This is a genomic window from Streptomyces bathyalis, from assembly GCF_015910445.1.
Lineage (GTDB): Bacteria > Actinomycetota > Actinomycetes > Streptomycetales > Streptomycetaceae > Streptomyces > Streptomyces bathyalis.
In genome coordinates this window covers 3,551,820-3,665,349 of the sequence record NZ_CP048882.1, presented here as the reverse complement: position 1 = coordinate 3,665,349, position 113,530 = coordinate 3,551,820, and the positions used below count along the sequence as shown (strand labels likewise).

The 113,530-nt window shown below is 69.3% G+C and carries 106 protein-coding genes, 1 tRNA gene and 2 pseudogenes (1 of these 109 running past the window's edge); 59 read left to right on the top strand and 50 right to left on the bottom strand.

Annotated features, from left to right (window positions below; all coding sequences use genetic code 11):
• Positions 1-81 precede the first annotated feature (81 nt).
• From G4Z16_RS15940 to G4Z16_RS15925, 4 genes are all read left to right on the top strand, one after another.
• A complete protein-coding gene (locus G4Z16_RS15940; RefSeq protein WP_197351441.1) occupies positions 82-1,467 on the top strand; it encodes a cation:dicarboxylate symporter family transporter in 1,386 nt (461 codons plus the stop codon).
• A gap of 119 nt (positions 1,468-1,586) precedes the next feature.
• Positions 1,587-2,153 carry a carboxymuconolactone decarboxylase family protein gene (locus tag G4Z16_RS15935; RefSeq protein WP_197351440.1) on the top strand — a complete coding sequence of 189 codons (567 nt, stop codon included), beginning with the start codon at positions 1,587-1,589 and terminating at the stop codon, positions 2,151-2,153.
• A complete protein-coding gene (locus G4Z16_RS15930; protein ID WP_197351439.1) occupies positions 2,150-3,085 on the top strand; it encodes an SDR family NAD(P)-dependent oxidoreductase in 936 nt (311 codons plus the stop codon). The genes G4Z16_RS15935 and G4Z16_RS15930 overlap by 4 nt, the downstream gene beginning before the upstream one ends.
• Positions 3,086-3,115: 30 nt before the next feature.
• Complete coding sequence (locus G4Z16_RS15925) at positions 3,116-4,030, top strand: amidohydrolase family protein (RefSeq protein WP_197351438.1); 915 nt, start codon at positions 3,116-3,118, stop codon at positions 4,028-4,030.
• 137 nt (positions 4,031-4,167) lie between these two features.
• On the opposite strand, the gene G4Z16_RS15920 is transcribed toward G4Z16_RS15925, so the two are convergent.
• Entirely contained in the window at positions 4,168-4,944 is a 777-nt protein-coding gene (locus G4Z16_RS15920) for an IclR family transcriptional regulator domain-containing protein (protein WP_197351437.1), read from the bottom strand.
• 89 nt (positions 4,945-5,033) lie between these two features.
• On the opposite strand from G4Z16_RS15920, the gene G4Z16_RS15915 reads away from it, so the two are divergent.
• On the top strand, positions 5,034-5,771 hold the full coding sequence (locus tag G4Z16_RS15915; protein WP_197351436.1) for a hypothetical protein: 738 nt from the start codon (positions 5,034-5,036) through the stop codon (positions 5,769-5,771).
• Between the two features lie 204 nt (positions 5,772-5,975).
• Here G4Z16_RS15915 and G4Z16_RS32535 read toward each other — a convergent pair whose 3' ends face one another.
• Both G4Z16_RS32535 and G4Z16_RS15910 read right to left on the bottom strand, forming a co-directional pair.
• Entirely contained in the window at positions 5,976-6,107 is a 132-nt protein-coding gene (locus G4Z16_RS32535; RefSeq protein WP_246530886.1) for a DUF397 domain-containing protein, read from the bottom strand.
• On the bottom strand, positions 6,070-7,014 hold the full coding sequence (locus G4Z16_RS15910; protein ID WP_246530885.1) for a helix-turn-helix domain-containing protein: 945 nt from the start codon (positions 7,012-7,014) through the stop codon (positions 6,070-6,072). Before G4Z16_RS15910 ends, G4Z16_RS32535 begins: the two co-directional genes overlap by 38 nt.
• Positions 7,015-7,144: 130 nt before the next feature.
• Here G4Z16_RS15910 and G4Z16_RS15905 point away from each other — a divergent pair, with 130 nt between their 5' ends.
• Positions 7,145-7,342 (top strand): hypothetical protein, encoded by a 198-nt coding sequence (locus tag G4Z16_RS15905; protein ID WP_197351435.1) that lies wholly within the window; start codon positions 7,145-7,147, stop codon positions 7,340-7,342.
• A gap of 80 nt (positions 7,343-7,422) precedes the next feature.
• Here G4Z16_RS15905 and G4Z16_RS15900 read toward each other — a convergent pair whose 3' ends face one another.
• Together G4Z16_RS15900 and thiC are read right to left on the bottom strand one after the other, a co-directional pair.
• Entirely contained in the window at positions 7,423-8,670 is a 1,248-nt protein-coding gene (locus tag G4Z16_RS15900) for a PP2C family protein-serine/threonine phosphatase (protein ID WP_246530884.1), read from the bottom strand.
• A 257-nt stretch (positions 8,671-8,927) separates the two neighbouring features.
• The gene (gene thiC, locus G4Z16_RS15895) at positions 8,928-10,769 is read right to left on the bottom strand and encodes a phosphomethylpyrimidine synthase ThiC (protein WP_197351433.1); all 1,842 of its coding nucleotides are present in this window, start codon (positions 10,767-10,769) and stop codon (positions 8,928-8,930) included.
• Between the two features lie 239 nt (positions 10,770-11,008).
• Between thiC and G4Z16_RS15890 the strand changes: the two genes are divergently transcribed.
• Positions 11,009-12,520 (top strand): YibE/F family protein, encoded by a 1,512-nt coding sequence (locus tag G4Z16_RS15890; RefSeq protein WP_197354639.1) that lies wholly within the window; start codon positions 11,009-11,011, stop codon positions 12,518-12,520.
• On the opposite strand, the gene G4Z16_RS15885 is transcribed toward G4Z16_RS15890, so the two are convergent.
• Together G4Z16_RS15885 and G4Z16_RS15880 are read right to left on the bottom strand one after the other, a co-directional pair.
• Positions 12,480-12,704: a DUF5326 family protein gene (locus G4Z16_RS15885; RefSeq protein ID WP_197351432.1), complete on the bottom strand. Its 225-nt coding sequence runs from the start codon at positions 12,702-12,704 to the stop codon at positions 12,480-12,482. The genes G4Z16_RS15890 and G4Z16_RS15885 overlap by 41 nt on opposite strands.
• 204 nt (positions 12,705-12,908) lie before the next feature.
• Complete coding sequence (locus G4Z16_RS15880) at positions 12,909-13,226, bottom strand: cupin domain-containing protein (RefSeq protein WP_197351431.1); 318 nt, start codon at positions 13,224-13,226, stop codon at positions 12,909-12,911.
• Between the two features lie 121 nt (positions 13,227-13,347).
• Between G4Z16_RS15880 and G4Z16_RS15875 the strand changes: the two genes are divergently transcribed.
• From G4Z16_RS15875 to G4Z16_RS15850, 6 genes are all read left to right on the top strand, one after another.
• Positions 13,348-13,725 carry a phage holin family protein gene (locus G4Z16_RS15875; RefSeq protein ID WP_197351430.1) on the top strand — a complete coding sequence of 126 codons (378 nt, stop codon included), beginning with the start codon at positions 13,348-13,350 and terminating at the stop codon, positions 13,723-13,725.
• Between the two features lie 83 nt (positions 13,726-13,808).
• A complete protein-coding gene (locus G4Z16_RS15870; RefSeq protein ID WP_197351429.1) occupies positions 13,809-14,351 on the top strand; it encodes a low molecular weight protein-tyrosine-phosphatase in 543 nt (180 codons plus the stop codon).
• Positions 14,351-15,274: a fructosamine kinase family protein gene (locus tag G4Z16_RS15865; protein ID WP_197351428.1), complete on the top strand. Its 924-nt coding sequence runs from the start codon at positions 14,351-14,353 to the stop codon at positions 15,272-15,274. Before G4Z16_RS15870 ends, G4Z16_RS15865 begins: the two co-directional genes overlap by 1 nt.
• Before the next feature lie 58 nt (positions 15,275-15,332).
• Positions 15,333-16,484, top strand: coding sequence for a cystathionine gamma-lyase (locus tag G4Z16_RS15860; protein ID WP_197351427.1), 1,152 nt, complete (start codon positions 15,333-15,335; stop codon positions 16,482-16,484).
• A gap of 277 nt (positions 16,485-16,761) precedes the next feature.
• On the top strand, positions 16,762-17,718 hold the full coding sequence (locus G4Z16_RS15855) for an IS481 family transposase (protein WP_197354637.1): 957 nt from the start codon (positions 16,762-16,764) through the stop codon (positions 17,716-17,718).
• Between the two features lie 199 nt (positions 17,719-17,917).
• The gene (locus G4Z16_RS15850) at positions 17,918-18,298 is read left to right on the top strand and encodes a VOC family protein (RefSeq protein WP_197351426.1); all 381 of its coding nucleotides are present in this window, start codon (positions 17,918-17,920) and stop codon (positions 18,296-18,298) included.
• A 211-nt stretch (positions 18,299-18,509) separates the two neighbouring features.
• On the opposite strand, the gene G4Z16_RS15845 is transcribed toward G4Z16_RS15850, so the two are convergent.
• The 3 genes from G4Z16_RS15845 to G4Z16_RS15835 all read right to left on the bottom strand — a co-directional run bounded on the left by G4Z16_RS15845 (position 18,510) and on the right by G4Z16_RS15835 (position 22,448).
• Positions 18,510-19,523, bottom strand: a complete 1,014-nt coding sequence (locus G4Z16_RS15845; protein WP_197351425.1) for a hypothetical protein — start codon at positions 19,521-19,523, stop codon at positions 18,510-18,512.
• 329 nt (positions 19,524-19,852) lie between these two features.
• The gene (locus tag G4Z16_RS15840) at positions 19,853-21,034 is read right to left on the bottom strand and encodes a metallophosphoesterase (protein ID WP_197351424.1); all 1,182 of its coding nucleotides are present in this window, start codon (positions 21,032-21,034) and stop codon (positions 19,853-19,855) included.
• A 262-nt stretch (positions 21,035-21,296) separates the two neighbouring features.
• Positions 21,297-22,448, bottom strand: coding sequence for a LacI family DNA-binding transcriptional regulator (locus G4Z16_RS15835; protein ID WP_197351423.1), 1,152 nt, complete (start codon positions 22,446-22,448; stop codon positions 21,297-21,299).
• A gap of 344 nt (positions 22,449-22,792) precedes the next feature.
• On the opposite strand from G4Z16_RS15835, the gene hisC reads away from it, so the two are divergent.
• The 4 genes from hisC to cydD all read left to right on the top strand — a co-directional run bounded on the left by hisC (position 22,793) and on the right by cydD (position 30,344).
• Complete coding sequence (gene hisC, locus G4Z16_RS15830; RefSeq protein ID WP_246530882.1) at positions 22,793-23,872, top strand: histidinol-phosphate transaminase; 1,080 nt, start codon at positions 22,793-22,795, stop codon at positions 23,870-23,872.
• A gap of 257 nt (positions 23,873-24,129) precedes the next feature.
• A complete protein-coding gene (locus tag G4Z16_RS15825) occupies positions 24,130-25,650 on the top strand; it encodes a cytochrome ubiquinol oxidase subunit I (protein ID WP_425508167.1) in 1,521 nt (506 codons plus the stop codon).
• A 10-nt stretch (positions 25,651-25,660) separates the two neighbouring features.
• Complete coding sequence (gene cydB, locus G4Z16_RS15820) at positions 25,661-26,662, top strand: cytochrome d ubiquinol oxidase subunit II (protein WP_197351420.1); 1,002 nt, start codon at positions 25,661-25,663, stop codon at positions 26,660-26,662.
• A 13-nt stretch (positions 26,663-26,675) separates the two neighbouring features.
• Complete coding sequence (gene cydD, locus G4Z16_RS15815) at positions 26,676-30,344, top strand: thiol reductant ABC exporter subunit CydD (protein ID WP_197351419.1); 3,669 nt, start codon at positions 26,676-26,678, stop codon at positions 30,342-30,344.
• Here cydD and G4Z16_RS32530 read toward each other — a convergent pair.
• Together G4Z16_RS32530 and G4Z16_RS15810 are read right to left on the bottom strand one after the other, a co-directional pair.
• A pseudogene (locus tag G4Z16_RS32530) lies at positions 30,328-31,149 on the bottom strand (HAD family hydrolase); the annotation flags it as partial. The gene cydD and the pseudogene G4Z16_RS32530 overlap by 17 nt on opposite strands.
• A gap of 188 nt (positions 31,150-31,337) precedes the next feature.
• Complete coding sequence (locus tag G4Z16_RS15810) at positions 31,338-32,288, bottom strand: LLM class flavin-dependent oxidoreductase (protein WP_197351418.1); 951 nt, start codon at positions 32,286-32,288, stop codon at positions 31,338-31,340.
• 301 nt (positions 32,289-32,589) lie between these two features.
• Between G4Z16_RS15810 and htpX the strand changes: the two genes are divergently transcribed.
• Together htpX and pspAB are read left to right on the top strand one after the other, a co-directional pair.
• Positions 32,590-33,501 carry a zinc metalloprotease HtpX gene (gene htpX, locus G4Z16_RS15805; RefSeq protein ID WP_197351417.1) on the top strand — a complete coding sequence of 304 codons (912 nt, stop codon included), beginning with the start codon at positions 32,590-32,592 and terminating at the stop codon, positions 33,499-33,501.
• 37 nt (positions 33,502-33,538) lie between these two features.
• Entirely contained in the window at positions 33,539-34,177 is a 639-nt protein-coding gene (pspAB, locus tag G4Z16_RS15800; RefSeq protein ID WP_197351416.1) for a PspA-associated protein PspAB, read from the top strand.
• Between the two features lie 45 nt (positions 34,178-34,222).
• On the opposite strand, the gene G4Z16_RS15795 is transcribed toward pspAB, so the two are convergent.
• From G4Z16_RS15795 to G4Z16_RS15760, 8 genes are all read right to left on the bottom strand, one after another.
• Positions 34,223-35,701 carry a cryptochrome/photolyase family protein gene (locus G4Z16_RS15795; protein WP_197351415.1) on the bottom strand — a complete coding sequence of 493 codons (1,479 nt, stop codon included), beginning with the start codon at positions 35,699-35,701 and terminating at the stop codon, positions 34,223-34,225.
• Between the two features lie 77 nt (positions 35,702-35,778).
• Entirely contained in the window at positions 35,779-37,365 is a 1,587-nt protein-coding gene (locus tag G4Z16_RS15790) for an FAD-dependent oxidoreductase (RefSeq protein WP_197351414.1), read from the bottom strand.
• Positions 37,362-38,627, bottom strand: coding sequence for a lycopene cyclase family protein (locus G4Z16_RS15785; RefSeq protein WP_197351413.1), 1,266 nt, complete (start codon positions 38,625-38,627; stop codon positions 37,362-37,364). The genes G4Z16_RS15790 and G4Z16_RS15785 overlap by 4 nt, the downstream gene beginning before the upstream one ends.
• A 19-nt stretch (positions 38,628-38,646) precedes the next feature.
• Positions 38,647-39,639: a Rieske (2Fe-2S) protein gene (locus G4Z16_RS15780; protein ID WP_197351412.1), complete on the bottom strand. Its 993-nt coding sequence runs from the start codon at positions 39,637-39,639 to the stop codon at positions 38,647-38,649.
• A complete protein-coding gene (locus tag G4Z16_RS15775; protein WP_197351411.1) occupies positions 39,636-40,616 on the bottom strand; it encodes a phytoene/squalene synthase family protein in 981 nt (326 codons plus the stop codon). The genes G4Z16_RS15780 and G4Z16_RS15775 overlap by 4 nt, the downstream gene beginning before the upstream one ends.
• A complete protein-coding gene (crtI, locus tag G4Z16_RS15770) occupies positions 40,603-42,291 on the bottom strand; it encodes a phytoene desaturase family protein (RefSeq protein ID WP_197351410.1) in 1,689 nt (562 codons plus the stop codon). Before crtI ends, G4Z16_RS15775 begins: the two co-directional genes overlap by 14 nt.
• Before the next feature lie 108 nt (positions 42,292-42,399).
• Complete coding sequence (locus G4Z16_RS15765; RefSeq protein WP_246530881.1) at positions 42,400-43,527, bottom strand: MerR family transcriptional regulator; 1,128 nt, start codon at positions 43,525-43,527, stop codon at positions 42,400-42,402.
• Entirely contained in the window at positions 43,524-45,305 is a 1,782-nt protein-coding gene (locus tag G4Z16_RS15760; protein ID WP_197354633.1) for an SDR family oxidoreductase, read from the bottom strand. Before G4Z16_RS15760 ends, G4Z16_RS15765 begins: the two co-directional genes overlap by 4 nt.
• 374 nt (positions 45,306-45,679) lie before the next feature.
• Here G4Z16_RS15760 and G4Z16_RS15755 point away from each other — a divergent pair, with 374 nt between their 5' ends.
• From G4Z16_RS15755 to G4Z16_RS15725, 7 genes are all read left to right on the top strand, one after another.
• Complete coding sequence (locus tag G4Z16_RS15755; RefSeq protein ID WP_197354631.1) at positions 45,680-46,720, top strand: ABC transporter ATP-binding protein; 1,041 nt, start codon at positions 45,680-45,682, stop codon at positions 46,718-46,720.
• Positions 46,710-47,648 (top strand): ABC transporter permease, encoded by a 939-nt coding sequence (locus tag G4Z16_RS15750; RefSeq protein WP_197351409.1) that lies wholly within the window; start codon positions 46,710-46,712, stop codon positions 47,646-47,648. The genes G4Z16_RS15755 and G4Z16_RS15750 overlap by 11 nt, the downstream gene beginning before the upstream one ends.
• Positions 47,645-48,562: an ABC transporter ATP-binding protein gene (locus G4Z16_RS15745; RefSeq protein ID WP_197351408.1), complete on the top strand. Its 918-nt coding sequence runs from the start codon at positions 47,645-47,647 to the stop codon at positions 48,560-48,562. Before G4Z16_RS15750 ends, G4Z16_RS15745 begins: the two co-directional genes overlap by 4 nt.
• 14 nt (positions 48,563-48,576) lie before the next feature.
• Positions 48,577-49,299, top strand: a complete 723-nt coding sequence (locus tag G4Z16_RS15740) for an ABC transporter permease subunit (protein WP_197351407.1) — start codon at positions 48,577-48,579, stop codon at positions 49,297-49,299.
• A gap of 193 nt (positions 49,300-49,492) precedes the next feature.
• On the top strand, positions 49,493-50,422 hold the full coding sequence (gene pheA / locus G4Z16_RS15735) for a prephenate dehydratase (protein ID WP_197351406.1): 930 nt from the start codon (positions 49,493-49,495) through the stop codon (positions 50,420-50,422).
• Between the two features lie 568 nt (positions 50,423-50,990).
• Entirely contained in the window at positions 50,991-52,268 is a 1,278-nt protein-coding gene (serS, locus tag G4Z16_RS15730; protein ID WP_197351405.1) for a serine--tRNA ligase, read from the top strand.
• A complete protein-coding gene (locus tag G4Z16_RS15725) occupies positions 52,265-53,119 on the top strand; it encodes an HAD family hydrolase (RefSeq protein WP_246530880.1) in 855 nt (284 codons plus the stop codon). Before serS ends, G4Z16_RS15725 begins: the two co-directional genes overlap by 4 nt.
• 23 nt (positions 53,120-53,142) lie before the next feature.
• On the opposite strand, the gene G4Z16_RS15720 is transcribed toward G4Z16_RS15725, so the two are convergent.
• Complete coding sequence (locus tag G4Z16_RS15720; RefSeq protein WP_197354628.1) at positions 53,143-54,141, bottom strand: helix-turn-helix transcriptional regulator; 999 nt, start codon at positions 54,139-54,141, stop codon at positions 53,143-53,145.
• Between the two features lie 214 nt (positions 54,142-54,355).
• Here G4Z16_RS15720 and G4Z16_RS15715 point away from each other — a divergent pair, with 214 nt between their 5' ends.
• The gene (locus tag G4Z16_RS15715) at positions 54,356-55,045 is read left to right on the top strand and encodes a TIGR03086 family metal-binding protein (RefSeq protein ID WP_197351404.1); all 690 of its coding nucleotides are present in this window, start codon (positions 54,356-54,358) and stop codon (positions 55,043-55,045) included.
• On the top strand, positions 55,038-56,471 hold the full coding sequence (locus G4Z16_RS15710; protein ID WP_246530879.1) for an FAD-binding oxidoreductase: 1,434 nt from the start codon (positions 55,038-55,040) through the stop codon (positions 56,469-56,471). The genes G4Z16_RS15715 and G4Z16_RS15710 overlap by 8 nt, the downstream gene beginning before the upstream one ends.
• Positions 56,472-56,571: 100 nt before the next feature.
• Here the strand turns inward: G4Z16_RS15710 and efeB are convergent, their stop codons facing one another.
• From efeB to G4Z16_RS15680, 6 genes are all read right to left on the bottom strand, one after another.
• Positions 56,572-57,822 (bottom strand): iron uptake transporter deferrochelatase/peroxidase subunit, encoded by a 1,251-nt coding sequence (efeB, locus tag G4Z16_RS15705; protein ID WP_197351402.1) that lies wholly within the window; start codon positions 57,820-57,822, stop codon positions 56,572-56,574.
• A 219-nt stretch (positions 57,823-58,041) separates the two neighbouring features.
• A complete protein-coding gene (locus G4Z16_RS15700; RefSeq protein ID WP_246530878.1) occupies positions 58,042-60,180 on the bottom strand; it encodes a copper resistance CopC/CopD family protein in 2,139 nt (712 codons plus the stop codon).
• An 11-nt stretch (positions 60,181-60,191) separates the two neighbouring features.
• Complete coding sequence (locus G4Z16_RS15695; RefSeq protein ID WP_197351401.1) at positions 60,192-60,677, bottom strand: copper chaperone PCu(A)C; 486 nt, start codon at positions 60,675-60,677, stop codon at positions 60,192-60,194.
• A complete protein-coding gene (locus G4Z16_RS15690; RefSeq protein WP_197351400.1) occupies positions 60,674-61,333 on the bottom strand; it encodes an SCO family protein in 660 nt (219 codons plus the stop codon). Before G4Z16_RS15690 ends, G4Z16_RS15695 begins: the two co-directional genes overlap by 4 nt.
• Before the next feature lie 145 nt (positions 61,334-61,478).
• A complete protein-coding gene (locus tag G4Z16_RS15685) occupies positions 61,479-62,213 on the bottom strand; it encodes a YcnI family copper-binding membrane protein (RefSeq protein WP_197351399.1) in 735 nt (244 codons plus the stop codon).
• A 109-nt stretch (positions 62,214-62,322) separates the two neighbouring features.
• Positions 62,323-63,291, bottom strand: coding sequence for a hypothetical protein (locus G4Z16_RS15680; RefSeq protein ID WP_197351398.1), 969 nt, complete (start codon positions 63,289-63,291; stop codon positions 62,323-62,325).
• A 245-nt stretch (positions 63,292-63,536) separates the two neighbouring features.
• On the opposite strand from G4Z16_RS15680, the gene G4Z16_RS15675 reads away from it, so the two are divergent.
• Positions 63,537-64,019, top strand: a complete 483-nt coding sequence (locus G4Z16_RS15675; protein WP_197351397.1) for an ATP-binding protein — start codon at positions 63,537-63,539, stop codon at positions 64,017-64,019.
• Positions 64,020-64,119: 100 nt separating this feature from the next.
• Here the strand turns inward: G4Z16_RS15675 and G4Z16_RS15670 are convergent, their stop codons facing one another.
• The 3 genes from G4Z16_RS15670 to G4Z16_RS15660 form a co-directional block, all read right to left on the bottom strand.
• The gene (locus G4Z16_RS15670; protein WP_197354624.1) at positions 64,120-65,121 is read right to left on the bottom strand and encodes a PP2C family protein-serine/threonine phosphatase; all 1,002 of its coding nucleotides are present in this window, start codon (positions 65,119-65,121) and stop codon (positions 64,120-64,122) included.
• Between the two features lie 228 nt (positions 65,122-65,349).
• Positions 65,350-66,792, bottom strand: a complete 1,443-nt coding sequence (locus tag G4Z16_RS15665; protein WP_197351396.1) for an aminopeptidase P family protein — start codon at positions 66,790-66,792, stop codon at positions 65,350-65,352.
• A gap of 128 nt (positions 66,793-66,920) precedes the next feature.
• Positions 66,921-68,405 (bottom strand): PP2C family protein-serine/threonine phosphatase, encoded by a 1,485-nt coding sequence (locus G4Z16_RS15660; RefSeq protein WP_246530877.1) that lies wholly within the window; start codon positions 68,403-68,405, stop codon positions 66,921-66,923.
• A 615-nt stretch (positions 68,406-69,020) separates the two neighbouring features.
• Here G4Z16_RS15660 and G4Z16_RS15655 point away from each other — a divergent pair.
• Complete coding sequence (locus G4Z16_RS15655) at positions 69,021-69,797, top strand: bifunctional DNA primase/polymerase (RefSeq protein ID WP_197351394.1); 777 nt, start codon at positions 69,021-69,023, stop codon at positions 69,795-69,797.
• Between the two features lie 218 nt (positions 69,798-70,015).
• Positions 70,016-70,612, top strand: a complete 597-nt coding sequence (locus G4Z16_RS15650) for a hypothetical protein (RefSeq protein WP_197351393.1) — start codon at positions 70,016-70,018, stop codon at positions 70,610-70,612.
• Positions 70,613-70,852: 240 nt separating this feature from the next.
• On the opposite strand, the gene G4Z16_RS15645 is transcribed toward G4Z16_RS15650, so the two are convergent.
• The 3 genes from G4Z16_RS15645 to G4Z16_RS15635 form a co-directional block, all read right to left on the bottom strand.
• Positions 70,853-71,824 carry a DUF5926 family protein gene (locus tag G4Z16_RS15645; RefSeq protein WP_197351392.1) on the bottom strand — a complete coding sequence of 324 codons (972 nt, stop codon included), beginning with the start codon at positions 71,822-71,824 and terminating at the stop codon, positions 70,853-70,855.
• 379 nt (positions 71,825-72,203) lie between these two features.
• A complete protein-coding gene (locus tag G4Z16_RS15640; RefSeq protein ID WP_197354622.1) occupies positions 72,204-72,728 on the bottom strand; it encodes an ATP-binding protein in 525 nt (174 codons plus the stop codon).
• Between the two features lie 240 nt (positions 72,729-72,968).
• Positions 72,969-73,787 (bottom strand): glycerophosphodiester phosphodiesterase, encoded by an 819-nt coding sequence (locus G4Z16_RS15635; RefSeq protein ID WP_246530876.1) that lies wholly within the window; start codon positions 73,785-73,787, stop codon positions 72,969-72,971.
• 205 nt (positions 73,788-73,992) lie between these two features.
• Here G4Z16_RS15635 and G4Z16_RS15630 point away from each other — a divergent pair, with 205 nt between their 5' ends.
• Entirely contained in the window at positions 73,993-75,558 is a 1,566-nt protein-coding gene (locus tag G4Z16_RS15630) for a S1C family serine protease (RefSeq protein WP_246530875.1), read from the top strand.
• Positions 75,559-75,615: 57 nt separating this feature from the next.
• A tRNA-Ser gene (locus tag G4Z16_RS15625) sits at positions 75,616-75,702 on the top strand.
• A 1,106-nt stretch (positions 75,703-76,808) separates the two neighbouring features.
• Here the strand turns inward: G4Z16_RS15625 and G4Z16_RS15620 are convergent.
• Positions 76,809-77,510: a GntR family transcriptional regulator gene (locus G4Z16_RS15620; protein WP_246530874.1), complete on the bottom strand. Its 702-nt coding sequence runs from the start codon at positions 77,508-77,510 to the stop codon at positions 76,809-76,811.
• Between the two features lie 171 nt (positions 77,511-77,681).
• On the opposite strand from G4Z16_RS15620, the gene G4Z16_RS15615 reads away from it, so the two are divergent.
• From G4Z16_RS15615 to G4Z16_RS15545, 15 genes are all read left to right on the top strand, one after another.
• Entirely contained in the window at positions 77,682-78,038 is a 357-nt protein-coding gene (locus G4Z16_RS15615; protein ID WP_197351388.1) for an SCO3933 family regulatory protein, read from the top strand.
• A gap of 2 nt (positions 78,039-78,040) precedes the next feature.
• Positions 78,041-79,396 carry an FtsK/SpoIIIE domain-containing protein gene (locus tag G4Z16_RS15610; RefSeq protein ID WP_197351387.1) on the top strand — a complete coding sequence of 452 codons (1,356 nt, stop codon included), beginning with the start codon at positions 78,041-78,043 and terminating at the stop codon, positions 79,394-79,396.
• Between the two features lie 81 nt (positions 79,397-79,477).
• Positions 79,478-79,648: a hypothetical protein gene (locus tag G4Z16_RS15605; protein WP_197351386.1), complete on the top strand. Its 171-nt coding sequence runs from the start codon at positions 79,478-79,480 to the stop codon at positions 79,646-79,648.
• 5 nt (positions 79,649-79,653) lie between these two features.
• Entirely contained in the window at positions 79,654-79,812 is a 159-nt protein-coding gene (locus G4Z16_RS15600) for a hypothetical protein (RefSeq protein ID WP_197351385.1), read from the top strand.
• Positions 79,813-79,886: 74 nt separating this feature from the next.
• Positions 79,887-80,600, top strand: coding sequence for a DUF2637 domain-containing protein (locus tag G4Z16_RS15595; RefSeq protein ID WP_197351384.1), 714 nt, complete (start codon positions 79,887-79,889; stop codon positions 80,598-80,600).
• 20 nt (positions 80,601-80,620) lie between these two features.
• Positions 80,621-80,818, top strand: coding sequence for a mobile element transfer protein (locus G4Z16_RS15590; RefSeq protein ID WP_197351383.1), 198 nt, complete (start codon positions 80,621-80,623; stop codon positions 80,816-80,818).
• 14 nt (positions 80,819-80,832) lie between these two features.
• Positions 80,833-80,985 carry a hypothetical protein gene (locus G4Z16_RS15585; protein WP_197351382.1) on the top strand — a complete coding sequence of 51 codons (153 nt, stop codon included), beginning with the start codon at positions 80,833-80,835 and terminating at the stop codon, positions 80,983-80,985.
• Between the two features lie 17 nt (positions 80,986-81,002).
• A complete protein-coding gene (locus G4Z16_RS15580; protein WP_197351381.1) occupies positions 81,003-81,323 on the top strand; it encodes a SpdD-like protein in 321 nt (106 codons plus the stop codon).
• A 95-nt stretch (positions 81,324-81,418) separates the two neighbouring features.
• Complete coding sequence (locus G4Z16_RS15575) at positions 81,419-81,607, top strand: hypothetical protein (RefSeq protein WP_197351380.1); 189 nt, start codon at positions 81,419-81,421, stop codon at positions 81,605-81,607.
• A gap of 5 nt (positions 81,608-81,612) precedes the next feature.
• Positions 81,613-81,804: a hypothetical protein gene (locus G4Z16_RS15570; RefSeq protein WP_197351379.1), complete on the top strand. Its 192-nt coding sequence runs from the start codon at positions 81,613-81,615 to the stop codon at positions 81,802-81,804.
• On the top strand, positions 81,801-83,183 hold the full coding sequence (gene repSA, locus G4Z16_RS15565; protein WP_197351378.1) for a replication initiator protein RepSA: 1,383 nt from the start codon (positions 81,801-81,803) through the stop codon (positions 83,181-83,183). Before G4Z16_RS15570 ends, repSA begins: the two co-directional genes overlap by 4 nt.
• Positions 83,184-83,185: 2 nt before the next feature.
• Complete coding sequence (locus G4Z16_RS15560; RefSeq protein ID WP_197351377.1) at positions 83,186-83,395, top strand: helix-turn-helix domain-containing protein; 210 nt, start codon at positions 83,186-83,188, stop codon at positions 83,393-83,395.
• Entirely contained in the window at positions 83,395-84,573 is a 1,179-nt protein-coding gene (locus G4Z16_RS15555) for a tyrosine-type recombinase/integrase (protein WP_197351376.1), read from the top strand. Before G4Z16_RS15560 ends, G4Z16_RS15555 begins: the two co-directional genes overlap by 1 nt.
• A 687-nt stretch (positions 84,574-85,260) precedes the next feature.
• On the top strand, positions 85,261-85,401 hold the full coding sequence (locus tag G4Z16_RS15550) for a hypothetical protein (RefSeq protein WP_197351375.1): 141 nt from the start codon (positions 85,261-85,263) through the stop codon (positions 85,399-85,401).
• A complete protein-coding gene (locus G4Z16_RS15545; RefSeq protein ID WP_197351374.1) occupies positions 85,398-85,649 on the top strand; it encodes a hypothetical protein in 252 nt (83 codons plus the stop codon). The genes G4Z16_RS15550 and G4Z16_RS15545 overlap by 4 nt, the downstream gene beginning before the upstream one ends.
• A 1,234-nt stretch (positions 85,650-86,883) precedes the next feature.
• On the opposite strand, the gene G4Z16_RS15540 is transcribed toward G4Z16_RS15545, so the two are convergent.
• Positions 86,884-87,459 carry a DUF4352 domain-containing protein gene (locus tag G4Z16_RS15540; RefSeq protein ID WP_197351373.1) on the bottom strand — a complete coding sequence of 192 codons (576 nt, stop codon included), beginning with the start codon at positions 87,457-87,459 and terminating at the stop codon, positions 86,884-86,886.
• A gap of 623 nt (positions 87,460-88,082) precedes the next feature.
• On the opposite strand from G4Z16_RS15540, the gene G4Z16_RS15535 reads away from it, so the two are divergent.
• Positions 88,083-91,259: an NACHT domain-containing protein gene (locus G4Z16_RS15535; protein WP_197351372.1), complete on the top strand. Its 3,177-nt coding sequence runs from the start codon at positions 88,083-88,085 to the stop codon at positions 91,257-91,259.
• An 82-nt stretch (positions 91,260-91,341) separates the two neighbouring features.
• Here G4Z16_RS15535 and G4Z16_RS15530 read toward each other — a convergent pair whose 3' ends face one another.
• The 11 genes from G4Z16_RS15530 to G4Z16_RS15480 form a co-directional block, all read right to left on the bottom strand.
• Positions 91,342-92,739: a tyrosine-type recombinase/integrase gene (locus G4Z16_RS15530; RefSeq protein ID WP_197351371.1), complete on the bottom strand. Its 1,398-nt coding sequence runs from the start codon at positions 92,737-92,739 to the stop codon at positions 91,342-91,344.
• 49 nt (positions 92,740-92,788) lie between these two features.
• A complete protein-coding gene (locus tag G4Z16_RS15525; RefSeq protein WP_197351370.1) occupies positions 92,789-92,980 on the bottom strand; it encodes a helix-turn-helix transcriptional regulator in 192 nt (63 codons plus the stop codon).
• Positions 92,981-93,326: 346 nt separating this feature from the next.
• Complete coding sequence (locus G4Z16_RS15520; RefSeq protein ID WP_197351369.1) at positions 93,327-95,303, bottom strand: DUF3987 domain-containing protein; 1,977 nt, start codon at positions 95,301-95,303, stop codon at positions 93,327-93,329.
• A 179-nt stretch (positions 95,304-95,482) separates the two neighbouring features.
• Positions 95,483-95,830 carry a hypothetical protein gene (locus tag G4Z16_RS15515; RefSeq protein WP_197351368.1) on the bottom strand — a complete coding sequence of 116 codons (348 nt, stop codon included), beginning with the start codon at positions 95,828-95,830 and terminating at the stop codon, positions 95,483-95,485.
• On the bottom strand, positions 95,830-96,489 hold the full coding sequence (locus G4Z16_RS15510) for a hypothetical protein (protein WP_197351367.1): 660 nt from the start codon (positions 96,487-96,489) through the stop codon (positions 95,830-95,832). Before G4Z16_RS15510 ends, G4Z16_RS15515 begins: the two co-directional genes overlap by 1 nt.
• A 75-nt stretch (positions 96,490-96,564) precedes the next feature.
• Positions 96,565-96,828 carry a hypothetical protein gene (locus G4Z16_RS15505; protein WP_197351366.1) on the bottom strand — a complete coding sequence of 88 codons (264 nt, stop codon included), beginning with the start codon at positions 96,826-96,828 and terminating at the stop codon, positions 96,565-96,567.
• 18 nt (positions 96,829-96,846) lie between these two features.
• Positions 96,847-97,029, bottom strand: a complete 183-nt coding sequence (locus tag G4Z16_RS15500) for a hypothetical protein (protein ID WP_343070826.1) — start codon at positions 97,027-97,029, stop codon at positions 96,847-96,849.
• A 32-nt stretch (positions 97,030-97,061) separates the two neighbouring features.
• A complete protein-coding gene (locus G4Z16_RS15495) occupies positions 97,062-97,319 on the bottom strand; it encodes a hypothetical protein (protein ID WP_197351365.1) in 258 nt (85 codons plus the stop codon).
• Positions 97,320-97,459: 140 nt separating this feature from the next.
• A complete protein-coding gene (locus tag G4Z16_RS15490; protein WP_197351364.1) occupies positions 97,460-99,640 on the bottom strand; it encodes a cell division protein FtsK in 2,181 nt (726 codons plus the stop codon).
• Between the two features lie 144 nt (positions 99,641-99,784).
• Positions 99,785-100,765, bottom strand: coding sequence for a DUF2637 domain-containing protein (locus G4Z16_RS15485; RefSeq protein ID WP_197351363.1), 981 nt, complete (start codon positions 100,763-100,765; stop codon positions 99,785-99,787).
• A complete protein-coding gene (locus G4Z16_RS15480) occupies positions 100,762-101,070 on the bottom strand; it encodes a hypothetical protein (protein WP_197351362.1) in 309 nt (102 codons plus the stop codon). The genes G4Z16_RS15485 and G4Z16_RS15480 overlap by 4 nt, the downstream gene beginning before the upstream one ends.
• A gap of 462 nt (positions 101,071-101,532) precedes the next feature.
• Here G4Z16_RS15480 and G4Z16_RS15475 point away from each other — a divergent pair, with 462 nt between their 5' ends.
• Both G4Z16_RS15475 and G4Z16_RS15470 read left to right on the top strand, forming a co-directional pair.
• On the top strand, positions 101,533-102,321 hold the full coding sequence (locus G4Z16_RS15475) for a GntR family transcriptional regulator (protein ID WP_197351361.1): 789 nt from the start codon (positions 101,533-101,535) through the stop codon (positions 102,319-102,321).
• Positions 102,315-103,109 (top strand): glycosyltransferase family 2 protein, encoded by a 795-nt coding sequence (locus G4Z16_RS15470; protein WP_425508081.1) that lies wholly within the window; start codon positions 102,315-102,317, stop codon positions 103,107-103,109. Before G4Z16_RS15475 ends, G4Z16_RS15470 begins: the two co-directional genes overlap by 7 nt.
• A 27-nt stretch (positions 103,110-103,136) precedes the next feature.
• Here the strand turns inward: G4Z16_RS15470 and G4Z16_RS15465 are convergent, their stop codons facing one another.
• Both G4Z16_RS15465 and G4Z16_RS15460 read right to left on the bottom strand, forming a co-directional pair.
• Positions 103,137-105,272: a pentapeptide repeat-containing protein gene (locus G4Z16_RS15465; protein WP_197351360.1), complete on the bottom strand. Its 2,136-nt coding sequence runs from the start codon at positions 105,270-105,272 to the stop codon at positions 103,137-103,139.
• Between the two features lie 296 nt (positions 105,273-105,568).
• Positions 105,569-106,330, bottom strand: coding sequence for a GntR family transcriptional regulator (locus G4Z16_RS15460; RefSeq protein ID WP_197351359.1), 762 nt, complete (start codon positions 106,328-106,330; stop codon positions 105,569-105,571).
• Between the two features lie 807 nt (positions 106,331-107,137).
• On the opposite strand from G4Z16_RS15460, the gene G4Z16_RS15455 reads away from it, so the two are divergent.
• The 3 genes from G4Z16_RS15455 to G4Z16_RS32175 are packed head-to-tail and all read left to right on the top strand — an operon-like array spanning position 107,138 to position 108,286.
• Positions 107,138-107,344, top strand: a complete 207-nt coding sequence (locus G4Z16_RS15455; protein WP_197351358.1) for a hypothetical protein — start codon at positions 107,138-107,140, stop codon at positions 107,342-107,344.
• Positions 107,341-108,093, top strand: a complete 753-nt coding sequence (locus G4Z16_RS15450) for a GntR family transcriptional regulator (protein ID WP_197351357.1) — start codon at positions 107,341-107,343, stop codon at positions 108,091-108,093. The genes G4Z16_RS15455 and G4Z16_RS15450 overlap by 4 nt, the downstream gene beginning before the upstream one ends.
• Complete coding sequence (locus G4Z16_RS32175) at positions 108,080-108,286, top strand: hypothetical protein (protein ID WP_207794548.1); 207 nt, start codon at positions 108,080-108,082, stop codon at positions 108,284-108,286. Before G4Z16_RS15450 ends, G4Z16_RS32175 begins: the two co-directional genes overlap by 14 nt.
• A gap of 50 nt (positions 108,287-108,336) precedes the next feature.
• Here the strand turns inward: G4Z16_RS32175 and G4Z16_RS15445 are convergent, their stop codons facing one another.
• A complete protein-coding gene (locus G4Z16_RS15445; RefSeq protein WP_197354616.1) occupies positions 108,337-109,257 on the bottom strand; it encodes an FkbM family methyltransferase in 921 nt (306 codons plus the stop codon).
• Between the two features lie 140 nt (positions 109,258-109,397).
• On the opposite strand from G4Z16_RS15445, the gene G4Z16_RS15440 reads away from it, so the two are divergent.
• The 4 genes from G4Z16_RS15440 to G4Z16_RS15435 all read left to right on the top strand — a co-directional run bounded on the left by G4Z16_RS15440 (position 109,398) and on the right by G4Z16_RS15435 (position 112,987).
• Entirely contained in the window at positions 109,398-109,988 is a 591-nt protein-coding gene (locus G4Z16_RS15440) for a hypothetical protein (RefSeq protein WP_197351356.1), read from the top strand.
• A gap of 724 nt (positions 109,989-110,712) precedes the next feature.
• Positions 110,713-111,003 (top strand): DUF6313 family protein, encoded by a 291-nt coding sequence (locus G4Z16_RS33270; RefSeq protein ID WP_425508166.1) that lies wholly within the window; start codon positions 110,713-110,715, stop codon positions 111,001-111,003.
• Positions 110,919-111,257 carry a DUF6313 family protein gene (locus tag G4Z16_RS33265; protein ID WP_425508080.1) on the top strand — a complete coding sequence of 113 codons (339 nt, stop codon included), beginning with the start codon at positions 110,919-110,921 and terminating at the stop codon, positions 111,255-111,257. Before G4Z16_RS33270 ends, G4Z16_RS33265 begins: the two co-directional genes overlap by 85 nt.
• 392 nt (positions 111,258-111,649) lie before the next feature.
• The gene (locus G4Z16_RS15435) at positions 111,650-112,987 is read left to right on the top strand and encodes a cytochrome P450 (protein ID WP_343070825.1); all 1,338 of its coding nucleotides are present in this window, start codon (positions 111,650-111,652) and stop codon (positions 112,985-112,987) included.
• 81 nt (positions 112,988-113,068) lie between these two features.
• Here the strand turns inward: G4Z16_RS15435 and G4Z16_RS33260 are convergent.
• Positions 113,069-113,187, bottom strand: a pseudogene (locus tag G4Z16_RS33260) (IS3-like element ISAar45 family transposase); the annotation flags it as partial.
• A gap of 192 nt (positions 113,188-113,379) precedes the next feature.
• On the opposite strand from G4Z16_RS33260, the gene G4Z16_RS15430 reads away from it, so the two are divergent.
• Positions 113,380-113,530, top strand: partial view of a DCL family protein gene (locus G4Z16_RS15430; protein ID WP_197351354.1) — the 5' portion only. 500 nt of this gene lie beyond the right edge of the window; only the first 151 of its 651 coding nucleotides appear in the window; its start codon is at positions 113,380-113,382; its stop codon lies beyond the right edge, outside the window.

Sequence of the window (113,530 nt, the reverse complement as noted above, 5' to 3'; positions counted from 1 at the left end):
CTCCTTGACCGCCGAAGGAAGCGCCTTCAATACTGCGTTCGCGGTACGTGCAGTTGTGCGTCAGTCGAACGAGCGGAGTCCATGATGTCGCCCGGAGCCATCCTGAGGAGCGCCTTCACCAGCAAGCTCTACGTCACGGTCCTGGTCGCCATCGCCCTCGGTGCGGCGCTCGGCCTCGCGGCCCCCGGCGTGGGGGCAGCCATGGAGCCGGTGGGCACCGGGTTCATCTCGCTCATCCAGATGCTGATCGCGCCGGTGATCTTCTGCACGATCGTCACGGGCGTCGCCTCGGCGGGCGAACTCACCAGCGTCGGACGGATCGGGGTGAAGGCGCTGGTCTACTTCGAGGTCCTCACGACGATCGCCCTGATCATCGGCCTGGTCGTGATGGACGTGGCCGCGCCCGGGGCCGGAGTGCACGCCGACCCCGCGAAGGTCGAAGTGACCGGCAGCGCCCGCAGCTACATGGAGCAGGGGGAGGCGCAGCACTGGTACGACTTCATCGTCCAGATCATCCCCGACAGCATGGTGGGCGCGTTCACCGAGGGCAACGTGCTCCAAGTGCTGCTGATATCGGTGCTGTTCGCCGTCGCGGTCAAGATGCTCGGAGAGCGCGGCGAACCGCTGGTGCGCGGGATCGAGCGCGTCGGCGACGCCGTCTTCGGCATCGTGCGGCTCATCATGTACCTCGCCCCGCTCGGTGCGTTCGGCGCGATGGCCTTCACCGTGGGGAAGTTCGGCACCGACACCCTTGTCTCGCTGCTCGGCGTGGTGCTGCTCTTCCTCGGCGCGAGCGTCTTCTTCTCCGTCGTCGTGCTCGGCGCCGTGGCCCGGCTGTGCGGCCTGCGCGTCCTGCGCCTCTACCGTCACTTCAAGGCCGAGCTGCTCATCACGCTCGGCACCGCCAACTACGAAGCCGTCATGCCGCAGTTGATGACGAAGCTGGTCGGGCTCGGCTGCCCGAAGCGGATCGTCGGTCTGACGGTGCCGTCCGGATACGCGTTCAACGGTGACGGCGTCTGCCTCTACCTCGGCTTCGCCGCGCTCTACATAGCCCAGGCCTTCGACGTCCACATGTCCTTCTGGGAGCAGCTCGGACTGCTCGCCGTCTTCATGATCACGTCGAAGGGGAGCGCCGGGGTGGCGGGAGCGGGCTTCGTCATCCTCGCGGCCACGCTCTCCACCACGGCGGCCGTTCCCGTCGCCGGGATCATGCTGATCCTCGGCATCGACCGGTTCATGTCCACGCTGCGCGGACTCGTCAGCCTCACCGGGCAGATACTCGGCAGCATCGTCGTCAGCCGCTGGGAAGGCGTCTTCGACCGCGAACGGGCTCGGGCCGTGCTGTACGGGCGCGAACCGGCCGTCGCCGGCGGGCACTCCGGGGGTTCCGCCTCGGCCGAAGCCGGCGGACCCGACGAGACCCCCACCTCCTCCGCGGACAGCGGCGCCGCGAATCAGCGGTGACGGTCGGCCCGCCGCGTATACGCACCGCGCCACGCGGGCCGCCCCGGATCCACATACGTCCCCAACCGGCCGAACACGCCCGGACACCACACCCGACCCCCGCACCCGAGAGGAACTCGATGGCCCGGCTCGACTACGTCCGCAACGACAGCGAGGTCGCGAACCGCATCCGCTTGCGCAGGGGTGGGAACCTGACCCCGCTCGACGGAATGCTGCTGCACAGCTCGCCCGTCGCGGACGGCTGGAACAACCTGCTGGGCGCCATACGCAACGACACCTCTCTCCCGGCCGACATACGGGAGTTGGCGGTCCTCCGAGTCGCCGCGCTCAACGGCGCGCACTACGAATGGCAGGCCCATGAGCCAGTCGGACGCGCAGCCGGACTCAGCGACGCTCACCTCGGCGCCCTGCACGAGGGCGGGGACACGACTGTGCTGAACGCCGCGCAGCGGGCGACCCTGGAGTACGCCGACGCCATGACGCGCCGAGTGACCGTCCCGGACCCGGTCTTCGACGGCCTGCGCACCCACTTCGACGACCGGCAGATCGTCGAACTCACCGCCACCGTCGGCACCTACAACCTGGTCTCGCGCTTCCTCGTCGCCCTCGAAGTCGGAGCGGAGGACACAGCGGAGGGCGCTGGGGAGGACGACGGCGGCGGTCACTGGCAGGAGCGGAGCGCATGAGCACCGCCCAGGGACCCACGCCCCGCACGGAACCCCCGGACCCTTGGCCGGCAGCCTCGGCCCCGGCAGCCTCGGCCCCGGCAGCCGACGGCGGCGCGAACGGCACGAACGGCACGAACGGCACGGGCAGGCTCGCGGGGAAGGTCGCCGTCGTCACCGGCGCGGGATGCGTCGGTGCGGGCTGGGGCAACGGGCGCGCCGCAGCAGTGCTGTTCGCCCGAGAAGGTGCCACCGTTCTCGCCGTCGACGTCGACGCGGAGGCGCTGGAGGAGACCGTAGCTATGGCGGACGAGTACGGAGGCGGGGCCGGTGCCCGGGTGCATCCGCATCTGTGCGACGTCACCGATCCGGCCGCGGTCGCCGACCTGGCGCGGCGGTGCGGCCGTGAACTGGGCGGCCCGGACGTCCTCGTCAACAACGTCGGAGGTTCCCGGCCGGGCGGCCCCGCCGAGCTCGACGAGGAGGGCTGGCAGGCCCAGCTCGACTACAACCTCACCAGCGTCTACCTCACCTGCCGCCACACGATCCCGCTGATGCTCGGGCGCGGCGGTGGAGCGATCGTCAACACCGCTTCCACGTCGGGGCTGCGCTGGACGGGGTCGCCGCAGATCGGCTACGCGTCGGCGAAGGCCGCCGTCATCCAGTTCTCGCGTGTGGCGGCAGTTCAGCACGCCCCCGACGGCATACGCGTCAACGCCGTCGTCCCCGGCCAACTGCACACCCCCATGGTCGAGGCGCGTCTCGCCGGGCAGCGCACGGGCGGCGACGCGGAGGCCCTGCTCGCCCAGCGCGAGGCCCGCATCCCGCTCGGCTTCATGGGCGACGGACGCGACACCGCCAACGCCGCGCTCTTCCTGGCCTCGCACGAGGCCCGCTTCATCACCGGCACCGAAATCGTCGTCGACGGCGGCATGACCGCCCGCTGCGACTGAACACCCCCCGTACGACCTGGAGTTCAAGCCGTGACCGATACCTCAGGGCCCGCCGGCGGGACGCCCACCTGCCCGCCGCCGGTCGCCCGGCCCCGCCGGCCGCGTACGCGACTGCCCGCGGGAGCCTGCGACTCCCACTGCCACATCTTCGGCCCCACGCACACCTTTCCCTTTGCACCGGGGCGGACCTTCACCCCGCCCGAGGCGCCCAGGGAGCGGCTGCGGGAACTGCACCGGCTGCTCGGCCTGGAGCGTGCCGTGATCGTCCAGTCGGCCTGCCACGGCACGGACCACTCCGCGCTCCTCGACGCGCTGGAGGCGGGCGGGGGCCGCTGCCGCGGGGTCGCGATCATCGACTCGACGACGCCCCCCGAAGAGGTACGCCGCCTGCACGAGGCCGGAGTGCGGGGCGCACGGCTGCACTTCACCCCGCATCTGGGATCGGCGCCCTCGGAGGAGGAGATCCGTTCCGTCGTCGGTCTCGTACGTCCCTACGACTGGCACATCGCGCTCCATGTGCAGGGCGACGGGATCGCCGACCATGAGGAGCTGGTCCGCTCGATTCCCCTGCCGGTCGTGGTCGATCACATGGCCCGCGTCGATCTGCGGGACGGTCCGGAGAGCCGCGCGGTGAGTGCGCTGCGCGGGCTGCTGCAGACCGGCCGGGTCTGGGTGAAGATCAGCGGCGCCGACCGGCTCGCGACCGCGCCGCCGAGGATGGACGACTCGGCGGAGCTGGCCCGCCTCCTCGTGACGGATGCGCCGGAACGCGTCGTGTGGGGCACGGACTTCCCGCACCCCAACACCCACGGATTCATGCCGGACGACGGTGACCTGACCGATCTGCTGTCCGAGATCGCGTCCGGGTCCGCGGACCTGAAGCGGATCCTCGTGGACAATCCCACCCGCTGCTTCGACTTCGACGAGACGGGACCGGCGAGCTGACCGGGCCGCCTGAACTGGCCGGGCCGGGCGCCGGGAAGCAGGGCGGCCGCAGGACCGCCGCCAGCACGGGCAAGAGCAGGGCAAGAGCAGGGCAGGAGCAGGCAGAAGCAGAAACAGCCGGAGGGCCGGGGGCAGGATCAGTGCAGACCCGTGTAACCGATGTCGGCCGTGATCGCGTCCGCGGTCTCCACCACCCGCGGCACGCACATCTGCCGCAGCTCCTCGAGCGGAACGCGCGCCGCGTTCGCGGACACGTTGACCGCCGCCAGCACGCGGCCGCCCCGTCCTCGCACCGGAGCCGCGGCGGAACGCACACCCTCCTCGCGCTCCCCGTCCACGACGGCGAAGCCCTGCTCCCGGACGCGGTCCAGCTCCTGCCGGAGTTCGTCCGGGTCGGTGATCGTGTTCCTCGTCAGGGGCTCCAGCCGTGCGTCCGCGAGCAGCGCGTCCAGCTCCCGGGGGGAGAGCGCGGCCAGCAGCACACGCCCCATGGACGTCGCGTAGGCGGGCAGACGCGAACCGATGCTCAACGTGATCGACATGCTTCGCGCGGCCGGAACCCGCGCCACGTACACGATCTCCGCACCGTCGAGGGTCGCCATGGAGCAGGACTCGCGCAGCTCGTCGGCGAGCGCCCGCATCCGGGACTGTGCCGTCTCCCAGTACGGCAGGGCAGAGAGGTAGCCGAAGCCGAAGCGGAGCACGCGCGGCGTGAGGGCGAAGCGTCGCCCGTCGGTCTCGGCGAAGCCCAGCCGCTGGAACGTCAGCAGTATGCGGCGCGCGGTCGCCCGCGAGAGTCCCGCCGCCTCGGCGGCTTCCGTCACCGACATCTGCGGCCGCTCCGCGGAGAACGACTCCAGCACACGGAAGGCCTTCTCGACCGAGTCGATGACGTCGGGATCGCTACGTGACACTCCTTCTGCCCCCTGTCGCAGCCCGCCGACCGGTCACCGTCAAGCGTCGCAAACGCTACCTCAGCGCCGCCAGCCGAAAGGATCTCCCCATGACCCAGGGTCTGCTGTACGTCCTGTCGGAGCCGGGCCGGGTGCCGGACGAGGAGTTCCACGACTGGTACGACCACGAGCACGCCCCGGCACGGCTCGCCGTTCCCGGCATCCGCAACGGCTTCCGCTACCGGGCAGCGGACGGACTCACGCCCACCTGGATGGCCTGCTACGACCTCGGCCTCGACGCGCTCGCGAGCCCCGAGTACGCACGCCTGCGCACCAGGAGCCCGCGCGAGCGGCGGGTCGTCGAGGGACTGGCCGTACTCGACCGCCGGGTCTACGAGCTGATCGACTCGCACGGCTCGATGCCCGCGGACGGCGCGGGCGGCACGGACTGCGCGGCACCCGCGGAAGGGCCGGCGCCGACCGAACCTGCCGGACCGGGTGAATCCGCCGCACCGGCCGTCGCGCTGTGCGTCGCCATGAGCACCGGCGACGAGGCGGCCTTCCACGACTGGTACCTGGGCGAGCACATTCCCCTGCTGCACACGCTGCCCGGCTGGTGGCGTACCCGCCGCTTCCGCCGGGTTGAGGGCGCGGGCCCGGACCTCCTCGCGTTCCACGACATCAGCAGCACCGGCCTGTTCGAGACCGGCGCCTACCGCCGGGCGGTCAGCACCCCGCTGCGCGACCGCGTGATGCGCACCGTCACCGACCGCGAGCGCCGCGTCTTCCGCTTCCACGCGGCGGTGACGCCGGGACCCGGGTCACCGGAGCACAACGGGCAGGAGTGAGCGGGGAGTCTGCAGGCCCACGGTCACGCCACCGGTGGCGGACCGGCCGCCGGAGGCCCGGCGCAACAGGGCTCGTATCACCTCCCTGAAAACGGCGCTGCCCCCGGCCGGTGCCCGTAGAGGCCCGAACCGGGGGCAGCTTCCTGCCACTTGGGGGCCGCTCCGTTGCTCTTCCAGTTGGGCAACGGGGCGTTGTGCGGTACGTCAGTCGGTCAACAGGCCACGGCCGACGGCGGAGATGAAGGTGCTGAACGAGTGCGTCGGCATCACGAGCGCGGGACCGTTCGGGCACTTGCTGTCACGCACGGGAACGACGTCCGGAAATCCGTCCGCCACCTCCACGCAGTCGCCCCCCTCTTGGTTGCTGTGACTGGACTTGCGCCAGACGGCGGCGCTGAGCTCGGGACGGCATGCGAGGGTCATGGTCGATTTCCTCCATTGCGGCTCTGATCAGCTCTGCGGACGTCCTCGGGGGAAGTGCAAGTGCCCTGAGACGCTCGTATGTCGCGGCGTAGCTCTCGACGTCCTCCGGCTCTTCGACCAGCTGTCCGGACTCCGCGCCCTCGGTATACGCCACCTTCGACCTGTCCGGGAGGGTGAGCATCGTGAGCGACCCGCCGAGAGTCGCGTGCTCCCCGCTGCTGAAAGGTAATACCTGCACCGTCACACGCTGTCCTTCCACCGTTTCGACAAGTCGCGCGAGCTGGGCGCGCATTGCGGCCCGGCCGCCGATGCGGCGCCGCAGGACCGACTCGTCGAGCACCACCCACAGATCCAGTCCGTCGGGGCCGGCCAGCTGGTCGTGACGATTCATACGCGCTGCCAGCCGCTCCTCAAGTTGCTCCGAGGTACGCAGCGTCCGGCCGACCTCCAGCAGCGCTCGTGCATAACCCGTGGTCTGCAGCATGCCGGGAACCACATGCGCCGCATACTGATGCATCGCGGTCGCGAGAGCGGACAATTCCATGAAGCGCCGCGACCAGTCCGGAAACGCCTCGCGGTACACGTGTGGCCAAAGATCCGCGAACAAATGGTCGGCGCCGAGTTCTTCGTCCAGCAAGCGTGCCAACTCGACTGTGGGCTTGTGCCCCGTGGCGCGCTCCACCTGTGCGATGCGCGCGCCAACGACGTGAACGCTCCGTCCCAGTTCTGCCTGAGTCAGCCCCGCACTCACGCGCAGGCGGCGCAGACGCGCCCCGAACACTGCTGCCATCGATGACGCAGGGTCAAGGTCGTTGGCCATGAGTTCACATCCCTCTTTACGGGTCGCGCCGTAAAGCCGTTGGGTCTTCTGACCATACGCGCCGAGAGCGACTCTTGATGTACTCAGAGTCAAGACAGGCAAGACTGTTGACAGGCGAGGGGCATGCGGTATGGCAGGCAACCCGGCGGACGGCCCGGCACACATGAAGTTCGACGATGATCTGCCACCCGCCGACGAGCTGAACAGGCGAGCAGAGGCGCTGATGGCGCGGATCGACAAGCACCTCGAGCGACGGGGGCCGCCGTCTGCCGACACCTCGGTGGTGACTTCCGACGAACCAGCAGGTCAGGCCCCCTCGTCGGAGTGAGGCCGCAGTCAGAAAGGGCCTCCGGCGAATATGCCCGCACGCTGGGTTTCTGACCATGGTGCTCGATCAGAGCCAGCGGGCTAGAGATCCGGGACGGCGAGATGGTCGGCGCTGCCGCCGTGCCATTCGATGAGGAAGAGCGTCGCGTCGTCGCTGGTGGTCCCGCCCCGCTCCCGCATCAAGGACTGGGAGAGTTCCCGTGCCATCGCTCCCACGCCGGCTGTGACCGGTCCGGTGCGCTCGATGGTGTTGATCATGCGTGTCTCGCCGAACTGTTCCCCGCCGATCCGGTGTTCCTCGGTGAGGCCGTCGGTGTAGAACATCACCCGGTCATCCTTGGACAGTTGAATGGTGGAGACCTGCGGTTCGGCGCCGCCGAAGCCCACCGGCAGCGTGGTCGGACCCTCCAGCTTCCGGATGACCCGGTGACCGCGGATGAGCAGGGGCGCGGCGTGGCCTGCGTTGACCCACTGCAGCCGGCCGGTTTCGACGTCCAGGCGCAGCATCTGCGCGGTGACGAACTGGTCCGGCCCGAACTGCGCGTCGATGGCTCTGTCCATGAAGGAGTACAGCTCCGCGAGCCCGATCTCCGCGCGCCTGGCGTGCCGGTATGCGCCGATGGCGACGGTGGCCAGCACTGCGGCGTTCAGCTCGTGGCCCATGGCGTCGATGATGGCCAGATGCAGGATGTTGCCGTTGAGGGCGTAATCCAGGCTGTCCCCGGCGATCTCATGGGCGGGCTCCAACACACCGGCCACGGAAACCTGCGGGGTGTTCATCGACAGCGGAGGCAGCAGCGACCACTGAATTTCAGCGGCCACGGTCAAGGGCTTGCCGAGCCGCCGGACCTTGAAGAATTCGTCCGTGTAATTGCTCTTGGTGACCACCATGTCTGCGACAAGGCCCGCGAGTCTCCCCAGCAGCCGCCGGTCGTCCTCCTCGACCGTGTCCAGGGTGAGGGACATGACGCCGACCTCGTCACTGCCGTCGAGCAACGGCAGATACATCCGCACACCCCCCGGCTGCGGCTCCTCGACCACATGCTTGCTGAGGAAAGCCTCACCCGCGCGTGAACCGTCGATGGGCAGCGCCTCGCCGACAACGAGTCCACGGCCCGGCAGCGGCGCCAGCATCAACTGCTCGTAGTCCTGCAGGTGGATGGAGACCTCCCGGCCACCGATCTTGGCGATCTCCTCCGCAATCAGCGGGGCGATCTGCTCGGCCGGCAGCTCGTGAGCCCGGTCCAGCAGCTGCCCCAGCAGCCGCTCGCCGAATCCCTCCGAGAGGTCCACCCCGACCGGCCGCCCCGGCCTTCGACTCCGATCCACAGGTGCTCCTCCCGCCGGCCCGATCGGCTGCCCCGGAAATACGAGCGCGGCAGGATCGAAGCAACTACGCCAAAGGGATACTTCACCACCCCGCCTGACGCGGTCTGCGCAGAACACGCGGCGCCTGTGCACCCGCGGCATTCACGCTGCCAGCGCCGTCAGCCGTCGCGGTTACGTGGTGGGCGCTGGAAAGAACAGGAGCCGGCACCGGACGAATTACCCGGTCCGGTGCCGGCTCCTCAGCAACGCCCGATCGACTACTCAGAGATGGGCAGGTAGACCCTGTTACCGGTCTCGGCGAACTCCCGGGACTTGGCGAGCATGCCCTCCCGGATCTCCTCCTCGTTCAGCGTTCCGTCCTGGTCGGAGCCGAACTGCTCGTTGATGCTCCTGCTGATCTTCATCGAGCAGAACTTCGGCCCGCACATCGAGCAGAAGTGAGCAGTCTTCGCCGGCTCCGCCGGCAGCGTCGCGTCATGGAAGGCGCGCGCCGTGTCCGGATCGAGGGCCAGGTTGAACTGGTCCTCCCAGCGGAACTCGAACCGGGCGTCGGACAGCGCGTCGTCCCACTCCTGCGCTGCCGGATGGCCCTTGGCCAGGTCCGCCGCATGAGCCGCGATCTTGTACGTGATCACACCGGTCTTGACGTCGTCCCGGTCCGGCAGCCCCAGATGTTCCTTGGGGGTGACGTAGCAGAGCATCGCCGTGCCCCACCAGCCGATCATCGCGGCGCCGATGCCACTGGTGATGTGGTCGTAGCCGGGTGCGATGTCGGTGGTGAGCGGGCCCAGGGTGTAGAACGGCGCCTCGTCGCAGACCCGCTGCTGACGGTCGACGTTCTCCTTGATCTTGTGCATCGGGACATGGCCCGGGCCCTCGATCATCGTCTGGACGTCGTGCTCCCTGGCGATGCGGTTGAGCTCGCCGAGGGTGTCCAGCTCGGCCATCTGCGCCTCGTCGTTGGCGTCCGCGACGGAGCCGGGCCGCAGCCCGTCCCCGAGGGAGAAGGTGACGTCGTAGCTGCGCAGGATGTCGCAGAGCTCCGCGAAGTGCGTGTACAGGAAGCTCTCTTGGTGGTGGGCGAGGCACCAGGCTGCCATGATCGAGCCGCCGCGCGAGACGATGCCCGTCTTGCGGCGGGCGGTCAGCGGCACGTAGCGCAGCAGCACTCCCGCGTGCACCGTCATGTAGTCGACGCCCTGCTCGCACTGCTCGATGACGGTGTCCTTGTAGACCTCCCAGCTCAGCTCCTCGGCCTTGCCGTCGACCTTCTCCAGTGCCTGGTAGAGGGGCACCGTGCCGATGGGGACGGGGGAGTTGCGCAGCACCCACTCGCGAGTGGTGTGGATGTTGCGCCCGGTGGAGAGGTCCATGACGGTGTCGGCGCCCCAGCGGGTCGCCCACGTCATCTTCTCCACCTCCTCCTCGATGGAGGAGGTGACGGCCGAGTTGCCGATGTTGGCGTTGACCTTCACCAGGAAGTTCTTGCCGATGATCATCGGCTCGGTCTCGGGGTGGTTGACGTTGGCGGGCAGCACGGCGCGGCCCGCCGCGATCTCGTCCCGCACGAACTCGGGAGAGCAGCTCTCACGGATCGCCACGTACTCCATCTCCGGAGTCACCAGCCCGCGCCTGGCGTAGGCGAGTTGGGAGACGGACGCCAGGCCGTCCGGGCCCTCGCGGCCCCGGCGGGGCCTGCGGGGGCGGCCGGGGAAGACGGCGTCGAGGCCGTCGAGACCCGGGGAGCCGTTGCCGCCGTTCCTCCCGCTCCGGCCGAGGGCGCCGCCGCGAGGCGTGGTGTGCTTGATTCCGTTGTCCTCGGGCCGCAGTTCACGGCCCGCGTACTCCTCCGTGTCGTCGCGTTCGATGATCCAGTTCTGGCGCAGCGGTGACAGCCCGCGGCGCACGTCGGTCTCGATGTTGGGATCGGTGTACGGCCCGGATGTGTCGTAGAGCGTCACATCCTGGTCGTTGGTGAGGTGCACACGGCGGACCGGGACCCGCAGGTCCGTGCGCGATCCGCTCAGATACCCCTTGTGCCAGCCGAGTTCACGAGGCGCGTTCTCGGCCGAGGGCGTACGTGCATCCTGCATGGTCATGGGACCAACTCCCTACGCCGGCATTACCCGGTAACAGGTTCGGCGGTCGACGCAGCCTTTTCCGTTGTCCGTTGATCCCGGTCGAACGGAGGTCAGCGCCCTCTCAGCCCCGTGCTCGGAGCTCCCGCGATGTGCAAAGGCATCTCCACGCTAGTCGTATGAAGGTGGTGATGAACAGAGCGCCCTTCGGCCCGTGCTTTGCAATGATCGGGGGCGTGACTCCTACCCCGCGGTCCGGCATGGACCGGCACGCACCAGGCTCCTCCGAACCCGTTCCGGTTCCGGGACAGGACCGTGAGGGAGAACGCCGCGCCACGCTCGCACACCAGCGCCGGCACGAGAGCGCGCCCGGGCACGGGCACTCCCACGCGCACAGCCACGGGCCCCCGGCCCCGGTCTCCCGGCATCTGCGCAAGGTCATCGCGGCGGTGCTGATCCCCTTCGCCGTGGCCGTACTCGCCGGGCTCGTCGTGCTGTGGCCCGGCGGAGTGCCCGAGAAGGGCGGGCCCAGCGGCGTCGGATTCGACCGGCCCACCCTCCCGGCACGTGTCACCGCGGTGCGCGTCGTCGACTGCAAGGACGTGAACGCGCAGCCGCCCGCGGGGCAGCCGGGCCAGACCCCCGGGCAGTCCGCGGGCGCCGGCGGCGCGGGTGGCGGGGGCAAGGCCGGCGGAACGTGCCGCAAGGCGACAGTCGAGGTCACCGCCGGCAAGGACAAGGGCAGCACGTTCACCGAGGTCATCACCCCCGACGCCACCCGCACCTACTCCGCCGGGCAGGACGTCGTCGTCGCCTACGCCGCCAAGGCACCGCCCGAGCTGCGCTACAGCGTCATCGACGTCGACCGGAAGCTGCCGATGGTGCTGCTCGCGGGCATCTTCGCGCTGTTCGTCGTGCTGGTGGGGCGGCTGCGCGGCGTGCTCGCGCTCGTGGGTCTCGCGGTGAGCTTCGCGGTGCTGAGCCTGTTCATCCTGCCCGCGATACTTCAGGGTTCGAATCCCCTGGTGGTGGCGGTCATCGGGGGCAGTGCGATCATGCTGGCCACGCTGTATCTGTGCCACGGCCTGTCCGCCCGTACGTCCGTGGCCGTCCTGGGCACCCTGATCTCGCTGCTGCTGATCGGTGTGCTCGGCTCCCTCTTCATCGGCTGGGCCCATCTGACGGGCAACACCGACGACCAGACGGGCCTGGTCCACGGACTCTTCCCCGGCATCGGCATCCAGGGCCTGCTGCTGGCGGGCGTGCTGATCGGCTCGCTAGGCGTGCTCGACGACGTGACGGTCACGCAGACGTCTGCGGTGTGGGAGCTGAAGGAGGCCGATCCGGGCGCCGGCTGGCGGAGGTTGTACGGATCGGCGATGCGCATCGGGCGGGATCACATCGCGTCGGTGGTCAACACCCTTGTGCTGGCCTACGCGGGCGCCGCGCTGCCGCTGATGCTGCTGTTCTCCATCGCGCGCAGCGGCGTGACCACGGTGGCGACGAGCGAGGTCGTCGCGGAGGAGATCGTCCGCACGCTCGTCGGCTCGATCGGGCTGGTGGCCTCGGTGCCGGTGACGACGCTGCTGGCCGCCCTCGTCGTCTCCTCGGACCGGAACCGGGCGGTGGCGGCGGAAGGTGTCCCCGCGGGCGCCGCCGCAAGGACGGGAGCGCCCATGGCCGTGGGCGCACCCGGGAGCACGGACCCGCGGGCGCCAACTGGCCCGGAGGTCACGACTCGTCGTGGCGGGAAGAGGAGGAAGCCGAAGTGAAGTGCCTGACCAGGTAGATGAGTCCGCCGACGAGGGCGGCGAAGATCAGCACCTTGAAGAGGAGACCGATCAGGAAGCCGACGACGCTGGCGATCAGACCGCCGAAGACGACGACGGCGATGACCGGGATCGCGACCCACTTCACCCACCACGGCAGGCTTCTCAAGATCCCCTTGGCGTCCATGTCTGGCTCCTGTCGGCCGGTCCGGCACCGCTCGTCGCGGGCCGGTGCGTTACGGGCTGCTGCGCGGCGGCACGGTCCGCCGCCCCTGCACCACCGATGCTAGAGCGCCGGGAGCCGAGCCGGGAGGGCCGCCGACCCCGGCCCACCCCTGAATCGTCCCCCACCGCGACCCTGAGCCGCGCGGGCGGGAGGCGTTCGCGGGCCTCAGCTCTCGGGCGGCGCGAAGACCACCATCACCCGCAGGTCCTCGGCGATGTGATGGAACTTGTGCGGCACTCCGGCCGGCACATACACGACGCTTCCCCGCGCGACGGCGGTGGTCTCGTCCCCGACGGTGATCGCCCCGCGGCCGCTGACGACGAAGTACACCTCGTCCTGCTTGTGCGGCTTCTGCGGATCGCTCGTGCCCCGGTCCAAGGCGTAGAGCCCGACGGACATGTGGCGCTCCCGCAGGAACTGGAGGTACGCGCCCTCATGAAGGACGCGCTGAGCCTCCAGCTCCTCGAGCCGGAACTCCTTCATCTCCCCGTCCACCCCTTGTCGATCGTCCTCGCGCCCGCACGCCGCCGGTTCCGCCCCTCGCCCGGCAGAGACTTCACGGGCCGTGTGTGCTCCGGCGATCAGCCTCTGCCACGATCACACTATGACGAATTTCCTCATCAAGACGGTCGCCAATGCGGGTGCCCTCGCGATCGCGACGTGGCTCGTGTCCGGCATCGAACTCACCGGCGCCGACACCGCTTCGAAGGCCGTGACGCTGATAGTCGTGGCGTTGATCTTCGGCGTCGTGAACTTCGTGGTCAAGCCGCTGCTGAAGTTCATCTCGCTGCCGCTCCTGGTGCTCACCCTCGGTCTGTTCACGCTGGTGATCAACGCGCTGATGCTGATGCTCACTTCGTGGGTCTCGGACCAGCTCGATGTGAGCTTCCACGTGGACGGATTCGGAACGGCGTTCCTCGGCGGCCTGATCATCTCCATCGTGGCGTGGGCGCTGCACATGGTTCTCCCGGACCGGGACTGAGAGCGCGCCCGGCGCGCGAGCATGGAGAGCGAGTACGAGAGTCCGGTGACCACATGCCGGCACAGAGCGAACACGGAGAGCGAATGGACACCTTCCGCGTCTGTTTCGTCTGCACCGGCAACATCTGCCGTTCCCCCATGGCCGAGGCCGTCTTCCGCTTCCATGTGACGGAGGCGGGTCTGGAGGACCGGATCACCGCGAGCAGCGCCGGCACCGGCGGCTGGCACGTCGGTGACCCCGCCGACCCGCGCACGGCCGGGACGCTGGAGGCCGCCGGATACGAACTGGTCCACTGCGCGCGGCAGTTCGACCCGAGCTGGTTCGAGGAGCACGACCTGGTCGTCGCACTCGACGAGGGGCACGAGCGCGAACTGCGCGCCATGGCCCCCACCCCGGACGACGCCGCGAAGGTACGCCTCCTGCGCAGCTACGACCCGAGCGCCTCCGAGGGCGACGGCTTCGGCTTCGACGTGCCCGACCCGTACTACGGCGGCGCACAGGGTTTCGACGACGTGCTGCGTCTCGTCGAGGCGGCCGTGCCCGGCGTGCTCGCCGAGGCGGCCGCGGCCCTGGAGCACAGACCCGCGGGGGCGGCCGGCGCCCGTCACCGGGAAGAAGCCGGCTGATGCCCGCGCTCGCCGACCGTGTGGCGCAGCTGACCAGCGCCGACGAGGCCACCAGGGTGTTCCCCGTCGACGGCGGGGACATCTGCGACGCCTGGAGCATCATGCTCCGGGGCGGTCGGCACGGCATGCACCGCAAGGTGTTCGCCAAGACCCTCTCCGGCAGCCCTCCGGGCTTCTTCGCCGCGGAGGCCGCCGGGCTCACCCTCCTCGCCGTGACGGGCACCGTCGCCGTGCCGGACGTCCTCGCCGTCGAGGACGACCTGCTCGTACTGGAGTGGCTGGAGCCGGGGGAGCCCACCCCCGAGCAGGCCCACCGCCTCGGGCGCGACCTGGCAGCACTGCACCGGACCAGCGCGCTCTCCTACGGAACTCCCGGCCGCAACGCCTACATCGGAACGCTGCCGCTGCCCTCCCCCTCCGCGGCCGTCACCGATCCCGCCCAGTGGCCCGCCTTCCACGCGGAGTACCGGCTGCTGCCGTTCCTGCGCCAGGCCGTCGACCGCGGCGGCATCGAACCCGCGGACGCCCGTGACGTGGAGCGGCTGTGCGAGCGGATCGGCGAGATCGCGGGACCGCCGCAGCCGCCGGCGCTCATCCACGGCGATCTGTGGTCCGGCAACATCCACTGGACGACCGTCGACGCACCTGGCTCCTTCCCCGCTCAGGGCGGCGGCCCTCGCGCCCGCCTCATCGACCCTGCCGCGCAGGGCGGACACCCGGAGACCGACCTGGCGTTCCTCCAGCTGTTCGGCTGCCCGCAGCTCTCCCGTATCCTCGCCGCGTACGACGAGGTACGTCCCATCGAGGGCCGCGCCGAGCGGGTCCCACTCCACCAGCTCCACCATCTGCTGGTGCACGCGGTCCTCTTCGGACCGGGCTACGGCGCACAGTGCGGGGACGCCGCGCGCGCCGCGCTGGGCTGACGGGACAGGCACGCACAGACACCGGCGCAGCAGCCGCCCATCACGGGAGAGCACAGCCATGACCAGCGACAGCGACGCCACCAGGGTCGTACGGGCGGGCCTGCCGGAGGAGCAGCCGTACCAGCCGCCGCTGCCCGGCCCGGTCTTCGCGGCCCACTACCACCTGCCGGGGGACGTCGAAGCCGCGCCCTACGCGTACGGACGGGACGCCAACCCCACCTGGACCGCCCTCGAACGTGCCATCGGCGAGCTGGAGTCACCCTCGCACGGGGCGCAGAGCGACGGCTCAGGAGTGCACACCGTCTCCTTCGCCTCCGGCATGGGCGCCATCTCCGCCGTGCTGCTCTCCCGGGCACGCCCCGGCAACGCCGTCGTACTGCCCGACGACGGCTACAACCTCCTCGTACCGATGAGGGAGCGTCTGAACGGGTTCGGCGTGGAGGTCCGCACCGCACCGACGGCGGGCGACGCCCAACTCGCCCTGCTCGACGGGGCGTCGCTGCTGTGGATCGAATCGCCGTCCAACCCCGGCCTGGACGTGTGCGACATCCGGCGGCTGGCCGACGCAGCGCACGAACGCGGCGCCCTGGTGGCCGTCGACAACACCCTCGCGACGCCGCTGGGCCAGCGTCCCCTCGAACTCGGCGCCGACTTCTCCGTGGCCAGCGGCACCAAGGCGCTCACCGGTCACGGCGACGTGCTGCTCGGGTACGTCAGCTGCCGGGACGCCGAACTCGCCGCCTCCGTACGGCAGTGGCGCAAGCTGGTCGGGGCGATCCCCGGGCCGATGGAGGCGTGGCTCGCGCACCGCTCGCTGGCGACGCTCGACGTACGCACCCAGCGGCAGGCGGCGGGTGCTCTCGCGGTCGCGGGGGCCCTTCTGGAGCGCCCCGAGGTCACCGGCGTGCGCCACCCCGGACTGCCGGGTGACCCCGCGCACGCGACCGCAGTGCGGCAGATGCGGCGCTTCGGTTGCGTCGTCTCCTTCACGCTGCCCGGCAAGGAGCACGCGGAACGATTCCTCGCCGCGCTGCGCCTCGTGGACGAGGCCACCAGCTTCGGCGGCGTCCGCTCGACGGCGGAGCGGCGCGGACGGTGGGGCGGGGACTCCGTGCCGGAGGGCTTCGTTCGTCTTTCGGTCGGCGCGGAGGACCCGGACGATCTGGCCGCGGACGTCCTGCGTGCCCTGGACGTGGCCTCGGCCGGCTAGGCCCTGTCTGACAAATCCCGTCTGGGTTGCGACGCCTGGCACGCACGTTCGCTGCGTTGTCGTTCGTCGGCGCAGCCCGCTGCGCTCTCCTCCTCCGCCTTGCGACCGCACGCACCAGACACCGCAACCCACGTCCTGACGGACGTACCACGCTATTTGTCAGACAGGGCCTAGGTGTATTGATCACGAGCGTTGTTGACGTTCGTGGGTCTTGATCATGGCGAAGACCTCCGGTGTGGTGGAGGTGTCTAGGCTTCACCGCACAACGGAGGTCTTCGTGTCCCACCGTAATGCCCGGCTGACCGTGCACGGCAGGCGGTTGCTGGTCGAACGTGTCCGCTCGGGGTTTCCGGTAGCGCATGTGGCTGCCCAGATGGGCGTTTCTCGCACCACCGCACACAAGTGGATGCGGCGATTCGCTGCAGAAGGCGATACCGGTCTGGCCGATCGTTCCAGCCGCCCGCACCGGCTGCCGAACCGCACTCCGCCGGACGTGGAGATGCGCGTTTGCGTTCTTCGCACCGAACACAAACTCGGGCCGGCCCGGATCGGACCGATCCTGGGCCTGCCGCCCTCCACGGTCCACCGTGTCCTGACCCGCAACCGGCTGAACCGTCTGTGCTTCCTTGACCGGCCCACCGGCCAAGTCATCCGCCGCTACGAACGTGACCGACCCGGCGAACTCCTCCACGTCGATGTGAAGAAACTCGGCCGTATCCCCGACGGGGGAGGCCACAAAGTCCTCGGTCGCCAAGCTTCCCGTGCGACCAAGACCGGAGTCGGCTACGACTACATCCACTCCGCCGTCGATGATCACACTCGCCTCGCCTACAGCGAGATCCACCCCGATGAGAAGGCCACCACCTGCGCCGACTTCCTGCGCCGAGCAGCAGTCCACTTCGCCCGCCTGGGCATCGACCGCATCGAACGCGTCATCACCGACAACGCCTTCGCCTACCGCCACAGCACCGCCTGGAAGCAAGCCCTCAGCCATCTGGGCGCCACCGGCAAACGCACCCGCCCCTACCGGCCGCAGACCAACGGGAAAGTAGAGCGCTTCAACCGCACCCTGCTCGACGAATGGGCCTACCTGCGGCCCTACACCAGCAACGCCCAACGCACCGCAGCCCTGACAGACTTCCTCCATAGCTACAACTACCACCGCTGCCACACCGCTCTCGGAGGCAAGCCACCCATCAGCCGCGTGAACAACGCATCAGGTCAATACACCTAGGCCCCCTCTCCCGAAGCGGCTTCCCAACTGCACGGCTGGCGGGCTCACTTGGCCGCCGCCCGGAACGGCCCTCCCGGAAATCATCTCGCACGAGCCCGTCCCGGCCGGTACGGTCACGAGGTTGTCCTCACTGCTGGGAGGCCATGAGCTTCGCGTCTGGCCTGCCCGGCGATCCCCAGGCTGAGAGCGGGTTTTCGTCATGGCATGTCGTATCAGTGAGCTCGTGCTCGGTTGCCGCGACCCCGAGGTGCTGGCGCGCTTCTGGTGCGAGGTCCTGGACTTCGTCGTGCTGGATCGCGAGGACGACGGCACGCTGGAGATCGGGCCGCGCGAAGGGTTCGGCGGTCCGCAGCCGACGATCATCCTCAGCCGCAGGGACGAGCCGGAGAAGGGGAAGTCCCGGCTGCACATCGACGTCAACGCCACCGACCGCGATCAGGACGCCGAGCTCGAACGCCTTCTGAAGCTCGGTGCGCGCCCGGCCGACATCGGCCAGACGGGGCAGGAGCAGTGGCATGTCCTGAGCGACCCCGAAGGCAACGAGTTCTGCCTGCTCAAGGCGCGCCTCGCCCCGCTCTGACGCTCTTGGGCCGCGCCCCCGCCGCCCGGTACCCGGGGTCTGCCCCGCAGTCCGGCGTGACGGTCGCGTCGTGGCCATGAGGTGAGTGAGGTCTCCGGAGCACCGCTGCCGCGGGGCGGCCGACACCGGCGCTCGGTGCCGGCCCGCCCCTCGGAGCGCCGTTCTCGTCCTGCACCGGCGCGCAGCACCGGCCTTCATCGGCCGGCCGCGCCTACTCCGGCTTGTGCTCCGGTCCCCCGTAGTCCGGGCTGGAGTAGTCCGGGCTCGAATAGCGCGGGCGGACGCTCTCCCTGCCGTCCGACGGGCTGCGGCTGGAGAAGTCCGGGCCCGAGTAGCCGAGCCGCGGAGTGCGCTCGTGGCCGCGCGCCGCCTCCGGCGCGGACGCCGACGAGGAGCCGTTGTCGTGGCCCTCGGGCCCCTGGCCGTCGCTCCCGGCCCCCGCACGGGCGCCCGGCTGAGCTGCCAGCACGTCCGCGAGGAACGGCACTATCCCGCGTTCCAGTAGCGCTTCGCGCCAGACCGAGCGGGCCGCCGAGACCTCTCTGGCCAGCCGGGACTCGCCCTCGTCACCGTCGGCCGGCTCCGCCGCCACGTCATCGGCCCGGCTCCTGAGAGCACCCGCCCCGTTGCGCATTGCCGTGAGCCACAGCTCCGTCATCGCGACGACGATCCCGGCGGCGGCCAGTACGGCGAAGACCCAGCCCGCGCCGCGCATCGGCGCCGCGATGGACGGCTCCGGCGAGACGACCCGCAGCAGATTGCCCAGCAGCAGGAAGATGACCGCCGCGGACCCCGCCAGCAGCGGGACCAGCACGGAGATCATGGCGAGCAGCCCGGCTCCCGCGGTCTCGGTGACGCCACCGTTCACGCCGGCGAGGCTCAACCCGCTTCCGGCACCGCGCTGTTCGCCGCCCTCCGCGTCCGCCTCGCCGCCGGATCGCGAACCGGAGGACGGCGAGCCGGACGAAGATGCACGGGAGGCGTCGACCGCCGGTTGCCTCAGCCGGGTTCGCAGGGCCACGTACTGCTCGTACTCCTCCGCGGCGTCCGCGGCGATCGCGGTCGCGGAGCTGAGAGCCATGACGCGCAGCTGCTGTGCGCTGATCTGCTCGCCCACCGCAGCCAGGGCAGGACGCCGGCCTGCGTCACGCAGAGCCTCGTCCACGGCCCGTTCGAACTCGGGCCGGTCTTCTGGCAGCAGGTGCGGAGCGGTGTTCATGTGCATCCCCCGATGCTCCGTAGGGCCTTCGGGTGCCGGCTGGGGGCACTCCCCCTCGCCCGGCTGGGGGGACCCCCACCCAGGCCGCCAGGCTCAGGGGGAGGGCGGGGCAGCCACGGCGAAGGATAGGCGAATTCACTGTGGCAGAACCGATATTAGAGGGAGTCGGGTACTTCCTGAGAGAGAGTTTCCGGTAATTGGCTCTTCCCGGCAATGTGTTCCGCGCCGTTGCGCGCCTTCCCGAGCCCGCGTGCGCCCGTGCTCCCCCTGGGACTGCCGGCCCGGGTCCGGTCCGGGGTCCTGACAGCTGTGCGAGGGGGCGGGCCACCAACTGGCTAATCAGCCAAGGGAAGTTGCGTGACGAGGAGTTTCCCGTCCATGGTCACCCCGCCGTCCATGGCGAGGGCGAGACCGTCCGCGTAAAGGTGAGGGCCGGTCACCTCGGGGGGTGCGTCCTCGTCCTCTCCGCCGTCCCCGGTATCGGCGGCGCCGTTGGCGGCCGGCTCGCCCAGCAGATACGGGATGGGGCTGTGACCGTGCACGATCTGGCGCCCGCCGAATACCGTGAGCAGTTCTCGCGCGGCGAGGGAACCGGTCTCCTCGCGGAACGCGAAACGCTTGGTGAACTTGCGGAAGAGGTCCCAGGTCTCGTCGGCGTCGTTGCGCTGAAGTGCCTCGGTGATCGCGTCGTTCACGCCCTCGATCGTGGTGCCGTAATCGAGATAGCACGTGGCGTCGGAGTGGAGCAGGAGATGGCCGTCGGCGAGAGCCATCGCGTCCAGGCGTGACATCCACTGGATGTGGTGGTCCTCCAGCCGCTCCATGTCGGAGTGCTGGCCGCCGTTGAGCAGCCACGCCGCCTGGAACGAGGCAGTGCCCGCGCTGGAGTTGACCGGTGTGTCACCGAACTTCTTGGCTCCGATGAGCAGCAGCTCATGATTGCCCATCAGCGCCTTGCAGTAGCCGCCCGCTGCGGCCGCCTGCGCGGAGAGGTGCATGACGAGGTCGATGACGCCGATGCCGTCGGGACCGCGGTCGGTGAAGTCGCCCAGGAACCACAGGCGTGTGTTGCCCGCCGCCCAGTTGTCGTGCTGGTCGGTGATGCCCGCGTCCCGGAGCGCGTCGCGCAGTTCGTCGAGGTAGCCGTGCACGTCGCCGACGACGTACAGAGGGCCGTCGCCCTCCTCGGTCACGGGGGCGGCGGCGAGGTCCACGAGCGTGGGCTCGCGCCCCTCGTCCGTCGCGCTCGGGTCGACCACCGGCAGATCGCGCTCGGTGGGCGTGTATCCGTCGTCGGGCTCGTCGGGGTGTCCGTCGTCGCGTGAGGGAGCGGACGTCTCCTCCCGCGAAGGGGCGGACGTGCGCGTGTGTTCGGCGTGAACCGACGCGGGCGCGGGACGATGCGCGGCCGGGTGTCCGGGTGCTCCCTGGGCCCCGGCCTCGTGCGCGACGGCGTCGCCGCCCTGCCACATCCCGGGTCCTTGACCGGCCCCCTGAGTCATCGACCCCTCCACCATCGCGCGCCGCCGTGCACCTGTCCGGACCTCGCCCTGCCTGCTTCGGAGGGGAGTCCCATCCGTCGCCTGTCACGCCGACCCAGGGGTCCACACTTGCACAGGTCGGGATCGGGTCCCGGTGTCGTGCGCCCCATCATAGGAACGCCGGTAGCGGCTTGTGACGCACCTGGAGGCGGCAATTGCGGTCCGTGGGCGGGTGGCTGGCGCATTCCTCCGTAAATTCCCCTCTCGTCCGCGGCCCGACACATGGTCCGCGGGTCCGTCAGGCGTCTGCCGGATCACTCGGGCCGGGGGCGTTCCCGGGGGAGCGCGGCGCGCTGACGGTGGTGCGGGGCGAGCGCCGCTGCGAGGACGTACGGATGATGAGATCCGTCGGCATCACCTGATGCACCGGCGCGTCGCCGCCGATGCCCTCGATGGCGTCGATCAGGAGCTGGATGACGGTGTTGCCGATGCGGCCGGGCTTGAGCGAGAGCGTGGTGATGGGCGGCTCGGTCGTGGCGTAGACGCTGGACTCGCTGCAGCACACCAGCAGCAGGTCCTCGGGCACGCGCAGCCCGTACCGGCGTGCCGCCGCCAGCAGGTCGGTGCCGTTGGGGTCGAAGAGCCCGTACACCGCGTCGGGGCGGTCGGGCCTGGCGAGCAGCCGGTCGGCGGCGACAGCGCCCGCGCAGTGGTCGTGCGCCGGGTAGTGCTCGTAGACGGGTTCCTGGCCGACGCGGGCACACCAGTCGAAGTAGGCGGTGGTCGACAGCCGCGTGTAGGTGTCGGTGCTGGTGCCGGTCAGCAGCCCGATGCGGCGTGCGCCCGCTTCGGCGAGGTGGTCGAGGAGGCCGCGGACGGCCTCCTCGTGGTCGTTGTCGACCCATGCGGCGACGGGCAGCGAGCCGCTGGGGCGTCCGTCGGAGACGACGGGCAGACCTGAGCGGACGAGTTCCGTGACGACCGGGTCCTCGTCGGAGGGGTCGATGACGACGGTGCCGTCGAGTGCGACGTTCGACCACAGGTCGTGCCGCGATGTGGCGGGCAGGATCACCAGGGCGTATCCGCGTGCGAGCGCGGCCGAGGTCGCGGCCCTGGCCATCTCGGCGAAGTAGGCGAACTCGGTGAAAGTGAACGGTTCTTCGCCGTACGTGGTGACCGTGAGCCCGATCAGGCCGGACTTGCCGGTGCGGAGCGTGCGGGCGGCGGCCGAGGGCCGGTAGCCCAGGCGCTGGGCGACCTCGCGCACATGGCTGCGGGTGGCGTCGGGGAGGCGGCCCTTGCCGTTGAGCGCGTCGGAGACAGTCGTGATCGAGACACCGGCCGCGGCGGCGACATCGCGGATGCCCGCGCGCCCGCTCAGCCGGCTCCCCCCGCGTGCCCGGCGCGAGGCCGATGCCCGGCTTACCTGATGCTTCTCTGCTGCTGTCATGGCGCCCCGATCGTAGGCCCGTGACGGAGGGGGTGCGGGACACTTCGGGGGGACCCCAGAAGGCACGATTCTGCATGTGCTGACCAAGCCAAGTGCCTTGGAATTCACGAGAGTTGACGACCCATCATGAACTTTGGCCTCCTCGACGGGCGATTGCGCCGACGGACACGGCCATGTTGCGAGGAGGTCTCAACTCACCTTCATGAGTGATGCGCGCCACGGCTCGAGCCACCAGCGCGGAAGTGCGTGAGGGGGCTCATGATGCAAGCCCGTACGCCCTCTGTCGGATTCCTCTTAGGGTTAGCAGTATTGATGTCGGTGGCAGGGACGAGGAGGAGTCAGCGGTGAGCGAGAACAAGCCCAGGCTGCGCGGCGCGCTCGAAGGCATTCCCACGTACAAGCCGGGCCGCCCGGCCGCCTCGGGGCCCGCTGCGTTCAAGCTGTCCTCGAACGAGAACCCGTACCCGCCGCTCCCCGGCGTGCTGGAGACGATGACCGCCGCGGTCGGCACCGCCAACCGCTACCCGGACATGGCGTGCACCGGACTGATGGAGGCGATCGGAAGCCGCTTCGGCGTTCCCGTCGAGCACGTGGCCACGGGCACCGGCTCCGTCGGCGTCGCACAGCAGCTGCTGCAGAGCACGGCGGGCCCCGGCGACGAAGTGATCTACGCCTGGCGTTCCTTCGAGGCCTATCCGATCATCACCCAGATCTCCGGCGCCCAGTCGGTGCAGGTGCCCCTCACGGACGGCGAGGAGCACGACCTCGACGCCATGGCCGACGCGGTCACCGACCGCACGCGGCTGATCTTCGTCTGCAACCCCAACAATCCGACGGGCGTGGCCATCCCGAGGGACGCCCTGGAGCGGTTCCTCGACCGGGTCCCGGACGATGTCCTGGTCGTGCTGGACGAGGCGTACCGCGAGTTCGTGCGTGACGAGGCCGTCGTCGACGGCCTGGACCTCTACCGCGACCGCCCCAACGTGTGCGTGCTGCGCACCTTCTCCAAGGCGTACGGACTGGCCGGACTCCGGGTCGGCTTCGCGGTCGCCCACGAGCCCGTCGCGGCGGCGCTGCGCAAGACCGCCGTGCCCTTCGGTGTCAGCCAGGTCGCCCAGGACGCCGCGGTCGCCTCGTTGCGCAGCGAGAACGAGCTTCTCGAACGCGTCGAGGGGCTCGTCGCCGAGCGTGCGCGCGTCTCGCGTGAACTGGTCGCACAGGGCTGGACGGTTCCGGAGTCGCAGGCGAACTTCGTCTGGCTGCGGCTCGGTGACCGTACGACCGCCTTCGCCGAGGCCTGCGAGAAGGCCGGCGCGATGATCCGGCCGTTCCCCGGCGAGGGCGTGCGCGTCACGGTGGGGGAGAACGAGGCGAACGACCTCTTCCTGCAGACCGCGGCCTCCTTCCGCAAGAGCGAGTTCTGAGGGCACCGCCCCTCAGCTCCGCCGCCCCGGGCACCGAACCCCAGCCACGCGAACGGCCGCCGCACCCGGTGCGACGGCCGTTTCGCATTTCGGGGGGACCCCCTTGCGGTGTCCGAAAAGCCCGGTCGTAATATTACTTGTGAATGTGAACGCATTCACGAGTACCACTTGTGGACCGGTCGAAGCTGTCCGAACACGGGCGAACCTCACGCCGGACACCGGCCACAGCCGCGAGGCAAAGGAGAGAGCCGGTGGAGTTGGCAGCACTGGCGCCGGAGACCCTGGCGCGCTGGCAGTTCGGCGTCACGACCGTCTACCACTTCCTGTTCGTCCCCCTGACGATCTCCCTCTCCGTGTTCGTGGCGGGACTGGAGACGGCCTGGGTGCGCACCGGCAGTGAGAAGTACCTCAGGGCGGCCAAGTTCTGGGGCAAGCTCTTCCTGATCAACATCGCCATGGGCGTGGTGACCGGCATCCTGCAGGAGTTCCAGTTCGGCATGAACTGGTCTGACTACTCGCGCTTCGTCGGGGATGTCTTCGGGGCGCCCCTCGCCTTCGAGGCGCTGGTCGCCTTCTTCTTCGAGTCCACCTTCATCGGCCTGTGGATCTTCGGCTGGGACAAGCTGCCCAAGGGCATCCATGCGGGCTGCATGTGGATGGTGGCCCTCGGCAGCGTCCTGTCCGCGTACTTCATCCTGGCGGCCAATTCCTGGATGCAGCACCCCGTCGGCTACCGCATGAACCCCGAGAACGGACGGGCCGAACTCACCGACTTCGTCCGGGTGCTGACACAGAACACGGCACTGGCGCAGTTCGGGCACACCCTCGTCGCCGCCTTCCTCACCGGCGGGGCATTCATGGTGGGCATCGCCGCGTACCACCTGATGCGCGGGCGGCACGTGCCCGTGATGCGCTCCTCGCTGCGGCTCGGCCTGGTCGTGATGGTGGTGGCCGGAGTGCTCACGGCGGTCACCGGCGACCGGCTGGGAAAGATCATGTACGACCAGCAGCCGATGAAGATGGCCGCCGCCGAAGCGCTCTGGGAGACGCAGGGGCCCGCGCCGTTCTCGCTCTTCGCCTACGGCGACGTCGACGAGGGCCACAACGACGTCGCGATCGAGATCCCCGGACTGCTGTCCTTCCTCGCGCACGACAACTTCTCCGAGGAAGTGCCCGGCATCAACGACACCGACGCCGCGCTGCGCGAGAAGTACGGCGACAAGCTCGGCATCGACGACTTCCGGCCCAACATCCCGCTCGCCTACTGGTCGTTCCGCTGGATGATCGGCTTCGGGATGTCCTCCTTCGCGCTGGGCGCCGCCGGGCTGTATCTCACCCGGCGCAGGCTCTGGCTCTCACCGCGCCTGCGCACCGCCGACGACAAGGTCCCGCGTCTCGCACTCACCCGCGACCGTGAACTGGGTACGGCCCTCACCCGCTGGTACTGGCGGCTGGCGCTGCTGACCATGCTCTTCCCGCTGATCGCCAACTCCTGGGGCTGGATCTTCACCGAGACCGGCCGTCAGCCCTGGGTCGTCTACGGCGTGCTGCCCACGGCCGCGGGCGTCTCGCCCACCGTCAGCCAGGGCGAGGTCATCACCTCCATGAGCGTCTTCATCGCGCTGTACGCGCTGCTCGCCGTCATCGAGATCAAGCTGCTGGCGAAGTACGTCAAGGCCGGACCGCCCGAGCTGACCGAGGCCGACCTCAACCCGCCCACCCGGATCGGCGGACACGACGCCGAAGACCCCGACCGGCCCATGGCCTTCTCGTACTGAGGAGCACGCGATGCAGCTTCACGACCTCTGGTTCGCGGTGATCGCCGTGCTGTGGACCGGCTACTTCTTCCTCGAAGGCTTCGACTTCGGCGTCGGGGTCCTTACCCGGCTCCTCGCCCGCGACCGCGGGGAGAGGCGCGTACTGATCAACACCATCGGGCCCGTCTGGGACGGCAACGAGGTGTGGCTGATCTCGGCCGCCGGCGCCACTTTCGCCGCCTTCCCCGACTGGTACGCGACGCTCTTCTCCGGCTTCTACCTGCCGCTCCTGGTCATCCTGGTCTGCCTCATCGTCCGCGGCGTCGCGTTCGAGTACCGCGCCAAGCGCTCCGGGACGCAATGGCAGGACCGGTGGGAGTGGGCGCTGTTCGTCACGTCGCTGCTGCCGGCGTTCCTGTGGGGTCTCGCCTTCGGCAACCTCGTGCGGGGCGTCCCCATCGACGCGGACAAGAACTTCACCGGGGACCTCGCCGACCTTCTCGGCCCGTACGCGCTGCTCGGCGGGCTCGTGACGCTCACCCTCTTCACCTTCCACGGCGCGGTGTTCACGGCGCTCAAGACGACCGGCGACATCCGCCCGCGCGCCCGGCGGCTGGCGACCATGGCCGGCCCGGTGTGCGCCGTGCTCACCGCGGCCTTTCTCGCCTGGACGCAACTGAACTCCGGCGGCAGCGTGAGCTTCGTCGCCTCGGCTGCCGCCGTGGGCGCTCTCCTCGCCGCCGTCGTGGCCAACGCCGCCGGCCGGGAGGGCTGGGCCTTCGGCCTGTCGGGGGTGACCGTCGTCGCGATGACGGCCGCGCTCTTCATCGCGCTCTTCCCGGACGTCATGCCCTCCTCGCTCGACCCGCGCTGGAGCCTGACCGCCGAGAACGCCGCCTCCAGCCCGTACACGCTGAAGATCATGACGTGGTGCGCGGCGCTCGCCACGCCCGTCGTGATGCTGTACCAGGGCTGGACGTACTGGGTCTTCCGCAAGCGCATCGGCACCCGGCACATCGCCGGGAACCACTGAGGGAGAGTCACCGATGAGGCCCGTCGACCCGCGGCTGCTGGCCCACGCCCGCACCACCCGCGTCTTCCTCGCCACGTCCGTGGTGCTGGGAACCGTCTCGGCGCTGCTCGTCATCGGGCAGGCCGTGCTGATCGCGGACATCGTCGTCCGCGCGTTCCGGCACGACGCCGGCGTGCACACCCAGCTCCTGCTGCTTCTCGCGGTGACCGCTGGCCGTGCCCTGGTCTCATGGCTCACCGAACTCGCGGCGCACCGCTCGAGCGCGGCGGTGAAGTCCGAGCTGCGCACACGCCTCCTGGACCATGCCCTGGCCCTCGGGCCCGCCCGGCTCCCGGGCCGCCGCACCGGCGAGCTGACCAACCTCGCCACCCGCGGAATCGACGCCCTCGACGGCTACTTCTCCCGCTACCTCCCCCAACTCGCCCTGGCCGTCGTCGTACCCGCCGCCGTACTGGTCCGCGTCGTGACCGCCGACTGGATCTCGGCGGCGGTCATCCTCGTCACCCTCCCCCTCATCCCGCTGTTCATGGCCCTCGTCGGCTGGGCCACGCAGGCCCACACGGACCGCCAGTGGCGTCTGCTCTCCCGGCTGTCCGGCCACTTCCTGGACGTCGTGGCGGGACTGCCCACCCTCAAGATCTTCGGCCGGGCGAAGGCGCAGGCCCGCAACATCCGCGCCATCACCGACGACTACCGGCGCGCCACCCTGCGCACCCTGCGCATCGCCTTCCTCTCCTCCCTGGTCCTGGAACTCCTCGCCACGATCTCGGTGGCGCTGGTGGCGGTGGGCATCGGGATGCGGCTGGTGCACGGCGAACTCGACCTGTACACGGGCCTGCTCGTCCTCGTACTCGCGCCGGAGGCCTATCTGCCGCTGCGCCAGGTCGGCACCCACTACCACGCGGCCGCCGAAGGGCTGTCCGCCGCGGACGAGGTCTTCGCAGTCCTCGCCGAACCGCTCCCGAACGGTTCCGGCGCCCCGGCCCCCGACCTGCGGACGGCCACCCTCACCGTCGAGGGGCTCCGCGTGCGCCACGAGGGTCGCGCCCACGACTCGCTGCCCCCGACGGACCTCACCCTGCGGCCCGGTGAGACGGTCGCTCTGACGGGGCCCTCCGGCGCGGGCAAGTCGACGCTGCTCCAGGCGGTGCTGGGCTTCGCACGGCCCGCATCGGGTGCCGTGCGTGTCGACGGCACCGACGTCCGCGACCTCGAACCCGGCGGCTGGCACGCCCAGATCGCCTGGGTCCCCCAGCACCCGCACCTCTTCGCGGGCACGGTCGCGGACAACGTCCGGCTGGCAGAGCCCGCGGCCGGCGATGCGCAGGTCGCCGCCGCGCTGACCGCCGCAGGAGCGGGCCTCGACCCGGCCACGCCTCTCGGCGAGGCGGGCGCCGGAATCTCCGCCGGGCAGCGCCAACGCGTCGCCCTGGCACGGGCGTTCCTCACCGACCGGCCGCTCCTGCTGCTCGACGAGCCCACGGCGGCCCTCGACGGAGAGACGGAATCGTCGGTCGCCGAGACGCTGCGACGCCTCTCGGAGGACCGCACGGTACTGCTCGTCACGCACCGCCCGGCACTGCTGGGCGCGGCGGACCGCGTCGTCACCCTCGCACCGCCGGTGCCCGCCGCATCCCTGACCGCCCCGGTGCCGACTGCCACGGCGGCGGGCGCAACTCACCTGCGTACGCGGTCCGTTGACGCGGAGGACGGATGGGCGGACGTGCAGGGGGACGAGCCGGCGGATGCGCCCCATGAGAACCGTGGTGCGGGGACGGACGACGATCCAGGGCCCGAGCGGCCTCCCCGCGACCGTGGTCCCGGTCCCCGGCTGGCGGTCGCGGCCGTCCTCGGTTCGCTCGCCCTGCTCTGCGCCGTCGGCCTCATGGCGACCTCGGGCTGGCTGATCTCCCGCGCCTCGCAGCAGCCGCCCGTGCTGTATCTGATGGTCGCCGTCACCGCGACACGCACCTTCGGGATCGGCCGCGCCGTGTTCCGCTACGCCGAGCGGCTCGTCTCGCACGACGCGGTGCTGCGCGTGCTCGCCGGCGTACGCGTCCGCATCTACCGCAGGCTCGAACCGCTCGCCCCGGCCGGCCTCCGCTTCATGCACCGCGGAGACCTGCTCACCCGCCTCGTGAGCGACGTCGACGCCCTTCAGGACCGCTTCCTGCGCTGGCTGCTGCCCGCCGTCGTCGCGGCGGTCACGGGAGGCGCGGCGATCGCGTTCACCGGCGCGCTTCTGCCCGCCGCGGGTGCGGCGCTCGCCGCCGGACTGCTGGTGGCCGGTGTCGCCGTCCCGGGTCTCAGCGGCGCGCTCTCACGTCGCGCGGAGCGCAGACTCGCCCCCTCGCGGGCCGCGTTGACGACCCAAGTGGTCGATCTCCTCACCGGCACAGGGGAGTTGACCGTCGCGGGAGCACTGCCCGCACGCAAGGCCGCGGCCCGCGCCGCGGACCGGCGTCTCACCCGGATCGCCGCCCGTTCCTCCGCGGCGACGGCGCTCGGCTCCGGTCTGGCAACGCTCGCGTGCGGTCTTACCGTCACCGCCGCTGCGTGGGCCGGAGCGGCGGCGGTGCACGCGGGGCGTCTCGACGGGGTGTGGCTCGCCGCCGTCGTGCTCACGCCGCTCGCGGCGTTCGAGGCGGTCAACGGCATGCCGCTCGCCGTCAGTCACCGTCAGCGCGCCGCACGCTCGGCCCGGCGTGTGCGGGACGTCGTGGACGCGCCGGAACCGGTGCGGGAACCCGAACACCCGCTGCCCGCACCCGAATCACCGTTCCCGCTCGTCCTGCGCTCGGTCACGGCGCGCTACCCGGAGACGGAGGACTTGGAGCACTCTGAGCAGCAGGGCACTCACCGCCCGGACGCCGGAAAGCGGCAACTGCCTCCGCCCCTCGCGGACTTCGACCTGGAGCTCACCCCCGGCCACCGAGTCGCCGTCGTCGGTGCGTCGGGCTCCGGCAAGACGACGCTGGCCCGTACGCTGCTGCGCTTCCTCGACGCGGAGAGCGGTTCGTACACGCTCGGCGGTGCACCCGCCGAAGGCGGCGTACCGGCGAACGCGCTGCACTCGGACACCGTGCGGTGCTTCGTGGGCCTGTGCGCGCAGGACGCCCATGTCTTCGACAGCTCGCTGCGCGAGAACCTGCTTCTCGCGCGCAAGGACGCGACGGACGACGAGCTGCGCACCGCTCTCGCGAGGGCCCGCCTCGACACCTGGACGGGCATGCTGCCCGAGGGCCTGGACACGCTCGTCGGGGAGCACGGCGCCCGCCTCTCCGGCGGGGAGCGTCAACGGCTCGCGCTGGCCCGTGCGTTGCTCGCGGACTTCCCCGTCCTCGTACTGGACGAGCCCGCCGAACACCTCGATCTGCCCACGGCGGACGCGCTCACGGCGGACCTGCTGGACGTCACCGAGGGCCGCACCACCGTCCTGATCACGCACCGGCTGAAGGGCCTGGAAGCGGTGGACGAGGTGGTCGTGCTCGACGCGGGCCGCACCGTCGAACGCGGCAGGTACGCCGAACTGGCCGCAGCCGGCGGGCCGTTCAGCCGGATGCTTGCCCGTGAAGCGGCGAGCGACGTACCGGCGCACCGTGCCCGTCCGGACCGCCCCGCGCCCCTGTCGGAGCGGCGTCGTGCCGCCGCCGCCCGTACCGGAGCAGCAGCCTCTCGATGATCTCGGCGACACCGTCGGCCTCGTTGGACGACGTGTGGTTCGCGGTCGCGGCGAGCACGTCGGGATGCGCGTTGGCCATCGCGTACGCGGTGCCTGCCCAGCTCAGCATCTCCAGGTCGTTCGGCATGTCACCGAACGCGACGACCTCCTCCGGCCTGACGCCCCGCTGCGCGCAGCACCGCGCCAGCGTGCTGGCCTTGCTCACGCCGGAGCCGCTGATCTCGAGCAGTGCGGACTTGCTGGAGCGGGTGAACTGCGCGTGCGCGCCGGCCGCCCCGCGTCCCACGGCGAGAAACTCGTCCGGGTCCAGCTCCGGGTGGTGGGCCAGCAGTTTCAGCACGGGCTCCTCGTGCTCCGGGCCCAGCAGCTTCTCCACGGGCGCGACCATCCCGAACGGGTCGCGGTGCAGCGACGGGTACTCCGGGTCGAGGTGGAGTCCGCCGCTGCGTTCGACGGCGAAGCACACGCCGGGAGCCGCCTCGCGCAGTGCGCCGACGACGGCCAGCGCGTCGTACCGGTCCAGCGCCCGGACGTCCACGACCTGGCCTCCGCGGTGCAGGTCGACCACAGCGGCGCCGTTCGCGCAGATGGCGAGGCCGTGGCCGTGCACGTGTTCGCTGACGACGTCCATCCAGCGGGCGGGGCGGCCGGTCACGAAGAAGACGTCGAGCCCCGCGGCCTCCGCGGCGGCGAGGGCGGCGACCGTACGTCCGGAGACCGTCTTGTCGTCACGCAGCAGCGTGCCGTCGAGGTCTGTGGCGATCAGGCGGGGGCGCACGGCCCGGTCGGCGGCGGCCGGAGACACGACCGCCGGGGCGGCGGCGTGCCGGGCCTGAGGGGAGTCGACTGCCGGATCGGCGGGGGGAGCGCTGGGTTCGCGGAATGCGGGCGGCTCAGTCACAGCGACCATCTTTCCGCATATGCACGCACACCAGTGCGGAGGGTGCCCCTGATGAGCGGCGAACGGGGCATGTGCCCTCCCGGACGTCGCTTCTACTGCTGTGGTGCCGTTCCCCTGAGCTGCGCGATCCCCTCGGTGGCGATGCGCTCGAAGACCGTCTCGTCGGCGGCGAACTGCGAGCCGGCGATCGGCCAGTGCAGAACGATCTCGGTGATTCCCGCCTCCGCGTACTTCCCCGCGAAATCGACGAAGGCGTCGACGGACTCCAGGGGCGAACCCGGCACAAACCCCGTGAGCAGGACCTTCTCCAGGTCCGACGCGTCCCGTCCCGTCTGGTCGCAGGCCGTGCCGAGCCGGACGATCTGGTCGCGCACGGCCTGGAGACCCTCGGCGGGGGTGCCCGTCGCGGCGATGCGCGGATCACCCGTGGTCACCCAGGACTGCCCGTAGCGCCCGGCGAGCAGCATGCCGCGCGGGCCGGTGGCGGCCACGGCGAAGGGCAAGCGGGGGCGCTGCACGCATCCGGGGATCCCGCGCACCTCGTCCGCCGAGTAGAAGGTGCCCTCGTAGGAGACGACGGGTTCGCGGAGCAGCCGGTCCAGCAGCGGCACGAACTCGGCGAACCGGTCCGCGCGCTCCCGCGGCGTCCACGGCTCCTGGCCGAGCGCCGTCGCGTCGAAGCCGTTACCGCCCGCGCCGATGCCGAGGGTGACGCGGCCGCCGCTGATGTCGTCCAGGGACATCAGTTCTTTGGCCAGCGTCACGGGGTGCCGGAAGTTGGGCGAGGTGACGAGGGTGCCCAGGCGCAGACGTGACGTTGCCACCGCGGCCGCGGTGAGGGTGGGCAGGGCCCCGAACCACGGTCCGTCGCGGAAGTTGGCCCGCCATGAGAGGTGGTCGTAGGTGTAGGCGGTGTCGAAGCCCAGCTCTTCGGCGCGCTGCCACCGCTCACGTCCGCCCTCGTGCCAGCGCAGGACGGGAAGGATCACGGTGCTCAGTCTCGGGACGCGCTCGGTCCGCGGGGGAAGAGGGGGAGGTGCCATGGCGCCGAGCCTACGGCGGGCGGCTTCGGAGCCGTCGGGCCGGGTGCTGCGCCGGGTCAGCTTCCGGCTGCTCTCCGTCATTCGCCAAAACGAACGTAAAGAGTGGACAATTAGCTCATAAGTGGCGTACTGGAACACCGCTCGACCCTGGGCGCGGGTGAACGGCCCGCTTCCGGACGAGGACGGTACGGCACGCGATACGGAGGTGCGCGGACCCGCGCCGCCGCGCAGCGCCGCAGCCCGGCGCACGCAGACGGTCCGGTGGGCCCGCTTCCGTAGGAGTGAGGGAGGAGCGTCCGTCATGGCAGCAGCCCGTGGGCGATATGTCGCCGACCGTGGACTGACCAGCCGCATGGTGGTCACGATGTTCCTCATCGGGCTGCTCTATGTGCTGCTGGTGGGCGTGCTGATCGCGGCGCTGGGCAACGCGTGGCCACTCATCGTCATCGCGGTGGGCGGCCTCTTCATCGCCCAGTTCTGGTTCAGCGACCGCATCGCGGCCTTCAGCATGGGGGCCCGTGAGGTGACTCCGGAGCAGGCACCCGAGTTGCACGGTGCCGTGGACAGGCTGTGCGCGCTCGCCGACGTGCCGAAGCCGAAGGTGGCCATGGCCGAGAGCGATGTGCCCAACGCCTTCGCCACCGGACGCAGCCAGCGCAACTCGATGGTCTGCGCGACGACTGGCCTGATGCGGCGCCTGGAGCCGCAGGAGGTCGAAGGCGTCCTCTCGCACGAGCTGTCGCACGTCGCGCACCGCGACGTCGCCGTCATGACCATCGCCTCGTTCCTGGGCGTCATGGCCGGCGTGCTGACCAGGGTCGCGCTGTTCACCGGACTCAGCGGGGCCGGACGCAACGACCAGAGCGGCCTCGGCATCATCCTGCTGGTGATCCCGCTGGTGAGCGTCATCGTCTACATCCTCAGCTTCCTGCTGACCCGGCTGCTCTCGCGCTACCGCGAACTGTCCGCGGACCGCGCGGGTGCGCTCCTGACCGGGCGGCCCTCCGCCCTGGCCTCCGCGCTGACCAAGGTCACGGGTCAGATGGCCCGTATCCCGACCCGCGATCTGAGGAAGGCCGAGCCCTTCAACGCCTTCTTCTTCGCACCCGCCTTCTCCGGCGAGACCATCGCCACGCTGTTCTCCTCCCACCCGCCGCTGGAGCGGCGCCTGGAGCAGCTGAGCCGCATCTCGGCGCAGCTCGGGCAGCAGTGAGCACCGCCTTCGCACCAGTACGAGGGACGTGAACCCCGTGGGCCTTCTCGACGCACTTCTGGGCCGCAGCAAACCCGTGCGCCCCGACCTCGACCAGCTCTTCGCCCTCCCGGCGGCCGCCGTCACACTCCAGGCGGGCGCGGACCTCGTACCGACCGGACTGGGATCGGTGTGCTTCGCGAGCGTGGAGGGCGGGGCCTTCAAGCAGCTGCAGCGGGACGTACGGCAGTTGCTGGACGCCGATCTCTCCCAGGGGTCCCGGCCCGATGACGACCCCCGGGCGGGCGGGATCCCGGTGGAGTTCAGCCAGGACGAGTACGGCTACACCTGGCTGCTGGCCCGGCACGAGCCGGAGGAGACGGTCGAGCTCGTCAACGATCTGCACGCGGTGAACACCCTGCTCGAGGAGAACGGGTTCGGTCCGCAGCTGCTGTGCTCCCTGGTCGGCTTCCGGGGCGCGGAGGAGACGGAGAGCGAAGGGGCCGCGGCCCGCTCGCTCGCCCTCGTCTATCTGTACAAGCGCGGCACCTTCTATCCGTTCGCTCCGCAGCCCGGGCGGAAGGAGAAGCGGGACAGCACGCTCGAGCTCCAGATCCGCGGGCTGCTGACGGACGACCTGCCCGTCGAACCGGACCTGGGCCGCTGGTTCCCCGTCTGGGGAGCGCCCGGACTCTGAGGTTGCGCGCCTCGCGGTGGTCCGCGCCGAGCGTGCCGGAGCGGTTCAGGGGCGCTGCCGGGTGCGCTCCCGCGCGACCACCTCGTCCAGGTCGGTGATGCGGTGGAGATTGCGCAGCTGCGGTGCGAGGCGCCAGTTGCCGGCCAGGCGCTTCTCGTTGCGGGCGAGGAACCACCAGTACCCGGCGGTGTACGGACACGCGTCGTCGCCGGTGCGTGCGGACGGCCGGTAGACGCAGTCGTGGCAGAAGTCGCTCATCCGGTCGATGTAGGCGCCGCCCGCCGCGTAGGGCTTCGTGGTGATCGAGCCACCGTCCGCGTACTGGGACATGCCGATCACGTTGGCGGCCATGACCCATTCGTAGCCGTCGACGAAGCAGCGGTGGAACCAGTCGGAGAGTTCGGCGGGGTTCCAGCCCCGCTGCAGGCCGTAGTTGCCGAGGACCATCAGACGCGGGATGTGGTGCGTCCAGCCCTGGTCGCGCACGTCCCCGAGCACGGTGGACAGACAGCGGGCCCGTACGTCGTCGGCGTCGAGCCGGTCGAACCAGTCCGGCAGGCGCCGCCTCGCCCGCAGCGCGTTGCGGCGGGCGTATCCACGTCCGAAGTGCCAGTACGTGTGCCACACGTAGTCGCGCCATCCGATGACCTGGCGGACGTATCCTTCCGCGCTGCGCAGCGGCACCCTGCCCTCCCGCCATGCCTTCTCGGCCGCGCGTACGCACTCCATGGGGTCCAGCAGGCCGAGGTTCAGGGCTGCCGACAGTCGGCTGTGGCTCATGCTGGAGTCGCCGGCGAGCATGGCGTCCTCGTAGGGGCCGAAGGTCGGCAGCCGCTCCTCGATGAAGTGCTTCAGTGCACGCCGTGCCTCGGCCCGGGTCGCCGGGAACTGCCGGGGCCCGTCGCGGCCGACGAAGGAGATCTCGCCCCTGCGTTCGGCGGCGTCGAGGTCGGCCCGTACCTCGGCGTCGATGTCGTCCTCGTCCGGGACGTACGGCGTGGGCAGCGGCAATTCGGCGGCCGCGGGCGGCGGCTCCCTGTTCTCCTTGTCGAGGTTCCACTGCCCGCCGGCGGGTTCGTCGCCGTCCATCAGGAGACCTGTCGCTCTGCGGGCGCTGCGGTAGAAGCTCTCCATGAGCAGCGGCTTGCCGCCGCGACCGGCCGCCCATTCCTCGAAGTGGTCGCGGCCGGTGACGAATCCCCGTGAGGGGAGGACTGTCACCCTGTCGAGCTTCTGCACGAATTCGGCGGCCGCATGGGACGTCGGGCCGCAGACCGTCAACGGGTCCCGCACACGGGCGAGGGCTTCCCCGTAGGTTTCGGCCTGCACGAACCGCGCCCGCTCGCCCAGTTCGGCTGCCCTGTGCCGCAGGGCCGAGAGCACCAGATGAGCCTTCTGCCGGTGGAAGCGTCGGCGGCGCAGCACCGCCCGTGACTCGATCAGCAGCACCGGCTGGTCCTTCCCGTCCAGGAAGTGCGGGCCCAGCTGGTCCGCGAAGCACCAGCGGCGCTCTGGATCTGCCATTCACCCACACTGCGGCAGTGTCGCGTTCTCCGCACACGCGGGCGGGCGGCCGGAGGACGGCGCCGACGGCGCAGCCGTCAGCCCAGCCGGCTCAGCGCGCGCAGCGCGGCGGAGCGGCCCGCCACCGGCACCGACCACAGCGGGTGCCCCCGAACGCCCCAGGTGGCCAGCAGCGCGTTCGCGGCCTGGAACCCGGTGGTCGCCGCCCGCTCCATCAGTGCGACCGGCAGCCGCGTGCGCACCAGGTCCCCGGCGACCACGAGCCGCGGGTGGCGGGTGCGCACGCCCGGCCTGTCCGCGTATCCGCCGACGGGGAAATGGGGGCAGTCCTGCTGCCATTCGTGACGTACGTCGACGGTCCCGGCTCGTGCCGTCTCGGGGTAGACGCGGGATAGTTCGTGCCGCGTGCGGGCTTCGACCGCGGTGCGGTCGCGGCCGGCGGGTACGGCGTACGCGTGCAGCTCCACCACCGAGCCGCCGCTTCGCCGGGCCCAGCGCGCGGCCTCGCCCTCCCACCGGTCGAGGACGCTGACGTTGTCGAGGGGCCCGTAGCCGCTCGTACCGAGGAAGCCCGGCCTGCCGGGAGCCACGGGTCGGTCCAGCCAGTAGCGCGAGACGAGGAAGGGCGGGGCCTGGCGCAGGCGCGCGATGCCCGCGCGCCAGTGCTCGTCCCCGATTCGGGGGGAGTCGGCGACGAGGGTCTGCAACCCCCTGCTGTCGAGGGTCAGGACGCAGGCGTCATAGCGGTGCACCTCCGGGTCCGCGTCGTCCGGGCGGGCGGAGAGGGACAGCGCGAAGCCGTCGCCTTCGGGCACGAGCGAGCGCACCCCGACGCCGGTACGGACCCTGACGCCGAGCTTGCCGAGGCGGCGCGCGAGCGGATCCCACAGGGCGAAGGGGAAGGGCTCTGCGGGGACGTCGAAGAGCAGGCCTTCCGCCGATCCCAGGAAGTAGATGTGGAACATCAACACGAGCTCCGCGGCGGACAGTTCGCGCGGGTCGGCGAAGAAGCTCCGGGAGAACACCTCGAAGGCCAGGTCACGGGCCTCGTCGGGAAAGCGGACCCTGTCCAGGAACTCCGCCGCGCTGACCTCGTCCAGCCGCCGGTAGATCTCCGGCACCCGCACGTCGAGAAGGGGCAGCGCCGCCCTCGGGTTCATCCTCGCCATGCCGGAGAGCGTGAAGGTGGGGCTGCGCGCCACGAATCCCAGCACGCTCCACGGCGGGGTGCGCGGTACCCGCCGGAAGCTGTCGGACGGGCCGCCGGCGCGCCGCAGCGGGTAGTCGGGCAGGGGCACGAGCGTGCCGGCGCCACAGCCGGTGCCGGAGTCGTCGACCGTACGCCGAAGCAGACCCCGCAGGTTGTAGTACTGGCGGAAGAAGGCGTGGAAGCCGCGGCTCATCGTCGCGGTGCTGCCGTCGGCCAGCCGCGTGTGCCACCCGCGCAGCCGCCCGCCCAGCGTCGGCCGCTCCTCCAGGAGGTCGACGCGTACGCCGCGTTCGGCCAGGGCGGTGGCGGCGGCGAGCCCGGCGATGCCGCCGCCCACGACGGCGGCGCGGGGCGCGGGCTCGCGGACGTGCGGAGCCCCGGCCGCCGCCGGCCAGAGGACTGCACGCCGGTCCCGGATGTGCAGCGGCGGCCGTGGCCGGTGGCCGTGCCTCACGCCTGCACTCCCCCGTGCTCGACGGCCGCGGACCGGACGCCCGAAGAAGGCCGCTCCGCCTGTACTGCCCGGAGCGGTACGAAGGGGAGTTCGCCCAGCGTGCGCACCATCGGGAGGACCGGGGCGCGCAGGCCGATCGCCCACTCCTGCGCGGGAGTCGAGCGCCCTTCGAGGAAGTGCAGCACCCGGTCCAGGGGGTTGCGCCGGAAGAGGCCGGTGAAGAAGGCCCCGCCGTCGATGCGGCCGGTCGCCAGAGCCCGCAGCAGGACTGCGTCCATGGTGCGGTGGCGCCACGAGTGCGCTTCCGGCGGCAGCGGCGTACGGCCGGCCCCGTACGCGGCGGCGACGGCCGTGGCCTGGCGCTGGAGCGCGGCGAACGCGTAGCCGGTCGACGGCCGCACGGCGCCCCCCGCGGCACCGATGCGGAAGACCGACCTGCCGGCTCGGCGCCGGAAGACGCCGTCGGTCATGGGGATGACGCCGTGCTCGGTCTCGGTGACGGTGTAGTCGCCGAGCCGCCGGGTGTCCTCGAGGTAGCGGCGCAGCGCGGTCTCGTACGTCCGGGTGCTCGCCACCGAGGTGGAGAAGACCGTGTACTCGACCAGGGCCTCGTCCTCCGAGAGGGGCAGGAGGTAGACGAACGCGAGGCCCCCGGGCGGCGGTTGTGGCGTACGGAAATCCATCAGCTGGGCCACGGACGGGTCGAAGCAGGCCCGCCTGGTCTGCACGAACCACCCGCGGAAGTGCTGCAACAGCGTGGTGCGGGCCGGGGGCAGCCGCCGTGGCGGGCGCGAGTCGAACACCCAGCGGCTGAGGAGCCGGAACGGCCGTCCGTCCGCGTCCACCCCGGTCGTCTCGCCGCCCCCCGGCACGTCGCGGATTCCGGTGACCGTACCGGTCACGCGTCGCACCCCGGCCGACGAGGCCAGCCGCGCCCCCAGTTCACGCGTGTAGGCCGTGGAGCGGAGCATCTTGTACGTCGTCCCGCAGGCGCCCGTGGTCGTACGCCCGTCCCCGTCCGTGACGGACAGCCGCGTCCACGCGGCGGTCAGGAGATCGTCGAATTCGCCCGGCCCCTCTTCCCAGAAACACCAGGTCCGCTCCGGGCTGCGGAGCGGCCCCGGGGGCGGCTCGACGAGCAGGACGCGGGGGGCCGCCCGCCCGGCGCCGGCCGCGCCGCTCACCAGGCGCCACGCGAGGGACAGGCCGGATGCCCCGGCTCCGACCACGACGACGTCGGCGTCCGCGTCGGTGTCAGTCATCGGCACGTCCTTTCCGCAGTCAACCCGGGAACCGTCCCGCACTGATCAACTGCCGCCTGCGCTCGGCGTATGCGAGGTCGTCGCGCCAGAGTCGTGCCGCGGCCCGGCGCATGAAGGGGCGCAGCAGCGGCGCCGCGAGCCGGGCAGCGGCGAAACCCCTGCGCTCGGACGTGGCGAGCACGGCCTCGATCACCGCGGTGCGCGGCCGCGGATGCCCGGGAGGAGTCAGCGGGGTGGCGTGCGTCTCCACGGCGGACGTGGCTCCCTCGCCTTCGAGGATGTGCATCACGACGGTGCGTGGTTCCGGGGCGGCGAAGGCGGCGCGCACAGGGATGCCGGTACGGGCCGTCAGCCGGTAGGCGACATCGATGAGGAAGCGGTCGCCGTTGTGCGGTTCGGGCTCCTCCACCACCGTCAGCCGGGCGAAGGCGTACGGGTGGAACCACGAGCCGTGCCAGGGATCGAGGCGGTTGGCGACGACGTCCTCCGGCTCGCAGCCGCCGACCTGCGTGACCACCGCGTCGAGGGTCTTCGCGGCGGCCGGGCGGTCCGGCAGCACCGGCAGCGGCGTGGGCTCCTCCCCTCCCACCTTGTCGAGCCGCACCCAGGCGAGGACCCCGTCGTCGTGTGCGGGGAAGAGATGCCAGTCGCCCATGCCGCCTTCGTCCAGGGCCAGGCCGTGCCACCGGCATACGAGGCGGCCACCGCACAGGGCGGCCTCGCGCAGCGGAGCACCGAGATGAGGGCATGCGCCGGGTGCCGCGCGCAGGGCGCCCGCCGAGTTCCGCCAGACGACGAGCTCGACCCCCGCGACCGTGCGGCCGATCGGACGGTCGTCGGGGACGTCCCGAGAGGAGGTGAGCACGTACCAATTGCCGGAAGGGCGGTTGACGGCCCGCTTCAGCGCGTCCGCGATGAGGGAGGGGCGGGCCGCCTGCCACGTCGGCGGCTGCCGCTCCCAGGCAGAGGCGGGGAGGAGCCGCAGCGGGCTGCGCCGGCCCGGCCGCGTCAAGGGAGCACCGTCCCGGGCAGCGCGCCACGCCGTTCGGGGAAGGGTGTGCGGCGTGCGCGCAGCGCGGCGGTTCTGGCGAGGGCGGGGAGCAGGGCTCGCGCCTTGCGGCCGCGGGGGACGACCGTGCGCCGGTGCATGACGGCGCAGTCGGTGGCCTCGATCTCGTCGAGGATGCCCCGGTAGAGGAGCAGAGCCGTCTCCACGCACGGGCGGGAGACCGGATACAGCATGGGGACGCCACGGGCGGCGTGCTGGTAGATCTCCCGTGTCGTGCCGGCGAGTTCGCGCACCGCCGCCCGCACACGCCCGTCGTTGCGCCGGTGGAGACGGCACCAGCGCAGCAGCTCCCGGTCCACGCCGTGCGCCGCCAGCAGGTCCTGCGGGAGGTAGATGCGGTGGCGGTCGAGGTCTTCTCCGACGTCGCGCAGGAAGTTCGTCAACTGGAAGGCGATTCCGAGCGATGCGGCATGCGGCCCGGCCTCATCAGGGGGCGCGACGGTGCCGAGCACCGGAAGCACCTGGAGCCCGATGACGGCAGCCGAGCCGTGCATGTAGTCGCGCAGGTCCTCGTACGTGCCGTACTCGGCGACGGTCAGGTCCATGCGCATCGAGCGCATGAAGTCGCTGAAGTGCTGCGGGTCGATGGCGTAGCGGACGGCGGTGTCGGCGAGGGCCGCGATGACGGGGTGTGTGCTGCGGCCGGAGCGCAGCGCGGCACGCAGGTCGGCGTCGAGCCGCAGCAGGCGGGCGCCGCGCTCGTCGAGGGAGATCGCCGGGTCCGGGGCGTCGACGATGTCGTCGGCCCACCGGGCGAAGCCGTACAGGGCGTGCACCGCGGGGCGCTGGCGGGGCGTCAGGAGGCGGGTGGCGAGGAAGTACGTCTTGCCGTCACGGGCGTTGAGTTCCCGGCAGCGTGCGTACGCGGCGCGCAGCGCGGGATCGAGGACGTCCGCCGCGTTCAGCTCACCTCTGAGCATCGGCCTCGCCTTTCGGGGTGGTGACAGCGGGCCCGGAAGAGGGCGGGCCGGACGGTACCGGTGTGATGCCGGCGCGGGTGCCTGTGCCGGCGCCTGTACGCGTACGGATGCGGGTGCGGGTGGCCGTGCGTGAGCGGGGGCCGGGGCCGGTGCTGGTGCTTGCGCGCGGGGGTACGGGCGGTGCAGGTGTGCGGGTGTGCGTACCGGTGATGCGGGCGGCGGCGAGCTTCCCGGAGACGATCACGGTCGGCACACCGACACCGGGCGTGGTGCCGCAGCCGGCGAGTACGACGTTCTCCCAGCCGGAAGGCAGGTTCTTGGTCCGGAACGGGCCTGTCTGCGCGAGCGTGTGGGCCGCGGAGAACGGCGTCCCCGCCGCGTGGTGCTGCGCGGCCCAGTCCGCCGGGGTCACCAGCCGTTCCGTCTCCAGGTCCTGGCCGAAGCCCTCCAGACCGCGGCCGTGCAGCACGGCCTGAAGGCTCTCGCGGTAGCGGGGCGCGATGGCATGCCAGTCGTGCGAGCCCGTCACCAGATTGGGGCAGGGGGCCAGTACGTAGTGCAGGTGCCGGCCCGGTGGCGCGAGGGAGGGGTCCGTGACGGTCGGGCTGGTGATCAGCAGTGAGGGATCGCTCATCAGCTCACCGGTGCGGGTCAGCTGGCGGAACGTGTCGTGCCAGGTGTTGCCGAAAGAGATGGTGTGGTGGGCCAGTTGGGGCCAGGTGCGGCGCCCTCCCGCGTGCAGCACGACCGCTGACGGCGCGTAGCGCAGCGGCAGCGCGCGTCGCGGGGCGCCGCCCAGCAGCCGGTGGGTGACGGGCAGATCGCAGGTCAGGACCAGCGCGTCGCAGGGGATCCGCTCCCCCTCGGCGGTGTGTACGGCTGCGGCCCGGCCCGCGGGGGAGCGCTCGACGCGGGTCACGGCGGTGCCGTATCGGAAGGTGACGCCGGCCCGCTGCGCGGAGGCGGCCATGCCGCGGGGCACGGCGTACATGCCGCCGCGTGGGAAGTGCACACCGGCCACGGTGTCCATGTAGGCGATCACCGCGTACGCGGCGAGCGCGCGGGTGGGCGGCACACCCGCGTAGAGGGCCTGGAAGGAGAAGATCCGCCGCAGCCGCTCGTCCCGGACGAAACGGGAAATGCGGCCGTGCCAGGTGGCGAAGCCGCCCAGCGCGGCCAGCCGGGCGAGGTCGGGGGTGAGCAGTCCGAGCGGGGAGTCGAAGTTGGCGTCGATGAAGGAGCGCATCTGCACGCGGTAGATCTGCTCCAGCCAGCGTCGCAGTCGCCGGTATCCCGCCGCCTCGGCTGCGCCCGCCGCGCGGTGGATCTCCGCCTCCATGGCCTCGGGCTCGGTGTGCACGTCGATGTGCGTACCGTCGGTGAACTGGGCGCGGTACGCGGGATGCAGCGCGATCAGCTCGATGTGGTCGGACATCGATTCGCCGACGGCCGCCATCGCCTCCTCGATGAGGTGAGGCATGGTCAGCACCGTGGGGCCGGTGTCAAGGAGATAGCCACGGTGCTCGATGCGCCCGGCCCGTCCGCCGGGGCCCGGGGCGCGCTCGACGACCGTGACGCTTCGCCCCGCTCCCGCCAGGTGCAGGGCGGTCGAAAGACCGGAGAGGCCCGCACCGACCACGACCACGTGGTCGGAACGGCCGGGCAGCGTCCTCATCGGTCCACGGTGGCCCGTGGTGGCCCGCACGCGGGCCAGTGGCGCGCCGGGTGGGCGGGTGATTCGGTCAGACGTCGGTCAGTACTTCGGTCAGTACTTCGGCCGGTACTAGGGAGAGCTGGGCGGTCCTGCGGAGGCCGGGGGCCGGGCAGCAGCGAGGAGGTCCATGGCGCGGGAGTGCACCTCGCGCTCCGTGGCCGCCGTGATGAAGGCGCCGGCATGCTCCTCACCGACCAGTTCCCGTACGGCGGCGAGGGTCGCCGCGGGCAGCCGTACGGGTTCGGTGGCCGCCGACTGGGACACCGTCGAAGACGCAGGCGGCGCCACCGACGGGGGCGTCGTTACGGAGCCTGCGGGTGCGGGTGCGGGTCCGGGACTGGGAGCCGAAGAGGCAACCGGCGCCCGTGCCGGTGCCGCAGCTTGCCCCGGTGCTTCCGTTCCGACCGTCTCCGCTTCCTGCGACACCGCCGCCCGCCGCAGGTGCTCACGCAGGCTGCGGGAGGCGAACGTCCGCATGGCGCGGGCCAGTTCGGCGTCGACCGTCTGCTGCGCCAGCGGGCGCAGCCGGCGCACGAGACCCGCCGCCTCCGAGGCGTCCTCGTCCGAGGGACGGGTGTGCAGGCATCGGCGGAAGATGTGCTCGTCGGTGAGTTCCATGAAGCGGGCCGCTATGCCCTCCACCTGGGTGCGCAGTTCGCGGAGGTGCTCGGTGAGCGCGAGCAACGGCACGCCCGCCCGGTGCAGTTCGGCGGCCACGGCCAGCTCCTGCGGGCTGGGGAGTAGATACTCCCCGGGCCTCTCCGGCAGCGGCACCAGCACGCCCAGCTCGACCGCCTCGGCCACGGCGTCGTCGCTGTCGCCTGAGCCCTCGCCGAAGAGTTCGTCCAGCTCGGCGCGGGTGACACGCTCCGGCTCCTCGTCCGTCCACGGTCCTTCGACTTCCGAGACGAGCCCCAGCACACCGCTCAGACCGCGGCCTTCGTCCCACGCCTCCAGCAGGTCCTTGATGGACGCGAGCGTGTATCCGCGTTCCAGCAGCGCGGCTATCTGCCTCAGCCGCGTCAGATGGGTGTCGTCGTAGACATTGGCCCTTCCGCGTCTGCCCGGCCGGGGGAGCAGGCCGCGGTCCTGGTAGGCGCGGATCGTGCGGACGGTGGCGCCGCTGTGCCCCGCCAGGTCCTCGATGCGGTACTCACCGCGGGCCCCTTCCACCAGGCCGTCCTGGCCCGCCGTCACAGCGGGGGCTCTATCCGGGCGATCGCACGCAGTACTCGCGGTGAGAGCCGGGAGAGCACCCGGACACCGCGGGCCTCGGGGGTGACCGGGACGACCGCCTGATTGCGCACGACGGCCCGCATGATCACCCTGGCGACCTTCTCCGGCGGGTAGTTGCGCAGCTTGTACAGGCGGGTCACCCGTTCCCGGCGGCGCCGCTGCCCGGCCTCGTCGAGGCCGACGAAGCGAGCCGTCCTGGTGATGTCCGTGTTGACCGGCCCGGGACAGACCGCGGTGACGCCGATGCCCCGCCCTGCCAGCTCGGCCCGCAGGCACTCGCTCAGCATCAGGACGGCGGCCTTCGACGTGCCGTAGGCGGGCAGCAGCCGCGTGGGCTGATAGGCCGCGTCCGAGGCGACGTTGACGATGTGTCCGCCCTGGCCGCGTTCCGCCATCTGCTTGCCGAAGAGGCGGCAGCCGTGGATGACGCCCCACAGATTGACGTCCAGCGTCCGCTTCCAGTCCTCGACGCTGGTGTCGAGGAAGGGACCGGAGACGCCTATGCCGGCGTTGTTGACGAGAACGTCCACGACCCCGTGGTCGGCAGCGATCCTCTGGGCGAGCTTCTCCATCTGCTGCTGGTCGCTCACGTCGGCCGTCTCCGCCCAGGCCTGCGGAGATCCGGCCCGCTCCGCCGACTCCGCGGTCCGCGCGGCCCGTTCGCCGTCCACGTCGACCGCCACGATCCGCGCTCCGGCCGCGGCGAACGACAGGGCCGTGGCCCGGCCGATGCCGCTTCCCGCCCCCGTGACCAGCACGAGCGAGCCGCCGAACCGCTCCGCGTACGGCCCGCTGCCCTCGTACACCCGCACGGGCTCGCCCGGCCCGGCGGCCCGGCCGGATTCCTGCGCGTCGACGAAGTCACTGATCCAGACCGCGAGTTGGTCGGGCCGGGTGCGCGGGATCCAGTGCTTGGCGTCCAGCGTGTGCCGGACGACGCCGGGTGCCCACGACTCGACGTCGTCGTAGAGCCGTTCGCTCAGGAAGACGTCGCGGGTCGGGGTGATCAGCTGGACGGGCACATGGGCATGGCAGTCGTCACGGGGGTGCCGCAGCCTGAAGCGCACGTTGTCGCGGTACAGCCATGCGCCGTGCGCGGCGTCGCGCCCCAGCGAGGACGTGGGGTAGCCGTCCGCGGGCAGCTTCTCCGCCCTGCGCAGCAGCTTCGGCCAGGCCCGTGACAGCGGTCCCCTCCACGCCAGTTCCGGCAGCACCGGCGTGTGCAGCATGTAGACGTACCAGGAGCGGACGCCCTGGCCGGCGGCCTGCGCCAGCCGCCGCGGCGTCGGACGGTTCACCCGCTTCTTGATCCAGTGGCCGAAGTGGTCGAGAGACGGGCCGGACATCGAGGTGAACGAGGCGACCCGGCCCCTGGTCTCCTCCGCGGTGGCGAACTCCCAGCCCTGCACGGACCCCCAGTCGTGCCCCACCACGTGCACGGGCCGCCCGGGGGACACGGCGCCCGCCACGGTCAGGAAGTCCTGCGTCAGCTTCTCCAGGGTGAAGCCGCCGCGCAGCGGCTCGGGCGCCGAGGAGCGGCCGCAGCCCCGTACGTCGTAGAGGACCACGTGGAAGCGGCCGCTGAGCCGCCGGGCGACCTTCGACCAGACCTCCTTGCTGTCCGGGTAGCCGTGGATCAGCACGACGGTCGGGGCCTGCGCGTCGCCAAGCTCCGCCACGCACAACTCGACGCCTTCCGGTGTGCGCACCCGGCGCTCGCGTGCGCCCTCGATACTCAGGTCCCCGGTCGCCCCCCGGCGCCGGCCCCGGGGCGGACCCGCTCCCCGCTCAGCGCCCGCGCTGTCGGCCCCGCTGCCGTTCCGCTCGCTCACAGATCCCCCAGCCCTTCGAGGCCGGCAGGGACCGACGCCCCTGCCGCGTCCGCGTATTCGACACTGATCAATGTGACAACGGACGATGGCGGAGTCAATAGACCGCTCAAGGCTGTGGATACCAGGGGTAACTTCGAGGTGCGGTGCCTGACCGGCAGGGTTTTCGCCTCACTTGTCCTACGACCCCCTTAAGGGAGCATCACCCTTCGGTACCAGTCGGATCCAGCCCCCCAGAGGGACGTGACACATGGCTCGTAGGCCATAGCGTCAGGAGGGTGACTGTGATTGCTATCGAAAGCCTGACCAAGCGGTACCCACGGGTGACCGCGCTGGACCGGCTGACCGTGGGCATCACACCGGGTGTTACCGGCCTGGTGGGCGCCAACGGGGCCGGAAAATCGACCCTCATCAAGATCTTGCTCGGTCTCTCCCCCGCGACCCAGGGCGGCGCCACCGTCCTCGGACTCGACGTGGCACGGGAGGGTGCGGCGATCCGCGAGCGCGTCGGATACATGCCCGAGCACGACTGTCTGCCGCCCGACGTCTCCGCGACCGAGTTCGTCGTCCACATGGCGCGCATGTCCGGGCTCCCCTTCACCGCCGCACGCGAGCGCACGGCCGACACCCTGCGCCACGTCGGTCTGTACGAGGAGCGCTACCGCCCCATGGGCGGCTATTCGACGGGCATGAAGCAGCGCGTCAAGCTCGCACAGGCCCTCGTGCACGACCCGAAGCTGGTGCTGCTCGACGAGCCGACCAACGGCCTCGACCCCGTCGGCCGCGACGAGATGCTCGCGCTGATCCGCCGCGTACACACCGACTTCGGCATCTCCGTGCTCGTCACCTCCCACCTGCTGGGCGAGCTGGAGCGCACCTGCGACCACGTCGTGGTCATCGACGGCGGCAAGCTGCTGCGTGCCTCCAGTACGGCCGACTTCACCAAGAGCACCGCGTCCCTGGCGGTGGAGGTCACCGACACCGACTCCCACCCGGACGGTGCGGAGGCACTGCGCTCCGCGCTGGCCGCCGCCGGGCTGTCCGCGCAGCTTCCGGGCACGGCGGGCGCCCCCGGTGCCGGGCATGTGCTCATGGTCGACGCGACCGACGAATCGGCGTACGACACCGTCCGCGACACCGTCATGGAACTCGGCCTCGGCCTGGTGCGGATGGAACAGCGCCGCCACCACATCGCGGAGGTCTTCAACACGGAGCCCGGCGCCGGGGCCTCCGCCCCCTCCGCCGACGCCCTGACCAAGGGCGGCGGTCCCGCATCCGACCGCGAACTCCAGCCGCAGAAGGGAGGCAGCGGCGATGTCGCCTGAGCCTCACGGCAGCACACCCGTCGCGACCGCCGGCAAGCCGCCGGGGCAGCGCGGCGAGGACGTCATCCACAACATCGGCTACCGCAACTACGACGGCCCCCGGCTGGGCCGCGGATACGCCCGCACCTCCCTCTTCGGGCAGTCGCTGCGCGGCGCTTACGGGCTGGGCCGCTCGGCCAGGTCCAAGGTGCTGCCGATGATCCTCTTCGCGGTCATGTGCGTACCCGCCGCGATCGTCGTCGCCGTCACGGTCTTCACGAAGGCCAAGGAGATGCCGATCGACTACAACGCCTACGTCATCCAGATGCAGCCCGTCATCGGCGTCTACATCGCAGCGATGGCACCCCAGGCCGTCTCCCTCGACCTGCGCTTCCGCGTCGTGCCGCTGTACTTCTCGCGGCCCATCCAGCGCGGGGACTACGTCGGCGCCAAGTACGCGGCGCTCTCCGCCGCGATCTTCGTCTTCACGGCGACGTCCGTCCTCATCCTCTACGTCGGGGCGATGCTGGCGAAGCTCGACTTCGGGGACGAGACGAAGGGCTTCGCGTACGGGCTCGTCTGCTGCGCGGTCTTCTCCGTACTGCATGCCGGCATCGCGCTGACGGTGGCCGCCGCGACACCGCGCCGCGGCTTCGGCGTCGCGGCCATCATCGCCGTGCTGACCATTCCGTACATGCTCGTCAACGTGCTCCAGGGGATCCTCGCCTCCCAGGACAACACCGACTCCATCGGCTGGATAGGCCTGGCGTCGCCCGGGTCGCTCGTCGACGGCCTGCAGAGCAAGTTCCTGGACGGCAAGCACGCCTTCCCGGGCGGCCCGCCCGACCTGACGAGCGCCCAGGCGTCCGTGTACGCACTGCTGACCGTCGTACTCATCGCCGGAACGTACGCCCTGCTGCTGCGCCGCTACCGAAAGGCCGGGCTGTGACAACTCTGCATATCGACCACACTTCCCGCTGGTTCGGGAACGTCGTCGCCGTCAACGACATCACCATGGACATCGGCCCCGGCGTGACCGGCCTGCTCGGCCCGAACGGTGCGGGCAAGTCCACACTCATCAACATGATGGGCGGGTTCCTGCCGCCCTCGACGGGAAGCGTCACGCTGGACGGGGCACCGATCTGGCGCAACCAGGCGGCGTACAAGGAGATCGGCCTCGTCCCCGAGCGTGAGGGGATGTACGACTTCCTCACCGGCTGGGACTTCGTCCTGGCCAACGCTGAACTGCACAAGCTGTCCGACCCGGCCGCGGCCACCCGCAAGGCGCTGGCCACCGTCGAGATGGAACAGGCGCAGGACCGCAAGATCTCCACCTACAGCAAGGGCATGCGCCAGCGCGTGAAGATGGCCTCCGCCCTGGTGCACGACCCGTCGGTGCTGCTGCTCGACGAGCCGTTCAACGGCATGGACCCGCGTCAGCGCATGCAACTGATGCAGCTGCTGCGGCAGATGGGCGACTCGGGCCGCACCGTGCTCTTCTCCTCGCACATCCTGGAGGAGGTCGAGCAGCTCGCGTCCCACATCGAGGTCGTCGTCGCCGGCAGGCACGCGGCCAGCGGCGACTTCCGCAAGATCCGCCGCCTGATGACGGACCGCCCGCACCGCTACCTCGTACGCTCCAGCGACGACCGGCGCCTCGCGGCGGCCCTCATCGCCGACGCATCCACGGCGGGCATCGAGCTCGACTGGAACGAGAAGGCGCTGCAGATCCAGGCCATCGACTTCGGCCGGTTCACCCAGGTCCTCCCCCGGCTCGCCCGCGAGCACGGCATCCGGCTCTACACGGTCTCGCCCTCGGACGAGTCCCTGGAGAGCGTCTTCTCGTACCTCGTCGCGGCCTGAAGGGAGCCCTCTCGATGTACAACAAGACAGTCGCACGGCTCACCTACAGGGGATTGCTGGGACGCCGCCGCGCCCTGCTGCTCTGCGCGCTCCCGTTGCTGCTGCTCGTCGTCGCCCTGGCCGTGCGCATGCTCGGCGACGTGGACGACGACGTCACCAAGCAGCTGCTGGGCGGCTTCGCGATGGCCACGATCGTCCCGCTCATCGGTGTCGTCGCCGGTACGGGCGCCATCGGCCCGGAGATCGACGACGGCTCGGTGGTCTACCTGCTGGCCAAGCCGATCAGGCGCTCCAGCATCATCGTGACGAAGCTGGTGGTCGCGATCGGTGTGACGGTCGCCTTCTCGGCCGTCCCCACGTTCGTGGCGGGCTACATCCTCAACGGCAACAGCCAGCAGATCGCCACGGCCTACGCGGTCTCCGCCGCGGCCGCCTCCGTCGCCTACAGCGCACTGTTCCTGCTGCTGGGCACGGTCTCGCGGCACGCCGTGGTGTTCGGCCTGGTCTACGCCCTGATCTGGGAGACCCTCTTCGGCAGCCTGGTGCCGGGGGCCCGGGAGCTGTCCGTACAGCAGTGGGCCCTGACGCTGGCGCAGAAGGTCGGCGGCAGCGGGGCGGGCATCACCTCGGAGGTGGGCATGGCCACGGGCGTCACGCTGCTGGCCGTCGCCACCGTCGGCGGCGCCTGGTACGCGGCCCGCAGGCTGCGCGTCTTCACGCTCGCCGGGGAGGAATGAGAGCGGCCGCCACCGGCGGCACACGCGGAGTGGGGGCCACGGTCACGCGACCGTGGCCCCCACACGTGTGTCGTCCCGGTGCATGGCCCGTCACGGCGGCGCGCGGGCGCCTCGCGTCAACGCGCGCCGGGCCCGCCGCCCGGCAGATGAGACGCCGGAAACGCTGCGTCTCCGACGCGGCTAACGTGGGCTCATGTCATCAGCGAGCCGCTATACGTACCTCGGTCCCGAAGGAACCTTCACCGAGGCCGCCCTGCACACCCTCCCGGAAGCGGCCACCCGCGAACTGACACCGATGGTGTCCGTGCCCGTGGCCCTCGACGCCGTACGCAACGGCGAGGCCGCGGCGGCCTTCGTCCCGATCGAGAACTCGGTGGAGGGCGGCGTCACCGCGACGCTCGACGAGCTGGCGAGCGGCCGGCCCCTGATGATCTACCGCGAGGTGCTGCTTCCCATCGCCTTCGCGCTGCTGGCCCGCCCGGGCACTCCGCTGGAGAGCATCAAGACGGTGACGGGGCACCCCGTCGCGCAGCCGCAGGTCCGGCGCTGGATGGCGGAGCACATCCCCGACGCGCTGTGGGAGTCCGCGGCGTCCAACGCCGACGGCGCCCGGCTGGTGCAGGAGGGCCGCTACGACGCGGCCTTCGCCGGTGAGTTCGCGGCGGCCACGTACGGCCTCGAACCGCTGGTGACGGGCATCCACGACGCGGACAACGCGGCCACCCGGTTCGTTCTCGTGGGACGTCCGGCGCGGCCCGCGGCGGCGACCGGCTCGGACAAGACCTCGGTCGTCTTCTGGCTGCGCGACGACCATCCCGGTGCGCTGCTGGAGGTGCTCCAGGAGTTCGCTTCGCGCGGCGTGAACATGATGCGCATCGAGTCGCGGCCGACCGGCGAGGGGATCGGCCGCTACTGCTTCTCGGTGGACTGCGAGGGCCATCTGCAGGACCGCCGGGTGGGGGACGTGCTCATGGGTCTGAAGCGCGCTTGCGAACAGGTGCGCTATCTCGGCTCGTATCCGCGGGCGGACGGCGGGCACGCCTCGGAGCGTCCGGGCACGACCGACGCCGAGTTCGTGGAGGCGGCCGACTGGCTGACGCGCTGTCTGGACGGGCGGGGCTGAACGAGGCTGTGCGGCGCTGTGCCGGGACAGCCGGTGCAGCGCTCAAAGTTATCCACAGGCACTCGTGTGGGCTGTGCACAACTCGGGAGGCCGAAACGGGCAATATCGACAAAACCGCATGGAGACCACAAACGTGTCCCCAACGCGGCCAGGGCGGTTTCGTCACAGCAATTCTCTTGGGTCACTCTTCAGCGTGAGTCAACCCCCCTCGAATGAGTGCTTGTTACAGGTTTGTTCCGGGATATCCCGGGTCTCGGCGGATTCCCAGGAACGATCTCCTCCGCAATCCACAGGCCCTACCTGAACCCTGTGGATAACGATGGGAAGAGTCCGGCGTGCTGTGGATAAGTTCCCGGACTTCATCACTCCCGACGCTGCGTCAACTCCCTTCAGGGAACGGCGACATGGCAGGTGAGAGCGCCCGCGTCGGCCAATGCGCCTCTCGACGGAGGTGCCCAGGGACCGCCCCGCAGGGCGCCTCAATTCCGGCATAGCGCGGCAATTCCCGTGAATTCACCGGGGCCAGTACTCGGTCGAGCCGAGGTGATCCCACCGGTACCCTGACGGGGTGATTGACCTCCGACTCCTCCGCGACGATCCAGACCGTGTCCGCGAATCCCAGCGCGCCCGTGGAGAGGACGTCGGCATCGTCGACGCCCTGCTCGCCGCGGACGAACGGCGACGGTCGTCCGGTGTCAGGTTCGACGAACTGCGCTCCGAGCAGAAGCAGCTCGGCAAGCTGATCCCCAGGGCCGAGGGCGACGAGAAGGCCGAACTGCTCAAGAAGGCCGGCGAGTTGTCCGCCGCGGTGAAGGCCGCCGACGCCGAGCAGAACGAGGCCGCCGAGGAGACCCAGCGCCTGCTGCGCCTGCTCGGCAACGTCGTGTACCCCGACGTGCCGGTCGGCGGCGAGGAGGACTTCACGGTCCGCGAGACGATCGGCTCGCCCCGCGACTTCGCCGCCGAGGGCTTCGAGCCGAAGGACCATCTCGAACTCGGGCAGCTGCTCGGCGCGATCGACGTCGAGCGCGGCGCGAAGGTCTCCGGCTCGCGCTTCTACTACCTCACCGGCATCGGCGCCCTGCTGGAACTCGCGCTGGTAAACGCCGCGATCGCCCAGGCCACCGAGGCCGGGTTCACGCCCATGCTGACCCCGGCGCTCGTCAAGCCGCAGGCCATGGACGGCACCGGCTTCCTCGGTCAGGCCGCGCAGGACGTCTACCACCTGGAGAAGGACGAGCTGTATCTGGTCGGCACGTCCGAAGTCCCCCTCGCCGGGTACCACATGGACGAGATCATCGACGCCTCGCGGCTGCCGCTGCGCTACGCCGCCTTCTCGCCCTGCTTCCGGCGCGAGGCCGGGTCGTACGGGAAGGACACCCGCGGCATCTTCCGGGTCCACCAGTTCGACAAGGTCGAGATGTTCTCGTACGTCGCACCGGAGGACTCCGAGGCGGAGCACCTGCGCCTGCTGGAGTGGGAGAAGGAGTGGCTCACCGGGCTCGGGCTGCCCTTCCAGGTGATCGACGTGGCGACGGGCGACCTCGGCTCCTCCGCGGCGCGCAAGTACGACTGTGAGGCGTGGATCCCGACGCAGGGCAAGTACCGCGAGCTGACCTCGACCTCCGACTGCACCGAGTTCCAGTCCCGGCGGCTGTCGGTCCGGATGCGTGAGGGCAAGCAGGTGCGTCCGCTGGCGACGCTCAACGGCACCCTGTGCGCGGTGCCCCGCACGATCGTCGCGCTCCTGGAGAACCACCAGCAGGCAGACGGTTCCGTACGGGTGCCGGAGCTGCTCCGCCCGTATCTGGGCGGGCGGGAGCTTCTGGAGCCGGTGAGCCAGTGACGGACGCGACCGGGGTGACCCGCGATTCCGGCGGCTCCGAAAGCGCGGGCCCGTTCCCGTACCGGCTGATCGCCACGGATCTCGACGGCACGCTGCTGCGTGACGACGAGACGGCCTCGCCCCGTACGCGCGAGGCGCTGGACGCCGCGGCGGCGCGCGGCGCGGCGCACATCGTGGTGACGGGGCGTTCCGTGCCGTGGACGAAGCACATCCTGGCCGACCTGGACTACAAGGGGCTCGCGGTGTGCGGACAGGGCGCGCAGGTCTACGACGCGGGCGCGGAGCGCGTGCTGACGTCGGTGACGCTGGACCGGAGGCTGGCTCAGCTGGCCATCGCCAAGATCGAGGCGGAGACGGGCCCGGTGCTGGTTGCCGCCTCGCAGGACGGCCTGGACGGTGAGGTGCTGATCGGCCCCGGCTACCGCGAGCAGGGCAAGGGCCTGCCGGTGGTCGCGTGTGCCGACCGGGACGAGCTGTGGTCGGCGCCGCTGAACAAGCTGTACCTCCAGCATCGCGTCCTCGGCGACGATGAGCTGGCGAAGGCCGCGAGCGCGGCGGCGGGCGACCTGGTGAGCATCACGATGTCGGGCCAGGACCTGGTGGAGATGCTTCCGCTGGGGCTCAGCAAGGCGAAGGGCCTGTCGATCGCGGCACGGCGGCTGGGCCTCTCCTCGAGGGAGACGATCGCGTTCGGCGACATGCCGAACGACATCCCCATGCTGGCGTGGGCGGCCCATGGTGTCGCCATGGCCAACGCGCACCCCGAACTGCTCTCGGTCGCCGACGAGATCGCCGGATCCAACAACGAGGACGGCATCGCCGTACTGCTGGAACGCCTGCTCGCCGCCTGAACCTCGCGCGGCACGCCCGGTCGCTACGGGGCGGCCTCCTCGTAGAGGGCGGTGACTGACGCGGCGGCGCGGGCGACCTCGTCGCGGGCCTCCGCCGGCTCGAGGATCTCGACGTCCGCGCCGAACTGCAGGAGCTGGCGGACGGCGGCAAGCACCGGGTAGGCGATGTCGACGCGGATCCACTCGCCGGGGTCGGGCGCGGCCCCCTCCTCCTCCCCGCCGGCCGCCGGGTCGTGCACTTCCAGCACGAACGGCCCGACGATCCGCCGGAACATCTCCAGCCGTGGACGGCGAACGCGCACCTCGACCCGTACGTTCGCGGGCCGCTCCTCCACCTGGCGCCGCAACACCTCCCAGGCGTCGGCCAGTTCGACTCCCTTCCTCCGCTGCACGGCCGCCTCCGTCACGTTCGCGTCCAGGATGCGGTCCGCACGGAAGAGCTGCGCACGGCCGCGCCGGTCCGCGACGAGGTACCAGGTTCCGGCCTTCGCGACCAGCCCGTACGGGTCGACGGTGTAGGTGTGCGTGGTGGTCTCGCCGCCGTGCCGGTAGCGGATGCGCAGCCGCCGGTCTGTGAAGACGGCCGTGTTGAGCGTGTCGAGGTCGACGGATGGCTGCGGCCGGGCCAGCCACCGGTCGGGGTCGACGAGGATGCGGCGGCTGGTGAGTTCGGCGGCGGGCCTGTGCGGGGCGGGCAGCGCGGCCATGACCTTGCGCAGGGCGGAACCGAGTGCTCCGTCCAGGCCCAGCGCGGAGTGTGCGCCCTGCGCGGCGAGCACGAACAGGGCGCGTGCCTCGTCGGAGGTGAGGCCGGTGACATCGGTGCGGAATCCGGCGAGCAGCGAGATGCCGCCGTGCCTGCCGCGTTCGGCGTAGACGGGCACGCCTGCGGAGGAGAGGGACTCGATGTCGCGGTAGATGGTTCTCGTGGAGACCTCGAGGCGGCGTGCGAGTTCGTCGGCGGGCACGCGGCCGCGTGTCTGGAGCAGCAGGAGGATCGAGAGCAGACGGTCCGACTTCACGTTCGCCAGCATGCCGGAAAACTTGACGGCGGGTGTCAGGAAATCAGGGGAAGGTCTCCTCAGTCCGCAGGTCGGGGCCGTCACAGCCCCGGCCCGGCGGCGCACGGCCGCCCGACCTGTCCCCGGACCCGAGGGCTGCCGAGTCCGTGACCCGACCCCGGCGCAACTGGCCCATCAGTGCCGCCTGCCCTTCCTCCCGAACGGAGCCCTTCACATGAACGCCGACACATCCGCCGCCACCCCCGGCCCCGCGATGGATCCGCGGCCCGTGTACGAACGTGCCGCCGACCAGATGACCGCCGTCTTCGCCGCGGTCGAGCCCGGAGCGCTCACCCGCTCCACCCCCTGTGCGGGGTTCGACGTGGGCAGCCTCCTCAGCCACGTGGTCGGGGGCACGCTCCGAACCGCGCAGGCCGGTGAGGGCGGCGGCTACGGCGAGGTCGACCCCGATGCGAAGGTCGACTCCGGGGTCGCCGGCGTACCGGACAACGGCTGGCGGGAGCCGTACGCGCAGGCCCGCGAGCGGTTCACGGCGGCGTGGGCGGACGACGCGAAGCTCGATGCGCCCGTCACCATGCCGTGGGGCACGATGCCGGGCCGCTTCGCGGTGGCGGGCTGTGCCATGGAGATCGTCACGCACTCATGGGATCTGGCGCAGGCGCTCGGACGGCAGGACCTGCTGGACCCGGCTCTGGCCACGTTCGCACTGGGCGTCGCCCGTCAGGCGGTGCCCGAGGAGCGCGGCGAGGATGTGCCGTTCGGGCCACCGCTGAGCGTCCCCGAGGACGCGGACGACTACAGCCGGCTGGCGGCGTGGCTGGGCCGCGAGGGCAATGCCGCGAGCGCCGGCGACGGCGGCCCGTCCGGCCGTTCGGAGGCGACGCGGGGGAGCGGGCGTGGCTGACGATTCGCGAACGGCCGCACCGGGGGCGGGGCTTCCCGCCTTCCCGGCCGGCCGCGTCCGCGGTCCCGTGCTGCTTCCAGGTGACGAGCAGTATTCCGAGGAGGTCTCCGGCTTCCAGGCGGGCTACCGGCACCGGCCCGACGTGGTCGTCTGCGCGACGGAGGCCGCCGATGTCCGCGCCGCCGTGGAGTACGCGGCCACGCACCGGCTGCCGCTGGCCGTGCAGGCGACGGGCCACGGTCTGACCGTTCCGCTGCCGGGCGGTGTGCTGGTCAGCACGCGCCGCATGACGGAGGTGCGCGTGGACGCCGCCGCCCGGACCGCGTGGATCGGGGCGGGAGTGCGCTGGGGCCAGGTCGTCGAGGAGGCGGGGCGGTTCGGGTTGGCCCCGCTGAGCGGATCCGGTCCCGGTGTCGGTGCGGTCTCGTACTCGCTGCACGGCGGCATCGGACTGCTGGCCCGCGAGTTCGGCTACGCCGCCGACCATGTCGGCGCCGCCGAGCTCGTCACGTCCGACGGGCGGCTGCGGCACGTCACCGCTGACAGCGATCCGGAACTCTTCCGGTCGCTGCGCGGCGGGGGAGGCAACTTCGGCGTCGTGACAGGTCTGGAGATCGGGCTGTTTCCCGTCGAGCGGCTCTACGGCGGCCAGTTGCTCTTCGACGGGGAGTCGGCGGAGGACGTCCTGGAGGCGTGGCGGGAGTGGACGGCGACGGTGCCGGAGAGCCTGACCTCGTCGGTGACCGTGATGACCTACCCGGACATCCCGGTGCTCCCCGGCCATCTGCGCGGCCGACGCGTGGCGCAGGTGCAGATCGCGTACAACGGCGACGAGGCCGATGGCGAGCGGCTGGTCGCGCCGCTGCGCGCGGCCGGTCCACGGATCGCCGGGACGCTGCGGACGATGCCGTTCACCGAGTCGTGGAGCGTCTACAACGAACCCGACCAGCCGCACTCCTACCAGGGCGCCAACGCGCTGCTGGGGGAGGCGCTGCCGGACCGTGCGACGCTGCGTTCCGTCCTGGAGCGGACGGGACCGGACGCTCCGTCGATGACCGTGCTCAGCCTGCGCCACATGGGCGGCGCCCTCGCGCGGCAGCCCGCCGTGCCGAACGCGGTGGGTGGACGCGACGCGGGATATCTGCTGGTGGTGCTGTCGGTGCTGGACGGTTCCTCGTCCGCGGAACTGCGCCGTCTCCAGGAGCGGGTGCTGGACGCGGTGGGACCGTGGACGGTCGGCTCGAACCTCAACTTCCGCTACGGGCGGTCCGCGGGGGCGGTGCCAGGGGGAGCGGCCGCCGCTTTCTCGCCGGAGGACCGCGTGCGTCTGGCCGCGCTGAAGGCGTCGGCGGACCCGTCGAACCTCTTCCGCTTCCACCACGTGACGCTGGATCAGGAGAGGCGGGAGGAGCGGCACGAGCCGTAGAGCGGGGGACGGAGGCGGCAGAGCAACGCGCCGGGACGACAACCCTGGACAGGCCGTCCCGGCGCGCTGCGGTCATCCCTCCGGGAGGACGCGCGCTGCGTCATCCCTCCAGCAGGCGTTCCCCGACGTACTCGCCCTTGGCCGGGCCGCCCGGAACCGCGAACAGGCCGCTGGCCTCGTGCCGGATGAAGCGCGAGAGCGCGTCGCCGCGGTCGAGCTTCCGCTGCACGGGCACGAAGCCGAGCTGCGGATCGGCCTGCCAGGCGATGAAGAGCAGCCCGGCGTCGGGAGCACCGTCGTCGCGGAAGCCGTCGTGGTACGAGAAGGGGCGCCGCAGCATGGCCGCGCCGCCGTTCGTCTCGGGGGCGGCGACACGTGCGTGTGCGTCGGCGGCGATGACGGGGGAGCCGTCGGGGCCCCGCTTCTCCAGGTCGGGCTCGGTGTCCTCGTTGCCGCCGGTGAGGGGGGAGCCGTCGGACTTGCGGCGGCCGATGACCCTCTCCTGCTCATTGCGCGTCCGCTTGTCCCAGTCGTCGAGCAGCATCCGGATGCGCCGCACGACGGCGTACGAGCCGTTCGCCATCCACGCCGGGGACCCCGAGGCGGGTACGAAGATCCGTCTGTCGAAGTTCGGTTCGGAGCGCTTGGGGTTGTTGGTGCCGTCGACCTGCCCCATCAGGTTGCGCATGGTCATCGGGCGGCGGGTGGCTCCCGGTGTCCGTGTGAAGCCGTTCATCTGCCAGCGCAGCCGCGCCGTTCCCGCGGCCTGGCGCTGGATCTCGCGCAGCGCGTCGAAGGCGACGAGCGCGTCGTTGCTGCCGATCTGCACCCAGAGGTCGCCGTCGGAACGGTCCTTGTCGAGGGCGTCGCCGGAGAAGTCGGGGAGCGGGGTCAGCTCGTTCGGACGCTGCTTCTCCAGGCCGGTGCGGGAGAAGAAGGAGCGGCCGAAGCCGAAGGTGATGGTCAGTGAGGAGGGCCCGGCGTCGAGGGAGACGCCCGTCGGGTTCGCGGTCGACTCGTTGGCCATGAGTTCGCGCGCCGTCCTCGACCAGCGCTTCAGCAGCGCCGCGGCCTGCTTGCGACGGGCGCCGGGGACGAGGTCGAAGGCGATCAGATGACCGACGGCCTGCAGCGGCGTGACGATGCCGGCCTGGTGCTTTCCGTGGAAGGCCACGCGCGTCGAGCCGACGGACGTGAGGGGGGTGGGGGCTGCCAGGCCGTCCCGGGCGACGGCCTGTGCGACCGCTCCGCCGGTGGCGCCGACGGCCAGACCGGTGGCGCCTGCCGCTCCGACCGTGCTGACGAGTCGGCGGCGCGAGACGCCCTGAGGTTCATGGTCGTGCTGTGTCATCACTGCTTCCTGGCATCGTCCGGCGTGGGGGCGTGTGTGTGCTGGAGCGGGGGCGTGCACGGCGCCGCCGGTTCATGCATGCACCTGCTTCTTCCGAGCGGTGCCGGCGCTCGTACGTCGTCCTGCTGCTGTTCAGCTATATCTCTGGCAACGTCCCCGCATTCACAAGGTTCGCCCATTTGCGGATGTGTGGTTCGTCTCCGACGCCGGTTTCCCGGGTCAGTCGATCTGGATGGTCTTGCTCTCGGTGACCTGGTCGATGTCCGAGGTGCGGATGGTGACGGAGGCCTTCCACCGTCCCGCCACCGGGAGTTGGACCGTCTCCGAACGCCAGCGGCCCTTCGCCTCGTTGATCCTCTCGAACTCGACCTTGAACGGGCCGAGATCCTGTTCGGGGAGGGTGAGCGAGGCCTTCACCTCTTCGGTGGGCAACTGCTTCCCGTCCGCGTCCCTCGTCATGATCCGCAGTGAGTTGCCGCCCGCCTGACCGGGTGTGATCCACAGCAGGGCAGTGCCCTTGCCGTTCCGGCCACCGGTGTCGAACGGGATCTTCTGCTTGATGGTGAGGCCCTCCCGCACCTGACCGGTGCCTGCGCCCGGGGCGCCGCCCGCCTTCGTGAGTTCTTCCGTGCGGCCCGGTTCGGTTCCGGCCAGGGCCGTGGCCACGACGAGCAGCACGACCGCGACGGTGGCTTCGGCGAGTACGGAGCGGCGCAGCCCGGCACGCTCGGGGTCGGATTCGCGGGCCTTCCTGCGGTTCTCGCGGGCCACGGCCGCGCGCTGACGGGCGAGTTGGGCAGTCCGGGCGGTGGATCCCGTGGTGCCGGCGGTGCCTTCGGCCTGTTCGCCGGCGGCTGCGCCGACTGCCGCGCCGACGGTTGCCGGTGCCTTCTCCCGTGCGGCGGCGTCCTCGCCGGCCTCGGCGTCGGCGCCCGCGTCCCGGCGCACCTCACCCAGCCGTGACGTCCACTGCCGGGAGACGTATGCGAGACCGATGAGCAGGACGACGAGGCCCACCTTCGCCAGCAGAATCCGCCCGTACGAGGTACCCGTGAGCGCGGTGAACGTGCCGAGCTGCCGCCAGGACTGGTACAGCCCGGTCACCGCGAGCACCAGCACGCTGCCGAATGCGACCCGCGAGAAGCGCTGCACGACGACGCGCTCGGGGGACGGCCCCCGGTGCAGGACCGTCAGCAGGGCGGCCAGCCCGCCCAGCCATGTGGCGACCGCCAGCAGATGGACGACGTCGACGGGCATCGCGATCTGCGGCTGCAGACCCGTGGACGCGTGCTCGGCGATGGCCCATGTCGCCGCGAGCCCGACGGCGACGACGCCGCCTCCGAGGGTGAGCCCCAGGGCGACGTCACGGCCGCGGGTCTCCCCGTCCTCCGCCCCGCTCCCGTCCTCGCGCTTCTCCTCGGACCCGGCCTCGCGCTTCACGCCGGACGTCGTGCCGCCGTCGGCGACTTCGGCGTCGGGCCGTTCCGCCGCCCGCTCTTCCGCACGCTCGTCCCGGTCGCCGGCGTACGAGCCGAAGAGCACCGAGATGATCACTGCCGCCGTTCCCAGGAGCAGCAGCCTGGCGGCGAGGGCGGCTCCGGGCTTCGAACCGAGCGCGTCCTGCAGGCCGCCGAGATCGAAGACCTCGCCCAGCTCTCCGGTGCTCGTATAGGCGTTGCGCAGCAGCAGCATCAGCAGGGTGGCGCCGGTGATCGTCAGCCACCCCGTCACCACGAGCCGTTGGAGCCGCCGGACCGCGGCGCTCTCCGGCCTGCACAGCAGGACGAACGCGGCTCCGCCCACGAGCAGGACGAAGCCCGCGTAGGCGGCGTAACGGCCCACCTGGTAGAGCATCCCGACCGGTCCGCCGCCCGTCGCCTGGCCCTCGTCCGCGATGTTCGCCGAGGTCGCCGACGTATGGCCGACGGAGAAGGTGAACGCTCCCGCGACGGGGTGGCTGTCGTCCGAGACGGCCTTCCACGCCACGGTGTAGGTGCCCTTCGGGCCGTCGGGCTTCAGGTCGACGGAATGCGTGTTCGCCTTGCCGGGCACATCGCTGACCTTGTCGGTGTCGAGGCGCTTGCCGTCCGGGCCGAGCACACGTATCGACCCGTCCGACATCGAGACGCCCTCGGAGAAGGTCACCGTGACCTGCTTGGGCGCGCTGCTCACCACCCGGCCCTCCGCCGGTGTGCTGTCGGTCTGCACCGCGTGGGCCGCGGCCGGGGCGGCGGAACCGACCACCGTGAGCAGCGCGCACAGCGTCGTGCCCAGCAGCGCGAGGAGCATCGCGGCGGGTGTGGCGCGGCGCCCGGCGGCGCGCGGACGCGGGCGGGGACGCCTGGTGGTGAGCGGCACGGGGCAGTCCCTCATTTCTTCGGTACGAAGTTCGTCGCCTCGACCGGCATCGAGACCTTGATGTCGCCGGACTTGCTGAAGTGGAGCGTCACCCGCACCTTCTCGCCCTTCACCGGTTTGCGCTCCGGATTGAGGAACATGATGTGGTTTCCGCCCCGGCTCAGCCGGAGGGTTCCGTTCGCGGGCACCTTCAGCGACTTCACGTGCTGCATCTGCTGATCGGAGGTCCTGTGGAGCTGCGCCTCGCCGAAGGCGCCGCTCTTGACGGAGGTCAGCTTGTCGGGGGCTCCGCCCGTGTTCTTCACGGTGAGGAAGCCGCCCGCCATGTCCTTCATGACCGGCTGCGGCATGTAGGCGCCGCTCACCGACAGCTTCGGCCTGGAGCCCCCGGAATCGGAAGCCGGCTCCTGACCGGAACCGCACGCGCTGATCACGAGCAGTCCCGTCGCGAGAGGCAGCAAGGTCGCGAAGCGCCGTACGCGGGAAGTGCGTGTCACGGGTTCTCCCCCTTGATGATGTCGGGGAGTTCCTTCTTCAGGATCTGCGGAGTGGAGTTGCCCTCCGTGTAGATGACGTGCGCCTTGTCGTCCTTGGGGGAGAAGGCGAGGAGCTGCGCGCCGTGCGTGGAGACGACGTCCCCGTTCTTCTTCTTGTAGGACGGCTCGATGCTGACGCCGACCGTGCGCGCGCCCGCCTGGATGGTGTCGAAGTCGCCCGTCAGGCCGGTGAAGGAGGGGTCCTGGCCGCGCAGCCAGCTGCCCAGCTCCTTCGGGTTGTCCCGCTTGGGGTCGGAGGTGACGAAGACGACCTTCAGCTTCTTCTTCTGCTCCGCCGTCAGCTTGGACCTGGCCACGGCGATGTTGCTCATCGTCAGCGGGCAGATGTCCGGGCAGTGGGTGTAGCCGAAGTACAGCAGCACCGGCTTGCCCTTGGTCTCCTCGATCAGGTCGTACTCCTCGCCCTTGGTGTCGGTCAGGGTGAGGTCCGGCTTCTCGAAGGGCTGGTCGAGTACGACTCCGCCCTTCTTCTGCGGCGCGCCCGAGGCGACGGCCTTGTCGCTGCCGCCTTCGTTGCCGCCGCTGCCGCATCCCGCCAGGGCGAGGACGCCCGCGAGGGCGAGCGCCGCGGCGCCGATGGTTGTGGTGTTACGCATAGAGCACTGACTTTCTGACTTGTCGCTGCTTCGCAGCGCTGACACCGCACGGCCGCGGCCCCGCTCCGGGGCTCGCCGCGCGGACCGGGCGACCGGGGAGGCGGGCGCCCGTACCGCGTGGATACGGGCGCCCGCACCGGTCCGGCTAGGAGCTGCGGCGCCGTCCGGCGAGCACGCCGAAGGCGACGCCCGCGATTCCGGCGATGATGCCGACGATGCCGAGCACGCGAGCCGTGTTGTCCGTTCCCGCGCCTGCCTTGGAGGCGTCGTCCGAGGCGCCGCTCTCCGCCGAGGCGTTCTCCGAGCTTGCGGCGTCGCCGCCCTTGGCGTCGGAGTGGCCGGCCGCCGCCGGCGTCAGCTTCAGCACCGGAGCCGGGTTCTCAGGCTCGGGCTGACCCTCCTCGGTCTCCTCGATCCAGCGCACGACCTGGTCGTCGTCGTAGGTCTGGAGAGCCTTGAAGACGAGCTCGTCGGTGTCCTCGGGCAGTTCGCCCATGGAGACCGGGAACTGCTGGAACTCGCCCTTCTTCACCTCGCCGCCGGTCCAAGTGATCTTGGTGACGGCCTCGTCGATCTTCTCGCCGTGCACCTCGATCGGCTTGTCCAGCTTGGACTTGGTGACCTTGACGTCCCAGCCGGGCACCGGCTGCGGCATCACGGACGCGAGCGGGTGCTCCTTGGGAAGGTTGACCTCGAGCTTCGTCGTCGAGGCGTCGTCGCGCTCGTTGGGAACCTTGAAGTTCACAACGCTGTAGTCGCCCTGCGCGGCGGACTCGGGGTCGACGGACACATGCGCGAAGGCGGGCCCCGCGCACAGGAGTACGGATGTGGCTGCGAGGGCGCCGGCCGCGGTCAGGCGGCGGCGCGTACTGGTCTGCATGGTGGTTGCTCCTGAATGACAGGACGGAACGCATGACGGATGTATCGAGCACATGACTGGGTGCGCGGCGAGCGCGCACGCCGTCGTTCCGTCCTTGGGGCGCCGTGCGTCAGGCCGCGAGTGCGAAGCTCTCCTGCTGCGTCCCGTGCGGCGGACCACGCCTGTTGACCGAGTGCTGGAGCAGCACGGAACGAGCCGTGCCGTGCCGGTGTGCGTCCAGGAAGCCGGTACGCGCCGGCATCTGCGGGATCAGACCGCTGCGCCGGTCCCGTACATGGGCGAGCGCGGCGCCGAGTGTTGCCCTCACGTGCCGGACTGCCTTGCGCGCGGTGCGGGCCGAGAGCCGGACCAGCCGCCACAGCGCGGCCTCTCCGCGGTGCAGGAACCAGCCGAGCGCGAGGGCGGCGAGGACGTGGCCCAGGAGCATCGGGCCGTCCATCAGGCTCACGGCGGCGTGAGCGGCGGTGCGCAGGCACTCCAGCGGGGTGTCGGCCGAGGCCGCGGCGCTGCCGGCCGCCTCGTGCCCCGCGTGACCGGCCTGCCCGGCGTGGGTGGCGTGCTGGGTGAAGCCCCCGTGGGACCCGTGCCCGGCGTTCCCCGAATGACCTGCATGACCTGCATGACCTGCGTGCCCCGCATGACCGCCGAGCCGCCCGGCGTCGAGCCCGGCGTCGGAGACGACTTGGCGCGCCCGCGCATCGCTCATGCGTCCCGGGGACTGCTCGTTGCACAGCAGCCGTGCGGCGAGGCTCCGCAACTCGGTTCCCCGGCCGCCCGCGTGGGCCCCGTGCTGCGAGCCCGAGGGCGTCGCGGCGGCCCCGGTGACCTGGCGTCCACAGGCGAACAGGGTGTGGAGCACGATCTGGCCTGCCGCGAGCAGCGCGGCTATCCCCGGAAGCGACCGCTCCCGCCCCGCCAGTGGCGCCGCCACCGCGAAGACGACCGCGAAGCCGAGACCCAGCGACCACAGCGGCATGCTGTGGCCGCCCGTGAGTGAGTGACCGGCCGCGGACAACGTCACGCAGACCGCGGTGAACACCGCGGCCCGTGCGAGTCTGAGATCCGCCCCGGCAGTCATGGCGGCGTCATCATCTCACCGTCACCGGCCCCGCATCCTCCGGGGGTCGAAACGCCCGGAATCGTGCGTCTTCCGTCCGTACGCAGGAGAAGGGCGGCTCAGCCGGACGGTGTCGCGTCCTCCGAACGGACGGGTTGAGCAGACACGGGTGCGTACTGCCCCCACAACCGGCAATACGTATGCGCATGGCCGGGCTGGCCCCTTCGGGTGCCGACCGTCGAGCCTCGGCCTGTGGAGGGTTGAGCATGAGCATGTGGTGGTGTCTCCAATTGAGGCGCGAAGCTGCCAGCGTGCCGCTCGCCCGGCGGCTGCTGCTTGATGCCATGGACAGCGCCGGGGTGGACAGCGAGGTCTCGTTCGAATTGTCGATCGCGCTCTCCGAGGCGTGTGCGAACGCCGTCGAGCACGGCCGGGGCGAACACTCGGACGCGTACTGCGTCACCACCTACCTCGACGGCGACCGTTGCCGCATCGAGGTCGCGGATTCCGGCCCCGGCTTCCACACGTCCGCGCTGTCGCCCAGCGTGCCCCTGGACGCCGAGAGCGGACGCGGCCTGTTCCTGATCGAGTCGCTCGCCGACCATGTCCGGGTACGGAACCGTCCGGGCCGCAAGGGAGCCGTCGTCACCTTCGACAGGACCCTCAAGTGGCAGCACGGGGACGGCGGACCGGGAAGCGGCAGCCGTGCGGCCGAGAGCGGCGGAGACCGGCTGCTCGCGGCGGGGTGAGGTCTCGTGGCGCGGTGAGGTCTCGTGGCGTGGTGAGGGCAGGTGGCCCGGGACCGGGACCTGACTCAGCAGCGTCCCGCGACCGAACGCGCGGGCCGCGCTACTGGCCCCGGTAGCGCAGCAGCAGCATCGCCGCGTCGTCGTGCGGCGGGCCGCCGATGTGATCCGCGAGGTCCAGTCGCACGGCCGTCAGCGCCGCGTCCGGATCGGGGTCCTTGAGCAGGTCGCCGCGTTCCTCGAGCGGGTAGAAGCGGTTGGCGCGGTCGCGCGCCTCGCTCACGCCGTCTGTGTAGAAAAGCATCTGGTCACCGGGGACGAACGGCACCTGGTGCGGCACCGGCGCCGGGCCGTCCTCGAGGTCCAGCCCCAGCGGCATGGCACGTTCCGGGGGCTCGGCGTAGTCGACGGAGCCGTCGGGGCGGATCATCAGCGGCGCCGGATGGCCGAAGTTGAGGAGTGTGGCGCCGTCCCGCTCCCGCACCTCGGCAAGGACGGCGGTCACGAACTTCTCGCCGAGCAGATGCCTGGCGAGCGCTCTCTCCAGGCGCTTGCCGACCGCCATCAGGTCCGGTTCGTCGAACGCGGCCTCGCGGAAGGCGCCGACCACGACGGCCGCCGTCTCCACGGCCTCGAGGCCCTTGCCCTGGACGTCGCCGACTATGACCCGCACGCCCGTCGGCGAGGTCACCATCTCGTACAGGTCACCGCCGATACGGGCGTCGGCCATCGCCGAGGTGTAGGACACGGCGGCGCGCAGCTGTCCGGCGTTGCGCGGTACGGGGCGCAGAAGTACGCGCTGCGCGGCCTCCGCGATGGAGCGCACGCTGGCCAGTTCGGCCTCGCGCCGCTTGCGCATCGACGTCGCGGCGACACCGGCGACGGCGACGCCCGCGACGGAGATGAGGGTCGTGTAGCCGCGGCGGTCGTCCACCTGGGAGTTGTAGATGCTCAGCACCAGCGACAGGACCAGTGCGACCGCACCGATCACCACGCTGCGGCGCACGTTCCCGATGAGGCCCGCGAACGCCGGACCCAGCGCCATCATCGGCAGGAAGCCGACCGCAGGACCGGCCACGACATCGACGAGCGCGACGATGCCCATGGCGATGAAGGGGAGCGCGGCCAGCAGCCGGGGCCGGAACCGAAGCGTGAACACCCTGAGCTCTCCTCCCCCCGTCGGCGACGGATGCCGGACACGTGCAAGATTAGGCACGCGATCCCGGTTCCGGACCCGCTATGTGACTATCCGTGTACGGAAACGGTTGTACCCGTTGCCTCGCCGGGCCTCCGGAACCGCTGTGCGGCCCCGGCGGGCCCGGCCCGGCGGGAGTCAGCCCTTGAGGTCCGCCATCCAGGACTCCACGTCTGAGCTGCTGCGCGGCAGTCCCTCCGAGAGGTTCCGGTTGCCGTCCGCGGTGACGAGGATGTCGTCCTCGATGCGTACACCGATTCCGCGGTATTCCTCCGGCACTGTCAAGTCGTCGGGCTGGAAGTACAGTCCGGGCTCGACGGTCAGGCACATGCCCGGCTCCAGCGTGCCCTCGGCGTAGCTCTCGCGGCGCGCGGTGGCGCAGTCGTGCACGTCCAGGCCGAGCATGTGGCCCGTGCCGTGCAGCGTCCAGCGGCGCTGGAGGCCCAATTCGAGGACGCGCTCGACGGGCCCGTCCAGTAGGCCCCACTCGACGAGCTTCGTGGCGAGGACGCGCTGCGCGGCGAGGTGGAAGTCGAGGTACTTCGCGCCGGGTTTGACGGCGGCGATGCCCGCTTCCTGAGCCTCGTGGACAGCGTCGTAGATCTTCCGCTGGAGCGGCGTGAACCTGCCGTCGATCGGAAGCGTCCGCGTGACGTCGGCGGTGTAGAGCGTGTGCGTCTCGACTCCGGCGTCCAGCAGCAGCAGTTCGCCGGAGCGGACGGCGCCGTCGTTGCGCACCCAGTGCAGCGTGGTGGCGTGCGGGCCCGCGGCGCAGATCGACCCGTAGCCGACGTCGTTGCCCTCGACGCGGGCGCGAAGGAAGAACGTGCCCTCGATGTAGCGCTCGGACGTGGCCTCCGCCTTGTCCAGCACCCTCACGACGTCCTCGAAGCCGCGCACCGTCGACGCGCAGGCCTTCTCCATCTCGCCGATCTCGAACTCGTCCTTCACCAGGCGCATTTCGGAGAGGAAGACCTGGAACTCGTTGTCCTGCTCGGCGGTGACCTTGTCGGTGAGCGCCTGCTCCACCGACGCGTCGTACCCGCGCACCACACGCACCGGGCCCGTGGCCGCGCGCAGATCCGCGGCGACCTCGCGGACATCCGCGCACTGGATCCCGTACAACTGCTGTGCCTCGCTGAGGCTGTAGCGCCGGCCGACCCACAGCTCGCCCTCGCCGTTGAGCCAGAACTCGCCGTTCTCACGGTTCGAACGCGGCAGCAGGTAGAGCGTGGACTGGTGTCCGCTGCCCGCCGGGTCCGGCTCCATGACGAGCACACCGTCATCCGTCTGGTCCCCGGTGAGGTATGCGTACTCGACGGACGCACGGAAGCGGTACTCGGTGTCGTTGGAGCGGGTCTTGAGGTTGCCCGCGGGCACCACCAGCCGTTCGCCGGGGAAGCGGGCGGAGAGGCGGGCACGCCGGTCCGCCGTGTGCCCCGCCTGTGGGACGGGCTCGAGTCCGCGCAGCTCGGTGTCGGCCCAGCCGGTCTTCATGTTCTCGGCGAGCTCGTCGGAAACGGCCGGGTAGAGGCCGTTCTTCCGCTGCTTGATCGGCTGCTCGTCGGCGGATTCCGCCACGTCTGCCTCCTGATTCCGGTGTTTCGACCGCTTTCCATCGTATGGGGGCCCGAGGGCGCGCGGAAGCTGGTCAACGGGGCCTGAGGCCGTGGCCGGGGGAGGCACCCGGCGACGGTGCGGGCCCCGCCTCAGAAGCGTGCGGCGAGCAGGACGACGTCCTCGGCCTCGCTGCCCGGGTGGGCCGGCTGTCCGGAGCCCGACGCCTCACCGGCGGGGAGGGCCGTGCGCAGCACGTGGTCGACGAGGGCCTCGGGATCGGACCGCGCGGCGAGCGGCGCGCACGCGGCGGCGGAGTGCAGCCGGGCGAAGGCCCGGTCCATCTCCTCGCCGGTGCGGTGCAGCAGCCCGTCGCTGTAGAGAAGCAGCGTTTCTCCTTCGTACAGCGACAGCTCGACGCTCGGCGCCTCCCAGCAGGCCAGCATTCCCAGCGGCGCGGAGAGCGTCGTCTCGACGTACTCGGTGCGGTGCTCCCCGACGATCAGCGGCGGGCAGTGGCCGGCGCCGGCCAGCAGGATCCGGCGCACCGACGGCTCGGCGTAGGCGAAGAGCGCCGTGGCCGAACGCGCGGGTTCCGTCAGGCGAAGCAGCAGCTCCAGGTCGGAGAGGACGGCGACAGGGTCCTCGCCCTCCATCACGGCGTACGCGCGTAGAGACGCGCGCAGGCGCCCCATCGCCGCGACCGTGCCGGGGCCGCTGCCCGTGACGCCGCCGACGGAGAGCCCCAGGGCTCCCTCGGGCAGCGGCAGCGCGTCGTACCAGTCGCCTCCGCCGCGTGGGCCGGTCAGGTGCCGCACGGCCATCGTGACGCCTGGAACCCGAGGGAGTCTGCTCGGCAGCAGGCCCTCGCGCAGCGCCGTCAGATCCGCACGCGTGCGGGCGAGTTCGAGGTGCCGGGCGATCTGCTCGCTGGCGCAGCGGAGGTAGAGGCCGAGCAGATGGCGCTGGCGGGCGGTCGGTTCGGCGGGTTCGTCGTAGAGCCAGACGGCGGCGCCGATGCGGGGGGTGTCCGAGGTGGCGATGCGCGTCGCGTAGCTGGCGGCGTAGCCGAGGCGGGCGGCGACCTCCCGGTGACGTGGGTCGAGGGTGTCGTCGGTGGCGATGTCGGGGTGGGTGATCTCGGGGTAGCCCCTGTACTCACCCCTGCCGGGGACGAGGTCGCTGTCCTCGTCGGGGGCGGTGCCCGCGTCGCGCGCACGGATGCCGTCGGTCGGCTCCGGCACGGAAGGGAGTCCGTCCAGGATCCTCGCGTACGAGGACGAATTGCGCGGCACGGTCTCCAGCTCGCCGATGTCGGCACGCCCGAGCCCGAGGCCGATGGTGCGCTCCGGGCTTTCGCTGTCGGCGGGTTCGAGCGCGACGAGCCCGCGCTGGGCCCCGACGAGGGTCGCTCCCGCGCGCAGCGTCTCGCGCAGTGCGTCGTCGAGCGTGGCGGTGCCGGACAGCCGTTCAGCGAGTTCCTGAAGGGTCGTCAGATCCGTGACCCAGCTGGCCAACCGGTCGTGGACAGCGGCGAGCTGCTCCGAGGACGCGTCGGAAGCGGGGGGCGCAGTTTGCTGTGGCGGGGAGATCACGGGTTTGAATCCGGCCACTTTCGACCGGTGCGGGGCGCTCATGGGAGCGTTCTCCCGCCTTGGTTCCTCTCTCTGCATTGCATCGCAAACCCCCATGTCACGCTGCTCCGCTGCCAATGCACAAGATGTACACGTAGCGGTAACAGGATGTCCAGCATCAGCCTTGCACTACGAATGGTGTCCGTGTGCTGTTGTTGACTTAAGGGGGGCGGGCCGCGGTTGCAGGAGGTTGGCGTAAAATCGCCTCTGAGAGACGGCATTTGCTGTCGACTGGAGCAGCCCCGCACATCTGCTCGCTTCCACGACGATGAGGAAGTGCAGGCCGGAGCATCGGCACAGCTGTTGCGGGTACGGAACCCGGTGAGGGAGCAGCGCGTCTCATGAGGCAGTGGCCTCCCCCTTTCCGGTTCGGCGGACACGCACGGACAGCACGGCCGGCACAGGCGCAATACCAAGCGGTTTCAAGGGCACCAGCACAGGTGGCGGCAGGGCGCACGAGCTCGGACGTTGCGTGGCCCACCACCGTGTTTCAGGCTCGGCTTACGGTATGACCAGCGGTTTTCTTACGCGCAGTGAGTAGTGAGAGACGTGTTGTGATGGGCTGAACGATCTCTGTCGGGACGATCTGTTGGCGTTCACGGAAAGGAACGAGCGCATATGCGCGAGATCCTCGGAAGGCGACGCATGAACCGGTCATCGCTGCGCAACGCGGCGCTGCACTGTGCCACCCACTGGGAGTGGCCCGTACTGCCCGGAGCGACCCTTACCCCTCCTTCGTCCCCGTCCCCCAGCGGTGCGAACCATTCCAAACGGCCGCTCACCGCGGTCTGCTCGTGTCCTGATGCCGACTGTGTCGTACCCGGCGCGCACCCCTTCGACCCGGTGCTCCTGGCCGCGACGACGGATCCTCGGATGATCCACTGGTGGTGGACCAACAGGCCCGCCGCACCGCTGATTCTGGCCACCGGCGGCCGTGCGCCCTCCGCGCTCAGCCTGCCGGCGATCGCGGGCGCCCGCGCGCTCGCCGAGCTCGACCGGCGCGGGCAGCGGCTCGGGCCGGTCGTCGCGACGCCCACGCGCTTCACACTTCTCGTCGCCCCGTACGGCCTTGCGGAGCTCGGCGAGCGCCTCTACGCCCATGACTGGGTGCCGAGTTCGCTGCGGTTCCACGGCGAGGGCGGCTACATCGCGCTGCCGCCCTCACACACGGGCGCGGGCCGTGTGCGCTGGGAGCGGGAGCCCGTGGCGGCGGACGCGCAGGACGACGCGGGCCGCAAGCCCAGGAGGGGCGCCGTGCGCGCCGCCTCGCGCGGCGCGCGCCGTGGTGGTCTCACGACCGCGGCTCCGTTTCTGCCCCGCATGGAGAGCGTGCTCGACGTCCTCGTCGAGGCGAGCGCCACGGCGCCCGATTCGGGGACGAGCCTTACGTATTGAGACCGGGCCGGCCGCACTGCCCGCTCCAGCGCGGTGCGAGGCGGCCGCTCCGCGTCACTCGTACGGGTACGAACTGGCAGGCGCTGTACGGGGAATGGACGCTCGCGCGGGGGAGCGGGCCTCCTCCGCCCGATATGTTCGCCTCACCGTCTCCGGTGCGCGCAGGCCCATCCCGGCCTGGCACCGGTCCGCCCTCTCCCGGCAGTGAGCCCTCCCCCATGCTTCAGCAGCAGCCGCGTTGCCTTGCGTCGGCGTCGCGCTTTTCCCTGATCACACTCGCCTGCACGGTTGTGCTCGCCGTGGCGCTGCCCATCGCGGCGGCCACGGCGGGGCCCGCCGCCGCTCCGGATGATGGCCCGGCGGTGGCCGCGCCCGCCCCCTCCACGTCGCACGGTCCGGTGGCCGGGGGAGGCACGGCGCACGGCGCCCGCTCCGGTGAGTCCGTGGAGGGCGAGGCCGCGGACGGGAAGCGCGTGGGCGGGGCGGCCGAGTCGTGCGGGCCCGAACTCAGCACTCCGGAAGGGCTGTCGGCGCAGACCTGCGTCATGTCGGAAGGCGGCCGGAAGTGGGCGCGGACGTACTACCGGAACGCCACCGGTTTGCCGCTGAGGGCCGCGCTCACGCTCACGCGTCCCGACGGGAGCGCTCTGAGCGCAGACTGCGCCATGCCTGCGGGAGGACGTTCGGATGTGTGCGAGACGCCTCGGGAGCGGATCCGTGCGGGCGGCCGTCCGTACGCGGCGATCGCCGAGGCGGGCTCCGCCGGCGGGGACCGGATGTTGCTGCGCTCGGCGAGCAACTCCCTTGCCCGCTGAGCGAGTTGGGGACGCGGGGCGTCCGCGCCGCACCCGCACATGCAAGAACCCGGTCGCTGGCGACGGGGGATGCACCAGCGACCGGGCTCCTAGAAAGGTAACAAGAGATCCGCCGTTAGCAAATTCGATCGCGCAGATCCGGACGTTGATTTACCTGCCGGTATGCGCATTCACGAGCCAGCTGTGACTGGTGTCACGTCACACTTTCTCCCTCGACTCCTTGCGGAACGGTCTACTCCGTCAACTCAGAGTGATCTGCCGGTTCATGAGACCACTGCGTGCGCGCCGCTCGTCCGCCGTCAGTGCCGTGCCGCTGGAGAGTGCCTCCGACAGCCGCTCGTTGAACCCCGCGGCGGGCTTCTCGCAGTCCTCCGAGGTCATGCCGGTCGGCAGGTCCCATACGGGCACCATCAGGCCGTGAGCGCGGAAGGAGCCCACGAGGCGGGTGTCGTCACCGAGCGAGGAGGCGCCCGCGGCGTGCAGACGTGCCAGCGCGTCGAGCAGCTTCTCCTCCGGGTGCGTCATCACCCACCGCAGATGATTCTTCTCGGGCGTCTCGCACCAGTACGCGCCATCGGCCACCGACAGGCGGGCCGTCGGGATCGCGGCTGAATTGGCCCGCTCCAGGGACGCGGCGACCTCACCCGTCGCGCTGTCGCTGCCGTCCCCCAGCCAGAACTCGAAGCCGCTGTGCACCTCCGGCTCGAAAGGGGCCTTCGGATCGAGCAGATCCTGCAGCCGCGGGCCGTCCGGTGCCGGCCGTCCCGCGTCGACGGGAGAGCCGGGTTCGGTCTCGAAGGCGCGGGTGAGGGTGTCCGCCAGGTCGCGGCTGATGTCCCCCGAAGAGGTGTCGTTCTGCAGGCCCAGCAGCACCTCGCCGTTGTCCCGGCGCAGCGCGGGCCAGGCCATCGGCAGCACCGTCGCGAGTGTCACGGCGGGAACGCCCTCGGGCAGCCCGCCCTTGAGCGTGAGCGGCGCCGTGGCGGCGGGCACGAGTTCACGCAGCGCGATCCAGTCCGGCTCTCCCGTCAGGCCTTCGAAGGGGCGCTGCACCAGTTCCGTGACGGCATGCGAGGCGGCCCGTCCGTGGCACGCCTTGTAGCGGCGCCCTGAACCGCAGGGGCAGGGCTCGCGCGCGCCGACGACGGGGACCTCCCCGTCGACGAGTTGCGGTGCTGTCGCCTTGGACTGGGGGCGGCGCTTCTTGGCCATGGCGTGCGGTTCTCCAGGTCTGCGGTCGGGAGGGTCTGCGTCGGGTCCGGTGCGGGACCGTTCGGCAGCCGGTGTCCTTGCTCGGTCTCGTCGGTCTGCTCGTGTGCTGTCGGCGCTCGATGCGCGTTGCGCCGGCGTGCGTTGTGCGCCCGGACCGCGGGTCGGGGGCGGGCGACCAGGGCCTGCCCGCGAGGGGAACGTGCGCCAACTGTCGCCGCGAGCCTAGCCGGTGAGCCCCTGTGCGTAAGGCGTTCCGCGTGTCGGCGCCGCGTGCGCCGGGGCGCGGGCACGGCGGGGCGACGGGACGCGACGAGGCGCGGCAGGGTCGTCGTGCGCCGAACCCGTGCCTTCGTTTCCCGGCGTTCCTGGCGTTCCCGCCTCAGCGCACCTCGTCGGCCGCCGCCATGTCGAATGCCAGGTTGTCCGCCACCAGACGCTGCCGGACGCCGGAACCGGCCGCCAGCACCACCCAGACGGTGACACCCCTCGACGGTTCGGGCTCCGACTGCCGTATTCCGCCCCTGAATTCGTGCCGTTCCTCCCGCACACCCCAATCACGTGCGAGAGCACCGATGATGGCCAGACCGCGGCCGCCTCGTGCACTGACCGAAGGGGTGGAGGGAAGGGGCCGTGTGGGACCACCGCCGTCGGTGACGGAAATCGTCAAGTCACCGTCGCCGCCGTGGTTCCAGCTGGCCCGCACGGAATCGTCCTGGCTCAGCGGCCTCGCATGCCGGCAGGCGTTGCTGAGCAGTTCGGAGAGGACCAGAACCGCGTCGTCGACGACGGATTCCGCAGCTCCGCTGGCGAGCAGGTCGGCGCGCATCCTGCGTCGTGCGGCCCCTACTCCGGCTGGGCCGTGAGGCACGGCCATCGTCGACGAAGCAGGCACGTTCTGTGCCATAACCAACGCCACCCCCGAGACCTCCTTTGCCCCACGCCAATTCGATGAATGCCCACCGAACGTCTGGCGGAAACCGGCCACGCAGGGCTGCTTGACGCATTCCGTGGGATCGAATACAGGAAGAATGACCGGTGCACCGCAGGTAAGAGGCATGGAAAGAGGGCGAATTGGGCCGTGCGGGACCCCCGCCGGATCGCGCGCCGTGTGTCGCACGTAACACCACGACGACAATTCGGTACCTCAGCGCAGTTGTGAGAGCACTTCCTGTGGCCGGTTAGTGATCACGGCGTCCACGCCGAGGCGTACGCACAGCTCGACGTCCTCGGGCTCGTTCACCGTCCACACGTGCACCTCGTTCCCCAGCCGGTGGGCACGCTCCACGTACTCGGGGTGGGCACGCAGGATGCGCAGGCTCGGCCCGGCGATCGCGACACCGGGCGGCAGCCGTCCGTCCCGGTGCCGCGGGAGCAGCAGCTGCATCAGGTAGACGGTCGGGATGTGCGGTGCGACGGACCGTATGCGGTGCAGGGAGCGCGCGGAGAAGCTCATGACGCGGACGGACGGGACGACGTGCCGGTACCTCTCCAGCAGCTGCAGCAGCCGGGTCTCCACCTGACCGGCCCAGCGCGAGGGGTGCTTGGTCTCGATGGCCAGGCCGACCGGCTGCGGGGCGTCGGCCACCAGCTGGAGCAGGCGCTCCAGGGTCAGCACGGACGTACGGTCACTGGCCTCCTGGTCCGGTGACTCGTACGGGTCCTCGTCCTTGCCCTCCTTCTTCCACGAGCCGAAGTCCAGGGCCGCCAGATCGGCGAGCTCCAGGGCGGAGACGGCGCCCTTCCCGTTGGAGGTGCGGTTGACCCTGCGGTCGTGCACGCAGACGAGATGCCCGTCAGCCGTGAGCCGCACATCGCATTCCAGGGCGTCGGCACCGGCCTCGATCGCCTTGCGGTAGGCGGCAAGCGTGTGTTCGGGAGCCGCCTCCGACGCACCCCGGTGCGCGATGACGGCGACCGGGCGCGAGGGGGAGAGCCGAGACCCGGGGCTGATGTCATTGCTCACCGGGTTATCGTGCCACCCGGGCAGGGGCGAACGTCGGGGTCTGCCTCGGGAGGCAACCGGAATGTCCGCATGTAAGGGACGGCTTCCCCGGCTCGGGCGGCGTCTTACGTCCGTCTGACGCACCATGGGAAAGCCTGTGCACACGGATGCCGGAATGTGTGATCGTCCCGGCTTGCGACGGCGTGTAGCTGATGAGGAGATACCTGTGAGCACCGAGAACGAGGGCGCTGCCGCCACGCCGGCGGCGGGGCCTGCACCCACGCCCCCCACGGTGCAGGACAGAGAGGCGCAACAAGCTGCTGCCGGCGCGCCCGAGCCCGAAGCCGCCGACCGTCAGGGGCAGAGCATGAGCAAGTCAGAATCCACTCCGCCTGCACCGTCCGCAACGCCCGAACCGTCAGCGCCCCCGTCAGCCCCCGCGTCCTCCGGCCCGCCCACGCAGCCGCTGGCCGGCTTCGGCGACGCCGGGACGCCCGGCGGCGGGCACGGTCAGGGCGCCCAGCCTCCGGGCGGTCCCTGGGGCGGCGGTACTCCCGGCCATTCCCCGTACGGCGGTACGGGCGCGGGAGACGCCGGCCCGGGCGGGCCCGGCGCCAGCGGACCGCAGTACCCGTGGGGTGCCCCGCCGGCGCCGCCCGGCCCGCCTCCGGGCGGCAAGCGCGTCTCGACGGGTCTCGTCACGGCGATCCTCACGGGCGCGCTCGTGGCCGGTGGCATCGGGGGCGGCATCGGCCAGTGGGTTGCCAACGAGGAGGACGGCTCCTCCACCACGATCACCTCCGGCTCGGACTCCGGGGCGCTCAACCGCTCCCCCAAGTCCGTGGCGGGCATAGCCGGGAAGACCCTCCCGAGCGTCGTGACGATCGAGACCAAGGGCGGCGGCGAGCAAGGCACCGGCACCGGTTTCGTCTTCGACAAGCAGGGCCACATCCTCACCAACAACCACGTGGTGGCCTCGGCCGCCGACGGAGGCGGCCTCTCGGCGACGTTCTCCGACGGCAAGAAGTACGAGGCAGAGGTCATCGGCAAGGCCCAGGGGTACGACGTCGCGGTCATCAAGCTGAAGAACGCCGACGACCGCAAGCTCGCGCCGCTGCCGCTCGGCCAGTCCAACAACGTGAAGGTCGGCGACGCCACGATCGCGATCGGCGCACCCTTCGGCCTCTCCGGCACCGTGACCACGGGCATCGTCAGCGCCAAGAACCGCCCGGTGGCCTCCAGCGACGGTCAGGGCAGCAACGCCTCGTACATGAACGCGCTGCAGACCGACGCCTCCATCAACCCCGGCAACTCCGGCGGCCCCCTGCTGAACGCGCAGGGCGCGGTCATCGGCGTCAACTCTGCGATCCAGTCGGCCGGAGGCGACAGCGGGCTGGGCCAGGGCCAGTCCGGCAGCATCGGCCTGGGCTTCGCCATCCCGGTCAACCAGGCGAAGCGGGTGGCGACGCAGCTCATCAAGACCGGTACGCCCGTCTACCCGGTCATCGGCGCCACCGTCACCATGGACCAGAAGGGCGGCGGCGCGGTCATCTCCGACCGCGGTGAGAACGGCCAGAGCGCGGTCACCAAGGACGGCCCCGCCGACAAGGCAGGCCTGAAGCCCGGCGACGTCATCACCAAGCTCGACGACACGACGATCGACAGCGGGCCCACCCTGATCGGCACGATCTGGACGCACAAGCCGGGCGAGAAGGTCGAGATCACTTACAAGCGGGACGGCAAGGAGTCCACGACCGAGGTGACTCTGGGCTCCCGCAAGGGCGATCAGTAGCGGCACCGGCCATTCGCTAGGCTGGCCCCGCGTCGCGCGCCACGGCGGGCGACGCGGGGAGGTGTGCCCGAGCGGCCGAAGGGAACGGTCTTGAAAACCGTCGAGGCAGCGATGTCTCCGTGGGTTCAAATCCCACCGCCTCCGCGCGCTGGGCAGTGAAAACGGCCCCCGACCAGGGAAGTTGGTCGGGGGCCGTTGTCGTTGTGTACTGCCCGCAGGTGACCGTGGTTCCCCGCTGTTTCCCGCTGCATGGGGCACGCGAGGGGCACGGCACCTTCTGATCCGTAGCTCTGACTAGGTCGAGCAGTTGCCGGTCATTGGGGACAGCGTTGCTGTACCGCCGCCCTCAGTTCCGCATTGCCGTGATCACTGCGGCCACCCCAACAAGGAGGGTGCCAGTACTTGTCATGATCGAAGCCCACACGCTTATGCGGCGCCTGGCCATTCCGCTAGGCTCGTGCGTGGTAGGGGTGTCTGGCAATTCCATGTCGCTCCTTCCTTGGCGCACTAAGAGGTGCGTTCGGCCCCGCCCGGCTCTGGTGAGACATTGCGGGCGGGGCTTCTTTATGGCCACGGAAGGTATCAGTGATCTCTCGGTGAAGAAGTGGCTAGGCGATTGATTTAGCTCCTGCGGACTTCTCCTTACGAGGTTCCATGCCGATTCATTGATCGAAATCAAGAAACGCTCTCACCTGCAGGTTTCTACGGATGGCATATGCGTTGGGCCGGACTCGGTGCTCCTTCGACCGGACTCGGTGCTCCTTCGACCGGACTCGGTGCTCCTTGGGCCGGACTCGGTGCTCCTTGGGCCGGACTCAACCGCCAAAATTGGCGGCCCATATCCACTCATATGACGCGGGCCTCAAATAGCAGGTTGGCTTGATTCATACGGTGTGAAGGTACGGACGGTCGGTGGAGCGGCTTTGAGCTGGAGCTGCTTTGGGGCGAGAGATCAGGGGCTCGTAAGCTCGCCGCGACTCGGGCAGCACCTCGCCTGCCCGCAATAGCCCGAAGTGAGCCCCTGATCTTAGAGCCTCGCCCCAAAGTGGCTGCTTAAAGCCGTGGAGCCGACCGCCCCGGCCACGATGGCGTCTCTTCGTGTGGCTCGTGTCCGCGCGCGGACCGGCGGCCGGGCCGGAGCGGGGCGGAGACAGGAGCGTCGGCCCGGCGGCGAGCCGGGCCGCGCGGCGAGCGGAGCGAGCCCTTGATGAAGTAGGGAAACTCTTACCGCGCCTGGGCCACGGTGTCGGCTAGTCGATTGGGTACTCGGCTGATAGCTCCCTGCCGGGACCAAGGAAGTCCCGCGCGTACTCGGTCGGTTCGCCGTGCTGGTCCCAGTAGAGGTTCGTCATGGTGAGCGAAGGCGTGTCAGTCTCCACTCCGAGGTGTGCCGAGATGTCGTTGGGCGCTGGCAGCATCGCCACGACATCACGTCGCCGGACTGCTCGTCGCCCGGTTCGTTCCTCGATCAGGCCGAACGTCATCTTCGGTAGCGGCTCGACTGCGAGAAGTTCCGGGGCTGCGCTGACTAGCTGACCTGCTAGCCACGAGGTTGAGATAGTGATCACCCCTTGGTCGTCCAGATAGCTCCGGCGTCGTTGGACGACCTCAGCTCCTTCGTCGACTCCCAGTGCCGCTGCCACGTGGTCGGGCGCTGGCACCAGATCGGCGCTGAGGATCTCGGTGCGCTCTCCGGGCCGGAAGCCGCTACCAGTCACCCTCATCATCTGAAGTCGGTCTGACCCCTTGGTCAGTTTGCGGCCGAGATCAACGAAGGTTCCCTGTGACGAGGACCGAACGTAGCCCTCCGTCTGAAGTTGCTTGATCGACTTGGCTGCTGTGGCGGTAGCGACCCCCCACTCTTCGGCGATTTCCGCGATTGACGGAAGCTTGCTGTCCGGGGCTAGGACGCCATCAATGATCTTTTGCCTGTAATGCTCTGTGATCTGCATGAATGGCGGTGCAGAGCGCTGTACTCGTGGTGCCATCTCCCCTCCTAGGGTTCGCGTTCTAGAACACGTACCCGCACTCTATCTCCCGGTACCCCTTGCGTAGCGCGTACTAGTACGCGTATAACTGAACGCAAGCTAGTACACGAAGTCTCTGCGAAGAGGGGTTCAACCATGCGTCAGATTCCTGTTGACACGTCTACTGCTCAGGTCATGGCTGCTGGTGCGGCTGAGTCGAAGGTGAACCGTCAGACCGGTGAGGTTCAGACGGATCGTGAGACCGGCGCGAAGCTCGTCACGGTGAACGTGATGTTCGCGCTGGAGGGCAACGCCCCCGAGATCCTTGCGGTCACGGTTCCGGAGACGGGCATCTCTGGTGAGCTGGCCATGGGTACTCCGGTCGCGCTGACCGGTCTGGTCGCCCGGCCGTGGGAGAACGAGTTCAACGGCCAGAAGCGGCACGGGATCAGCTTCCGCGCTGTGGCGGTCACCTCCCTCGTGGAGACCGGCGCCAAGGGCAAGGCGGCCTGATCATGACCGGCATCGTGATCACAGTCGTGATCGTGGGCGGGCTGGCGCTGCTGCTGAAGTGGCGCCGCCCGGCCTGGTACTGGCTGGCTTTCGGCGCGCTGATCGCCAGCGTGCGCGTGCTGGTCACCTACGGCTCGGTCATGGACGCGTGCAACCTGACGGTCTCGGCATCCCGGTTCCGGATCATGGTGGCCCGCTGGTTCAAGAAGGCCATGCCCCCCTCTCGGGTGCCGCGTATTCGGCGCCTGCGGATCACCCGTACCGGCCTGGTACTCCGCATCCGGATGCGCCCGGGACAGGACGCGTTCGAGTACGCGGCGGCCTCGGACCGGCTGCGGCACTCCTTCGGGATGCGCCAGGTCACCGCACGGGAAGTCCGTTCCGGCACGGTCGAGTTGGCCATGACCGGCTACGACATCCTCAAGCGGGTCCAGATGCCCGCCAAGGTCGATGACGGCCTGCTGAAGGTGGCCGTAGCCATGGCCGATGACGGCTCGGTCGCCTTCCGCGACTACCGCCGCACACCCCACGCGCTGACCCTGGGTGCCACGCAGTCCGGCAAGTCCGTCTACCAGCGCCGCCTGGTGACCGCTCTTGCTCCGCAGCCGGTCGCGCTGGTGGGCATCGACTGCAAGCAGGGCGTGGAACTGGCCCCGCTCGCTCGCCGGTTGTCTGCTCTGGCCACCACGCCCGAGGAAGCCCTGGGACTGCTGGAAGCACTGGTCGAGCGGATGGAGGGCATCTACCAGGTCATCCGGCGCGAGCAGCGCATCAGCGCGGACATCCCGGATGCGGAGATCACCGCCGACATCTGGGGACTGCCCGAGAAGATCCGCCCCGTCCCGGTCGTGCTGACCATCGATGAGGTCGCAGAGCTGGCCCTGGTCGCCACGCGGGCAGAGGAGAAGCGCCGCAACCGCATCGTCACCGCCCTGGTGCGGCTGGCACAGCTCGGCCGTGCCGCTGGTATCTACCTCGACATCTACGGTCAGCGCTTCGGCTCCGAACTGGGTGACGGCATCACGATGCTGCGGGCTCAGCTCTCCGGCCGCACCGCGCACCGGGTCAATGACGAGTCCTCGGCCAAGATGGCCTTCGGCGACATCAACCCCGATGCGGTCTTCGCCGCGATCCAGATCGCCACCGGCCAGCCTGGTACCGCGATCACCGCCGACGCCACCGGTAGCTGGTCGCGTATCCGTACGCCGCACACCACGCTCCGCCAGGCGGTCAACGCCTGCAACCGGCACGCGCACCTGACCCCGCACCTGCCCGAGTTGGCCGACTTCCGCCCGGCCCTTGATCTGGCACCCGGCAAGGCTGCACCCGCGATCGAGTCGGTCACCGAAGCAGCCTGACCACCAACCCACCACGGTCCGGCGCACCGCCAACGCGCCACGTCCCTACCCGACCCATGCCAGAAACCGGAGGTCAACCCCATGTGCCAGTGCCAGACCTGCGACCACAACCGCACCCTCTACCTGCTCCTCGACGCATCCCACTACCTCGAACTCCCGGGCGCGGACACCGAGTTCGCCGACACCGTCGGACTGGCCCTTGCCGCCTCCCTCGACGGCCCGGCCGCTCCCCCCGATCCCGGTCAGGAGTGATCACCGTGCCCGCCACCCGCAAGCCCAAGGCACCGCAGAAGTGCGCGACGTGCAAGGGCTCCGGCGAGGTCTCCAAGACCGTCCGCGTCGGCCGCAAACGCCGCACCGTGGGCCAGCAAACCGGCCTGTGCCTGACCTGCTTCGGCTCCGGCGAAGCCACCTGACCACCTGCGGCCGGGCGGCACACCCGATCGTCAACTGCCGCCCGGCTCCTGACTCCTTGGAAGGAGGAACCGCTATGCGCTCGATCCGCCTGGATGCCGTCCTTGTACAGGCCGTGATCGCCGGTGCCCTGTCCTTCGCGCACCTGCACGACATCGCTGCCGCTGCCGGACAAGACGGCTGGAAAGCCTGGGCCTACCCCATCAGCGTCGACCTGCTGCTGGTGGCTGCCTGGCGTCGCATCCGCACCCTGAAGGCTGCTGAGGCTCCGGCTGCGGTCGCCTGGTGCTGGTTCACCATCGCCCTGGTCGCCTCGCTCGGTGCGAACGTCGCGACGGCCGGACTCCTCGACTTGCAGGACGTTCCTTCCTGGCTGCGCATCCTCGTCGCCGGATGGCCTGCCCTGGCCTTCTTCGGCGGCACCCTGCTGGCCCACACCACACCGCCCGAGGCTGAGCCGTCCGCCGACCCTGCCCCGGCCCGGACTCCGGTCGAGGAAATTGCGGAGCCAGCCCCCGCCGTCTCCGTCGAGCGACCCGAACACCCGGACCCTGCACCGCAGATCGAGCCCACACCGGCCCCGGCTCCGAAGTCGGTTGAGGTTCAGCCCGCCAATCCGCCGGCGCCTTCGACTGCTCCGCCTGTGCCCCCGGCCCTGGTCGAGCACGCCCGGAAGCTCGCCGACTCCCACCGCGCACAGACCGGCGAGCCCATCGGCACCGACACCCTCCGCGCTCGCCTCGGCGTCCCGTCCCCGCTGGCAGACGCGATCGCCGCCCAACTCACCTGAACAGGAAAGGAGAACACCTCATGCCCGTGCCCTTCGTCTTCCGCCTCCGGGACCGCTTCGGCCCCGTCCAGGTCGGCAACGTCTGGGGCGACAGCGGAGTGACCGGCTACATCGCCGTCTGCGAAGCCGACCGATGCGGCTGGTCCTCGGAGTACTCCTCCTACGCCGCCGCCTGCATCGCCGCACGCAACCACCGCTGCCGCATCCCTCAGCACTGAGAAAGGAAACCGCCATGTCCGTACCGCTCTGGCTCGCCATCGCCGTCGTCGCCGTCCTCGGCATCAAGCTCACCAACGTCCCGACCTGGCTCGTCGTCGTGCTGCTGATCGCCGGGTTCCTCATCGCCAACAGCCCCCTCGGCCCCGCCCTCGACACCCTCAACTAGCCGAAAGGACACCGACCATGCTGCACCCGAAGATTCCCACCAACCCCGTGCCCACCGGCACACGACGGCCAACCGTCCACACACCCACGGCCATCCACACCCACCAGACCCCGCCTCCGGCACCCGCCCCCGCACCGGCTCCGACTCAGGTCCCGGCTCCGGCTCGGCTCACACCCGGATCGCTGGCGGCGCTCGTGGCCGGTGGCACCGGGGTCGTACTCGTCGTCGGCGCGGTTGCCGTCTCACTGCTCCTCGCCGTCGCCATCACAGCAGCCTCGGTCGCTGTGTGCGCCGTGGTGCTCCGCTCGCTCCTCAACGGCCAGCACCGCGAGTACTGACCGGACCTCCAGGCAGCCACAAAGCCGCCAAGCAACGCCGCTGCCCGGACGATCCAGCCCCTTCCCGAATCCGCAGATCAGAAGGAGACCCCATCATGGCCCAGCCCACCCCTGCCCGCACACGCCGCTGCCCGGACTGCGACGGCTTCGCGGTCGTCGCGATCGACACCGGCATCCGCCACGCAGACGGCAGCCGCGCCACCCTCCGCGTCACCTGCCAGCCCTGCAAGGGCACCGGCACAGTGCCCCTCCCCACACGCCGTGTCGTCTCGGTGGGGCGGTGACCGCCATGGCTGACCTGACCCCGACCCCGGAACAGCCGGGCCTGCACGTCTCCAAACCCAGCAGGTACAGCACTGCCAGTGGTGAGTACGCCTGCGGCGGCTGCGGTGAGACCGGCTCCACCCGTGGTGACGACAACGTCCGCGCGATGGTCGCCCACTACGAGGACCACAAGAAGACCTGCGGAGGTCGCCAGTGACCGATACCGCGACCTTCGCGGGCCTGGATCCGATCACCCTTGGCGACGCGCTGAGGGTGGCCGGGTCCCCGGACTTCGCCCGCTGGGAAGACCAGATCCGCCGTACCGGCGGCTGCTCCAACCCCATCCACCTGACCGGCTGGACCGTCACCAAGGACAAGACCACCGGCGAGACCCTGCACCGCTACAGCACGGAGAACGAGCCAGGAGGACGGCTCCGGGTAGCCTGCGGCAACCGCCGCGCCTCCCGCTGCCCGGCCTGCGCCCGTACCTACTCCGCCGACACCTACCACCTCATCCGCGCCGGACTGGCCGGAGATGACCGCCGCGACATCCCCGCCACCGTGCGGGATCACCCCCGCGTCTTCGCCACCCTCACCGCACCGAGCTTCGGTCCGGTGCACAACCGGCCCGGCAACCGGCCCTGCCGATGCGGCACACGGCATGCCGAAGACGCCCCGGAGTTGGGCACGCCGCTCGATCCCGAGACGTACGACTACGCGGGCGCGGTGCTGTTCAACAACCATGCCGGGCAGCTCTGGCAGCGCTTCACCAACCGCCTGCGTCGCGAGCTCGCCTCCCGCGCCGGTATCACTCAGACCCTGCTCAAGGAGACGGCCCGGATCTCCTACGGCAAGGTCGCAGAGTTCCAGAAGCGTGGCGCGATCCACTTCCACGTCATCGCCCGCATCGACGGACCGGACGGGCCCGGGACCCCTCCGCCGCACTGGGCCAGCCCCACGCTGCTCGAAGACGCCATCCGCGCCGCCGCCCGGCACTCCTACACCACGATCACGGTCCCTGCGGAAGGCGACGAACCTTCCCGCTCACTGCGTTGGGGCGATCAACTCGACGTCCGCCCGGTCAAAGCCTTCGGGGACGGCTCCGAGCTCACTGAACAGGCCGTGGCTTCCTACGTCGCCAAGTACGCCACCAAGGCAGCCGAGAACACCGGCACCTTGGATCGCCGCGTCGGCGAGCTCTCCGAACTGGATCGGCACGAAGTGCCCGAGCACACCCGGCGGCTCATCCGGGCCTGCAAGGAACTCGATCCCCTCTACCCGGACCGGCGGCTGTGGGCCTGGGCTCACATGCTCGGCTTCCGAGGTCACTTCTCCAGCAAGTCCCGCCGCTACAGCACCACGTTGGGAGCGCTCCGGCAGGCACGCGCGGACTACCGCGCTGCCGAACAGGCCGAAGTCCTCGGCCTGGACGACATCGAGCCGGACACCGTGCTCGTCCTCGCCGACTGGACCTACGCCGGACATGGCCACAGCCCTGGGGAATCCGCCCTCGCCGCCACCATCGCCCGCGATCTCCAGCTCAACCGCGACACCGCACGAGAAGCGCTAGCCGATCAACTCGAAGGGGAGTGGTGACCATGGATCGACTGCTGACCGTTCAACAGGCCGCTGACGTGCTCGGCACGACCGTGCGCTTCCCTCGTCGGCTCATAGAGGAGCGCCGGATCACCTTCGTAAAGGTCGGCCGCCACGTCCGCATCCCGCAGAGCGCTGTTGACGAGTACATCGCTGAACACACCGTCCAGCCGGTGACGCTCCGGCCCGCTGCTTTCGGGAGGGCTGCCTGATGCCTCGTAAGCGAAAGTCGCGTCGCAACTTCGGGCGGATTCGCAAGCTGCCCTCCGGCCGGTACCAGGCGCGTTACCCGGGACCTGACGGCATCCTGCGTCCGGCCGATCGAACGTTCGCCACCACGACGGACGCTGACCGGTGGCTGAACAAGAAGCGCATTGAGATCGAAGAAGGGCGCTGGCTGGACCCCGCCGAAGGGCAGACGACCGTACGGGACTGGGCGGCTCGCTGGCTGGCGGCTGTCTCCCCGCAGCTCAAGCACAAGACACAGGCGTCGTATCGATCACTGATCAACTCGCAGATCAACCCAGCTCTCGGTGACCGTGAGCTGTCGAGCCTGCGGCCGATCACGATCACTGAATGGGTCGCAACGATGCGCACCAAGGGACTCAGCCCTTCGCGCATCCGCCAGGCATACCGGGTACTGGCGCAGATCACCGCGTCGGCCGTCGACAACGACCTGATCGCACAGACGCCCTGCCGAGGTGTACGACTTCCGCGCATGCCCCAGACCGAGCCGCACATCCTCACGCCGCTCGAAGCCTCGCGCATCGTCCGGAACGCCGCGAAGCCACATGATCTGCTGATCGCCCTTCTCGCGTTCGCGGGCCTGCGTGTCGGCGAGGCGTTCGCTCTCCGGCGAGCTGATGTCGACGTGCCCGGTTGCGGCCTCCTGGTGGATGAGAACCTGGCAGAGGCGAACGGTGCCTTGGTCTTCGACACCCCCAAGTCACACCAGAAGCGGCGGCTGCGTCTGGCGCCCTCGTTGGTGAAGCGAATCGGTGTCTACCTCGAAGCTCTGCCCGGCGGTGACGACACCTTGTTGTTCACCACCTCGACGGGCCTGCCGCTTCGGTACAACCAGTGGCGCAAGGCGTTCTTTGACCCCGCAGTGACGGCGGCTGGGCTGTCGGACGTGACCCCGCATGATCTCCGGGCATCGCATGGCACATGGGTAGCCGATCGGCACGGCGTCATGACCGCCGCGCATCGGCTCGGACACTCCAACGCCAGTGTGACGACTCGGCACTACGCCCGACCGGTCGCCGGTCGTGATGAGCAGGTAGCCGAAGCGTCGGACGCTTGGTTCAGCGGGCACGACAACCCCCAAGGGGCACGCAGGGGGCACGACGATGACGACGACGGCACGGCAGGAGTGCCAGCGCGCGTCTGACCTGCACCGGAGCGCGTAGCCGTCCCGATCGGCGAAAGGTCTTGAAAACCGTCGTGAGGTGATCCCTCACCGTGGGTTCGAATCCCACCGCCTCCGCCAGGTGACAAACGCGCACGTCAGAAGGGGCGCCCGGAGAACCGGGCGCCCCTTCGTGTCTCACTTCGTCTCACTGTTTTCCACTGCGGATCAGTCTCTACGGACAGGCCACGGACAGAAGCTCGAGACCTACGAGGACGACGGCGCGAACCCACAGCAGGCCATGCTCAAGACGCTGGACAAGGCCTTCGACCTGTACCGGCACGAACTCGCTGGCGAAGTACGGGCAGTGACGGACCTGCCCCCAGAGCAACCGAGATCCCGAACGCCTTGCGCCTGACGTCCGGCGCAAGATCGCGGAGGCCAGGAAGTCGTGAAGCAGGAGGGAGTACGTGCAGGGGTCGATTACGACTGATCACGCGCGATCCGGAGAAGATCCAAAAGTACTGGCTCACGTTACGAACCATCACCGGGCCCCGATCCGAGATGTGGTCGCGGTGTTCGGTCGAGCGAAACTGGCGACGAGGGTGCACGTGACACCCCCCCGGCCGTCGTGGAGGGATGGAAGCTGCCCCTCCTGAGCGGCGGAAAGGACTGCACGTTCGTCTCACCTCCCATGCCTGTGGATTGGGTAGCACCGAACGCCTCCGCGTGATCTTCACTGATGACGGGGGCGTGCGTTGGCGGCTCGACGAACACGAGCACTTGCGGGAAGCCGACGATGAGGACCTGGTGGTCGATGAGCTCTTCACCCCACAAACCCCGGACTCCCGCGAAGAGGGATCGCCGTGAAGCCCGAAGCTGTGCTCGCCGTCATCGCCGGTGCGCTCGGTTTCGTCGTCGCGGTCATTGCACTCACCGCCCTGACGCGCCAGAGAAAGGAAGCACAGCAGCCTTCCACGGTGGCCGACGTCACGCGCATCCGCGAACTGCTGTTTGCCGTTGACCGGCGGGCACAGTGGGTCGCGTGGCTGACGTTGGTCAACGCGGTAGTCACTCTCGTCGCGGCTTGGCTCGCGTTTTCGTCGAGCGGCGGTTGACCGACGACTGAAGCGAACTGAGCTAAGGGTGAATTGTGATCGGATGCGAGTTACCTCCGCCTGAGTACGGCTTCAGTAGAGGTGGCAGGTGGAACGCGCTGCGGCATCACCCCGTGACGTCAGACGGAACACTTGTGTCACCTGGTGACGTCAGGCGGGACGGAGCCTTGATCTGCCCACACCGCCGTGTAAGGGCCGCATAGGATGTGATCCATCATCACTCTCCGTCAGTCAACGACTCGTCGGTAAGGCGCCGGCGCCTTTGGCCCTTTACAGGGGCGGAGGATGACTGACCCTCATGCAGAGGGTCGGGAAGGGTGATGTTGATGGTCGATAAGGACAGTGAGGAGCCGAACGAGCGCTGGTCCGACCCTGCTTGGTGGCAGGTCGGCGTCGGACTCGGGCTCCTCGTGGCCACGATCATGGGGTTGTGGGTCTGACGGCTCGCAGGTAGCACGACGCGGAAGGACCGGCTGGTGCCCGGGTTTGCTGAACATGCAGCGAGCCCGGCTATGAGGAATCTAGCCGGGCTCGCTGGTTGCTAGGGCTCGCCTCGTCTCACCGAGGCGAGCCCTCCCTGCAACGTCGTGGTTGCCGCTGTGAGCAGCAACGCACAGCAACCCCGCATGGCAATGTGGGAATGCTCGACTTTGAAAGTCTAGCTTTGTTCACTACAAAAACCCGCTGTCCGCGAACCTTGACAGTGGTGTTATCGCGAAACTCATCCGAGAACTCGTTCGTGCGACATCAGTTCATGTGCAGACAGCTCGTCACCCACCACTCGGGCTGATGTGGCGACTTGGGTAGGTTCAGCCTCGGTTGTAGTAGCCGTTGCGGCGTCAGTTTCCGTCTGGCTGCGGAGCCGACCCGGCACAGCATGGACCGTGCAAACGGACGGCAAGAACGGCCGGCACTCCGTTGTTGAACCTCACTCGGGCATGGATCAGCCGAGAACCTTGCTGTCGTGGTCACATGGCGCGGCCGGCTCGGCGGCGCCGCACAGGCTGGACGTGGGGCCGCAGGAGCGTACGACCGCCATTCCGTTCCGGGGTCCGCTCCGCCGCGTGGCCACCTTCCAATGCGGAGGCCGCCCGCACCAGCCGTTCCTCACACGGCACCCACGAGCGATCTTCACGTCCCCCTATTGGCCTGCCACTCCGGCCCGCCGGCGCGTCACACAGCCGCGCCCCGCCACCCTGCTAGGTGCGACAGGGGCGCACACGCATCCAGCGGGTCAACCCTTCGCCGGCACCTTCCACTCCGCGGCATCCGCGCCCTCCGGCTCGTACACCACACGATCCGGCCGCTCACCCTTCGGCACCGGGAACATGATGCCGCCGCGCGCACAGTCACCCGGCTTCACCGTCGCATCCATCGGGAACTCGGGCCGCGGGAAGTCGCCGCCGCTGTTGCCCGTCACTTCGATACGCGTCCCGTCGTCGTACGCCACGTGCCACGGGAACTGGGACACGTTCACGTCGCCCTTCGTGACGCACATCTTCACCATCAGCCGACCCCACTCCTCGCCGGGCTGGTCGGGCGGGTAGACGCCGCTGATGGGCTGCTTGTAGCTGATGGCAGTGATGCTTCCGGCGAGGTCTCCGAACTCGGGGTCCTCGTCGTTCTTCCAGCGCCATGTAACGCCGAGCTTCGTCGGCTGCTGCGGCTTGCTGGCGGTGGGGCTCGGTTTGTCCTCGGCGGCGGCACGGGGCTTCGCCTGTTCGGGGTCAGCGCTGCTGCTGCCGTTGCTCGAGCAGCCGGCGGTGAGCAGCAGGGTGGCGAGTGCGGTGGTGGCGGTGCGGTAGCGCATGGTCTCCCCCTCGGGGCCTGGTTGGGGGGTGGTGGATGTGGACTACGCGGGCCCCGCGCGGACGGATGCCGAGCGGGGCCGTGCCCGGGCGCGGAATCAGCTATCGGTCAGCGGGGGACGTGGTGCCCGGGTAGTACGTGTGAGTGTCAGCCTGCGCCGGGTGCTCATTGAACAGGGCGCTGTCTAGGTCACTGCGTGCTGTGTCGATGGCGTCGAGCGCCGTGTGCAGCTTGCGTCCGGGCCTACCCCTGTCGCCGGCCCGCGGGTAGGCGTTAGCCACGTCAACCGCAAGCTTGATCAACTGTTCGCGGATGTCGTGCAACTGCTTCCCGATGCCAGTGTGCTGCTCGTGGGTGAGCCCGGGTTTGACCATGTGTCCTCCGATGCGGTGTTGACGAACTTCAAGACGAACAAGGGGAGTTGCCGGTTGTACCCGGAAGGTCACGACTCGGCGTCAGGTCAGCAGGGTGCGTCGGCGCGGTCGCCGTGGCAGTGGCGGCGGGCCCGCGATCCCCGCGGTGGGCACGGGTTGATCCATCCCGTGTCGGGGTTGGGTTCGTGCCGAACTTGACTCCAGCCCGCGGGGCCGCGCGTGGTTACGCTTTGTGCGGAGGGGATGCCGCATGGATGCTGTGACGACTGCTGGCTTACGGCTTGGATCGGCCGTCGTCGGGCCGTTGATCAAGAAGTTGTTCAGGGCCGAGGAGGCGGGCGCGGGTCTGATTGATCAGCCGGTTCGGATCGCCTCTCTGGTTTCGATCGGGGGCGAGAAACGCTCCATGAACTGGCGGGACTTGGAGAAGCTCGCCGAGGAGCTGGTGGATCGTGCAGTAGGCGCACACGGGCCACATGATCTCCCCGAGGAGTACGACGGAATCGTGCTGGCGCTGGCCGAGACTCTGTCGACGCTCGGGCAAGTTGATATGGACGACGTGCAGGCCGTTCGGCTGGGCCATGATGGACTGGCTGAAGCCCTGCGCCGAAACGAGCAGAGGCTAATATCCCGATTTGCGTTGTCGCGGGACGCGGAGCTGCTGTACGACCGGCTGCTGCGGCTGGCCTGTCTGCACATCATCGACTTCTTCACGAAGCGTTCCACCTTCGTTGCCCGCACCTTGGTCGAGCAAAGTCGACAGACCGAACGCCTCGTTAGAACCCTGGACTTGATCGTCGAGCGGCTGCCGGCCCCACACTCCGAGGACGCCAAATTTGAGGAGCGATATCGTCGATACCTCGTCCAACGGCATGGCCGACTCACGATCTTTGGCATCGACGTCGATGACGAGTGGCCCCTGGACGACGCCTACCTGAGCCTTGAGGCCAACGACAGCGAAACTCGCCCGTTGAGCGCCGCGCTAGAGGGCGATCACGGGTACGAGCATAGACTGCCACGGCGTGCTGAGCAGGCGCTGGCCGGCCTGGAGCGAGTGTTGTTGCGTGGTGTCGCCGGATCAGGGAAAACCACTTTGGTGCAGTGGCTCGCCGTCACCGCTGCCGAAAATCGCCTCAGCGGGAGCCTCGCCCATCTCATGGGACGCGTCCCATTCGTACTCCCGTTGCGCACCCTCACGCGCGCGGGGAGTGAGCTTCCCCCGCCGCGGGATTTCCTCAGCTCAGTGGGCTGTCCTCACACACCGCCAACTGGCTGGGCTGAGCGGGCACTGTCCGCAGGCCGTGGGCTGCTTCTGGTCGACGGAATCGATGAAGTCCCAGAGCCACAACGGGACGGCACTCGCCGATGGTTGCGAGAACTTGTCGAGGAGTTCCCTGGAAACGTCTGCATTGTCACAGGTCGGCCCTCAGCTGTCCGTGAGGGCTGGCTGTCCGATGACGAGTTCCACGAGTTGTCACTCGCACCAATGAGTCGTGAGGACGTTGGTGCCTTCATCGAGCGCTGGCATCACGCAGCAAAGATGGAGGAGGCCCGGGCCGAGGCCCTGCTGACTGCTGTGCGTAGTCGTCAGGATCTCAGCCGGCTCGCTACCAACCCTTTGATGTGTGGCCTGCTCTGCGCGCTGCATCGCACCAGTCATGGTTATCTGCCGCGGGGGCGTGAGGAGTTGTATGAGGCCGCCCTGCGGATGCTGCTGGAGCGACGCGACCGGCAACGGAGCATCGAGCACGAACTGCGGATGGACGCCAGGTCTCAGACCATGCTCCTGGAGAGGCTGGCGTACTGGCTAATCCGCAACGGCCACTCCCAGATGGAGCGTGCCGACGTCGTTGACTTGATCGACCAAGCATTGCCCACCATGCATCGCGATGCAGTACGCGGGTCTGCTGAGGATGTCTATCGACACCTGCTCGACCGTTCCGGGCTGCTGCGAGAACCGGCCGAGGGCGTTGTCGATTTTGTCCACCGTACCTTTCAGGACTACCTCGCCGCCCGGGCGGCCATCGAGAACCGTGACTTCCCCCTGCTGGTGCGGAACGCGCATTTGGACCAATGGGAGGACGTCGTGCGGATGGCCGTGGCGCACGGTCGACCTGAAGAACGGAAACGCCTGCTGAAGCAGCTGATCAAGCGCGGCGACACGGTGCGCAAGCACCGCGTCCGCCTGCATCTGCTCGCCATGGCCTGCCTGGAACACGCCACCCAACTCGACCCAGATATACGGAGGGAGGTGGAGCAGCGGGCTGCCGCACTGATACCCCCCAGAACCTCTGGTGAGGCCGAGTCGCTGGCTGGCGTCGGGCAGGTGGTGTTGCAAGTCTTGCCTGCCCCAGAGGGGCTCACTGATGACGAGGCCGAAGCGGTAGTTTTCGTGGCCACTGAGGTAGCCACAGACGCGGCGCTGCCAAAACTCGCTGAATTCCGCGACCATCCTTCCTACCAAGTAAGACAAGCGCTCTTGAGGAACTGGGATGCCTTCGACCCCGAACGGTTCAACGCGGAAATTCTCTCAGGTCTACCACTCGACGGTAAGCCGCACCTCTGGGTAGCTAATCGGGCTGAATTAGCCGCTCTTCGCAACTTTCTCGATTATCCCTACTTGGCGTTGTTCAGTGACTTCTCGGAAGAGGAGATCTCCGAAGCTCTTGAAGGTAGGCGGCCGAGGGAACTGTCCCTAGGCAGCGAACGGCTCACCGATCTGAACTTCCTCGGGTGCGTCCACTCCTTGGAGCGCCTTTCCTTGGTGGACGGGGAGACAATCACGGATCTCACCCCACTGGCGAATCTCCCCCTGAAGAATCTACTACTGCGTAAGATGTCACGGTTGCAAGACTTCCGTTGTTTGAACTCTCTTTCTGGCCTTCACTCGCTTGAATTGATGGACGGGGTGCCCTGTCTTGACCTCCGTACTCTGCCGACCCAAGCGCCCCTCACCTTTCTTGGTATCCCGTCGACAGTCACCGACCTAACGCAGATCGGGGCTTGGCAAGAACTAGAGGCACTGAGTATCCACCCCTCGGATCTTCTCCCCTCTTCAGAGGGTGCAGTGCCCAACTCAGACAGTCTCGCAGCCGTCGCCGAACTGCCTGTACTGAACCGCTTGGGAGTAGCTCCGCCGGTGCTTCAAGCGTTCCGCGAGAGCCGCATTAACCTCTCCGGAGTCACGCATCTGAACGTCTTCAACATCGAAGAGGAGCAGGATATCCGGGGCCTCGCCCCTGTATTTCCGGAGCTCCGGGAATTGGTCCTGTCGAGAGCCGGCCCGACGTGGACCGAGGTGGACACAGGGCAATTGAGCGAATTTGGGAACCTGAGCGCAGTGCGGGCTAACGGCTGGGTGCGCCTCGCGAACCCAGATCGCCTGCCGCAGGTCAACGTTTCCCAGCGGTTGGATTCCCGTTACTAGCAGAGCGTCATGAAGCCCTGTCCTGGTGCTGGGCATTGCGTCGCACCTGTACGCAACGCCCAGCAAGTCGTCCTCCACAGTGCTACCGCTCTCGCTCTTCGTCTGGTCTGTTGAGAGCGCGCTCGATCCGCTCGTTGGCCTGCTGTTCTTGGCCATGGATGGCCTTGGCGTAGAACCGGAACAGGACGGCAATGCTGTGGCCGGCTCGGCGTGCCACCTCTGCAGGCGGTACACCGGAGCTGAGCCATAGCGAGACTCCTGCGTGCCGCAGCGAGTACGGGGTATCCGCGAGCGGGGTGGCTGCTTCCTTCTTGCTCAGGACAGCGACTCGTGCGGCTCGCCAGATCTCCGGGTACTCCTTGGAGAGCAGCAGGCCACCTCGTGCGGCTTGGAACAGGTGTCCCTCCGATCCGGTACCGAACTCGTCTGCCTGGGCTCGCAGTAGTCGCACGAGAACCGGCGGGATCGGGACGGGCCGGACGGACTTGCGGGCACGCTTCTTGAGTCCTCTGGAGTCGAAGGAGGCCCCGCTGTCGGTCCAGCCCGAGCCCACGCTGGGCGAGCTACTGTCGGGCAGCAGCTCGCCCCATCCCTGACTCGGCAGCTTGCAGTCCGATTCCTTGAGGCCACGCACCTCTCCCGGTCGCATCGCCGCGTAGTAGATGCAGCCGAAGAAGGCCTTGAGGTGACGGCCGCGTTGACCCTGCCGGCCAACTGCCTCGATGAGGTCACGTGACAACGCCGGGCCAGGGACGTAGCGGAAGTCGATCTCGTCCTCTGACTTCGGTGGTTTCCAATCGACCTTGTACAGAGGCACTCTGTCGAGGAACTCCCGCTCGACCGCATACCGCAGACTGTTGCTGAACACCGGATGCTTCCGGTTGACCGTGTTCTCCGCTGCCTTGGTTCCATCCAGCTTGAGTTCCAATGCGGCGAGGGCGTTGCGGAGGCACTCGGTGCTCTCCAGGTCGGTAAGCGGCACTGAACGTTTGGCGATCCAGGTGAGAGCTTCCGCGATCTCCTCCGGCGGATCGCCGAGTTCGAAGCGCGGCCTAAGCTGACCCTGTTCGTCCTGTCCCAACTGGTAGGCCCATGAGAACAGAGCACGCCGGAGAGCCTTCGGGCTCGGCGCGCCACGCGAGTCCCGGACGAGCTTCGGCGTCACCGTGGCGAGTGAGTCCGCGATGCTCGCGCGATGCTTGGCTGAGACGTTCGGCCACTTCATGACCACGTACGCGAGCGTGTGCGCGTACCAAGTCTCGGTCGCGCGTCGGCTCTTCAGCTCGGAGCGCGGAAGGCCGGTCTCTGTGTCGAACTGCTGGCCGTCGCGTTGCGCGAGGAGCAGTTCAGCGCGCCGCCCCTCGGCGGACGCTTTCACAGGAAACGTCTCTGCGAACTCCTTGGTACCGACGCGCCAGCGCACTTGGTGGGAGCTGCCACGCGACCGGATCACCCAGATCTTGACGTCGTACGTGAACATCATTCTCCTTCCGGGATGGGGCCGCCGGAGCGACCCCATCCGATCCCGGTCAGTGGTGGGCGGGCTCTTCGCAAAGGGAGAGCCAGGCGTCGAGATCACTGCGGCGTACGCGTAGCTGCCCGTTCGGGAGCTTGAAGAGCTTGGGGCCCTTGCCGCGGGCTCGCATGCGGTAGAAGGCGGCGCGGGACATGTCGATCTCTTCGAGGACTTCGGTCAACTTGAGGTGTCGCTGGCGGGGCATTCGAGCCTCCTGTTGTTCCGAGCCGCGGGTTCGTGCGGTACCGGGCGTCGCGGAAACCGCACAATCCGCGGAAAGTCATGAACGTCCTGCCTGAGCTGCGAAGTTGAAGCAGCCGGGCAGCAGTCGCAGAAACCATCGGAAGTGCCGCACAAAGGCCGAGGTGGATGGTCGTCCGCCGTCGAGCGCATGGTGTACGTCATTTGTGCGGCGGTTCTGTGCGGTTCTGCGGAGAACGGCGTTGGCCGTCCCGGGGAGTACGTCGGCGCTGGTCAGCGGCGAGCGGCCACTGTTTCCGCCGATACTGCGGTTTGCGCGGCGGACTCCCGGGAGGTGCAGCGGTTCGCGCTCACACCTGGCCCTCCCTCACCTGCGGGTGGATGAGATAGCGAGGGGCCGGCGGGCGGCCCCGTTTCCCCGTACGCGGCGGCGTGTGGCTGCGGAGGTAGCCGTGTTCTTCCAGGAGCGCGACGGCCGGTTCCATGTCGGCGACCGTGGGGAACTCCGAGCGGGAGAGCTTGGCGAACAGGTCGCGCCGCGAGACCGTGTCCCAGCCGTTCGCGCGGAGCACTTCCAGGAGCGTCTGAGCCCGTGCCTGGGCGGCGTCGGCGCCCATGAGGTCGAAGACCGTCAGCGCGTGGTCGGCGAAGTAGTCCGCGATCTCGATGGCGGCCGTCATCGTCGACGGCTCTATGGGCCTGCCGTAGCCGTCCTCCAGGTGCGCCGCGACGTGGAGAAGTCCGGCGATGCGGGCTGCGGTGCCGACAAGCTTGCCCGCCCACTTGCCGACGTGGCCGAGCTTGCCTTCCCGTGCTCGGAGTTGAGGCTCGATCCGCTCCTCGAAGCCGAGCAGCTCGGCGCCCGCATCTGCGGTGAGACGAAGGACGTACGGCTTCGCCTGTTCGGCGAGCGACAGCGTCAGGGCCGTGACGCTGCGCTCGTACCGTGCCGCGACCGACTCCGGGACCGGTGCCGGGCCGATCTTGCGGTAGCCGACGAGGGATTCCGGCAGCGCGTAGAGGAATCGGGCAAGGAGGCCGCGGCCATCGAAGCCGCGGTTCTTGCCGATGTCCTCCAGCACGGAGGGCTGTACGGCCAGACCCATCGTGAGCGCGGGGGCTTCCATGAACTCCTCGCGGTTGCGGCGGTCGACCTTTAGCCGGTCGCCGGCATGCCCCTTGAGGAAGACCTCCATGTTCGGAGCGCCCGAGTAGCGGCCCGCGATGATGTCGAAAATGCCGCCCTCGGCCGACATCACCGCCAGCCTTCCGCCCTGTTCGGCCATGAGGGAGGTGACGGTCTCCGGAGTGGAGTCGTCCGCCAGCAGCCGCGGCTTGGGCGGGACGGTGAGTTCCTCGGCGTGCTGGGCTAGGTCGATGGCCTCGGCGACAAGGCTGTCCCGCTCCGGCCCTTCGGCCGAAGACGCGCGCGTGGCTGCCTTGTCGGCGGCCTCCTGTGCCATCTTCCGAGTCAGTTCGGCCTCGACGATGCGCCCGGCGGCCTGGTTCGCGAGGTGCTTCTCCGCCTCGTAGAGCGGGCCGGTCATGGCGGAGAAGACCGCGGACTTGCGGTTCGCCGGCGGGAGTGCGACCACGACGTACAGGTTGGTCGGCTCGTACCAGCGACCGCGTACGCACACGACGACGCGCCCGCCCGCCGCCGTGGCGAGCACGCTCAAGGCGAGTGCCGCAGCCATGTCGGGAGGCGTCTGCGTCTCCTCCGCCAGCGCGGCGCAGAAGTCCCCGAGCCAGGACGGCAGCGCGTGCAGTGGGAAGCGCGGAAGCTGCGGCCGGGCGTTGAGCGGGATCGGCTCCGACCACGCCTCGGGCAGCTTCTGCTCACCGAGTGCCAGGGCCTTGCGCACCTCGTCTGCGGTGGCGTCCGGTGTGGAAGCCGCCTGCACGAGACGGGTCCCGGCCTGGATCAGGCGGCGCCGTTCGGCGAGTTCGTGGACGATCTCCGCGTAGTAGCCGGCGTTCGCCGTCGTCGGTACGGCCTGGACGAGACCGTGGACGTACGCCGGCCCGCCGACTCGGCGCAGGTCGCCGGTCTGCCCGAGGTAGTGGGTCAGGGTGATCGGGTCGACGGGCTTGCCCTGGCCGTGCAGGACGGTGATGGAGCGGTGGATGGTCTCGTGCGCGGGCCGGTAGTAGTCCTCTGCGCTGAGCGTCGCCTGCACCTCGGCGATCACCTCGGCCGCGAGCATCATCGAGCCGAGGACTGCCTGTTCCGCTTCGAGGTCGCACGGTGCCGTCCCGCTCCGCTCGGGGACGGAGTGCAGGGGCAGCACGTTGTCCCCGCGGGAAGCCTGGCGCTGCTCGGTCATCGTGCGGCCTCCCCGGCGTACGGCTGAGCCTGAGCGCCTACGTGCCGCCGGCCCTGCGCAGGGCGGGGCAGCGGGCGGTACCTGGTTTGAGGCATGCTGTTCGCATCTCCTGTTTCTTCGTGGGATGGGAGGCCGGGGCAGCGGGCTTCCTGATCCGTTGGCCGCTGCCCCGGGCGTCTTCAGGAGTCCTCGGTGAGGCTCCAGAGGCGGTACTCGTTGCGTACGTACTCGCGGCTGCCGTGCTTCGCGTCGTACGCGATGAGCTGTACGGCCGCCGCTTCCGCGGCCTGTATCGCCGACTTCGCGAGTTCGGGCCCGTACGCCGAGACTTCCTTCAGCGCGATGCGATCCACTAAGGCCGCCTTCCGCAGCCAGAACTCGCGGGGCAGCGCGCTGTCCTGCGAGTGCCGCTCGCTCAACTCGGCGAGCGAGGCGATCTCCTGCTCGATGCTCGGCGCATCGGCGTACACCTCATCGGTCGAGACCCTGTGATGTGTGGTGGTGGCGGTGTCGGTCGTCTGCGGCATTACTGAACGTCCTTCGGGAGCCGGTTCGTGCGTGCCCTGTCGATGGCGAAGTGCAAGGCGTTCTCGGCGAGTTCGCCGTAGTCGTACGCGGTCTGGGCGAGGGCCTCGGCCGAGTCGAGAGCAGCCGCGAGCGCGGCGGACTCGTGTGCTTCGAGGCGCTGCTCTGCGGCCAGGGAGTCGGCTGCGTGCCGGGCGCTCTCCCGGTAGAGGAGATCCTCGCGGAGGGCGTGCAGCCGCTTGCCGCCACTCCAACGGGCAAGCCCCTCGCTCAGGTCTGGCATCTCGGCGATGAACAGGTACTCGCCGTGCTCGCGGTGCAGCAGCACACGTGACGGCTGCTTGCCGTTGAGCACGGAGCGGATGGCCCAGGCGGCGCCGTGGGCGTAGGCGCGTGCCGCGTTCTCGTGCAGGCGCCGGACCTGCTTCTCCAGGTCGGTATAGAGGTCGCTGACCGACACCAGTGCGACGTCGTGCGGACGGTGGAACGGCGTCCCGGGGACGGCGAGTTCGCCGACGTGGTGGTGGGTGCGGGACGGGTCGGTATTGGAGATGCCGAGCTTGGCGGTGTGGAGCGCGAGGCGGTACTCGCGGGCGGCGGCGCCTAGCGCGTACACGCTCTCGGGCAGCGTGCGGAACCAGGTCGTCTTGGTGTCAGCCATGGAAGTTCTCCAGGTGGCAGGAGCAGGGAACGAGGTGTTTCCGTACGGCCGATGGCGACGGCCGTACGGAAGCGGTCAGTGCAGCGGAAGCCGTACGGGCGCGTTCTCGCCGGCGGTTTCGAGGAGTTCGCGGAGGTCTCCGCCGACGGCGGCCAGGCGCGCTTCCATAGCGGCCCACGACTCGGCGTCGATTGCCATGAGGGCGGAGACGGCGACCGCGGCGTTGCCGCGCTGCAATGCGGAAAGCGCGTCGCGCAATTCGCCAGCGGCGGTCAGGGAGATCTGGGACGAGGCCGACGCGGACGACGTGCGCGTGGCGGCGTTGGTCGAGTTGCACATGATCGGGCTCCTTCGCTGTCAGTTGCCGATGGCGGTTGCGAGGGCGGTCATGACCTGGTTGATGGGCCCTGCAGCGGGCGTGTTGGCGAGGTAGAAGCCGAAAAGCAGTGAGGCGACGGCCGCACCGGCGCTCACCGCGCGGTACTTGAGCAGCAGCGCGACGATGAAGCCGAAGAGCAGCACGAGCGAGAGCGTGACCACGATCGGGTCCTTTCTGCCGGGCGGTCCGGCGGTCAGAGCGTCTGGGAGTGGTCGCGGTGCAGGCGGGCGACGAGGTTGTAGAGGTGCCGGCCGATCCGGATGCGCTTGCCGTGACCGCGGCAGCGGCGGCAGTCGGGGCCGCGCTTGATGCGTCCGCGGCGGTTGCGGCGGACATGGAAGCCGAAGCCGCGGCACCTGCGGCAGTCACCGAACGGCGAGACGGCGCAGAGCGCCGCGTAGCTGAGAGTGATGAAGAGCAGACCGGCGATAGCGTCGAGCGTCGAGGTCATGAAGTCCCCCTGAGCGGCGGTTGAAGGGTCTCCCCGGACCAGGCCGCTATCCGCTAGCGGCCTGGTCGCATAGGGAATGGCGCGCTAGCGGGGCCGCTAACGTTAGCGAGGCATGCTGCTAGCGGAAGCGGCTCCGAGCGTCATGCGGCGTCGGGCTTTCCGTCACGTTCCGCGACGGCTTTCGTGATGTCGGCGCGGGCGATGCCTCGCCGGTTGACGACCTTGCCGTCGACGCGGCGCCCGATCTGGATCGTGTTGATCCCGTACGGCTTGAGCGCCGAGGTGAGTTGCTCGGCACCCCACTCGCCGTAGATCTCCGGCCGCAACTCGGCCAGCCGCGAGGCGACTTCGTCGGACCACAGCTTGGATTCCTTGCGGCTGAGGACGGCGAGGATGTCGGCGAGCAGGTCGTACGAGGCGGCGGGATCGGCTTCCAACTCCTCGCCGAGCGCGTGCCCGGCGAGAGTTCCGGCGTCCTCCCGCAGTTTCCTGCCCCGCAGCGCGATGCGTTCGGCGATGACGGCGTCCGCGTACACGGAGCGGACGATGCGGGCGTCGGCGCCCTCCCCTACGAAGTAGTGGATGCCCTTGTCCGCCCAGGCGAACATGGTGGCCCGTACGCCGCGCTTGTACGCGCCCGTGCCGAGCACCATGTCGTTCTCGATCTGTCCCAGGACCTTGAGGCAGAACCGCGCGGATGCGTTGGCCCCGATCCCGGGCGGGAGAGCGTCCTTGTCCGGGCGCTGTGTCGAGAGGAGCTGCACGAAGCCGAGCGCCGGGCCGCGCTTGGTGATGTCGGTGCAGATTTCCTTGATCTCCTCGCCGTACTTGGGGTGTTCGAAGAGGACTTGGCACTCGTCGACGCCGACCACGACCGGGTGCAGCCCCAGGGACTTCTTCGACGCCAGATCGCTGGTCACCTTCGACTCCGGGCACAGGTCCCGCGGCAAAGAGCGGATGACCTTAGCCCGGCGCCGCAGCTCACCGCGCAGTTCCCGCAGGTCGGCGAGTATGTAGAGGATGTCCTCGTCGTCATCCCCTGCCCGGTAGCGGTAGGCGACCTGCTCCAGCGGTCCGAGGTCGCCGGTGCCCTTGAGGTCGAACAGGTGCAGCTCGGCCCGGGGGTCGAGCGCTGCGATCAGGAGCAGGAGCCGAAGAAGGAACGTCTTGCCCATGCGCGGGATCGCGCCGATCACGCCCGCGATGTACATGAGCGTGATCTCCACCCAACGTCCCCGCTGGTCGGTGCCGAACGCGACGGGCTTGAACAGGTCGGCCGAACCGGACTTCGCGAGCGGCCAAGCCGGCTGCTTGGCCTTCGACATGTCCTGATCCCCGACCCACAGCACCAGACGGCCGGTGTGCTCGTCGGGCACGGCGTCCGGCCATACGCAGCCGAGCGGGCGGCGCAGCCCGGAAGCGAGCTTGTCCCGCTTGTCGACGACATCCGCCACCGTCACGCCGAACGGCAGGTCGCCTTCGGCGCGCCAGCCGGGCCCATCCCTGGTGATCGGTGCGGTGAACGTCAGCGGGTCCCGGCCCTTGGCGATGGCCTGGTTGATCTGGCCGATGCCGAGCGAACCGAGCGCCCTGAGCACGATGTCGCTGGTCAGCTTCTGGACCTTCGGGATCTCGACGGCCCGGTGGACCACGGGTGCGTCGGCGGGCTGGCCGAGCCAGCCGAGGGCCAACGTGACCACGGCTCCCGAGAGGGCGAACAGCCAGGCGGGAGCGAGCACGTACAGGGACATGGCCGTCGACATCCCCACGATCGAGGCTGCGACGGCGACGAGTGTGCGCCAGCGGACGCGTCGGTCGCGCTGCCGGCTGAGCTTCAGGTACTCGGCGACGTCTTCGCGCCTGGCGGCAGCGGCGCGCAGTGGGTCGCCTTCCCGATCGGCAAGCCATCGCATCGTCCCGCCGACGAACTGAGCTGCGCCGCGCGGAGATTGAGCGCTCAGCCGCATCCCGTACCAGGGGAGGCGCACCCCGTGGTACGCGGCCGTGTGCCAGGTGTGGCCCGCGAGCCAGCCGGCAGCGGTGACGAACTCCGGCTTGGAGGTGGCCCACGCCGGGAGCACTGGCCGACGCTTGGCGCCGCGCACACGATCCATGAAGCTGGGGCCCGACGGACCGTCGGGCTTGTCGACCGCCGGTCGCGCGGTCGGGTCACCGGACTCATCGGGAGCGGATGTCGCCGACTCGGTCGCCTCGGAGCGGGCCGACCGCTTCTCCTTCAGGTCGACCACGTCATTGGAGTCTTCGACCGCCATTTCTGATTCGAGTCGTTCGAAGAGTTCGTTCTCGTCGTCATGGTTCACTGGCACGTCCTTCCTGTTGGGAGGGCCGGGCCCGGCTGCTGCTGTGGTAGGTACGTCAGCCGGGCCCGGCGCATGAGCGGTTTCGCGTACGCGAGTCGAGTCGCGGCCGTCGGCCGACCGGGTCGGCCGAACGAGCTCTACGAATCAGCTCGCCGCTGTCGGCTCCAGCTCCGGGGGTCGTTCCTCTTCGTTCGTGCGCTGTCGGCGCTCCGCCCTCAGCTCCTCTCGGAGCTCGCGGGAGCGGGACTGTCCGCAGCCGACGGCGTCACGGATGCGCTCCGCGGTGAGCGCTGCGTCGGGCCAATCGGCTGTCGCCTCACGGGCCTTGACCAAGTGCTGCTCGAAGGAAGGCCACGCCTTGCCGCCCGACGACTTGCGCCGAGCAGACCGTCGACGAGGCGGCCTGGCCGCCTTCGGTCCCGCGCCGGACTCCTCCTCGCCGCTCCCGGCCTGCGCTTCGTCCTGCTCGGCAAGCGCCCCATCTGGAGCCACGTCCCCGAGCTTGAGCAGCACGCGCTCCCGCAACGGCGCCTCACGGCGCCAGCGCCGCCCGTACCGTTCGCGAAGACCGGCCCGAGCGAGCTGCCGTTCCTTCTCCCGCTCCAGCGCCTCGCGGTAGCTGGTGATCTCCCACAGCGTCATGCGGCGCCACAGGGAGAACGTCGAGCGGGGAGCGAGCAGCCATCGGGAGCGCCGGATGCGTTCCATCCGGGCGCCCGTGGCGGCTCCGATGCGTACGGCGTAGACGTGCGCGACGACTTCGGAGAGGCCGACCCAGAGCAGCGGCATCGTGCCGTGCGCGACCTTCGCGGAGAGGCTGTCGCCGGCCGCGACGTTGAGCCAACACGTGACGAACGTGAGCGCCCACGGCACCCAACGCACCCACGACAGGCGCATGTCCAGCCTGATGAGCAGCAGGTTGGCCGCGGTGAACACGGGAATCGCCGCGTCGATCCCGACCGGCAGCATCCATGGGTGGACGAAGCCCCAGCGTTCGGCGGCGCGAGCGACGGAACCGAAGGACGTCGCCAGCCCGAGACCGCCGACACCGACGCCCGCCGGAACCACCGCGACGAGTAGTGCCTTCTCCGCCTTGCCGAAGGGCGGAGGCTCAGGGGCGGTCACGCCGCTCCCTTGGTCCACGGCAGCCGGGCCCGCTTCGAGGGGTGCTCCCACAGCGGCGCGACGTCGCGGAGCGCCGCGGCGTAATCGGCGTTCACCCGGGCGATCTCGTCGTGCTGCCCCAGCTCGTCGAGCTCCGCGAGCACGTCATGAGCGGCAGCCAGACGGGCCTCCCGCGCCTCGTACGGCTCACCGGGAAAGCCGAGGAACAAGTCCCGGAAGGACTCGGCGGGTTCCTCGAAACTCAAGGCCAGTTCCTCGAACTCGGAGGCTTGCCAGGCCTCCTGATCGCCTGCGTAGGCACGCATGCTCTCTCCTCGTCTCGTCGGTGGGATGGGACTCGGGGCAGCGGGCTTCCTGATCCGTTGGCCGCTCCCCCGCGTGGGCGCGATCAGCACGGCTGTGCCGTCGCGCGATGGCTTGCGCAGGGACCACTCACCTCGTCGGCGAACGAGTGGTCATGACCTCCGACATGCCTTCACGAAGGCGATGCCGGAGATCAAAAGCACTCATTCGTCCAGGTGCACTCTGTTGAGTTCTCAAGCCACAGGCGCTTCCTTCGGGCCTCTGTCACCAGGCCCTCCGGGCGCTCACCGGCCGCCGCACCTACCGCGAGGGCAGGCATGCAGCGCCCGAGCCACCATCAAGAGGTCTTGTCCTCAAGTCATCTTGATGACTCGATCGACTATGACGTTCCTCCCCCCGACTCGTCAAGTCCTCTTGATGACTCGTATGCTGGGGTCCTCGAGAGAACGGAACGGTGAGTAGCCATGGCGAAGGCGTACGAGCGGATCGCGGATGACTTCCGGCGCCCCATCCGCGCAGGTGAGCTGAAGCCGGGCGACAAGCTGCCCACCGAGGCCAAGCTCGTGGAGCGCTACAACAAAGGGCTGCCGACGGTGCGCCAGGCGCTCGCGCAGCTGGAGGCCGAAGGTCTCGTCGAGAAGAAGCACGGCCGCGGCACCTTCGTGCGTACGCCGCGGAAGCTGGTGTCGCGCAGCAACGAGCGCCACCAGTGGGAGAAGGACCGCGCCCGCGAGCCTGAAGCGCAGCGGCTGGAGACGGGATCGACCGAGCACGACACCGGCCTGACGGTCGATGACCTCGTCTTCCATGCGAAGTACGAGCAGATCCCGGCGAACGAAGACATTGCGACCGCCTTCGGCGTACCCGAGGGCACGACCATGCTTCGGCGCACGTACCGGACGCGCTACAGCGCCGAGCCGGCGCCCTTCACCCTTGTGACCTCATACCTCGTCCGCGACATGGTCGCGAAGAACCCCGACCTGCTCGACGAGACGAACGAGCCGTGGCCGGGCGGCACACAGAACCAGCTCTACACGGTCGGCATCGAACTCGACCGCATAGAGGAACGCGTCACTGCGCGCCCGCCCTCCGCCGAAGAGGCCGAGGAACTGGAGCTGCCTCCGGGCACAGCGGTGCTCGTCCTCCGCAAGTTCTCGTACGGCACCAAGGACCGCCTCGTGGAGATGTCGGACGTCATCCTCCCCGGCGACCGCACGCAAATGACCTTCGTGACCCCACTGGATCGGTGGTAACCACCTTGCAGCAGCGCATCGTTGTGCTCACGGCTGTCCACGCACCCGGCGCTCACCATCTGCCGGACGCGTATCGGTCGCTCCAGGAGCAAGAGTTGCCGGACGGGTGGGAGTGGCAGTGGGTCATCCAGGAGGACGGCGAGACAGACCAGGTCGCCGAACTCGTCCCCGACGACCCGCGGGTGAGCTTCGCCCAGGGCCGGCGCGGCGGCCCCGGCGTCGCCCGCACCATGGGACTCGCCCGCGCACGTGGCGAGTTGGTCAAGGTCCTCGACGCCGACGACATGCTCACCCCGGGCGCCCTGGCCCGGGACATCGCCGTCTTCGAGCGCGAGCCCGATATCGCGTGGACGACCTCCCGCGTCCTCGACGCCATGCCGGACGGCTCCACGGTCGGCTTCGAGGGCGACCCTGACGAGGGCCCCATCGAGCGCGGCTCCGTCCACCAGCACTGGATGGCCCACGACTACCGCGCCCAGGTCCACCCCGCGACCCTCTGCATCCGACGCGATCTGCTGCTAGCGCTGGGCGGCTGGATGGCCCTGCCAGCATCCGAGGACACGGGCCTCCTGCTCGCCCTGAACGCCGTCAGTCGCGGCTACTTCACCCGCGAGGTTGGCCTGATGTACCGCAAGTGGCCAGGCCAGGCCACGAATCAGGCAGCACACGCCCACAAGGACGAGCGCGACGCTCGCATGAACGTGATTGATGCGAGAGCTCGCCAGCTTATCGAGCTCGGATGGAGTTACTCGCTCCCAGCTCGTGACCCACGACGTCCAACGGTCTAGATCTTTTCGCTTTGGGTTGGCTGAGTGTCACCGCTTGACCCGGCTACGTATGGCTAGGGCTGACAAACCGAGGAGCGTGGGTACGGCGAAGCGGGAGGTCATCTCAACATACGTCCCAATGGTGGTCAGGTTTTGGCCGGAGGAGCGGAAGACGACCGAGTTGATGACCACTCGCAGGGACTTCTCGAACCGATTCGTCGTGAACCGCTGCAACAGCGGCTCATTAGAGTTCATCGGATCGGGAGTTTCGCTTATCAGACGGGCTCGGCTATGTGTGACTTCTCCGGTGATTGTGGGCTTCGGCTCGTGCTTAGGTAGCCCCCAGCCCATCAAAGCCACGAGGGTCGCTCCCATAGCGAGGGTAAGCCAAGTGAGTGCCCGGGTCGCTCGGAGGCCGTAGCCAGACAGTGCCCAGTAGAGATGCAGCAGGAGACGTTCGCTGCGGGGGCGCTGCACATTGTTACGGCGCATCTCCATCTCGCCGTAGTAGAAGTCCGCGGCTCCGGGTTCGTCCTTGCCATCTTCCAGGGACTTTCGTAGCTGCCGGTACAGCGGCGCAAGCGCCGCCGGAGTCAGTACCTCGTACCCACTCGGTGCTGGAGCCTGCCACCCCGCCCAATCCTCCGCTGTCCGCCAATGTTGCTCCTCGGCAAGGGTGTACCGACGGGACCACCGCATAGGGAACGCGCCTCGCCTGTGCCACCGAGGCGGGGTAGGACGGAGGGTGTATTCGCCTTCCAAGCGCAGTTGATCCAGGTGGACGGCACCACTGAAAAGGCACGAGGTGAGATCGAGATCGTTAAGGATCAAATGCGCAGCGTCCACGCCTTGGATCGATTTTACTGACGCCTTCCAACCACCGGTCAGAGATGACTCGTCGATCTCTTCCCCAAGCTTGCTCTTGAAGGCACTGCGCCTACTGGTGACGCTCAGCGGGTATTCGAAGAAGGCATCAGTCAGATCTACTTCGGCGTATCGAACCCAAATCGCCCCCGTTGCGGCCCATCGCGTGCCCCGGAACTCCACGCGCCTAGCAGCTACTTCGATCGTGACCGGACCCTCGAACTCCATCCCCGACAGATTTGCGCTGCTAGAACAAACCAGCGGACCGAAATTTGACGCCCGTCCCAATTGTGCCTCACGGAATGAGACATCTCCCTGGAAGAGCGCCTTAGTAACGTTGAACGCTCCATGGAGAGAAACCTCGTCGAAGTTCGTGTTGCTGCAGAAGGTTGTCCCCTCGAACTGGACGTTCTCTTGAAAGTTAGCCCCAGTGAACGTGGTGTTGGCACCGAAAGTCGCCGCTGCAAAATCAGCATTTCCCTGGAAGGTCACTTTTGAGAAGCTGGCGCTCTCGCGGAAGGTCGTTCTCGAAAGGTTCACGCTTCCACCGAAGGTAGCGGAAGCGAACTCACCATCCTCGAAGGTTACCTCTGTAAATGTCGTGCTCTTACCGAAGGTCGCGCCTCGGAATTCGGCACTCTGATTGAATGTGGCTCCGGTGAAGATCGACCCATCGCCCAAGGTGGCTCGCTCGAACACGGCCTCTCCATGGAATATCGCCTGAGCAAACCATGTAAAGTCGTTGAAGCTCGCTCTTGCGAATTGAGCTCTTTCATGGAAAGTAGCTCCAAGAAACCAAGCATTGTTGCCGAAGGCAGACCTCGAGAAGTTGATGTATTCGTTGAATCCAGGCGTAGCGGCGGGGGAGTTTTCGCCGAAGGACGCCCTCTCGAACCACGCGTAGTCTCCGAATGTCACCCCCGAGAAGTCGGCACGTACTAGGAAGATTGCCTGCTCAAAACTGACCCACCCGCCGAAGGTTGCCCCGAATGCAACGAACGAATCGAAGATTACCTCTATGAACACGGTTGTTTCACCGAAGATTACACCCGGGAAGTCGGCTCTTCCCTGGAAGACCGCCGCTCTGAAATTGGTGTTGTCGCCGAAAGTCGCTCCCGAGAATCCGGCCAAGTCCTCAAAGGTCGCCGCCGCGAAGTCGGTATTGTCACCGAATGTCGCACCGGTGAACCCGGCGAAGCGCTGGAAGTCTGCCCCAGCGAAGCGGGCATCATCATCGAAGACTGCATTCGTAAAGAGAGCCTCACCTAGTTGGGGCTTCTGTGTATTGGGGTCTGATATCGCAGCCAGAAGTTCACTCAACAAGGGTGCAGTGAAATGCGTGCCTGAGTGATCTATGTCGGCGCCCGCGGACAGTTGGGACAGGTAGTCGGAGCGGTCAGCATGTGAAAGGTGGGACAAGCAAGCCGTGTGGGGGGTGACGGAGCGGCCTATACAGCCCCTGGGATCGTCAGGGCTCGCGCCTTCTCCGCAGTGTGGCCAGGGAGGGGGCTCAGTTGTAGCTACAAAGGTCATGAGTCAGCAGACACCCTGAGTGGTCGTGCGGTTGCAAGGGAGTCGAGAGGTACGGCAACCGGCAACATATGCAAACAGGTTGACTAGTCGGCATGTGAGATCGGTACCTCGTAAACGATCTCGCACAAGGAAGCTGGTACGACGATGTCCGCCGTCTCGACTGGTCGGCCATCATCGCCGTAGTACGTGCGCTGGATCTGGGTCACTAGTGCGCTGCGTGTGAGGCCAAGCAGGGCGATCTCCTGAGCCGTCGCTTGTCGTGGCTCCGGTTGCTCGACAGCGTGGCCAACCGTGATACCGATTTCCGCCATGCGCTGGACGACACCGAGGCCAGCGTGAGGCCCGCCCTCCGGAAGGACCACGATCGTTCCGCCAGTGAGTTCGTATGGCTCCCAACTGGTCGACAGCTGCACGGGCTTGCCGTTCGCCATGAACTCGTAGCGAGTGCGGACGCCGAGGTCGCCTTCCTCGATGCCGAGACGAGCCGCGATGTCCCCGGGGACCGGCACTTTCGCCTCAGTGTGGCTCTCCCACGTGCCTTGCCGGCCCAGCGCCTTCATGTCTGCGCGGAACGGAGAGCCTCCCTGCTGCTCCCGACTCAGCGAGCGAACCATCCGCAGCCGTGACCGTGGCTCCGCAACGTACGTCCCCGAGCCCGTTCGGCCTTCGAGGATGCCCTGACTGATCAGCAGATCGTTCGCGCGACGTACGACGTTGTGCCCCACGCCGTACTCCTCGCCCAGGCGAGCGCGCGACGGCAGCTTCTCCCCAACTGCCCACTCCCCATTGGCGATGCGCTCCCGGAGCAGGTCGGCGATGCGGAGGTACGGGGGCTGCTCAGGCATATGGAAAATCTAGCCCATCAGGTCTAAGCTGATTAAGCACCTTTACTTCATGTGACCGAGGCGCGACGGAGGACTTCCGCATGCCCACACCTGCGTCCCGCGCAGACGAGGTAGCGGAGCGGCTGACCGCCACGGGGCTCACACCCGAGGTGAAGGACCGGAAGAACCACTTCCTTGTGGAAGCCAAAGTGCCTGACCAGGCCTCCCCGGAGTCCTGGAAGAGCCTGTTAGGGGCGCTGGAATCCGCCGATCGCTTCGGTCAGGAAGTCAGCGCTGGCGGCATGACCGTATGGGCCGCCATCCGAAAAGGGGACCCCCGCGACAGCGCCGGCTGCCCGGGGGCATGGCCGTCAGCTTTAGGGAGCTGAGCGACGTGATTAACCGTAGCCACTACGCCGACGAGCAGCCATGGCGCGTGCTCCGCGCCCGCAACCAGCGGCTCCCGAGACCGCAGCGTCCCGCGACGGAAGCACGTCCTTCGCCGTCACGGACGGAAGGCCCAACTCGTACGCAGCCGCGCCGACCAGAAGCCCCTGCCTCGGTACATCGCCCCATGCCGGCAGCTGTGCACCGAGCCTCGCGACGTACAACTCACGTTCAGCTGCACCCCGTTGAGGTGCGCTGATGGGCCATGCGCAGCAACAACGTCGGCCGGACTGGCGGACTCCTTACGTCTCGGTGGCCTGCCGTATGGGAGCGCACGGCCAATGCACGGAAGCCGAACCCCGTGCGGCCCAGCACTCCTGGCCCGTCATCTACGAGACCTGCAGCTGCTCGTGGTGCCACCCCCGGCAAGAGGGAGTTTCGATGCATCCCAACAGCGCGTCGGTATCGGTCACTTCCGCCACGGTCCTCCGTGGCGACGTGATCCAGGTCGGCGGTCAGCCACTCACCGTCTCCGACATCGTGACGTTGCCGCACAAGGCGAAGCGCCTCCGGTTCGAGACGGGGGAGAGCCTGACGATGCATGTCCGGACGCGGCTAGCGGTCTTCCGGCGGAAGGGCCGGTGGTGACCGTGGCGCGATACCAGCGAGTCGCGGACTCGATCCGCCGGCAGATCGCCGACGGGATCCTGACCGCGGGCGACCGTCTGCCGACGGAGCCGTTGCTCGTCGAGGAGTACGGGGTGAGCCGGCTGACCGTGCGGCACGCCCTCGACGTACTCCAGGCAGAAGGGGTGATCGAGAAGTTCCACGGACGGGGCACGTTCGTCCGACGGCCGCCTCAGCGGATCTCGTACGTTAGCGCAGGCAGCGGCGGGTTCCGCCAGCCGGAGACGGACCACGACGAGATCGAGACGTACGTCAGGCCCGGCTCCGTCCTCGCCGAGGCGCCGCTGACTGCCCTGATGCAAGTCAAGCCCGGCACCGCACTGGCCGAATACCTGTACTTCAGTCGGCGGGACAAGGACCCGTATAGCTTGGCGCGCGTCTACGTCCCGCTCGACCTGGCGGAGCTTCTCGACACCCCTATCGGCAAGCTGCCGTGGGGCGCTGAGATCCCCTTGGGCCTGCAGGCCGCCGGAGTCCGCCTGGCCCACATCACGGAGAGGGTCACCACGCGTCCGCCGACACAGGACGAAGCGGACCGTCTCAACCTCCCGCCTGGGGCAACAGTGTTGGAGGTCGAGCGCACTTCGATCGACGATCGCGGCCGCGTCGCTGAAGGCGCCTGCTTCGTGTCGCCGGGAGACCGCATCGAAGTCGTCTTCTCCACGGCGCTCGCCGAGACGAAGGGCGGTGATCGAGGTGCCGTTCGGTAAGTCCTGCATCATCTGCCAGAAGAGGCAGGGGGAGACGATCCTGGTTCAGGCCATCGAGAGTGGTTCGGGCCCCGGTTGGGGGCTGTACGCGTGCCCGAGCCCGTGCGCGCAGGAGTATGCCGGCCGCTCGTACGCGCCCTCCTGGCTGCAGGAGGACCTGCGTCAACTGGGGCTGTGGCCTCCCACCAACTGACCGGACCACGACGGGGCCCTCATGCCGAGTGCGTGAGGGCCCCGTATGTGTCAGGTGAGCCATTCGGCGTCGATGCGGGAGAAGACAAGGTCCATCTCCTCCGTAATCGGCCTCCGCCAGCGTCGGGGCGCCTGCGGACGACGCATGGCCGAGGGGTAACTCCCCGGGTCGTAATCGTTGATCAGACGGTACGCGTGGAAGCCGCTGTCTACGAACGTCCTGAGCAACTCGTCGGCCGAGTCCCCCAGCGCGTTCATGCGCTGGGGAGTCACCTCGACCACCACCTCTGCGTCCTGCCGCAGCCGGTTCAACGCGGAGCTCAAGCCCCGTACCGCTGCCCCTTCCGCCCCCTCGACGTCGATCTTGATCACACGCGCTCGTTCAATTTCCCCTTCGCTGAGCAGCTGAGTCAACGGGTGCGCGTCCACCTCGAATTCGGACTCCGCCGGCCCGGAGTAGGGCACGGTGCTGGTCGCTCCGGTGTTGCGTGAGCTGGCCTGAATGAACTTCAGGGTCTCGTCCTGGTCGGAGACCGCGGCATGGACCGCGCGAAGGTTCGAGCAGCGGTTCATGTTCGCGTGCTGCAGAAGCCGGCGATGGAATGCCGGCGAGGCCTCAACAGCAACGACACTCCCGGACGGACCTACGAGGGACGATCCGAGCACGCTGAAGTACCCGATGTTGGCACCCACGTCGACGAAGACGTCCCCGGACTTCAGCCTCTGCCGGAGCCAGTGACTCAGGTGAGGTTCCCAGACGCCGAACAGGTACAGGTGGCGCTGAATCAGATCCTCGCTGTCGACGAGAAACCTCGCGCCAAAGCGTGTTCGGGCTTCGCGACGTACAGAGTGCTCCCGGAGCTGAGGAGCCATGTACTTCCGCGCAAACTCCCTCTTGCCCAGCGCTACGGGGAAGTAGCGGACATAGTTCCGCCCAACACCTTGCAAGAGCCGAAGCCCGTGAACACTCATCCCGCTACCTACCTCGTCGCAGACCATCTCCCCGGTCACCTGGGCTGAGCTGCACTGACCTGCCCACTGGAACAACGACTCCCGTACCTCATAAAGTCCTCTGGACATCTGGACAACAAGTTCCATGCCAGGGGGATGACTTGGACACCGGCGAGCAACTCGTGACCATCAGCGCCGTCTTATTGGGTGCCCTGATGACACACGTGACCAACTACATGTTGGAGCGAAGCCGCAATCGACACGCGCTCTTGACGCGGTGGGACGACAAGAAGCTCGACGCCTATGAGGGCTACGTCGACCGCACTCGCGCGATGATCTTCCTGGCAGTGCAGCTGTACGAACACAAGGAAGGCATACGTGAGAGCCAGAAGTCAGAGCCGGAGATGCTCGCCGAGCTTGGCGACGCGAGCCGGCTCCGCGGACGGGCCTTTGAACGTGTCATGCTGCTCGGCGGTGACGAGGTCGTCGAGGCTGGTCATCGACTCAACACGGTCGTCGTCGAGATCGACTGGCAGGCCACAGGCAGGACATCCGGGACCCTCGACGAGTGGCGAGCACGGAACCGAGCCGCATTCCAGGCGATCAACAACTTTCACGACGCCGCGAGGGAAGACCTGGGCGTCAAGGGCAACGTGACCGGCGAGAGCCACCCGCCCCGAGACCTCCTACTCCCGCCCGCACAGCGCAGCAACGCGAAGTCGCCCCAGGACGCACGAGAGAGCAACAGCTGACGATCACAAGGCGTAGGCCGTGCGCGGGAGTGCCCACGAGGCGTTACACGTCGCATTTGATCTGTCGAGGCTATGAGCTTGGGAATCACCGGCCACGAGGACTCAGAACCGGATGTGACCTGGGAATAGGGCTGCTCGCAAGGTCGTCCAACGGGGGCCCAGGAGGGACCGTTGTTGACCACCTTGCCCCGCCCCTTCTGGCATGGATCTGGCACGGCCGCTCCTCCTCGGAGCTGGAGTGCGCGAGCGTTGAGGTTCTAACGCGAATCAGCTGGTGGGTATCAACGTGTGCTCCTCAGGCGGAGAAGCGGACAGGCCAGGAAGCTCCAGTACCGCTGGTGAGTCTCGCTTGGCGTCCACGGCCAGCGCGGCAGGACCTGGGGCGCGAGGCCCGGGTAGCGGGATGATGGTGGAGAACTTCAGGCCCGAGCAGTCGAGAACACTAGGCATGCAACCGGAGCGATTTGTCCACAATTGGATGATATCGATGGGCGGCCGGGGGTGATTCCGCACGAATTGCGAGAGCGCGACCGACGTCCCGTAATCCCGGCTACTAGAGGGTAGTTCGCTAGTCACTCGATACAGTCGACTGGTGATCCTCCCGCAGCAGCAGACCCCGCCGCGAACAGAGTCATGGCGGGCCAAGCTCCGGCGCCAAAGGAGGTCTCTCGCCAGATTAAGTCGGGTCCGGTATTGGATCTTGATCCGTGCGGGCTGGCTGATCATGTGTGTTGCAGTGCTGTATTCAGCGGATGCGCTCCTGATTGGTTGGGCGGACGCTTGGGAAGTCTTCGTTGGTCGCGAATCCCCGAAGGGCGCTCCTGCTCCGCCTCTCACTTGGTCCCTGTCAATCGTCGGCTATGCGTTCACCCCTGCGTTCATTGGCGCGATCGTCGGATACATCGTCTCCGGGCAGATTGACTCGCGCCGGTGCGAATCGTTGGACGACGTAGAAGAACGACTCCGTCGTCAAGCCGGCGGCCCCGGCTGTCTTCCTCCCGGAGGCCACGGGTGAGGCCGCTCAGCGACTTGTATCACGAGGGAGGAGTTGAGAAGGCCTTTGCTGAGGACTTTGTCCAGATCCCCCACAAGGGATGTTGGGCGACAGCGTCCGACCACTGGGAGCGAACCGTCGAAGAGATCCTCAACAGTGTCCGAGACTTTGAGGGTATGCCTCGTGAGCTTGCGGTCAGGAAGGCAGAGGCGTCCGCGCAAGACGTTCTTCGGTACTTGGCTCAGCGCGGGCTCTGTTCATTCTGCACGACCTGAGAATTGAATGCGTTAGCGCTCGGCTTGCTACGTTGGGAGACATGGTGGAGAAGCGGACACTTGAGGAGGTCTTGCAAGATCTACTCATGTCTGCCGACCCTGCGGCAGATGCGGAGCTGGCGGCAGATGTTGCGACGGTCATTTCACGCGCAGCAAACAGTGGAGGCCTGACCGAGGAACAGTTTGAACAACTAGGAGCAAGATTTCCCTCGTTGCGCAGCGAAGGCCAGTTGCCTGCACCGATGGAGAGCGCCAATCGTCTGGCGGGTACATCGGTGGACGACCGGTCTCTATCGGTGCGAGAAGCGCTAGCGCAGCATTCAAGTGATGCGCGTGTCGACCTACCTGGTCCGCCGCCGGGCTGTCCGGCCCACGGGCTCGGCCCGGAGGGTGTGCGGCGGCTGTACGGTCCGGAGGCCGACGCGGACCCGATGGCGCTGTACGAGCGGCTGCGTGACGAACACGGCCCGGTGGCACCGGTGTTGCTGCCCGGGGACCGTCCCGCGTGGCTGGTGCTGGGGCACCGGGAGAACCTGGAGGTCTCGCGCACGCCCTCCCTCTTCTCCCGCGACTCCCGCCTGTGGCGCGACATGCAGGAGGGCAAGGTCCCGCCGACGCATCCGCTGGCGCCGCTGACGATGTGGCAGCCGCTGTGCGTCTTCGCCGAGGGCGAGGAGCACGAGCGGCTGCGCAGGGCCGTCACCGAGAGCCTCGCGCGCTTCGAGGCGCGCGGGATCCGCCGGTACGTGACGCGCTTCGCACACCAGCTGATCGACGAGTTCGAGCCGAAGGGACGCGCCGACCTGGTCGAGCAGTTCGCCGACCAGCTGCCGCTGCGCGTGATCACACAGCTCTTCGGCATGCCCGAGCACCACGGGCCCCGGCTGATCGAAGCGGCCAAGGACATGATCCGGGGCTCGGAGACCGCCGTGGCGAGCAACGACTACATCACCGAGGCCCTTCAGGATCTGGTGGACCGCAAGCGTGCGTCGCCGGGACACGACGTGGCGTCCAAGCTGATCGAGCACCCCGCCCGGCTCACGAACGACGAGGTGCGCGAACACCTTCGGGTGGTGCTCGTCTCGGCGAACGAGCCGACGGTCAACCTGATCGCGAACACCCTCCGCCTCGTCCTGACCGACCAGCGCTTCCGGGCGACTCTCGCCGGGGGGCACATGACACTGCCCGACGCGCTGGAGCAGGTGCTCTGGGACGAGCCACCCATGACGACGAATATCGGCCGCTGGGCGACGGGCGACGCACAGCTCGCGGGCAAGACGATCAAGGCCGGAGACATGCTGTTGCTCGGCCTCGCCGCCGGCAACGCCGATCCGCAGATCCGGCCCGACAAGTCCACGCCCATGCACGGCAACCGCTCGCATCTCGCGTTCAGCGGGGGACCCCACGAGTGCCCGGGCCAGGACCTCGGCAGGGCGATCGTGGACACCGGGATCGACACGCTCCTCACGCGCATCCCGGATCTGCGGCTGGCCGTCCCGGAAGAGCGTCTGAAGTGGGAGACCGCGCTCATGTCGCGCCGCCTGGTGGCACTCCCCGTGGAGTTCGCGGTCCGTAGCTCCAAGGGGCCCGCGCGCTCGGATCCGAGTGCGCCGTCAGTCGAGCTTCCGCCTATGAGCCGGCACCAGGCGCCGCTGCCTGCGGCCACCGCAGAGTTCGAGCGGACCTCGTGGTGGACGTCTCTGAGAGTGCGTCTGCTGAGGCGGCGATAACACTGCTAGACCGGAATCTGGTGTCCGCGCGCGGCTTGGCGTCTCTACAGAGAGTTGAGGAGGGTAGGTGACAGTCGGTTTTCATGCAGCGATTGCTGGGACGGGCTTCATGGCGATCTTGAATGTGATGGCGGTCATCGGCCCAGCCGGACTTCTCGGCGGCGTGGGTGGTAGGTCCGCTCGATCCAGGTGACGATCGCGGCAACAACCTTCGGATCCGTTGCTCTGGGGGAGAGAGCAGTCGGCTCAGGCGACCAGACTGAACCCTAGGCGCCCGGCTCAGGTCACGATGGGAGGACTTGAAATCGCTCACACTCCCAGGCTCATACACACCAGGATGGTAACTAACGGTCAAGTTACCTGGGGAGGGTCCTGTGCCGAGGGGTATATGGGTGGGACACGAGCACTTCAGAACAAAAGAGGCGGTTAGGGACCGCTGCCGCGCGATCCGAGACCGCTACCGGGGTCAGCCGCAAGTCACGGGAGAGAACGACGATCATTTCCTTCGGGAACTGCTTTCCCTCCACCCCGAGTACGAGTTCA

Excerpts from the sequence above, each read along its gene's own strand:
- G4Z16_RS15620 (WP_246530874.1), bottom strand. The coding sequence starts at position 77,510 with ATGCAGATCACAGAGCATTACAGGCAAAAGATCATTGATGGCGTCCTA.
- G4Z16_RS15475 (WP_197351361.1), top strand. The coding sequence starts at position 101,533 with ATGGCGAAGGCGTACGAGCGGATCGCGGATGACTTCCGGCGCCCCATC.
- G4Z16_RS15915 (WP_197351436.1), top strand. The coding sequence starts at position 5,034 with ATGACCCAGGGTCTGCTGTACGTCCTGTCGGAGCCGGGCCGGGTGCCG.
- G4Z16_RS15795 (WP_197351415.1), bottom strand. The coding sequence starts at position 35,701 with ATGGCAGATCCAGAGCGCCGCTGGTGCTTCGCGGACCAGCTGGGCCCG.
- G4Z16_RS33270 (WP_425508166.1), top strand. The coding sequence starts at position 110,713 with ATGTGTGTTGCAGTGCTGTATTCAGCGGATGCGCTCCTGATTGGTTGG.
- G4Z16_RS15885 (WP_197351432.1), bottom strand. The coding sequence starts at position 12,704 with ATGGACGCCAAGGGGATCTTGAGAAGCCTGCCGTGGTGGGTGAAGTGG.
- G4Z16_RS15860 (WP_197351427.1), top strand. The coding sequence starts at position 15,333 with ATGACCAGCGACAGCGACGCCACCAGGGTCGTACGGGCGGGCCTGCCG.
- G4Z16_RS15880 (WP_197351431.1), bottom strand. The coding sequence starts at position 13,226 with ATGAAGGAGTTCCGGCTCGAGGAGCTGGAGGCTCAGCGCGTCCTTCAT.
- G4Z16_RS15460 (WP_197351359.1), bottom strand. The coding sequence starts at position 106,330 with ATGCCTGAGCAGCCCCCGTACCTCCGCATCGCCGACCTGCTCCGGGAG.
- G4Z16_RS15610 (WP_197351387.1), top strand. The coding sequence starts at position 78,041 with ATGACCGGCATCGTGATCACAGTCGTGATCGTGGGCGGGCTGGCGCTG.
- G4Z16_RS15850 (WP_197351426.1), top strand. The coding sequence starts at position 17,918 with ATGGCATGTCGTATCAGTGAGCTCGTGCTCGGTTGCCGCGACCCCGAG.
- htpX (WP_197351417.1), top strand. The coding sequence starts at position 32,590 with ATGGCAGCAGCCCGTGGGCGATATGTCGCCGACCGTGGACTGACCAGC.
- G4Z16_RS15445 (WP_197354616.1), bottom strand. The coding sequence starts at position 109,257 with ATGAGTGTTCACGGGCTTCGGCTCTTGCAAGGTGTTGGGCGGAACTAT.
- G4Z16_RS15505 (WP_197351366.1), bottom strand. The coding sequence starts at position 96,828 with ATGTGCAACTCGACCAACGCCGCCACGCGCACGTCGTCCGCGTCGGCC.
- G4Z16_RS15510 (WP_197351367.1), bottom strand. The coding sequence starts at position 96,489 with ATGGCTGACACCAAGACGACCTGGTTCCGCACGCTGCCCGAGAGCGTG.
- G4Z16_RS15875 (WP_197351430.1), top strand. The coding sequence starts at position 13,348 with ATGACGAATTTCCTCATCAAGACGGTCGCCAATGCGGGTGCCCTCGCG.
- G4Z16_RS15910 (WP_246530885.1), bottom strand. The coding sequence starts at position 7,014 with ATGGCCAACGACCTTGACCCTGCGTCATCGATGGCAGCAGTGTTCGGG.
- G4Z16_RS15810 (WP_197351418.1), bottom strand. The coding sequence starts at position 32,288 with ATGGCACCTCCCCCTCTTCCCCCGCGGACCGAGCGCGTCCCGAGACTG.
- cydB (WP_197351420.1), top strand. The coding sequence starts at position 25,661 with ATGCAGCTTCACGACCTCTGGTTCGCGGTGATCGCCGTGCTGTGGACC.
- G4Z16_RS15750 (WP_197351409.1), top strand. The coding sequence starts at position 46,710 with ATGTCGCCTGAGCCTCACGGCAGCACACCCGTCGCGACCGCCGGCAAG.
- G4Z16_RS15580 (WP_197351381.1), top strand. The coding sequence starts at position 81,003 with ATGCTGCACCCGAAGATTCCCACCAACCCCGTGCCCACCGGCACACGA.
- G4Z16_RS15655 (WP_197351394.1), top strand. The coding sequence starts at position 69,021 with ATGCGCGAGATCCTCGGAAGGCGACGCATGAACCGGTCATCGCTGCGC.
- G4Z16_RS15520 (WP_197351369.1), bottom strand. The coding sequence starts at position 95,303 with ATGACCGAGCAGCGCCAGGCTTCCCGCGGGGACAACGTGCTGCCCCTG.
- G4Z16_RS15515 (WP_197351368.1), bottom strand. The coding sequence starts at position 95,830 with ATGCCGCAGACGACCGACACCGCCACCACCACACATCACAGGGTCTCG.
- thiC (WP_197351433.1), bottom strand. The coding sequence starts at position 10,769 with ATGACCATGCAGGATGCACGTACGCCCTCGGCCGAGAACGCGCCTCGT.
- G4Z16_RS15835 (WP_197351423.1), bottom strand. The coding sequence starts at position 22,448 with ATGACAGCAGCAGAGAAGCATCAGGTAAGCCGGGCATCGGCCTCGCGC.
- G4Z16_RS15715 (WP_197351404.1), top strand. The coding sequence starts at position 54,356 with ATGAACGCCGACACATCCGCCGCCACCCCCGGCCCCGCGATGGATCCG.
- G4Z16_RS15590 (WP_197351383.1), top strand. The coding sequence starts at position 80,621 with ATGCCCGTGCCCTTCGTCTTCCGCCTCCGGGACCGCTTCGGCCCCGTC.
- G4Z16_RS15555 (WP_197351376.1), top strand. The coding sequence starts at position 83,395 with ATGCCTCGTAAGCGAAAGTCGCGTCGCAACTTCGGGCGGATTCGCAAG.
- G4Z16_RS15685 (WP_197351399.1), bottom strand. The coding sequence starts at position 62,213 with ATGCAGACCAGTACGCGCCGCCGCCTGACCGCGGCCGGCGCCCTCGCA.
- G4Z16_RS15645 (WP_197351392.1), bottom strand. The coding sequence starts at position 71,824 with ATGGCCAAGAAGCGCCGCCCCCAGTCCAAGGCGACAGCACCGCAACTC.
- G4Z16_RS15865 (WP_197351428.1), top strand. The coding sequence starts at position 14,351 with ATGCCCGCGCTCGCCGACCGTGTGGCGCAGCTGACCAGCGCCGACGAG.
- G4Z16_RS15930 (WP_197351439.1), top strand. The coding sequence starts at position 2,150 with ATGAGCACCGCCCAGGGACCCACGCCCCGCACGGAACCCCCGGACCCT.
- G4Z16_RS15935 (WP_197351440.1), top strand. The coding sequence starts at position 1,587 with ATGGCCCGGCTCGACTACGTCCGCAACGACAGCGAGGTCGCGAACCGC.
- G4Z16_RS15680 (WP_197351398.1), bottom strand. The coding sequence starts at position 63,291 with ATGACTGCCGGGGCGGATCTCAGACTCGCACGGGCCGCGGTGTTCACC.
- G4Z16_RS15615 (WP_197351388.1), top strand. The coding sequence starts at position 77,682 with ATGCGTCAGATTCCTGTTGACACGTCTACTGCTCAGGTCATGGCTGCT.
- G4Z16_RS15535 (WP_197351372.1), top strand. The coding sequence starts at position 88,083 with ATGGATGCTGTGACGACTGCTGGCTTACGGCTTGGATCGGCCGTCGTC.
- G4Z16_RS15650 (WP_197351393.1), top strand. The coding sequence starts at position 70,016 with ATGCTTCAGCAGCAGCCGCGTTGCCTTGCGTCGGCGTCGCGCTTTTCC.
- cydD (WP_197351419.1), top strand. The coding sequence starts at position 26,676 with ATGAGGCCCGTCGACCCGCGGCTGCTGGCCCACGCCCGCACCACCCGC.
- G4Z16_RS15540 (WP_197351373.1), bottom strand. The coding sequence starts at position 87,459 with ATGCGCTACCGCACCGCCACCACCGCACTCGCCACCCTGCTGCTCACC.
- G4Z16_RS15670 (WP_197354624.1), bottom strand. The coding sequence starts at position 65,121 with ATGGGCATCGTCGCGCTCGTCGATGTCGTGGCCGGTCCTGCGGTCGGC.
- G4Z16_RS15560 (WP_197351377.1), top strand. The coding sequence starts at position 83,186 with ATGGATCGACTGCTGACCGTTCAACAGGCCGCTGACGTGCTCGGCACG.
- G4Z16_RS15840 (WP_197351424.1), bottom strand. The coding sequence starts at position 21,034 with ATGGTGGAGGGGTCGATGACTCAGGGGGCCGGTCAAGGACCCGGGATG.
- efeB (WP_197351402.1), bottom strand. The coding sequence starts at position 57,822 with ATGACACAGCACGACCATGAACCTCAGGGCGTCTCGCGCCGCCGACTC.
- G4Z16_RS15675 (WP_197351397.1), top strand. The coding sequence starts at position 63,537 with ATGAGCATGTGGTGGTGTCTCCAATTGAGGCGCGAAGCTGCCAGCGTG.
- G4Z16_RS15570 (WP_197351379.1), top strand. The coding sequence starts at position 81,613 with ATGGCTGACCTGACCCCGACCCCGGAACAGCCGGGCCTGCACGTCTCC.
- G4Z16_RS15530 (WP_197351371.1), bottom strand. The coding sequence starts at position 92,739 with ATGTTCACGTACGACGTCAAGATCTGGGTGATCCGGTCGCGTGGCAGC.
- G4Z16_RS15690 (WP_197351400.1), bottom strand. The coding sequence starts at position 61,333 with ATGCGTAACACCACAACCATCGGCGCCGCGGCGCTCGCCCTCGCGGGC.
- G4Z16_RS15785 (WP_197351413.1), bottom strand. The coding sequence starts at position 38,627 with ATGACTGACACCGACGCGGACGCCGACGTCGTCGTGGTCGGAGCCGGG.
- G4Z16_RS15495 (WP_197351365.1), bottom strand. The coding sequence starts at position 97,319 with ATGACCTCGACGCTCGACGCTATCGCCGGTCTGCTCTTCATCACTCTC.
- pheA (WP_197351406.1), top strand. The coding sequence starts at position 49,493 with ATGTCATCAGCGAGCCGCTATACGTACCTCGGTCCCGAAGGAACCTTC.
- G4Z16_RS15595 (WP_197351384.1), top strand. The coding sequence starts at position 79,887 with ATGCGCTCGATCCGCCTGGATGCCGTCCTTGTACAGGCCGTGATCGCC.
- G4Z16_RS15870 (WP_197351429.1), top strand. The coding sequence starts at position 13,809 with ATGGACACCTTCCGCGTCTGTTTCGTCTGCACCGGCAACATCTGCCGT.
- G4Z16_RS15740 (WP_197351407.1), top strand. The coding sequence starts at position 48,577 with ATGTACAACAAGACAGTCGCACGGCTCACCTACAGGGGATTGCTGGGA.
- G4Z16_RS15890 (WP_197354639.1), top strand. The coding sequence starts at position 11,009 with ATGGACCGGCACGCACCAGGCTCCTCCGAACCCGTTCCGGTTCCGGGA.
- G4Z16_RS15605 (WP_197351386.1), top strand. The coding sequence starts at position 79,478 with ATGTGCCAGTGCCAGACCTGCGACCACAACCGCACCCTCTACCTGCTC.
- G4Z16_RS15585 (WP_197351382.1), top strand. The coding sequence starts at position 80,833 with ATGTCCGTACCGCTCTGGCTCGCCATCGCCGTCGTCGCCGTCCTCGGC.
- G4Z16_RS15640 (WP_197354622.1), bottom strand. The coding sequence starts at position 72,728 with ATGGCACAGAACGTGCCTGCTTCGTCGACGATGGCCGTGCCTCACGGC.
- G4Z16_RS15660 (WP_246530877.1), bottom strand. The coding sequence starts at position 68,405 with ATGAGCGCCCCGCACCGGTCGAAAGTGGCCGGATTCAAACCCGTGATC.
- G4Z16_RS15940 (WP_197351441.1), top strand. The coding sequence starts at position 82 with ATGATGTCGCCCGGAGCCATCCTGAGGAGCGCCTTCACCAGCAAGCTC.
- G4Z16_RS15455 (WP_197351358.1), top strand. The coding sequence starts at position 107,138 with ATGCATCCCAACAGCGCGTCGGTATCGGTCACTTCCGCCACGGTCCTC.
- G4Z16_RS15525 (WP_197351370.1), bottom strand. The coding sequence starts at position 92,980 with ATGCCCCGCCAGCGACACCTCAAGTTGACCGAAGTCCTCGAAGAGATC.
- G4Z16_RS15905 (WP_197351435.1), top strand. The coding sequence starts at position 7,145 with ATGGCAGGCAACCCGGCGGACGGCCCGGCACACATGAAGTTCGACGAT.
- G4Z16_RS15480 (WP_197351362.1), bottom strand. The coding sequence starts at position 101,070 with ATGCGTGCCTACGCAGGCGATCAGGAGGCCTGGCAAGCCTCCGAGTTC.
- G4Z16_RS15775 (WP_197351411.1), bottom strand. The coding sequence starts at position 40,616 with ATGCTCAGAGGTGAGCTGAACGCGGCGGACGTCCTCGATCCCGCGCTG.
- G4Z16_RS15845 (WP_197351425.1), bottom strand. The coding sequence starts at position 19,523 with ATGCACATGAACACCGCTCCGCACCTGCTGCCAGAAGACCGGCCCGAG.
- G4Z16_RS15575 (WP_197351380.1), top strand. The coding sequence starts at position 81,419 with ATGGCCCAGCCCACCCCTGCCCGCACACGCCGCTGCCCGGACTGCGAC.
- crtI (WP_197351410.1), bottom strand. The coding sequence starts at position 42,291 with ATGAGGACGCTGCCCGGCCGTTCCGACCACGTGGTCGTGGTCGGTGCG.